Source organism: Catenulispora sp. GP43 (genome assembly GCF_041260665.1).
In the GTDB taxonomy this organism is placed as follows: domain Bacteria; phylum Actinomycetota; class Actinomycetes; order Streptomycetales; family Catenulisporaceae; genus Catenulispora.
In genome coordinates, this window is sequence record NZ_JBGCCT010000019.1 from 1 (window position 1) to 112991 (window position 112991).

The following is a 112991-nucleotide window of genomic DNA, read 5'->3' on the forward strand; positions in this document are numbered from 1 at the left end:
CACACTGTTGAGTTCTCAAGAAACAGACGCCCGAACCACTCGACCCCGGAACCTTCGTTCCGATCGGCTGCGACCCGGCGTTGTCAGGTCTTGCTTTGTTTTTCTTTTTTCTTGTCTTGCTTCGCTTTAGATCTTAGCAGATCCTCTGCGTTTTCCGCAATTTCAGCCGGTTTTCATCAACCAGTGCTTTATTGCTTTTGCTTCGGGCGGGATTTAATGTCCCGTTCCTCGGCGGTTCCCAGACTGTATCGGACTCTGTGGCCGGCGACCAAATCGGCGCCGTCAGGGTCCTGATGCATCCGAAGACGCCGACACGGCACCTGCGGCGCTTCGCTGATCTTCAAGGAGACGATCAGAGCGTCGCACTTGCCGTGGTGGTTTTGTCGCTTCGAATGGCTACCCGGAGTGATCCCGCGATTGCGTTGATCCTACCTGGTGGGCAACGTCTAGTAACTATACGCGTGGCTGCCGTTCACGTCAAATTCACCATGATCGGCAGCCACAGCGGCAGCTCGAGACCAGGTCAGGCGGGGGTCAGTCCCCGACCTCGACCGAGCCCAGGGTCCGCTTCCCGCGCCGCAGGACCAGCCAGCGGCCGTGCAGCAGGTCCTCCTTCGTGGGTGTCTCGTCCTCGGCCTCGATCTTGCGGTTGTTCACGTACGCGCCGCCCTCGTTGATGGTCCGGCGGCCGGCGCCACGGCTGGCGACCAGGCCGGTGTCGGCGAGCAGCTGCGCGACCGGTACCAGTTCGGTGACCTTTGTGCCGGGCAGTTCGGCCAGGGCCGCGCGCAGCGTGGGCTCGTCGAGCTCGGCCAGGTCGCCCTGGCCGAACAGGGCCTTGGACGCCGCGATCACCTGCGCGGTGGCCTCGGCCCCGTGCACCAGCGTGGTGACCTCCTCAGCGAGCGCCTTCTGGGCCGCGCGCATCTGCGGCTTCTCCGCGGTCAGGCGCTCCAGTTCCTCGATCTCCTCGCGGGACCGGAAGCTGAACACCTTCAGGTAGCTGATCACCATGGCGTCCTCGGAGTTCAGGAAGAACTGGTAGAACGCGTACGGCGTCATCAAGTCCGCGGAGAGCCACACGGTGCCGGACTCGGTCTTGCCGAACTTGGTCCCGTCCGCCTTCAGCAGCAGCGGCGTGGCCAGTGCGTGCACCGAGACGCCCTCGGCCTTGTGGATCAGGTCGACGCCGGCGGTGATGTTGCCCCACTGGTCGCTGCCACCGGTCTGCAGGGTGCAGCCGTACTGCCGGTACAGCTCCAGGTAGTCCAGGCCCTGAAGGATCTGGTAGCTGAACTCCGTGTAGCTGATCCCGGCCTCGGAGTTCAGGCGCGCGCTCACCGCGTCCTTGGACAGCATCTTCCCGACCCGGAAGTGCTTACCGATGTCCCGCAGGAAGTCGATCGCGGTCATCGGGGCGGTCCAGTCCAGGTTGTTCACCACCCGCGCGGCGTTGGCGCCCTCGAAGGAGATGAACCGGGAGACCTGCTCGCGGATCTTCTCGACCCACTCCGCGACGGTCTCCTTGCTGTTCAGCGTGCGCTCGGCGTTCGGCTTGGGGTCGCCGATCAGTCCGGTCGAGCCGCCGACCAGGATCAGCGGGACGTGGCCCGCCTCCTGGATGCGCCGGGCGGCGATCATCTGGACGAGGTTGCCGAAGTGCAGGCTGGGCGCGGTCGGGTCGAAGCCCACATAGAAGGTGACCGGCCCGTCGGCGAACGCTTTACGCAGCGCGTCCTCATCGGTGGACAGGGCCAGCAGCCCGTGCCACTTCAGGTCCTCGACGATGTCGGTCACGGTTATCCCTCGCGGTCATCGCTAGTGGGTGGTCGGTGTCGGACACCAGCCTGCCGTATCGGACGCCGTACGTGCGAACGCGTTCCGGACTCAGGAGGACGTGGCGGAGCGGACCTTGGGCTTATGGGCCTTATAAGCGCTGACCGTCTTGTCCCCCTCGATCCAGAACCGCCAAGGGATTTCCGCAGCGGAGGACACCCCCACCCGCGGACCGGTCGCCACGGTGAAGTCGGCGGACTCCCGCGCCAACACGGTCAACGGACCCCCGTCGCACAAGTCGAGCCCGTTGTCCTCCCGTCCCAGCCCCAACGCCTTAGTGAGCCGTGCCGGGCCGCGCGCGAGGTCCCGATCGGAGGACCCGAGCCGCGCAGCGCGCGCCAGATCAGCTCCCTCGACGATCTCCCCGGCGCGGATGAGAACCGCCGAGCACTCCCCGTCGGGGCTACAGACGAAGTTGATGCAGTAGTGCATGCCGTAGGTGAAGTACACATACAGGAATCCCGGAGGCCCGAACATCACCTCGGTCCGCGCGGTCTTCCCCCTATAGCCGTGGGAAGCGGGATCCAGCGGACCGGCATAAGCCTCGACTTCGGTAATGCGCAGGACACGGCGGCCCTCCGCACTGTCCCGAACCAGCAGACACCCGAGAAGCTCCGGAGCGACGTCCTCAGATGGGCGGGAGAAGAACGAACGCGGCAGGACAGGCATGCGATGAGTCAATCACGCGCCACCCACGGCCTTCAGCGGTAACCGGACCCGTCAGCCACCGGACCCGTCAGCTACCGGTGCACAGCGCGGACAACTCCGCCGAGAGCCCTAAGCCCGTCTCCAGGTACGCCACGAACGTCACGTTGTTAAGCGCTCCCGGTGCACGGTGCTTCCGGATCAGCGCTATAGCGTCCGCCGCCGTATAGCCGCTCCGTATCAGCACCTCGGCGACGACCAGCCCCGACCGGTTCATCCCGGCCCGGCACCGCACCAGCACCCGTCGGCCGGCGGCGTAGTCCATGGCGGCCGAGGCCGCGAACTCGTCGACGGCACGGATCTGCCGCGCGGTCAGCACGTCGTCCGGCACCTCCAGCACATGGTGCTCGATCCCGGAACCCGGCCCGTACCCCTCCCTGAAGTGCAGGCTGTAGACGACGTCGAACTCGTCGGCCACCACAGCCGTCGTCCAGACCCCGTCCCCGTGGATGTACTCGTGGCCGCCCATCCACAGCCGCGGTGCCACCTCCGACCACGGCTCGCGCGGGACGTCGTCCCAGTCGCCGTGATCACCCCCGCGCCCCTTGGTCCGCAAAGCAAACTCCCCCTCCGTGAAAGAAACGCCTCACAGAATGCCGAATGCGTCGCTGGAAGACTACTCTCAGCGACGCATTCGGCGTGAAGTCGTCAGCGCGTCATCGGCGCCCGGCCCACTCCCGCTGCGCCGCGACGTCCGCCACCAGCGCCTCCAGCTGCTCGGCGACCCGCTTGGGCGCGGTCCCGCCGCGGCCGTCGCGCGAGGCCAGCGAGCCCTCGACGCTCAGCACCGTCTTCACGTCCGGGGTCAGCAGCGGCGAGATCTCCGCGAGCTGCTCGTCCGTCAGCTCCTCCAGCGTGATGTCGCGCTGCTCGCAGTAGCGCACCGAGCTGCCGGCCACCTCGTGCGCGACCCGGAACGGCACGCCCTGGCGCACCAGCCACTCGGCGACGTCGGTGGCCAGCGAGAAGCCCTCGGGGGCCAGGGCGGCCATCCGGTCGCCGTGCACCCGCATCGTGGCGATCATCCCGGTGAAGGCCGGCAGCAGCACCTCCAGGGTGTCCACCGAGTCGAACACCGGCTCCTTGTCCTCCTGCAGGTCCCGGTTGTAGGCCAGCGGCAGGGCCTTGAGCGTGGCCAGCAGGCCGGTCAGGTTTCCGATCAGCCGGCCGGACTTGCCGCGCGCCAGCTCGGCGATGTCCGGGTTCTTCTTCTGCGGCATGATCGAGGAGCCGGTGGCGAAGGCGTCGTCCAGGGTCACGAAGGAGAACTCCTTCGTGGTCCACAAGATGATCTCCTCGGCGATCCGGGAGACGTCGATCCCGATCATCGCGGTGACGAACGCGAACTCGGCGAACACGTCGCGCGAGGCTGTGCCGTCGATGGAGTTCGCGGCGCTGGCCGAGAAGCCCAGGTCGGCGGCGACGGCCTCGGGGTCCAGCCCGAGCGTGGAACCGGCCAGCGCGCCGGAGCCGTAGGCCGAGACGTCGGCCCGCTTGTCCCAGTCCCCCAGCCGCTGGGCGTCCCGGGACAGCGCCTGGGCGTGGGCCAGCACATGGTGCGCGAACAGCACCGGCTGCGCGTGCTGCAGGTGGGTGCGGCCGGGCATGGCCACGTCCAGGTGCGCCGAGGCCTGGTCGATCAGCGCCTGCTCCAGATCGGCCACCAGGGCGGCGATCTGCCGCGCGTGGTCGCGCAGGAACATCCGGCCCAGCGTGGCGATCTGGTCGTTGCGCGAGCGGCCGGCCCGCAGCCGGCCGCCGAGTTCGGCGCCGAGCTTCTCGATCAGGCCGCGCTCCAGCGCGGTGTGGCAGTCCTCGTCGGCGACCGTGGGCACGAAGGCCCCGGAGACCACGTCGGCCTCCAGCGCGTCCAGGCCGGCCAGCATCGCGGCCAGGTCCTGCTCGCTGAGCAGCCCGGCGCGGTTCAGGACGCGAGCGTGGGCCCGGGAGCCGGCCAGGTCGTACTGCGCCAGGCGCCAGTCGAAGTGCACCGAGGCCGACAGCGCGGCCAGTGCCTCGGACGGTCCGCCGGAGAAGCGGGAGCCCCAAAGCTGCGACTTGGGTGCCGGGTTGCTCATGTTCCTCGCCGTTTCGAAAGTGGGGTCTGTGAAGTCTGAAAGGAAAGTCAGTTCTCGGCCGCGGACAGCAGCTTCGCGGCCAGCGCCGCGCCGCCGTCGGGCGCGCGGCTGATCAGCAGCACCGTGTCGTCGCCGGCGATGCTGCCCAGGATCTCCGGGATCGGCGCCTTGTCGAAGGCGCTGGCCAGGAACTGCGCCGCGCCCGGGGGCGTGCGCACCACCACCAGGTTCGCCGAGGCCTCAGCGCTGACCAGCAGTTCGCCGAGCAGCCGGTGCAGGCGGTGCTCGAACACCGGCTCGGACTGCGCGGCCACCGGGGTGCGGTCGCCGCCCTCGGCCGGGATCGCGTAGACCAGGTTCCCGGCACCGTCACGCACCCGGACCGCGCCGAGTTCGTCCAGGTCCCGCGACAGCGTGGCCTGGGTGACCGACAGGCCGTCCTCGCCGAGCAGCCGGCCGAGCTCGGCCTGGGAGCGGACGGAGTGCCGCTCCAGCAGCAGGGCGATCCGCTGGTGGCGGGCGGTGCGGGTCTGCGGGACGGTGGCTTCGCTCATGCGGGGGACTCCAACAGGAAAGCAAGCAGGGCCTTCTGCGCGTGGAGCCTGTTCTCCGCCTCGTCCCACACCACGCTCTGCGGGCCGTCGATCACCGAAGCCGCTATCTCATAGCCCCGATACGCCGGAAGGCAGTGAAGGACTATCGCGTCCGGGGCACCGAGCGCCAGCGCGGCCTCGTCGAGGGCATAGGGCTTGAAGATCTCGGCGCGCGCCGCCTTCTCGTCCTCCTGCCCCATCGAGACCCAGGTGTCGGTGACCAGGACGTCGGCTCCGGCGCAGGCCTGGGCCACGTCGGTGGTCACCTGGACCGAGCCGCCGGTGGCCGCGGCGATGCGCTCGGCGTCGGCGACGATGTCCGGGCGCGGCAGGTATTCGGACGGGCCGCTGACGCGCACGTGCATGCCGGCGGTGGCGCCGCCCAGCAGGTAGGAGTTCGCCATGTTGTTGGCGGCGTCGCCCAGGTAGGTCATGGTGAGGCCGGCCAGGTGCCCCTTGTGCTCGAGCACCGTCTGCAGGTCGGCGAGGATCTGGCAGGGGTGGAAGTCGTCGGTCAGGGCGTTGACGACCGGCACCGAGGAGGCCGCGGCCAGCTCCTGGATGCGGGCCTGGCTGAAGGTCCGCCACACGATCGCCGCGACCTGCCGCTCCAGCACCCGGGCGGTGTCGGCGATCTCCTCGCCGCGCCCGAGCTGGCTGTTCCCGGAGTCGATGACCAGCGGGTAGCCGCCGAGCTGGGCGATGCCGACGCTGAAGGAGACCCGGGTGCGGGTGGAGGGCTTGTCGAAGATGACGGCGACCGCCCGCGGCCCGGCCAGCACCTGGTGCTCCAGCGGGGCCTTCTTGAAGGCGCGGGCCAGTTCCAGGACCCGCGCCTGCTCGGCAGGGCTCAGGTCGTCGTCGCGGAGGAAGTGGCGGACCATGGTTCAGGCGTCCTTCGGGGTGGCGGCGTTGGTAGCAGCGTTGGTAGCGGCGGCGTCGAGCAGGGCGGGCAGCGCGCTCAGGAACTCGTCGGCCTGGGCGGTGGTGAGGATCAGCGGCGGGGCCAGGCGGATGGCGTCGGGGGCCGGGGCGTTGATGATGAACCCGGCGTCCAGCGCGGCCTTGGCGACGTCGGCGGAGTACGGCCCGGTCAGCATGATCGCCAGCAGCAGGCCCTCGCCGCGCACTCCGGCGACGGCCGGGTGCTTCAAGGCGTTGATACCGGCGGTCAGGTGCGCGCCGACGGTGCGGACGTTGGCCATGATGTCGTCGCGCTCGATGGCGTGCAGCACGGCCAGGCCGGCGGCGCAGGCGACCGGGTTGCCGGCGTAGGTGGAGCCGTGCTGGCCGGGGCCGAGCAGGGTCGCCGCGGCGCCGAGGCCGACGCAGGCGCCGATCGGCATGCCGCCGCCGAGCCCCTTGGCCAGGGTGACCAGGTCCGGGACCACGCCGGTGCCGCTGTGCCCGAACCACTTGCCGGTGCGGCCGATGCCGGTCTGCACTTCGTCGATGATCAGCAGCGCACCGTGCCTGGCGGTGATCTCCCGGGCCGCCCGCAGGTAGCCGGCGCCGGCCGGGACCACGCCCTTCTCACCCTGGATCGGCTCGACGATGAACGCCGCGGTCTGGTCGTCGATCGCGGCTTCCAGGGCCGCGACGTCGCCGTAGGGCACGAACGTCACCTCGCCCGGCAGCGGCTCGAACGGCTCGCGGATCGCCGCCTTGCCGGTCAGCGCCAGCGCACCCATGGTCCGGCCGTGGAAGGAGCCCTCGGTGGAGACCATCTTGGTGCGGCCGGTACGCCGGGCGGCCTTGAACGCCGCCTCGTTGGCCTCGGCGCCGGAGTTGCAGAAGAACACCCGGGCGTCGGTGTCGTTGGCCTGGCCGAGCAGTTCCACCAGCCGTTCGGCCAGCACGATCTGCGGGGCGGAGGCGAAGAAGTTGGAGATGTGGCCGAGCGTGGTCAGCTGGGTGGTGACGGCCTGCACGATCAGCGGGTGGGCGTGGCCCAGGGCGTTGACCGCGATGCCGGCCAGCAGGTCCAGGTAGCGGCGGCCGTCGGCATCCCAGACGTAGACGCCCTCGCCGCGGACCAGCACCTTCTGCGGGGTGCCGAAGGTGTTCATCAAGGCCTCGCCGTAGCGCTCGGTCCAGGCCTGGCCGTATCCGGGCTCGACGACCGGCAGAGCGTCCTCGCCGAGCTGCTCAGTGTGTCCCTGTTCCGTCCTCACTACGGCGTTCATGCCGGCACCACCATCGTTCCGATCCCCTCGTCGGTGAAGACCTCCAGCAGCAGTGCGTGCGGCACCCGGCCGTCCAGCACGTGGGCGCGCGGCACTCCCCCGCGCACGGCCCGCAGGCACGCCTCCATCTTCGGCACCATCCCGCTGGCCAGCGTCGGCAGAAGTTCGGCCAGCTCGTCGGCGGACAGCCGGCTGATCACCTCGTCGGAGGCCGGCCAGTCCGCGAACAGGCCCTCGACGTCGGTGAGGACCACCAGCTTCTCCGCGCCGAGCCCGACGGCCAGCGCCGCGGCGGCGGTGTCGGCGTTGACGTTGTAGACGCCGGGGCCGTCGGCGGCGCGGGCGATGGAGGACACGACCGGGATGCGGCCGTCGTCCAGCAGGGCGTTGATGGCGCCGGGGTTGACGGCCTCGATGTCGCCGACCCGGCCGATGTCCACGGCGGCGCCGTCGACGACCGCGTGCCGTTTGACGGCCTTGAGCGTGTCGGCGTCCTCGCCGGACATGCCGACGGCGAAGGGGCCGTGCTCGTTGATGATCCCGACGATGTCCCGCTGCACCTGGCCGGTGAGCACCATGCGGACCACGTCCATGGTCTCGTCGGTGGTGACCCGCAGGCCGCCGGCGAAGCGGTGCTCGATGCCCAGGCGGTCGAGCTGGGCGTTGATCTGCGGGCCGCCGCCGTGCACGACCACCGGCCGAAGGCCCGCGTAGCGCAGGAAGACGATGTCCTTGGCGAACGCCGCCTCCAGCTCCTTGTCGATCATGGCGTTGCCGCCGAACTTCACCACGATGGTCTTGCCGTGCAGGGCCGACAGCCACGGCAGGGCCTCGGTGAGGATGCCGGCCTTGGCCAGGGCCTCGTGCTTGCGCGCGTGGGTCGCCTTGGTGCTCTGAACGGTGCTCACGAGGAGTACGCCGAGTTCTCGTGCACATACCCGGGCGTCAGGTCGTTGGTCCACACGGTCGCCGAGGAGGTGCCGGCGGCCAGGTTTACGGTGACCTTCACCTCGCGGCCGGTGAGGTCGACCAGGTCGCGGTCCTCGCCGACACCGCCGTCGCGGCAGACCCAGACGCCGTTGATGGCCACGGAAAGCTGGTCGGCCTCGAAGGTCGCACTAGTGGTACCTACGGCGGACAGCACCCGGCCCCAGTTCGGGTCGTTGCCGTACATCGCGCACTTGAACAGGTTGCTGCGGGTGACCGCCTTGGCGACCTGGACCGCCTCGTCCTCGGTGGCCGCCCGTACTACCTCCACGGCGATGTCCTTGGTTGCGCCCTCGGCATCGCCGACGAGCTGGCGCGCCAAGTCCGCGCACACGGTGGTGACGGCGGCCTGGAACTCGTCCGGGTCCGGGGTGGTCCCGGAGGCCCCGGAGGCCAGCAGCAGGACGGTGTCGTTGGTGGACATGCAGCCATCGGAGTCAACACGGTCGAAGGTGACGTTCGTGGCGGCGCGCAGTACGCCGTCCAGCGTCGCGGCGTCGGCCACCGCGTCGGTGGTGAGTACGACGAGCATGGTGGCCAGGCCCGGAGCCAGCATCCCGGCGCCCTTGGCCATCCCGCCGACGACGTAGCCGCTGCCCCGGGCCTCGGCGGTCTTGGCGACGGTGTCGGTGGTCATGATCGCGGTCGCGGCGTCCGGTCCGCCGTCGGCGGCCAGCGCTCCAGTGGCGGTCTTCAGCCCGGACAGCAGCGCGTCCATCGGCAGCCGGACGCCGATCAGGCCGGTGGAGCACACGGCGACCTCGGCGGCCGAGGCCTCCAGCAGCGCGGCGGCGTCCTCGGCGGTCTTGTGCGTGTCCTGGAACCCGGCCGGGCCGGTGCAGGCGTTCGCGCCGCCGGAGTTCAGGACCACGGCCTTGACCTCGCCGCCCTTGAGCACCTGCTCGGACCACACCACCGGGGCGGCCTTCACGCGGTTGGAGGTGAACACGCCTGCGGCGGCGGTCAGCGGGCCGTCGTTGACGACCAGGGCGAGGTCCGGGTTCCCGGAGGCCTTGATCCCGGCGGCGATCCCCGCGGCCCGGAAGCCCTTCGCGGAGGTGACACTCATTGTTCGGCTCCCACTTCCATGCTGTCTGTGGTGGTCACGGCGCGATCCCGACGGTGCTCAGGCCGGCGCCCTCCGGCAGGCCGAGCGCGAGGTTCGCGCACTGCACGGCACCGCCGGCGGTGCCCTTGGTCAGGTTGTCGATCGCGCCGATGACGACGGCCCGGCCGGACAACTCGTCGAACGCGACCTGGATCTGCACGTTGTTCGATCCCAGGACCGCCGCTGTGGTCGGCAGCTGGCCGGCCGGCAGGACGGTCACGAACGGCTCGTCGTCGTAGGCCTTCTCGTACGCCTGCCGCAGCTGCTCGGCGCCGACGCCCGGCTTCACCTTCGCGGTGCAGGTGGCCAGGATGCCGCGGGGCATCGGTACGAGCACCGGGGTGAAGGACACGGTGACGGCCTGACCTGCGACCGCGCCGAGGTTCTGTGCGATCTCCGGTGTGTGCCGGTGCACGCCGGCGATGTTGTACGCGGCGACGTTGCCCATGATCTCCGAGCCCAGCAGGTTCGGCTTCAAGGACTTGCCGGCGCCGGAGGTGCCGGTGGCCGCGACCACGACCACGTCCGGCTCGACCAGGCCGGCAGCGACGGCCGGGGCCAGGGCCAGCGAGGAGACCGTCGGGAAGCACCCCGGGACGGCGATCCGCTTGGCGCCGGCGAGCGCGGCGCGCGCCCCGGGCAGCTCGGGCAAGCCGTAGGGCCAGGTCCCGGCGTGCGCCGAGCCGTAGTACTTCTCCCACGCCTGCTCGTCGGCGAGCCGGTAGTCGGCGCCGCAGTCGACGATCAGGGTGTCCGGCCCCAGCGCCTCGGCGATGGCCGCGGACTGGCCGTGCGGCAGCGCCAGGAAGACGACGTCGTGCCCGGCCAGCGTCTCGGCCGTGGTGTCGGCGACCACACGGTCGGCCAGCGGCGCCAGGTGCGGCTGGTGCTCGCCCAGTCGCGTCCCGGCGCTCGCCCCCGCGGTGAGCGCGCCGATCTGGAAATCCGGATGTCCCAGGAGGAGCCGCAGCAGCTCCCCGCCCGCGTAGCCGGTCGCCCCGGCCACCGCCGCCGTGTACGTCATGTGCATGAGAATACGGAATACGGAAACTGTATGCAAAGCGCGTCTCGACCCCCGGACAGCGCACCTCCAGCTTTGGCGGCCCGCGTCCGGCGTGCCGCGGGAGTGCGCCGATCGGGGGACGCCCGGCGGATCCGGCCTGCTCCGCAAGGCCCGCGAGAAAGCCTGCGAACAAGCCCGCGAATCAGCGAATTGCCCAGGCCATGTCCGGTCCAATACTGTCCGGTTCCATGTCAGGCACACGGTTCGGCATCCTGGGTCCGCTGCTGGTCGAGGACCCTTCCGGACCGCGTCCGGTCGCGGCCGCGCGGCAGCGCGCGGTGCTGGCCGCGCTGCTGCTCACCGCCCCGCGCACGGTCGCCGCCGCGGAGCTGGCCGAGCAGGTCTGGAACCTGGAACCGCCCGCCGGGGCCGCCGGCACACTGCACAGCTACCTGAGCCGGCTGCGCGCCGCCCTGGGACCGCTCGGAGACCGGGTGCGTACGCACAGCTCCGGGTACACCGTCGAACTGCACGACGGGGAACTGGACGTCGACGTCTTCCGCGACCTGCGCGAGCGCGCGCGAGAAGCGGTGGCCCGCGCCGACCTTCAGAGCGCTACCGCCCTGTACACCCAGGCGCTGGCGTTATGGCGGGGCGCGCCTTTGGCGGACGTGCCGGGCGGGCCCTGGCGCGACGACGCCGTCCGGTACTGGGACGAGCAGGAACTGCTGACCCGCGAGGAGCTGTTCGAGGCCGAGGTCCGACTCGGGCGCGCGGCGGCAGTCATCCCGCAACTACGGGTTCTGGTCGCGGAGAACCCGTTCCGGGAGCGGCCGGCCGCCCTGCTGCTCGGCGCGCTCGCCGCGGACGGCCGCCGCGGCGAGGCGCTGACCGAGTACCAGCGCGTGCGGCGGGTGCTGGTCGACGAGGCGGGCATCGAGCCCGGGGAGCAGCTGAAGGCCGCGTTCCTGGAGATCCTGCGCGAGGACGAGGACCGGCCGGCCACGCCGCGTCTGCTGCCCGCCGACCTCGCCGACTTCACCGGCCGCGAGGACCAGTTGGCCGCCGTCGCCGAGGTCCTCACGGCGCCCGAGCCCGGCGACGCGCCGGCGGTCGTGGTGGTGACCGGCCCCGGCGGGATCGGCAAGACCTCCTTCGCGGTGCGGCTCGGGCAGCGGCTGCGGCCGCGCTTCCCGGACGGCCAGGTGTTCCTGCGCCTGGGCGGACTGCGCGCGCCCCGGCGTCCGGCAGAGTTGGTCGCCGAGGTACTACGGGCGCTGGGCGTCACCGACATCCCCGGCGATGCCGACCGGCGCACCGCGCTGCTGCGCGGCACGCTGGCCGACCGCCGGGTGTTGCTTGTACTGGACGACGCCACCGACCCGGCGCAGATCCGGCGGCTGCTGCCGGCCAGCGCCCCGGCCGCGGTGGTGGTCACCAGCCGGCGGCGGCTGCCGGGGCTGGCCGGGCAGGTGCCGGTGGAGCTGGGACGGCTGCCCGCCGACCAGGCCGCGGCGCTGCTCGGGCGCATCATCGGCGCCGAGCGGGCCGGGGCGGAGCCCGCGGCGCTGGCGCGGCTGGTCGAGGCGTGCGGCGGGCTGCCGATCGCGCTGCGGATCTGCGGCGCGCGGCTGGCGCAGCGGCGGGGACGCAGCATCGCCTCGCTGGTCTCACGGCTCGAGGCGGTCGGGCAGCGGCTGGAGGGGATCGACGCGCTGCAGGGCACGCCGAACCCGAGTCCGAACCCCAACCCGAACCCGAACCCGAACCCGAACCAGACCTCCTACCCGAGCTACAACGACAACGACGACATCGCCGCAGGTGACGCCCAGCGCTCAGCACTGCGCGGCCCGCTGGAGGAGAGCTACCTGGCGCTCAACTACGGCGCCGCCGGCCGCGACGTCGACCTGGCCCGTGCCTTCCGGCTGTTGAGCCTGATCGGCGGCGAGCGTTTCAGCCTGCCGGCCGCCGCGGCGGCGTTGGGCCTGGACGAGTTCGACGCCGACTCCGCCGTGGAGCACCTGGTCCAGGTCTCGCTGCTGGAGGCGGCGGCGCCGGACCGGTTCGCGTTCCATCCGCTGATCCAGGAGCTAGCACGGGAACACGCAGCGGCCACCGACCCTGAGCAGGCGCGCGCCGAGGCGGTGCGGCGCTGGACGTCGTGGTGCCTGGCCGGCGCGGCCGTCGCGGACCGGCTGTTCGACCCGAACCGGCCCAGGCTCGCGTGGGAGGCGTGGATCCCGGATGCCTCCCCCGCGCCGTTCGCCGGTCTTCCCGAGGCCGGCGACTGGTTCGACCGCGAGTCGGCCGGGCTGCTCGAAGCCGCCGCCGCGGCCGCCGCGGCCGGCGACCACGCGACGGCCGCGGCCCTGCCGCTGGTCCTGCTGCACGGCTTCCGGATCCGGGGCCGCGTGGAAGAGCTCGAAGAACCGCTGCGGGCCGCAGTGGAGGCGGCAGTCGAGCTCGGCGAGCCGGAAGTAGCCGGCGTGCAGTTGAACAGCCTGGCCATCGTCTACGGCGCGCTCGGGCGGTTCGATGAGGCGATCGCGACGTTCGCCGAAGCCGTCCCGCACTACGAGTCGGCCGGGCTCGCCGAGCGCGTGGCGCAGGCCCGGATCAACGCCGCGATCACCGTGGCGCAGAGCGGCCGGCCCGCCGAGGCCGCCGAGCGGCTGAAGGACTCCCTGGCCGAGCTCGACGCGCTGCCGGCGACGCCGCTGCTGTCCAGCCTTCAGGTGTCGGTGATGCTCGCGCTGACCGAGGCGCTGCGGGATTCGGGGGATCCGCAGGCGGCCCTGGAGCTGTACCCGCGGCTGCTGGCCGCGGCCGAGGCCGTCGGGGACACCCCGCGCCTGGCCATCGCCTGGGGCAACCTCGGCAAGCTGCACGCGAAGAACGGCCGCGCCGAGGAAGGCGTCCCGTGCATCGACAAGGCGCTGGAGCTGCACCGCTCGATCGGCAACCGGGACGGCGAGGGCTACGCGCTGTGGGCGCTGGGCGAGGCGCGCGCGATTCTGGGGCAGAAGGACCGCGCGCGCTGCGCGTGGTCCGAGGCGCGCGAGATCTTCCTGGCGCTCGGACGGCACGGCTACGCCGCCGATCTCGCGCAGTCGATCGCCGAGCTCGACGAGCCGGCCCCGGCCCCGAGTACGTCCGGCGCATCCGACACGTCCGAGACATCTGTGGCCTGAGCCGGCGCCTGCCACGACACCCCGGTTCGGCCAGCCCCCTCCGACCGGCCGACCCGGTATACGTGCGCAGACCGCGGTCTGCCCGCCGCCCCACGACGGGCAGACCGCGTGCTCAGGCCCCCCTGGTCCCAGCGGCCCCCGATGCGGATCCGTTGGAACCCTCCCCTACCAGGTCCCGTTGTGTTCCCTGGTTGTCACCAATTCTGGGCGGGCACGCTTGCGTTTGGCTTGCGCGGCGAGTGCGCCGTGCAAGAACGCGGTGACGAAGGGGATTGCGCCATGATCATCAGGGTGTGGCGGGGCTGGACCACGCCGGGGAACGCCGACGCCTACGAGGCACTGCTGCGCGAGGAGATCACCGGCGAGTCGGTCGACGGCGAGCAGACGCCGGGGATGCTCGGGATCGACGTCATGCGGCACGACCCGGACCCGACCGACACCGGAACACCGTCCGAGGTCGAGTTCAGCACCATCATGTACTTCTTCGACTGGGACTCCGTCCGCGCCTTCGCCGGCCAGGAAACGTACGCCGCGGTCGTCCCCGAAGCCGACCGCGCCCTGCTGACCCGATGGGACACGCAGTCACGGCACTATGACCTGCTGTCGCGCAACGGGCAGTGGAAAACCCTTGCGGAGGGCTGATCCCGGCGCAAGGATCATGACGTATGACCCAACCCGCTGAACCCGACAAGGCCCTCGCGCCAGGCGTCCTGCCGCCGGACACCATCGACCTGGACGGCTTCCACCTGCGCCGTCCCACCGCCGAGGACACCGAGGCCCTGCACGAGGCCGTGAAGGCCAGCTTCGCCGAACTGCACCCGTGGATGCCCTGGTGCACCGAGCCGGTGGAGATCGAGGCGCAGCGCGGGTTCATCGAACGCTCCGAGACCAGCTGGAGCACACAGACCGCGTTCAACTGGCTGATCGTGGACGCCGGCGGCCACCTGATCGGGACCATCGGCCTGATGGACCGGATCGGCCCCGGCGGCCTGGAGATCGGCTACTGGCTGCGCAGCGACGCCACCGGCCGCGGCGTGATGACCCGCGCCACCGCCCGCGTCACCGACATCGCCCTGGCCCTGCCGGGCGTGGAGCGCGTGGAGATCCACTGCGACGCCGCGAACGTCCGCAGCGCCGCGGTCCCCCGCCGCCTGGGCTACCGCCTGGACCGCGAGGCCCACACGGAGCCGACCGCCCCCGGCGAGTCGGGACTGAACCAGTACTGGATCACGCCCTGAAGCAGCCCGGGGACGAGGCGGCGCACGCGGCGATGGCGGACGCCACCGACGCGGCGGACGGGCCCGTCGTGTACCTGCTGGCCGGGCTGACCGGCTCCGGGAAGACGACGTACGCACGGCGCCTGGAAGCCGAAGGCGCCCTGCGGCTGTCGGTCGACGAAGAGGTCTTCGCCCGCCACGGCCGCCACGGCATCGACTACCCGGAGCAGGAGTACCCGCAGCGCGAGGCACCGGTGCTCCGGGACATCGAGCGCCGCCTGGCCGAAGCGGTCCGGGCGGGCCGCTCGGTCGTGCTGGACTACGGCCTGTGGCTGCGCACGGAGCGCGACGCGTACAAGAAGCTGGTCCAGGACGCCGGCGGCCGCTGGCGCCTGATCTACCTGAAGGTGGAACGGGCCGAACTGCTGCGCCGCCTGACCGAGCGCAACGCCCGCGAGGACGCCAACGCACTGACGGTGACCCCTGCGATGCTCGACGCTTTCTTCGCCCGGTTCGAGGAGCCGGTTGGCGAGGGCGAGCAGAGGCTCTAGCATCTGTCCGAGCACCACGGCGACGGCAGCCCGAACGGCGTGGTGTGGCTGCCGGTCGCCGACGTCGTCGCCCTGCACGCCGAGCTCGGCTCCCATAAGGACGCGCCGATCCGCCCCGGGATCGCCATGGACGCCCCCGGCGGGCCGACGCTGTCCGTCATCGACCCGTACGGCAACATCCTGCGATTCGCGCAGCCCGGCTAGGCCGGGTCCCCCGCGGCCCGCGAGAGCCGCGTGAACGACATCCGCCAGTTGTGCACCCACGTCTGGCCGCCGTCGAAGGAGAACGCCTGCTCCCACTGCGCGCTGTCGGCGTCGAACACGTCCCAGTCGAAGCGCACCTCGATCGGCTTGCCGGCCACCGCGTCAGTGCCGTGGAACACCCCGTGCGTGCCCGTCCATCGTCCGACGACCGGCGGGTCGAGGTGGCCGGGGGCCGCGGTGGAGGTCCAATAGATGCTCCACTGGCCGGCCTCGGGGTCGAACAGGCGCAGCGACATGCCCTGGAAGCTGCTGCCGTCGGGCATCTTGTCGATGGTCAGGTTGTCGACGTTGCCCAGGACGCCGAGGGTCTGGCGCATCCACTGCACGCCGTCGAACTCCACCCACTCGGTGCACTCCGGGTCGGCCATGGCGGCGAGCTTGCGGTGGTGGACGTTCCAGGTGCCGGCCAGGAAGTCGAAGTCGTGGCGGCCGTCGTCGATCAGGTTCTCGCTCGTGGTCATGACTCCACGATGGACCCCCTCCCCTGACATCTCTTGTCAGTGATCTGCCGGAACTTTCGAAGGATCGAGGCATCGAAGGATCTTGCGCTCGGCCCACGCCGCATCCTATCTTCTCGATGTATCGAACCGATACATCGAGAAGATACAAAGGAGCCTGTGCGATGCGACGGACGAACTACGACACGGAGCAGTACCAGGACTACGCACGCGGCCGCGCCCTCACCGAGGAGCAGATGCGAACGTGGATCGAGGCCTTCAGCGCCCTGCTGCCCAAGGGACGCCCGCTGGCCGGACTGGACGTCGGCTCCGGGACCGGCCGGTTCACCCCGGCGCTGGCCGGCGCCTTCGGACCGGTGACCGGGATCGAGCCGTCCGTGCGCATGCGCGAAGTGGCGCAGTCACAGTCCCAGCACCCTGACGTCCGCTACCTGGCCGGCTCCGCCGAGGACATCCCGGTGCCCACCGACAGTGCCGACTACGCCGTCCTGCTGCTGTGCTGGCACCACGTCCAGGACAAGCCGAAGGCGGCACGCGAACTAGCCCGGGTCGTGCGACCCGGCGGACGGCTGATCATCCGCTCCGGCTACGGCGACCAGATGCCCTGGATCTGGTGGCTGGAGCATTTCCCGAACGGCTTCGAGAAGGACGCTGTGCTGTTCCCGCCGCTGCACGAGGTCATCGAGACCTTCACCAGCTCCGGCTGGCGCGTGCGCACCTTCGGCCCGGTCACCGAACCGTCCCCGGGCACCTACCGAGAGATGCTCGAGCGGCTGCGGCTGCGCACCCACACGATCTTCGGCCACTTCACCCCCGAGGAGACCGCGACCGGCTTCGAGGCCCTGGAGCGGGCCGTCGCGGCCGACCCGGACGCGCCCGCGCCGGCCGAACCCGCGACGCTGCTGAGCTTCGAACGACGCTGAGGCTCGACCAACGACGAGCCACGAGAAGGAGGCCGGGTCCCGCGCGCATGCGCGGAACCCGGCCTCCTATTCCGATCTCAAACCCCTACGATCCCTAGGCCCCTGAGCCCATGAGCCCCTAAGGCCCTAAGACCGCAGCACCGCCCCGGTCCGCGTCCCGGCCAGCGCCACCGCGCTGTCCCGGGCCGCACTGGCCTCCTCAGCGGTCAGCGTCCGGTCCGCCGCGCGGAAGCGCAGCGCGAAGGCCAGCGACTTGCGCCCCTCGCCGATCCGCTCGCCGGTGTAGACGTCGAACAGCCGCACCGACTCCAGCAGCGTGCCCGCGCCCTCGCGCAACGCCGCCTCGACCTCGTGCTCGGCCACCGCGGCATCCACGACCAGCGCGACGTCCTGGGTGGCGACCGGCATCGCGGAGATGCTCGGGGCCTGCGTCAGGACCTCCTCGGCCGGGATCATCCGGTCCAGCTCCAGCTCCATCGCCGCGGTGCGCGGCGGCAGGCCCAGCTCCGCCACCACCCGCGGGTGCAGCTCGCCGGCGTGGCCGACCAGGCGGCCGTTGACCGCCAGCCGGGCGCAGCGGCCCGGGTGCCAGGGCTCGTGCTGGTCCTGGGTGACCTCCAGCTCGACCCGGCACGCGTCGGCGATGATCCGCGCGGCCTGGACCGCGTCCTGCCAGCCGGCCGGACGCCCGGCGCCCCACCAGCCCGCGGGCTCGCGAAGGCCGGAGAGCACCACCGCGACGCGGCGCGGCTGCACCGGCAGCGCGGCGTCCAGCGAAGCCAGCTCGGCATCGGTCGGACGGCGCTCGACCGTCAGGCGCGGCGCCATCGCGGCGGCGTCCTTGCGCGGCCGGAACACCAGGCCCTGCTCGAACAGCGCCAGGTCCGCCGAGCCCCGGCCGACGTTGCGCCGCAGCGCCGCCAGCAGCCCCGGCAGCAGCGTCGTGCGCATCGACGGCTGCTCCTCGGAGATCGGGTTCGCCAGCACCACGGTGTTGCGGCGCGGGTCGTTCTCCGGCAGCCCGAGCGCGTCCAGGTCAGCCTGCCCGATGAACGGGTAGGCGATGACCTCGGAGTAGCCGGCCGAGGCCAGCGCCGTGCCGACCCGGCGGCGGATCCGCTGCTCGTGCGTGTAGCCGGTGCCGGCGGCGGCCTTGGGCAGCGTGGAGGGCAGCCGGTCGAAGCCCTCCAGCCGGATCACCTCCTCGGCCAGATCGCTCGGGTCGCGCAGGTCTGGGCGCCAGCTCGGCGGGGTGACCACCAGGTCGGCGTCGCCGGAGGGCGTGAGGTCACAGCCGACCTCGACAAGCCGGCGCTCGACCTCCTGCCGGGTGTAGTCGACCCCGGCCACCCGGCCCGGGTACGTCCAAGCGATGGTGATCGCCGCCGGCCGGACCACCTGTCCGACCACGGTGACCCCGCCTTCGAGCGCGGTGCCGCCGGCCAGCTCGACCAGCAGGTCCACCACGCGCTGCGCCGCGGCGGCGGCCGTACCGGGGTCCGTGCCGCGCTCGAAGCGCTTGGAGGCCTCGGAGAACAGCTTGTGCCGCCGCGCGGTCTTGGCGACCGAGGTGGCCTCGAAGTGTGCCGCCTCGACGACGACCTCGGTGGAACCGTCGTGGATCTCGGTGGAGGCCCCGCCCATGACGCCGGCCAGGCCGATCGGCCCGGAGTCGTCGACGATCAGCAGGTCCGTGGCCTCCAGCTGCCGCTTGACCCCGTCCAGGGTCTCCAGCACCTCGCCGGCGGCCGCACGCCGCACCACGATCGGCCCGGACAGCCGGGAGCGGTCGTAGGCGTGGATCGGCTGACCCAGCTCCAGCATCACGTAGTTGGTGATGTCGACGATCAGCGAGATCGGCCGCATCCCCGACATCTGCAGCCGGCGCTGCATCCACAACGGCGAGGGCGCCTGCGGGTCGATGCCGGTCACGGTCCGCGCCACGAACACGTCGCAGCCGGCCGGGTCCTCGACCACGACCGGGTGGCCGTTCGCGCCGGGCTCCGGCACGGCCAGGGCCGCCGGGTCCTGGAACGGCACGTCGAACCCGGTCGCCGCCTCCCGTGCGATCCCGCGCAGGGACAGCGTGTAGCCGCGGTCCGGGGTGACCTCGAACTCGATGACCTCGTCGTCCAGGCCCAGGTAGGCGATCGCGTCCGCGCCGACCGGGGAGTCGGCCGACAGCACGATGATGCCGTCGGCCGCCTTTGAATCAAGCACAGCATCGCCCATGCCCAGCTCGCGCGCCGAGCAGATCATGCCGTTGGAGTCCCGGCTGTAGGTCTTGCGCGCGGCGATGCGGAAGTCGCCGGGCAGCACCGCGCCGGGCAGCGCCACCACCACGTGGTCGCCGACCGCGAAGTTGCGGGCGCCGCAGACGATCAGCTGCGGGTCGGCGGCCGAACCGGGGCCCTCGGCGTCCGCCGTGACCACGACCTGGCAGTGCCGGATCGGCTTCTTGAACCCGGTCAGCTCCTCGATCGCCGCGACCCGGCCCACGACCAGCGGCCCGGTCAGGCCCTCGCCGACGCGCTCGATGGTCTCCAGCTTGCCGCCGCCGGTCTGGGTCAGCTTGTCCGCGACCGCGAAGGCTGTGGTCCCGTCCGGCAGTGCGACGTAGTCCTGCAGCCAGGAGTAGGGGACGTGCATCAGATCTCCATCCCGAACGGGAGCGTGAAGCGCACGTCTCCCTCGATCATGTCCCGCATGTCCTGGACGTTGTTCAGGAACATCAGGCTCCGCTCAAGACCCATCCCGAAGGCGAACCCGCTGTAGCGCTCGGGGTCCACGCCGCACGCGATCAGCACGCGCGGGTTGACCATGCCGCAGCCGCCCCACTCGATCCAGCCCTCCGAGCCGCAGGTGCGGCAGGGGTTGTCCGGGTCGCCCACCGAGGCGCCCTTGCACACGAAGCACTGCAGGTCCACCTCGGCCGAGGGCTCGGTGAACGGGAAGAAGTGCGGACGCAGCCGGGTCACGACACCGTCGCCGAACATCGCGGTTGCCCAGTGGTCCAGCGTGCCCTTCAGGTCGCCCATCGTCAGGCCCTCGTCAACAGCCAGACCCTCGATCTGGCTGAACACGGGGGTGTGCGTGGCGTCGAGCTCGTCGGTGCGGTAGGTGCGGCCGGGGGAGACGGCGTACACCGGCGCGCCCTGCTCCAGCAGCGTGCGGGCCTGAACCGGCGAGGTGTGGGTACGCAGCACCAGCCCGCTGGTCGCACCCTCTTCCTTGCCCGCGACGAAGAACGTGTCCTGCAGGTCGCGCACCGGGTGGTCCGGCGGGAAGTTCAGCGCGTCGAAGTTGTACCACTCGGCCTCGACCTCGGGGCCGTCCACCACCTGGTAGCCCATGGCCACGAAGATGTCCGCGATCCGCTCCTGGATCGTGGTCAGCGGGTGGCGGGCGCCGCGCGGGGCGCGGTCCCACGGCAGCGTGACGTCCACGGCCTCCTCGACCAGGACCCGCTCGTCGCGCTCGGCCTCCAGCTGCTGCTGCCGCTGGGCCAGCGCGTTCTTCACCGCGCCGCGGGCCTCGCCGATGCGCTTGCCGGCCTCGGCGCGGGCGGCCGGCGGCAGCGCGCCGATCTCCCGGTTGGCCAGCGCCAGCGGGGCGCGGTCGCCGGTCACGGCGATCTTCACCTGGTGCAGTTCGTCCAGCGAGCCCGCGGCGGCGATCGCGGCCAGCGCGTCGGCCCGGTGGCGGGCGACCTCGTCGGGCTTCACCGCCTCGACTTCCACCGGGTCGTACGACTTGTTCGGTGCCGACATGTTGTTGTTGTCTCCATGGATTAATGGCCCCGCGAGGTCAGCGGGGGTACCCGCCGAGTCTAGAGGGGTCACGGAACAAACACGGATTCCGCCCGGGCTGTGACACAGCAGCGAGCGCGGGAAAGCCCGCACGCCGGGGCTCCCGCCGAGGAAGCCCTACGCGACGGGCAACGTAAATCGGAACCGCGCGCCGCCCTCGGCGCCGTTCCCGGCGGACACCACGCCACCGTGGGCCTCGACCAGGCCCTTCACGATGGACAGGCCAAGGCCGGTCCCGCCCCTGCGGCCACCCCGCCAAAACCGGGTGAAGACGCGGTTGAGCTGGTCCACCGGGATCCCGGGACCTTGATCGCTCACCGCAACCGCCACGCTCGACACACCTTCAATGTGGAGACTGTCAGGACGGGGCCGGTCGTCCTCGGCCCTAGCTTCGATTGTGACAGTTCCCCCGCCGTGCCGCACAGCGTTTTCCAAAAGATTAGCCAGTACTTGACGCAGTTTGTCCGGGTCGGCGGCCACGGCCGGCAGCCCGCGCGGGATCCGGATCCGGAACGTCTCCTCCGGCACCCCCTGCGCCACGCAGGCGCGCACCTGGTCAGTGATCAGAGCGCGCAGGTCCACCGGGACCCGGTGCAGCTCCATCCGGCCCGAGTCCAGGCGCGCCACGTCCAGCAGCTCGGCGATCAGCCGCACCACGCGGTCGGCGTCGGCGTCGACGGTCTGCAGCATCATCCGCTTCTGGTCGTCGGTGAAGCGGTCCCAGCGTGCCAGAAGCGTCGCGGTGAAGCCCTTCACGCTGGTCAGCGGGGAGCGCAGCTCGTGCGCGACGGTCGCGATCAGATCGGACTGCCGGCGCTCGCGGCGGCGCCGGGCCTGGGTGCCGCGCAACGAGACGACCAGGCCGGTGACCGGCGTCGAGCGGCCGTCGCGGCGCTGGTAGCGCGCGGTGACGAGCAGTTCGGTGCCGGCCTCGGGGTCGGTCTGCTTGGGGTCGGTCTGCCCATGGTCGATCTGCCCAGGGTCGTCCTGCTCGGAGCCGTCCCGCTCGACGCCCTCGGGCAGGAACAGCTGAGCCTCGGGATGCCCGGTCCTTATGCTCAAGCCGCCATAAGGATCGGTCAGGCGCCACCAGTCGCGGCCGTCGACCGTGCGAAGCGGTAACACCTCGTCGAAGGGACGTCCCAGGGCACGGTCGGCCGGGATCCCGGTGAGCTTCTCGGCGGCCCGGTTGAAGACCCGGACCACGCCCTCGGCGTCGGCGGCGACGAACCCGTCGGGCAGGTCGTCGGGCACCAGCAGGCCGTCGAGCGCGCCGGCGAACAACTGCATGCCGGCCCGTGTCCCGCGTGCCCCGACCGAAACGGTCACCTGAGGAGTCCTCCTGCCTGCCCACTCGTCGCGCTGTGCGCCTTCGGCGTCACCTTCCGTAGATCCGCCAGACCCATCGTTCCGCTCCGCCGGATCACCGACCACGGTGGCGAACCATTCGCCACCCTGAACGCCTCCGGACTCGGAGCGGACTCGCGCAGGACGCGCCTCAGCGTTGCGCCCGGGCAGAGGAATATAAGCACACTGCTGCCGCCGTCGCCAGGTTGAGGCTCTCGGCGCGTCCGTGGATCGGCACCCGGACCGCCTCGTCGGCCAGCCCCAGCAGAGCCTCGGGCAGTCCCCAGGCCTCGTTGCCGAACATCCAGCACGTGGGCTGGGCCAGCCGGCCGGCGTCGAGCTCGTCGTCGAGGTCGGCCGCGCCGGTGCCGTCGGCGGCCAGGATCCGCAAGCCCGCGGCGCGCAGGGCTTCCACGGCCTGGCCCGCGCTGACCCCCACGGCCACCGGCACGTGGAACAGGCTGCCGGCCGAGGCCCGCACCGCCTTGGGGTTGTAGACGTCGACCGACTCGGAGGTCACGATCACCAGGTCCGCGCCGGCGGCGTCGGCGCAGCGGACCACGGTGCCGGCGTTGCCCGGGTCGCGCACGTGCGCCAGCAGCGCGACCAGCTTCGGCGACCGCTCGGCCAGGAAGGACTCCAGCGGGACGTTGAGGAACCGGCACACGCCGATCAGGCCCTGCGGCGTCACCGTCTCGCTGAGCGACTCCACCAGGTCCGGAGTCCCGATGGTGATCTTCGCCCCCTGCTTGCGGGCCGCGGCGACGATCTCGCCGTACCGGTCGGCGGCCTCCCGGGTGGCGAACAGCTCGACGAGCACGCCGTCGAGCTCTGCGGCCTCGCGCACCGCCTGCGGCCCCTCGGCCAGGAACAGCTCCTGCTTGGCCCGGAACGACCGCGAGACGAGCCGCCGGGCCGCCACCGCGCGGGGTGCGCGCGGGTTGGACAGCTCAGGACTCGCCTCGCTCATGCTCGCTCACCGTTGCCTGTTCTGGCGAAGTGGGGCTGGTTCTCGCCAGGACTTACGCGGCGGTCTTCGGCGCGTTCACGTCCGAGGGCAGCGCCTTCTTGGCGACCTCGACGAGCGCGCGGAACGCCTCGGTGTCGTTGACGGCCAGCTCGGCCAGCATCTTGCGGTCGACCTCGACGTTCGCCAGGTGCAGGCCCTGGATGAAGCGGTTGTAGGTCATCCCCTCGGCGCGGACCGCGGCGTTGATGCGCTGGATCCACAGCCGGCGGAAGTCGCCCTTGCGGTCCTTGCGGTCCCGGTAGGCGTAGACGAGGGAGTGGGTGACCTGCTCCTTCGCCTTGCGGTACAGGCGCGAGCGCTGGCCGCGGTAACCGCTGGCCTGCTCGAGGACGACCCGGCGCTTCTTCTGGGCGTTCACTGCCCGCTTGACGCGTGCCATTGTTCTATCTCCTGCTCAGTAACTAGGTCGGGGGGCGATGCGCCGCGGGCCTCAGCGGCCGAGCAGCCGCTTGATGCGCTTGACGTCGGACTTGGCGACCTCGACCTCGCCGGTGTGGCTGCGGGTGTACTCCGAGGACTTGCGCTCGAAGTTGTGGCGCATGCCGGCCTGGCCGCGCATGATCTTGCCCGAGCCGGTCACCTTGAAACGCTTCTTGGAACCGCTGTGGGTCTTCTGCTTCGGCATGACGCCGTTTCTCCTTCACATAGGGCGGATCCGTGGGGACATCCCACACGGATCCGCTCTCGCTCTCGCCCCGGGGCGGCCGCCCCGCGACTAGTGCGGGGGGCCGAGGTCTCGGGGCCGGTCCGGCCTGACCGTGGTCAGGACTGCTCTTCACCGGCCTGGTCCGCGCCACTGGCGGCGCCGACCACGGCCTCGGTCTGCTCGACCGACTCGATCGCCTCGGCGGTCTCGATCTCGGTCTCGGTGTCGGCCTCGGCCGCGACGGCCTCGGTCTCGCCGACCGCGCCGCCGGCCTTGCGCTGCTCCTTGGCCGCGCGGGCCTCGGCCATCGCCTCGGTCTTCTTCTTGTGCGGGCCGAGGACCATGATCATGTTTCGGCCGTCCTGCTTCGGCGCGAACTCCACGAAGCCGAGCTCGGCCACGTCCTCGGCGAGCTTGCTCAGCAGCCGCCGGCCGAGTTCGGGCCGGGACTGCTCGCGGCCGCGGAACATGATGGTGATCTTGACCTTGTCCCCGGCCTTCAGGAACCGCACCACGTGACCCTTCTTGGTCTCGTAGTCGTGCGGGTCGATCTTCGGGCGGAGCTTCATCTCCTTGATGACCGTGTGCGCCTGGTTCTTGCGCGCCTCACGGGCCTTCAGGGCGGACTCGTACTTGTACTTGCCGTAGTCCATGACCTTGACGACCGGCGGGCGCGCGGTCGCCGCGACCTCGACCAGGTCGAGGTCCTGCTCCTGAGCCAGCCGGAGCGCGTCCTGGATCGACACGATGCCGACCTGCTCACCGTTGGGGCCGACCAGCCGCACTTCGGGAACGCGGATCCGGTCGTTGATACGGGGCTCAGTGCTGATGGGGCCTCCTACGTTTTGGGCTCAATGCCCGGGTCTGTATCGGTGCGCGACCCCTGCGCGAAAAACGCAAAAGCCCCGCACGACATGCATGCGAGGCTCCACCACACCGGAACTGACCGACACCGGGGACATGTCGAGGCGACAAATAACGCCGCCCGCACACCCCTGGCGTGAGGCTGTTTGACCGGAACCCGTCCGCCCGGAGGCGAACCAGGTGGGAGATGGAATCTCCGCTTGCGGATCGTGGCACGCGCGAGCATGCCCGATCGGTCGTGACACCGATACTAGCAGCTTCCGGAGGAAGGCCGTGACCACAGGGCCACCACCCCCACCGTGCGAAGCTTGACCCGCACACAGAAGATCCATGGCAAGGAGCCGCAGTGACCGACAACACCCCCGAGGACGCGGGCATTCCCGCCGAGCAGCGCGACCTGGCCGACGTGCCGGCGGTCGAGGTGATCGGGACAGTGACGGTGCACCTGATGAGCGCCGCGGCGGTGAAGCTGGGCCTGGCCGAGAACGGCGAGGCCGACCTGGACCTGGACGAGGCGCGCAAGCTGATCACCGCGCTGGCCGGCCTGATCACCGCGGCCGCCCCCGAGATCGGCTCGCAGCACGCCGCGCCGCTGCGGGACGGGTTGCGGACGCTGCAGCTGGCGTTCCGGGAGGCCTCGCCGTATCCGGACGAGCCGGGGCAGGGCCCCGGTGAGAAGTTCACCGGAGCGGTCTACCCGCGCGCTTAGGGCTGGCGTACGGCGACCGGCGGCCTCAGCGGGCCTGCCTGCGGGCTTAGCGCTGGGCGGCCGGGATCAGCCGGCTTGGCCGACGGAGTCGGCGGTGTCGGTCGTGCCGTCGGTTTCGGTCTTGCCGTTGGTGGCTGTGGCGTCGGCGTCAGTGGCGTCGGCCTCAGCGGCGGCACCGGTGGTGGTGCCGTTCTCCACGTTGTCGGTCGTCTCGGCAGGCTCGGCGTTCTCGGCTGCCTTCTCGGCCTCCGCCTTCTCCAACACTGCCGCGAACGCCCTCACAGCGGCAGGCTCGACCTCCAGGAACGAGGGCCGCGCGAGGTCCACAAGCACGACCTCCGCACCCTCGGCCTTGGCCGCCGCGCACGCCCTCGGGAAGGCCACCGGCATCGGCCGGGCCTCAGGGTTCCACTCGGCCAGCGCCCGCACCGAAGTGAACACCGGCAGCGCCCGCGTCCCGTCCGGCGCGAGCAGCGTCACCAGTGCCATGTCGCTGTTCTTGTCCCGGCGCAGGTTCCGGCCCTGCTCGTCCGGCACCTCCTCCGCCTCGCCGAGCACCGCCACGATCGGCGCCAGGACGCGCGCGTTGAGCAGGTAGCCGTAAGCGTGCTCGATGGCCGCTTCGCCCCGGCCGTGTGCCTCCAGGACGGCCAGCAGCGCCGGGTCCGCACCCCCGTCGTCGTTCGGGAAGGTGGAAGGGGCCAGCGTGCGTCCTGCGAAGTCGGTCATGGGCTCGACTTTAGTAGCCGTCCACGATCGCGACGGCACGGCCGGTCCAGCCGCAGCCGCCGGTCCTGCCACGGCGACCGGGGGCTGCGGCTGGAACGGATTCGGCTCCGGACCCGGCCCCGGTCCCACGTCCGACCCCAGGCCTGCCCCCGCCCCCAGCGGCATCGACATCCCCGGCATCGGCATCCCCGTCGACACCGGCCCCGGCCCCGAACCCAGCCCCGGCCCCTGCCCAAGCCCCAGCCCGAACGGCGCCGGCCCCAGCGGCATCGGATCCGCCACCGGCCCCAACAGCGCCGCCGCAGCCCGCGACCGCCGCCGTCCCCGCACCACCAGCCACCCGCCGAGCACCAGCGAGCCGGTGAACGCCACCGCGGCGTCGACCATCCCGCGCTGCTCCCGGCTCAGCCCGCCGATGCTCTGGTCGGCCACCGTCTGCGGACCGTACCCGAAGTACTTCGTGCCCTGATAGGCCTGCGCGTGCGGCGTCGCCGGCGTCCCGGCCACCCCCGCGGCCGCCTTCAGCGCCGCCACCGGGTCCACGATCCCGTTGCCGATCTGGTCGTCGCGCCCCGTCACCGGCCGGTGCGAGGCCGTGCCCTTCAGGATCTGCCCGACCTGCTCCGGACTCAGCGCCGGGTTCGCCGACCGGATCAGCGCCACCACCCCGGCCACGTACGCGCACGCCGGACTGGTCCCGGCACCGACCAGGATGTCGTTGCCGATCTCCGGTCCGAAGTCGGCGTAGGTGTCCCCGGCCGGGTCGTTCACCGGCAGTGCCATCGGGATGTCGACACCGGGCGCGGCCACCGCCACGTCCCAGCCGGTCGAGGAGAAGAAGGCCCGCTTGCCGTTGCGGTCCACGGCGGCCACGCCGATCACCCCGCGCTCCCCGGCCGGGTACTCGGTCACGTCCTTGTCCGGCTTGTCGCCGGAGTTGCCCGCCGAGACCACCACCGAGACCCCGTGCGCGATCGCGTACCGCACCGCGTCGGCCTCGTTCGTGGTGTCGCTGTCCGCGCCGGGCACCGTGCCGCCCAGCGACATGCTGATGACCTGCGCACCGTGGTCGACGGCGTAGCGGATGCCCTGGGAGATGGGAGTGTGCGAGGCCTGCTGCAGCCCGTTGTCCGGGCTCTCGTCGTCCCGGATCACCCGCACCGAAAGGATCTTCGCGGCCGGCGCGACACCCATGACGCCCTGGCTGCCGTCGGGGCCGTGGCCGTGCCCGGCGATCACCGAGGCCATGCCGGTCCCGTGCACGCCCCAGTCCGGGTCGCCCGGCTTCTCGCTGCCGCCGACCAGGTCCGGCCCGGTGGTCACCTGCCCGGTAAGATCCGCGCGCGACCCGACGACGCCGGTGTCGAGCACCGCGACGGTGACGCCGGCGCCCTTGGTGGTCTTCCAGGCCTGCGGCAGGTTCAGGAACGTGATCGGCCACTGCGCCGAGCGCACCTCGTCGGCGCGCGCGGCGGGGGCCGCGCCGAGCACCGGAAGCAGCGCGGCGAGCGCCAGCGCCGAGGCCCGGCGCACGCCGGTGCTCGTCCTCGTCCTACCCGTCCTGCTCGTCCTGCTCGTCCTGCTCGTCCTGCTCATCCCGGCGAGCTGCGGAGCCGTCCTCACTAGCCCTTCTCCGTGTCGGTGAACTCGTTGGCGAACAGCTGGGACAGTCCGGAAGCAGCCTGCACCGGCGGCGAATCGGCGACCAGCGCCTTGCCGAGCCCGGTGCGCAGCTCCGAATCGTTGGAACCGACGCGGCCGTCCCCGAACGCCGACACCACATAGACGACGTACGACCCGTCGTTGGAAGCCTGGGAGTCCCACGCCACGCGCTGGGTGTCGGTGAGGCCGGCGGCCACGGTGTGAGGAACGGGGATCACGTCCGGCATCGTGTCCGGCTGCTTGGCGGCCGAATCGGGCGTCCACTGCCGCCAGACCTTGTCCCGTGCGGAGGCATCGCCGCCGATGACCACCACGCCGACCGTGGCGAACACGGTCTGGGTGATGTCGGTGTAGGTGGCACGCAGAACCTTGACACAGGACGTCCCCGGGGCGTCCGTGGCCAGCTCGAGCAGGAAGTCCTGCGGCAGCACCTGGCAGCCGGCGGCATCGGCGATGCCCAGGCGCACGTACTGGCTCCCGAGTGTGACCGTCGCCGGGAACACCTGGTCGACCGGCTTCGTCCGCCACATCGCGCGCTGCGCCTGGTCTGCCTGCTGCGCCGGCGACACCGCCACGGGCGTGGCCGTCTTCGTGGAGCCGGAGGTGGCCAGCACCGCGGTCACCGCCATCGCCGCCCCGACTGCGATGCTCAGCACCGCGCCCCACCAGTAGCGCTCAGGCATGCCGCTCCGCGTCCACCGAATACCCCTCTTCGAACTCGAACCCCAGAACACTAGCGGCCGGTCCACCACCGGCGTAACCCGAACTCTCCCTACTCACCGGTACCAAACCAGTGCCTCCACCTACCGCGCCGCCGCTCACGTGTGCGACGCTGATGCCATGCCCCCCACCCCGCCCGGCCCCGAATCGGACCGCCGCCGCCTCGACACCGCGACCGCCGCCCTGGAGCCGCCGTTCGCCGCCGTCGACCTGGACGCGTTCCACGCCAACGCCGCGGACCTGACCCGCCGCGCGGCGGGCAAGGCGATCCGCGTGGCCAGCAAGTCGGTGCGCTGCCGGGCACTGCTGGAGGAGGTCCTGAGCCTGCCGGGCTACCAGGGCATCCTGGGCTTCACGCTGCCGGAGGCGCTGTGGCTGGCCGGCGAGGGCTTCGACGACATCGTGGTCGCCTACCCCAGCACCGACCGCACCGCCTACGCCGACCTGGCCGCCGACCCCACGGCGCTGGCCGCCGTCACGGTCATGATCGACAGCACCGACCACCTGGACCTGATCGAGAAGGCGGTGGCCGGCGCCCCCGGCGGACTGTCCGCCCCGATCCGGGTCTGCATCGACATCGACGCGGCCTTCATGACCGCCGGCGGCCGCGTCCGCATCGGCGCACGCCGCTCCCCGCTGCACACCCCGGCGCAGGTCTCCGCGATGGCCCGGGAAGTCCTGCGGCGCGACGAGTTCAAGCTGGTCGGCCTGATGGCCTACGAGTCGCAGATCGCCGGCGTCGGCGACGCCCCGCCCGGCCGCCCCCTGCGCGGCGCCGCGATCCGCGCGATGCAGAGCCGCTCGGCCCGCGAACTGGCCACCCGCCGCGGCGCGATCGTCGAGGCGGTACGCGAACTGGCACCGCTGGAGTTCGTCAACGGCGGCGGCACGGGCAGCATCGAGCGCACCACCGCCGAGGACGCCGTCACCGAGATCGCCGCGGGCTCGGGCCTGTACCAGCCGTGGCTGTTCGACTCCTACCGCTCCTTCCGCGGCCGCCCCGCAGCCCTGTTCGCACTGCCGGTGGTCCGCCGCCCGGGCCCGGAGACCGCGACCGCCCTCGGCGGCGGCTACCCGGCCTCCGGCGTGGCAGGCAAGGACCGCCTGCCCCAGCCCTACCTCCCGCCGGGCCTGTCCTACGACCCGAACGAGGCCGCGGGCGAGGTGCAGACACCGCTGCTGGGCAAGGTCGCCGCGAGCCTGCGGGTCGGCGACCGGGTGTGGTTCCGGCACACGAAGGCCGGCGAGCTGTGCGAGCGGTTCGACACGCTGCACCTCATCTCGGGCGACGAGGTGATCCGCTCCGTCCCGACGTACCGCGGTGAGGGTAAAACGTTCTTGTGACCGCACCAGACACAGAACCCTTCAACCGCCGGATAGTGATGATCTCCGGTGCCCCCGGCGTAGGTAAGACGACGATCGCCAGGCCCCTGGCGCGCGCCCTGGGCATGCCGCTGTTCGCCAAGGACAGCATCAAGGAACGGATCCACGACGTACTCGCCGACACCGGCCCGGTCGAACGCGTGTGGTCCCAACGCCTCGGCGCAGCGGCGATGGAGATGCTGTGGCTGCTGGCCGCCGACGCGCCGGAGTGCGTCCTGGAGGCCAACTTCTGGACCGGCCACGAGCAGCAGAACAACTCGCTACGGTCGCTGAGCGAGGGCGGAAAGCTCATCGAGGTCTACTGCACGGCACCGCGAGACGTGGTCATGCACCGCTTCCGCGAACGTGCCACGACCGGCGAGCGCCACGCGGTGCATCCCGACCAGGAGCTGAGCCCCGAGCGCTGGGAGCGGGACTTCGCCGCGCCGATCGGGATCGGGCAGGTGCTTCAGGTCGACACCTCGACGCCGGTGGACGTGGCGCGGGTCGCCGCCAAGGTGCGCGCACTGCTCGCCTGAACACTTCACCTTGACGGCTTGTCCGCCTGACCACTTCGCCTTCCCGGCTTCGCCTTCCCGGCTTCGCCTTCCCGGCCTCGCCTTCCCGGCCTCGCCTTCCCGGCCTCGCCTTTTCGGCTTCACCTTCACGGCCTCACCTCTTCGGCTTCACCTCTTCGATCTCACCTCTTCGGCTTCTCAGCCCACACCTTCGCGTGCCAGCGCTCCTTGCCCGGCAGCTGCTCCAGGCGGCGCTCCCGAATCTCCAGACCCGCCGCCTGGACCAGCCCCGTCAGGTGCTCGATCGTCAGCATGAACAGCTCATACGTCACCGGATGCCCGTACGCCTGCTCCGGCCGCGCCCGATCGTCGATGCCGACGTAGGACCCCCACAGCAACCGCCCGCCAGGTACCAACACCCGTGCCACCTCCGAGAAGGCCGCCGCCACCAGCTCCGGCGGCATCAGGTGCGTGGAGTACCAGGCGAGCACCCCTCCGAGCGAGCCGTCCGCGACCCCCAGCTCCCCCAGCTCGGTCATCGAGCCGACCTCGAACCGCAACTCCGGATGCGCCGACCGCGCCAGGTCGATGGTCCGCGGCGACAGGTCCACCCCGAACACCTCGACCCCGCGCCCGGCCAGGAACGCCGTGATGTGCCCCGGCCCGCACCCCAGATCGGCGACCGGTCCGAGACCGTCGTCCCGGACCCGATCGGCGAAGGCCGCCAACTCCTCCCGCACCTCCCACGCCGACTCCAACATCGGTTCCACCAACCGTGCGTAGTCGACGGCAACAGTGTCGAAGGACTCCCGTACTGCATCGAGGTACGACGACGAGACCGGCTCCTCTCCCACTACAAAAGCCCCCTCGGTCGTTCCCTCAGTCGCCTCTATCCCCCCTTGCCCCCTGTCCCCCCTGCTTCCTCAGAAATCCCCGTAGTCGACCTGCCAGCACGCCAGGCCCATCCGCCGCCACAGCGCCACCACCCGCGACCGGTCGTCCAGGACGACCCGCACCGCGAACCGGTCCCGCACATGCGCGTCGAACAGCTCGCTCTTCACGATGTCGTCCGCACGCGTGTCCCCGGCCTTGCGCATCCACAGCTCGTCGTACTTCACCTCGTGCGCCGCCAGCCAGCGCTCCGTCCCCTCGCGCACGTCCTCACCACGTCCCGACATCAAGACGATGCGATCCCCGCGCGCAGCGAACGCAACCAGCGCATCGGCGGTCGCGACGATGAGCTCGTCGGTCTCCACCTTTTGCCAGTCGTACGGCCCACGGTGCGTGTTGTCCGCCAGCGTGCCGTCGATGTCGCACAACACCGCGGCCGGCAGCGACGGGTCCGCGACGTACGTCCGCACCGGCACCACGGCGTTCAGGTCCTCCGCGGTCAGCTTCCACCCCGAGGACTTCGTCGAGGCCAGCCGTAGCGCCATGGCCCGGATGTGCTCCTCGCCCACCGGGTTCGGGCGCAGCGCGTCCCGCTTGACGCACTCGTCGACGTCCACGTCGGTCAGGTCGTGCACCTCGAACCTCGCCCGGCCCCCTAGCAGGTTCTTCAGCCGCTTCGGGATGCGCGACACCAGGTGCGTGTTGTCGACTACGACGTCGAACCCGCCCTGCACCGCGGCCAGCACCACCGCGTCCTGGACCTCTAGCACCGTCTCCTCGTGCCGGCGGCCCAGGCGCTTGGAACCGTCGTTGTCGTCCATCATCCGGCGCAACTCGTCCAGGCTGACACGCCGCATGCGACCCCCGTAGTCGGCCATCATCTGCCGGGCCAGGGTCGACTTCCCCGACGCCGGCAGCCCGCGCATGATGTGCACCACCGGCTTGGCGGCCTGCACGCCGGGCCCTGTTGGTACGGGGTCCGGGCCCGCGTCCGGCAGCGCGTCGTCGAAGTAGTCGTCGTCCATCAGCCCTCATCCATAGCCGTTGCGTCGGTCATCGCGGGTCGGTCATCGCCCCGTATTAGCTCTCGTCGTCGTCCCGGAACGCCTCGGTCGCCTCCGGCTTCACCGCACGCCACACGTGCATGGCGATCGGCCGGCCGTCCAGCAGCAGGAACATCCCGGCCCGTACGAACCCGTCGAAGTCCTTCGCGGCCCTGGCGTAGGCACCCCGGTCACCGGCCAGGTGTGCCAGCGAACGGTGCGCGTCCTCGATACGGGAGGTGAGCTCCGCGGCGCGCGCCTTCAGCTCGTCGCACACCCCGCGCACCCACGCGTCGTACTCGTCAGGCACGTCCTCCAGCAGCGGCGCCAGCGGCCCGCCGGGGATCCGGCGCATCCCGACGACCTCGTTGGGCTGCACCCCGACCGCCTGCGCGATCTGCACGTCGGTGCACTCCGGGTACAGCTGCACCGCCAGCGCCCGCCACAGATGGCGCGGACCGACGCTGGTCAGACGGTAGTGCAGGGAAACGTAACCGGTGAGTTTCGTTTTCGTGCGCACACCGGAGGCGAACCGGATGACCCAGCCCTCGGCGTCGGTACCGGTGGCATCGACGCCGTCGAGATGCTGGTTCTTCTCGGCGAGCGCGGCCAGCACCCCGAACGTGTCGGACCAGTCGTAGGTACGAACGACGGTGCCGACTCCGTCCCAGGCCGGCGCGGCCTCGCGCAGCGGCAGCTCGGTCCCGTCGGCCCGGAACGCGGCGAGCAGCACCAAGTCCCGACGGTCGCCGTAGTTCACCACGATCCGGTTCTCGGGGTAGATGATCTCCGCGAGGTAGGTGACCGACGGATCCAGCGCGGCGGTGTCCGCCGCGTCGAGGTAGCGCTGCGCCCAGGCGGCCTGGTCGAAGACGAACGAGCCCTTGGACGCCGCACGCCAGGCCCCGTCGTAGTGGAAGACGATGCCCAGGGACCCGTCGACCTTGTCGTAGACCTCGAACGGCTCCTCGGGCAGCACCGGGGCGTAGTCGAACTTCCCGTGCTGGCCGTGGTTGAAGAACTTCGGCAGGCACCAGGCAGCCACGCGGCCGGTCGTGTCGTCCACGACCAGGCCGCGGGTGCGGGTGGTGACGGGGGTCCAGTACTGCTCGTACTGACAGGCACGGCTGTAGGAGTAGATCGACAGCGGCAGCGTCGGGTGCGTGCGGCGGGTGACCTTCTCCGCCGCGATCTCGTGCGCCAGCTCCGCCGGGTCCAGCACGTCGGACAGCAGGGGACGCTCCCCCGCAGTCACCTGCTCACTCATACTCAGTCCCCCCGCTACGCGTCACGTACTCCGCCGACACGATCTTGCCGATCGTGCGGCTCCCCACCACAGCGTTGCCGTGCTCCCGCTGCGAGCGCACCACGATGCCCTCCCGGATGTGGGCACCGGTGCCGCTCACGGTCTCCTTGCCGGAGGCCAGAGCGAGCAGCAGCGCCTCATCGTAGGGGCCTTCGTACAGCGTCGGTACCTGGGGGACCTCCACGCCGGTGTCCTTGAGCGCCTGCGACCACTCCGGCGCCCCCAGCCAGCGCAGTTCGCCCTCGACGTCGAGGCAGACGTCGAACGCGGCGAAGCCCGGCACGTCCCCGGCGTTGGCCCCGTAGGCCAGGTCCTGCACGCCCTTGCCGTAGACCTCGCCGTAGATACCGACACGGCGCGCGCCATAGGCCTCGGCGATCTTCGCAGCGGCCTCCAGGACCCGGTGCGCACGCACAGTCCGCCAGTACAGGTTCTTCTCGCTCTCGACCAGAGCCAGGTACTTGGACCCGAAGCCCTTGGAGGACACCAGGTACTCACCGGTCTCGGCCAGGTAGGTGAGCAGGCAGCAGGTGCCGTGCACCTTCTCGGTCGCCGACACCGGCTCGCCCGGTTCGAAGATCCCCGGATAGCGCGCGATGTTCTCGATGTCGGTCCACGGCAGCAGATCGGCGGCGGAGACGACGTCCCCGGACATACTGATCGGCACCGGCGGCACCCACTTCACGACCCCGAGCACCTCGGCGAAGTCCTCGCCGGCCTCGTGCGCGGCGGCGAGGTCTATCCCGTCGAGCACCTTGGGCCGGCACACGATGCCCTGCGACAACTCGCCCCGCAGCCGGATGGCCCTCACCCGGTCCTTGCCGGAGCCGGCCAGCCGCCCGGTCAGCCCGAGCTCCTCGATCAGCTCGGCGGGCAGCACGGACTGCTCGGGGATGTATATCGCGTAGTCACCGCTCTGGTACGCGCCCTTGGCGACGACGGCCCGATAGAGGCCGACTTGCGCCAGCTCCAACGCGTCGGCGTTGGGGTGGACGTGGATGGTCAGGGGTTCGGCGGTGACACGCAGGGTGGACATGGGCTTCTCGTCTCGTGGTGGTCAGGGTCCGGATATGGACTCGACGACGACGGTAGAGAATGTCCGACCAGCTGACTAATCGATTTCCAGAAGATGCCCCCGACTCACCGGAATGCTGCGGCATTGCGGGCACACCACTCCCGGAACGTCACCGGCTCGCGCCCGAGCAGCCGCGCGACGGTATCGGTCCGCAGGCCAGTGATATCGCCCCGTGCTACCTCCACGGTCTCAACGAGCGCGGCCGCAAGGGCCGGCGGCGCACCGTTCGGGAACCGGGCTTTGACCGCCTCCTCGGGAGTCGCCGCCGTCTGAACTCGGATGTCACGTCCGAGGACGGCAGCGAGGATGCCGACCATCTCGACGGTGGTGAACGCCTCATCGCCGGTGAGCGTGTAGATCTGGCCTGCATGGCCGTCCTCGGTCAGCGCACGCACCGCGACCGCGGCGATGTCGGCGGCGGCGATCGGCGCCACCTTGCCCGGACCGGTGGCATCGAACACCGGGCCTCCTTCGCGGATGCTCGCAGCCCAGTCCAAGGCGTTGGTCATGAAGCCACCGCAACGCAGGAAGGTGGCGGGGATACCACTGGCGCGGATGGCGTCTTCGCGGTCGCGGTGCCAGCGGCCCATGGCCGGGACGGGATCGAAGCCGGCATGGAACGAGGACAGGTGCACGATGTGCCCGACGCCCAAGGCTTGCGCGGCGGCGATGGCGTTCACAGCTTGCCCGGTGCCAGAGCCCTGAGTGAGCAGGAAGAGCCTGTCGACGCCCTCGAAGGCCGCCTTCAGACTGGCGGCGTCTTCCAGGTCGGCAACGACACGCTCCGCACGCTCGGGGAGGGCTGCGGCACGCCCCGGATCTCGCACGAGGATACGGAAGTCGGCCCGCCGGTCGCCGAGCTCGCGGACCACCTCACGGCCTATGTTGCCGGTGGCGCCGGTAATGAGGAGCATGCTCCGCCTCCGAAATCGTTTGCCGTCTAGCGATTAACGAGGCAAACGCTAGCCGGGCAATGACTAGCCGTCAAACGATTCGCGGATACACTCCTGCCGGAGCTACTACGGAGAGGTTCTCCCGGAGCTACCACCAAGAGGTACGACCGAGCGGAAGGCCACCCATGCCGGAGTTCCTGGACCTGCACGGCAGCACCAACAAGGCGGTGCGCGCCGTCGCCGACGCCGACATGCGCCGCCTGGGCCTGCATCTTGGCCAGAACCACATCCTGGCCCTGCTGTGGGAGCAGGACGGCCGCACACCGGGCGAGATCGCCGCAGCCCTGAACGTGACCACACCCACGGTGGTCAAGGCAGCGACCCGAATGTCCACAGCCGGCCTGCTCACCCGACGCCGCGACCTCCACGACAACCGCCTGGTCCGACTCTGGCTCACGGACGCCGGCCGCGCCCTGCAAGAACCTGTGGAGCGGGACCGCGAAGCCCTGGAGGAACAGCTCACCGCCGACCTCACCGACACCGAGCGGGAACAGCTCATCAGCGCCCTGTCGAAGATCCGCCGTCGCGCACAGGCAATCCTGACCGACGTCGGCCTCCCCGACAGTGATGGTGAAGGCGATGTCGATGGCGCCTCGAACTGAACCAGTCCCTGGAGTTAATACGGGGATCGAACTCGAGGGCCAGCTCAGAGGGCAGGCCGCGTCCCCAACTCCAGCGTTGTCCAGTGGCCGATGGGGCGATAGCCGAGGCGCTGGTAGAGCGCGTTGCTGGTCGGGTTCGTCATATCAGTGAAGAGAACGACCTCGAGCCCGGCATCCAGCCCACGCCGACTGATCGCGGTGGTGACAACGCCGGCGTAGCCCCGGCCGCGCAGCGTGCGCGGTGTGAAGACCGGGGCGACGCGCGTGACTCCCGCGATCGGCGCCGTAGTGCCCGCCAGCGAGGCCGGGACGCCGTCGACCTCCCACAACAAGAGCTCACCGTTCGCCAGACGCCGATCGACAGACCGCGCCACGTCCCCACCTGCGGCCTCGCCGACGTCCTCACCGAAGGCGGTGAACCACTCGACCAGCAGCTCCCGATCGGCCTCGGTCACAAGCCGGGCACTCCCCGGCGGCGCCGGCTCAGGCGGGGTGAGCTCCGCCAGCCGGAAGAGACGCCGGTTCGAAACCACCTCAGCCAGACGCCCAGTCGCGGCGTGCCAAGCCTCCGCGAAAACCTTCAGACCCTCCGCAGGGCCCCTCACCCCAGACACGCCGTCCAGCACCCCGACCAACTCCTGCAAGGCGGCCACCGGAGCATCGGAAACGATGGGTGGCATCGGCGGCGTGCGCAGGAAGACGGCCTGGGCCGTCGAGTCGCCGTACCAGCCGAACAACGGCGGGGAGTCGCTGTAAGTCGTAGCTCCGGATGTCCGCAGAGTGGCGACGACGGTCAGCAGGACGGTGTTGCGCACGGGATCGGCGTGCAGGAAGGCTCCGGCGGCGGTCTCGAACTCGTCGATGTCAGCTGTCACATGCCAGGTCATGTCTCACGGTGGCACAGCCCGCCCGGCAGCCGCACGCGAGTATAGGACCGCTCACGCCCGGCAAGCAGGGTGGAAAACCTCATCTGACCACGGAAGTTCTCCGGGCCGTCCTCCCCCAGGTACGAGCACGACGCCGGGCATCGACTTCGTCGCGTCCCCACCGGAATCCCGAAAGACCGATGCACGGATGAGCACGTCCATATCCCCTGGTGGTTCGTGGCCGCCGCGATCAAGCACCAGGGCGCACCGATCATGCTGATCATATTCACCGACGCCATGCTCGCAATGACGGCCGCGACCGTCGGAGTGAGCGGGTACTTCAGGAATGCGGCACTGACGCAGAGCCGAGGGCAGGATCGTCCCCAACCAAGAGCGAGAAGCGACGCCTGCTCTTCCAAGTACTTGGCACGGGCGCCGCCCTGCTCGCGGCGGAGTTCGCCTTCCTCATCCATTCCCGCTGACGCGCAGACACCAGGCGATGACAGTGATCCCGTGCGGAGCCACGGCACGGACTTGTGCCGCTACTGCTCTTCGCGATACCGCCCACCGGAATCTCCGTTACTCGCCGGAGACAGCCGCCTGGGAGGACCGCGTCAGCCACAGCCAGCATAGCCCCCGCGATTCACGCGCGGCGCTCGTCTCGGCAGCCCGAAGGTGCCCGCCGCCAGCCCGAAAACCGTCGGCGGACACCCATCACCTGCCCTCGTTCCCGTTGTAGCTCCAGTCGTCGCTCCCGTCGTAGCTCCGGTCGTAACTCCCCGCTCTACAACCGCGGGTCGACCGGCTCCGACTCCAGCGCCAGCACCGCGAACACCGCCTCGTGCACGCGCCACAGCGGCTCGCCGCCGACGAAGCGCTCCACCGACTCCAGCCCCAGCGCGTACTCCCGGCTCGCGAGCGAACGCTTGCGCCCCAGCCCCCGGTGCCGCAGCCGGTCCAAGTTCGGCGCCTCGAGGTACTCCGGGCCGTAGATGATCCGCAGGTACTCCGGACCGCGGCACTTCACACCCGGCTGCACCGGGCCCCGCCGACCCGCCGTGAAGCCGTGCAGAGGCTTGACAACCATGCCCTCGCCGCCGGCTGCCGTCATCGTCTGCCACCAGGCCGTCGCCTCGGCGACCGAGGCCTCGTCCTCCACGTCGACGACGCGCCGCTCGGTACGCGTGAAGAACCCCGGGTCGGCGGCGACCAGGCGGTCGGCCAGAGCGATGTGCCAGTCGTTACCCTTGGTCACAGCGTGGTTGGCACCCTGGGATGCCAGGATCTGGAACGGCGCCAGCCGCAGCCCCTCAAGCCCGTCCACCGGCCAGCAGTAGCGCCCATAAGCGGCGGTGAAAGCCAGCGCATCGCCAAGCCGCCGCTCCTGACGAGCGGCGAGCTCCCCGACATCCAGCCCCCGAGCAGCAGCAGCACCCAGCACCGAGGTGGCAGCCATCAACGAGGCCCGCGCCGCCGCACCCACCGCCGCATACTGGTCCCGCAGCAGCCCCATCGCCTTCGCCGACCACGGCAGCAGCTCGCAGTCCAGCAGCAGCCAGTCCGTCTCCAGCTCCGTCCAAAGACCGGCGGCGTCGACGGCCGAGCGCACCCGTGCCAGCACCGCCTCGATTTGCTCGGGCCGGTCGAAGAACGGCCGGCCTGTACGTGTGTAGACAGCGCCGGTACTGCCGTCCTCGACGCCGAAGTGGGAACGTGCGGAGTCGGCGTCGCGCGCGATCACCACCACCGCCCTCGAACCCATGTGCTTCTCCTCGCACAGCAGCTCCCTGACGCCCTCCTCCCGGTACGCCGCGAACGCCTCCGCCGGGTGCTCAAGGAACCCCGGCAGCGTGGACGTCGCACACGGCGCCATCGTCGGCGGCAGGTACACCAGCCAGCGCGGGTCCACCGCGAAGCGGCTCATCACCTCCAGCGCCGCGGCGGCGTTCTCCTCCTGCACCGTGACCCGTCCCAGGTGGCGCGCCTCCACGGTCCGGCGGCCGAGCACGTCGTCCAGGTCCAGCACCCCGGGGTCGCGGCGCACCACGCCGGCCCCGGAGGCGAACGTCGTGGCCTGCAGCGGACGCACCGGCTCGTACCAGACCCGCTCAGCCGGCACCGAAACCGGCTCACGCTCCGGGTACCGCAGAGCGCTGAGCCGTCCGCCGAAGACCGCGCCGGTGTCCAGGCACAGCGTGTTGTTGACCCACTCCAGGTCCAACACCGGCGTGTGCCCGTACAGCACCATCGCCGGGCCCCGGTAGTCATTGGCCCACGGGTAGCGCACCGGAAGCCCGAACTCGTCGGTCTCCCCAGTGGTCTCCCCGTACATAGCGAACGAGCGGACCCGCCCCGAGGCACGCCCCTGGTACTCCTGCTTGAGGCCGGCGTGTGCCACCACCAGCTTGCCGGCGTCCAGGACATAGTGACTGACCAGTCCGTCGCAGAAGGCGCGGACCCGCTTGCGGAAGTCCTCGTCCTCGGCGCCCAACTGCGCCAGCGACTCGGCCAGGCCGTGGGCGACCTTGACGTTGCGCCCGTCCAGCGCGCGGACCAGCTTGTTCTCGTGGTTCCCGGTGACACACAGCGCGTGCCCGGCCTCGACCATCCCCATCGCCAGGCGCAGCACGCCGGGCGTGTCGGGACCGCGATCCACCAGGTCGCCGACGAACACCGCCGTACGACCTTCGGGATGCACGGCGTCGACCGCACGGCCGAGCTCGTCGCGTACGAGGGTGTACCCGAGCGTGGTGAGCAGCGTCTCGAGCTCGGCGCGGCAGCCGTGGACGTCGCCGATGACGTCGAACGGGCCCGTGAGGTCGCGCTTATCGTTGTACGCCTTCTCATAGGTGATGGCGGCCGCGTCGACCTCCTCGACACTCTTCAGGACGTGCACCTTCCGGAAGCCCTCGCGCGCCAGGTTCCGCAGCCCGTTGCGCAGCTCCCGGCGCTGCCGGGCGATGACGCGCGCCGGCAGGTCGGCGCGGTCGGCACGCTCGGCGTTGCGGTCGACGCAGACACGCTCGGGGATGTCCAGCACGATCGCGACCGGCAGTACGTCGTACTCACGCGCCAGCTTCACCAGCGACTCGCGAGCCTTGCTCTGCACGTTCGTGGCGTCGACGACGGTCAGCAGACCCCGGCGCAGACGGACGCCGGCGATGTGGTGCAGGAGCGCGAAGGCGTCCGGGGTCGCCGACTGGTCGTTCTCGTCGTCGGCGACGATGCCGCGGCAGGCGTCGGAAGACACGATCGCGGTCGAACGGAAGTGCTTGTGGGCGAAGGTGGACTTGCCGGAGCCGCTGGTGCCGATCAGCACGACCAGCGACAGCTCGGGGACGGCCAGGTCAGACATCGGCCGAGGCCTCCTTCTTGGTGAGGGTGAACAGCGCGAGCTGCGTGGACGGTCCGAGCTCCGGGTCGATCTCGCCGACCGGCTTGAAGCGGACGTCGTAGCCATGGGCGGCGGCGACCCGTTCGGCCCAGGCGCGGAACTCGGCGCGGGTCCACTCGAAACGGTGGTCGCTGTGCCGGAAGCGGCCGGCCTCCAGCGTCTCGTAGCGGGCGTTGTACTCGATGTTGGGCGTGGTTACCACGACGGCGCGGGGGTGCGCGGCGTGGAACACGGCGTGCTCCAGCGCGGGCAGGCGATGCGGGTCGACGTGCTCGATGACCTCCATTAGCACCGCGGCGTCGTAGCCGGTCAGCGCCGCGTCGGTGTAGGTCAGGGCGCCCTGGCGCAGGGTCAGGCGCGCCCTGACACGGTCCGGGAGACGGTCCACACGCAGCTTGCGCACCGCCATCTGGAGCGCGCGGGCCGAGACGTCGATGCCGACGACCTCGGTGAACGCCTTGTCGTTGAGCAGGTCGCGCAGCAGTGCGCCCTCGCCGCAGCCGAGGTCCAGGACGCGGGCGGCCTCGGCCTCGTGCAGGGTTTCGACGACGGCCGCTCGGCGGGCGCTCGCCAGAGACAGCTTGGCGCGTGCCTCCGGTGTCAGCTCGGCGCGCGACTCCGGAGCTACCTCGGCGCGCGACTCCGGAGCTACGTCGGCACGTGCCTCCTGTGCCACCTCGGCGCGCGACTCCGGTCCTACCGCGGCGCCCTCCTCCTCGAACCCCACCGCATTGTCCAACGCCTCCGGCTCAACGTCGTCCACCTCCGCCAGCCGCGCCAGCGCCTCACGCACCAGCGGCTGACGCCGTGCCAGGTACCGGCGCGCGATCATGCCGCGCATCGGGTGCGTACCGAGCCAGCCCTCGCCGACGCGCACCAGCTTGTCGACCTCGTCGTTGGCGACCCAGTAGTGCTTGGCGCCGTCGAGGGCGGCCAGCAGTACGAACAGGTGCGACAACGCCTCGGACAGGCGCAGGGTCCCGGTGAGGGTCAGCTTCATGTAGCGCGAGGCGCCCCATTCCGGGAACGCCGGGTCCAGCTCCACCGGTTCGACCTCGACGGTCCAGCCCAGCGGTTCGAACAGCGACACGGCCAGTTCCGGCTCACGGCAGATAAGCGCCGGCACCTCGATGCGCAGCGGCAGCGCCGTGGCGGCCAGTTCCGGACGCTGGTCGCAGCGGCCACGCAGCGCGCTCCGGAAGACGTGCCCGAGGGCCGAGGCCAGCAGTGAGGACGCCGCGTACGGACGGTCGTTGACGTACTGCGACAGCGCGAAGTCCTGGCTGTGCCGACCCCGTCCACGCACCAGCGCAATCGGGTCCACCTCCAAGAGCAACGCGGCGGTGCACTCCTGATCGCTGGCGACCGGATAGAACACGTGGGCCGTGCCGTAGGTCACGGAGAAGGCCTGGACCCGCCCCGGATTCTTGTGCAGCAGGAAGCCCAGGTCAGTGGCCGGCCAGTCAGCGCCGGGCGGCGCCGTCGCGGTAATTGTCAGGAGCATTGCACGATCGTGGCGGACCGGCCCCGACCAGGCAACCTGGTATTCAGCCGGAGGCCGGGACCTCGCGCAGGTACTCCGCGGGCACGGCATCGGTCAGCCACACGCCGTTGCCCGTCACGAAGAACGGGTAGCCCTCGGCCTGCATGCGCGCGGCGGCGACGGCCAGCACCGCCGGCTTGCCGTGCCGGGATCCGACCTTCACCGCAGTCTCCAGGTCCTGCGACAGGTGCACCGCGTGGCGCTTCATCGGGAGCAGGCCGTCGCGCCAGATCAGGGCGAGTGTGCTCTGCGCGGTGCCGTGGAACAGCACCTCGGGCGGTTCGGCCGCCGCGTAGCCGAGTTCGACCGGTACCGAATGGCCCTGACGGGCCCGGATCAGCGTCCCGGTGTCGTCGAGCTCGAACCGCTGCTTGTTGTTCTGCGCCACGACCTCGTCGAGCTGCGCACGGCTGAAGCGCTGGCCCCGGGCCGCGGCGTTGGCCAGCAGCTGGTCGATCGACACCCAGCCGGCGCCGTCCATCGTCAGGTTGATCGCTTCGGGGTGGTGGCGCAGCCAGTTCGACATCCGCTTCGACAAGCGGACTATGTCCTTCTCATTCATCTTGGCGACCAAGGTCCCGCAGCCGGAAGGCAGATCGCAACCGGGTTTGCGCGGACTTCCCCGAGAATGCATTCGGCTCCGGGTCCCGCCGGGAATGGGCGACGGGTTCCGGAGCCGAACGCTGTACGAGATGCCACCTTCTCGCCGTTAATACAGGCGTCGGGACCCGCTCCGGCGTTACACCCCTTGCTGACCTGCGACGGAAGCACCGGCCGGGGTCCCGCCGAGGCTGCCGTAGCGCTGCACCCGCTGCCACCGCAGCCGGGTGCCCACGACCGCCGTCACCAGAGAGTGGATCACCACGAGGTACATCAGCTGGCGATAGACGACCTGCTGCAGCGGGAGCGTCCACAGCGCGGTCGGGCGCTCGTGGTCCAACTTGAAGGCGTACAGCGCCATCACCATCTGGACCGCGAGGAACGCCAGCCAGACCGCGCCGACGCGCGCGGCGTCGTTGAAGACGAGCCCGTAGATCGCGAACACGTCCACGACCGGGGCAAGCAACGGCATAAGAACCTGGAACAGCAGCATGTAGGTCAGACCGCGGCGCCCGAGCTTCCCCTCGGCGCCCCCGCGCAGAACGCTGCGACGGTGCTTCCACATGGCTTGCAGCGTGCCGTAGCACCACCGGTAGCGCTGCCGCCAGAACTGCCGAAGTGAGGACGGCGCCTCAGTCCATGCGACCGCGCGTTCCTCATACACCGCGCGCCAGCCATCACGGATCACCGCCATGGTCAGGTCCGTGTCCTCGGCCAGCGTGTCGTCACTGACGCCGCCGACCCGGGCCAGCGCCTCGCGCCGGAACGCGCCGACCGCTCCGGGCACCGTCGGCATGCAGCCGGCCAGGTCGTACATACGACGTTCCAGGTTGAAGCCGACCACGTACTCGATGTGCTGCCAGCGGCCCAGGATGCCTTTGCGGTTGCCGACCTTGGCGTTACCGGAGACCGCGCCGACCGAGGGATCAGCGAACGGCTGCACCAGGTGCCCGACGGTGTCAGGTTCGAACACGGTGTCACCGTCCATCATCACCAGCAGATCGCCGCGGGCGGCGACGGTGCCGGTGTTGAGCGCGGCGGGCTTGCCGGCGTTGGGCTGGCGGATCAGGCGCAGCGGAGGCAGGCCGGGACGACGACGGCGGATCAGATCCTCGACCACCGCGGAGGTGCCGTCGGTGGACCCATCGTCGACCACGATGATCTCGATCGGGTACGTACTCGCCGACAGGGACTCGACGGTGGCACGAATGCCGGCTTCCTCGTTGTACGCCGGGACGATCACCGACACCGGCCGTGTCACCGGCGGGCCCCACGGGGCGGCACGGCGCTTGCGGTGCCTTCGAGCTGCTACTAGTAGAAGCACGACGCGGACCGCACCGATGACGCCGGACAGGAGCACCGCCCAGCCGAGCCAGCGCACGACGAAGTCCGACACCTGGACGGCGAGGATCAGGCCTTTGCCCTTCCAACGCGCGACGGTGTTCGCCGGAGCGAGCGGTGAGGGTGCTCCCACGGCGCCGGTCACGGTGGCGAAGGTGTAGCCACGCGCTTGAAGTGCCGGGATCAGCTGGTCCAGGGCCGCAACGGTCTCCGAGCGGTCGCCGCCGCCGTCGTGCATCATCAGGACGAAGCCGGGCGGCGGTGCGGCCGGGGTGGCCTTCCCCTTCGCCGCAGCTGCACCCGATGCCGGAGCTACGACCGGGGCCGGGGTCTGCGTCGAGGTCAGAGTCTGCTTCGAGGTCAGGGTCTGCGTCGAGGTCGGCGGGATCGACGCATCGAGGATCTTCTGCACACCCTCGCGCTGCCAGTCCTGACTGTCCCGGTCGGTGAGGACCACGAGGTACCCGTGCTTGCCGGCGTCCTGGATCGCGGCCCAGTCCAGCCGGTCGACGGCGTCTGGCTCGGAGGAGTACGGCGGACGCAGCAACGGCGTGGAGATCCCGGTCGCACCGGCGATCGCCGACTGGGTCTGGGAGAACTCCAGCGAGCGGCGCCAGGACGGCGCGGTGCCGAGGTCGTCATGCGTGAAGGTGTGGATGCCGACCTCGTCACCGTCGGCGACCTCGTCGCGCACCAGGCCAGGGTCCTCGGCCACATGCGCGCCGATGACGAAGAACGTGCCGGGGACGTGGTGCTTGGCCAGCACGGCCAGCACCTGCGGAGTCCACTGCGGATCGGGCCCGTCGTCGAAGGTCAAGGCGACCTTGCCCGGCTGCACCGCGAGCGAACGCTGAGCCCCGGCCCGCGTGTCGACGACCGGCCCGCCACCGCTGATGGAAGCCGGGACGCCGGCGTTGCCCAGCGGCTGATGCGGACCGCCACTGCCCTCAGCCGCGACCTGGTGATTAAGGATGCCGCCAAGTGTGAGCATCGAAGCAAGGACGAGCAGCAGCACGGCCATCAGGAGCCAGTGACTGCGCGGGGTGCGCACCGGGACCGCACGATGGCCGGCCACGGACCGACGGGGCGGACGCCCCGGCCCCGGCGGGGGCGGCGGAGCACCGGCGGGGCGGACGTTGGGACCGGGGTAGTTGTCAGGTGCGGGCGGGTACGGGTGCGGACCACGCGGCGGTGGAGGGCCGTCACCGGGGTGAGGACGGGGTGAGCGGCGGGCTGCCGGGGCCGGGCGCGGTGAGGCACCGGGACCGTAGTCGGTATGGGAGTCGGGCTGGGACCAGCGGCCGGAAACAGCCGGATCAGACTCCGATCGACCTCCGTAACCGACATGCGCATCGGGCTGCGACCAACGACCCGAACCGACTGGATCAGGCTCCGTCCGACCTCCGTAGTAGGCACGCGCATCAGGCTGCGACCAACCACCCGAACCCGCCGGATCAGACTCCGTTCTACCTCCGTAGCCGGCACGCGGATCAGGCTGCGATCGGGACACGGAACCGTAGCCGTCGGATCCGTAGTGCTCGGCCCCGTAGCCGTTGGAACCGTAGCCCTCAGAGGCGTAGCGATCGGCGTCGTGGCCCGAGTGCGAAGACGTGGGCATGTCCGCCGCCCTCAGCTGCTCTGGACCGGAGCCGGCGACTTGCGCCGGGTGTGCCCGGGCGGCGTCGGGTTGCCGTGGGTGTTCGCCGGACTCGTCGCCCCGGACGTGCCGGTCGGCATCGGCGTCGTTGTCCCGGAGACCGTGGGCGTGGGCTCCGACGGCGCGCTCTGCCGCGGAGCCCCGCCCGGCGCGGTCGCCCGTTCCCCGGTCCGGTGATCTGTACCGCCGGCGGCGGGGTGCACCGCATCCTGGCCGGCGCTCGACGTGGCCGACGGCGCGGCGTTCGCCGACGATGCCGGTCCCTGCGCCTTGCCCGACGGGATCCCGGGCACCGGCAGCAACGCCTTCGGCGGGATCGGTCCGCCGGCGAAGCTCACCGCGAGCAGCCCGCCGTATCCAGCCAACACCGCGATCGCCGCCAGCGACGCACGCCGGGCCAGCTTGCGCCGCCGCCCCGAGGCGTCCACGAAGATCGGGACGCCGGATGCCGAGACACCCGTCGAAGCACCCGTCGGAACACCAGAGTCCGGAGCGCCCGCTACAGAACCGCCGCCCGCCGAAGCACCCGCCCAGGTGTCAGGCCTCGCATGCCCGGGCGAAGCATGCTGATCCGACACCGGATGGTGTCCAGACGCCGCATGCCGTCCATGCACCACAGTTTGACCGGGCTCTAAATGCCCAGCCTCTGCGGGGCCGACGCCGACCGCCGCCCCGACCAGCGTCGCATCATCGCCCCCCGCAAACGTCCGCTGCTGTCGTCCCGGGGTCTGCACTGTTCGCCGTGTCCTTCGCCGTCAGGTGATGGCTGTGCCCCGCCGCGTCGCAGCGGGGCACAACCTGGAGGACCGGCCGGCAGGGATGGGTACGGCCGGGCTCGCATGCCGCGAATCCCTCTTGCCGGAATAGGCGCGCCGAGCCCGTCTGCCGTTACTTCACCAGGTCAGAGCGTGGTTTCAGCAGTTTCAGCGGTTTCAGCGTTTGATGCGGGACGGGTTCGGCGTGTGGTCGTGCCCGTTCCCCTCCGGCGAGGAGGTACTCGCCGGAGCAAAGGTCCCGCTGCTGCTGGGGCTGCTGCTGTTCGGCTTGTGGTCGTGCGACGGCGACGGCGTCCCCGGCGTCGAGGCGGCCGGAGTGGTCGGAGCACCGGTCGGCTGCGGGATCGGGCTCCCCGAAGACGCCGCGAGCACCTGCGCGCAGAAGCCGGCGATCTTGTCCGCGCCGCCGGCCAACGTGGCGAGCTTACGTCGGTCGTGCTCGCTCAGACCGCTGTTGCCGTTGCCGTTCCCGTCCTCTTGGTGCGCAACGTACGTACGGCACAGCGCCACCACATCCGCGGCCGGGGCCGGGGCCGACGTGCTCGGCGCCGAGCCGTCCGACGTACCCGACGGTGTGCCCGGCAGCAGCCCTCCGCTGCTCGACGGGTCACCGGACGCCCGGTTCGGGCTCTGCGAAACCTTCGATCCCGGCTGCCCGTGCGACGAACCAGGCGAGGATGCCATGGTCTGCCCGGCCCGCGGTTCGGCGTCCGGTTCCGGCACGCCGACGCCGCCGAGCACCTGGTGCGCGGCCCGCTGGATCGGTGAGGGGAGCACGTCGGCCTCGGCCGCGACGGCCACGCCGGTGACGGTCAGCGCCCCGGCCACGGCGGCCAGCTTCACACCGATCAGCCGCCGCAACGGAACCCCGGCTCCGCGCCGGACCGGCGTCGTCCCCGCAGTTCCCGCGGTTCCCGCAGCCCCTGCTCCCGCAGTCCCCGCCTTCTCGAACGCCCTGCGTGCCGCCTCGTAGCCGCGCAGCTCGTGCGGCCACGGCGGCGCGGTCGCCGCGGACAGGACCCGGGCGAGCGCCCGCGCGTCCGCCGACGGCCCGAGGTCTGCGAGGAAGTCCACGCTGCTCACGGTCGTGCCACCTCCGTTGTCCCCCGAGCCTGCGTGTCCGTCCGGCGTCCAGCCCCCTTCCGGGGCCGCCGGAGCGGTGAGTCCCGCTGGGCCCTGTGCGCCATCGGTGGCATCTCCGGCGCCGTCCCAACCGGCCGAGTATGGCATCCGTTGTACTGATCCGGCGACGGCAGAATTTCCGCTACCCGGAAGAGCGCCCGGACCAGGCACCGGACTCCCGTACCCGTTTCCAACACCAGACTGTCGATCCGGAGTGGGAACCGTGGGAATCGGGGCCGGGCCGAGGCCGGCGGCCCGGAACGCATCGAGCAAACGCTCGGCCTCATCGTCGCTGAGCTCAGCCATACTCCGCACCCTTCACCGTGCGCGAGCCCCTGCCGTTCCGGCCGGTCCCCGCGTCGCCGGTCCCCTCCATTCCCCCGTTAGCGCCCGATGCGCCCGTTGTACCTGGCGTCCCCGTACTACCTGCCCCCGTACTACCTGTCGTCCCAGTGTCGTGGCCGGCATCGCCGTCGGCCTGCTGTTCGGCCAGGATCACCGCGAGCCGCTTGAGCCCGCGCATGGCCGCGATCCGCACCGCGCCGTCCCGCTTGTCCAACACCTTCGCCGTCTGCGCCACGTCCATGCCGGCCACCACCCGCAGCAGCACCGCCTCGGCCTGGTCCTTGGGCAGCCGGGCTATCAGCCGCAGGGCACGCTCGGTGTCCTCGCGCTCGGCGGCGGCGCGCTCGGTGTCGTCGGGGGCCGGCCAGTCGGTGACGTACTCGGCCACGTCGCCGTTGTCCTCCTTGCGGCGCGAAGCCTTGCGCAGCTCGTCCAGGGCGCGGTGGCGCGCCACCCGGAACAGCCAGACGCGGAACCCGGCCGCGTCGCCACGATACCCGCGCACGTCCTTGGCGGCCTGCAGCCAGGTCTCGCTGGCCACGTCCTCGGCGGCGTCGCCGACCACGGCGCGCAGGTAGCGCAGCAGCAGCGGATGCAGGGCGTGCCAAAGCTCTGCGAATCCCGTCTCCTCGCCGCGGCGGGCCGCGGCCAGGGCGGAATCCAGGTCGCCCCAGGCCAAGCCGTACCCCTCCTCGAACCATGCGTGCACGAGCACCGCCGCTGCTACAGCTTGTCGCCGCCCGAACGATACACGCCCGCGCGGCCCCGTCCGACCTGACGGGGCGACACGCCACCGCCAGAGGTATGGCGTTTCCTTGACGACAGTCATACATTGGTGATGACCGGGCGACCGCGCCGGTCCGGACCCGTCCGCGACAGAGCACCGGGAGGACACCGATGAGCCCGTTCCGGGGTTCGGCCCCGTTCACCGACAAGTGGGACCACTTCGGCGTCGAGCACGCCGACGGAGTCACGACCGTCACCCTCAACCGGCCCGACAAGATCAATGCCTTGACCTTCGAGGCCTACGCCGATCTGCGCGACCTGCTCGCCGAGCTGCCGCACCGCGGTGACACCCGGGTACTGGTGCTGCGCGGGGAGGGCCCGGGCTTCTGCTCCGGCGGGGACGTCAACGAGATCATCGGCGAGCTGCTGAAGATGCGCCCGGACGAGCACCTGTCGTTCACGCGCATGACCGGGGACGTGGTACGCGCGATCCGCGAGGTCCCGATCCCGGTGATCGCCTCGATCCACGGCATCGCCGCCGGCGCCGGCTCGGTGCTGGCCCTGGCCGCCGACTTCCGGATCGTGGCCCGCTCGGCGCGCTTCGCTTTCCTGTTCACCAAGGTCGGGCTGTCCGGCTCCGACATGGGCGCGGCCTACCTGCTGCCGCGGATCGTCGGGCTGGGCAACGCCACCAAGCTGCTGATGCTCGGCGACACCGTCAAAGCGCCGGAGGCCGACAAGTACGGCCTGGTCAGCGAGCTGGTCGAGGACGAGGACCTGGCAGGGGCGACCGCCGCGCTGGCCCGCCGGCTGGCCGACGGCCCGGCGCTGGCCTACGCCCAGACCAAGATGCTGCTGACCCGCGAGCTGGACATGGGCCTGTCGCCATCGCTGGAGATGGACGCCGCGGTCCAGGCGCTGCTGATGAACACCCGCGACCACGCCGAGTTCCATCGCGCGTTCAACGCCAAGGAGACGCCGAAGTGGGAGGGCCGATGAGCACGCAGCCGATGACTCCCGAGCCGACCCGACAGCCGGCGGCCCCGCAGCCGACCCGGCCGTCGACCCCGCACGAGCTGGTGAACCCGCCGCAGCTGGCCGCGGCCATCGGCTTCTCGCACGCCGTGGCCGCCGGCCCCGGCCGCACGGTCTACCTCGGCGGCCAGGCCGCCCTGCACCCGGACGGCACCGTCGACCCGAAGGCGACCCTGGTCGAGCAGTTCGACCTGGCGCTGGCCAACATGGCCGCGACGCTGTCCGCCGCCGGCGCCAGGCCGGAGCACCTGGTCACCGTGACCGTCTTCGCGACCAACGCCGAGCAGTACCGCGCGGACCTGAAGGAACTCGGCGCGGTCTGGCGCCGCCACCTGGGCAAGCACTACCCGGCGATGGCCTTCTTCGAGGTCAAGGGCCTGTTCGACCCGGCGGCGCTGGTGGAGCTGACCGGCGTCGCGGTGGTGCCGTGAGCTCGGGGGCGGCCAGGCGGATCGCGGTCGTCGGCGGCGGCCCCGGCGGGCTGTACTTCGCGGCGCTGGCCAAGCAGCTGGACCCGGCGGCGACCGTCGACGTCTGGGAGCGCAACGCCGCCGACGACACCTTCGGCTTCGGCGTGGTCTTCTCCGACGAGACCCTCGGCGGCATCGAGCACGCCGACCGCCGCATCCACGAGTCGATGGCCGCCGAGTTCGCACGGTGGGACGACATCGACGTGCACTACCGCGGCAAGGTCGTGACCTCCGGCGGCCACGGCTTCGCGGCCCTGAGCCGGGTCCGGCTGCTGCAGATGCTCCAACGGCGCTGCGCCGACCTGGGCATCACCGTGCGCTACCTCACCACGGCCCCGCCGACCGAGCAGTTGGCCGCCGAGTACGACCTCGTCGTGGCCGCCGACGGTGTCAACTCGGCGATCCGCACCAAGTACGCCGACTCTTTCCGGCCCTCGGTCAGCACCCACGAGTGCCGTTACATGTGGCTCGGTACGGACCTGGTCTTCGACGCCTTCCGGTTCCAGGTCCAGCCGACGCCGTACGGCGTCATGCAGGTCCACGGCTACCCCTACGACGCGCAGGGCTCGACCTTCATCGTGGAGATGCACGAGCGGGTCTGGCGCGCGGCCGGCTTCGACCGCTTCGCCGCACGCGACTTCGCCCCCGGCGAGAGCGACCACGAGAGCATCGCGCAAATCGGCGAGATCTTCGCCGACATGCTCGACGGCCACCAGCTGATCGCCAACAACTCGCGCTGGCTCAGCTTCGCGACCGTGACCACCGCCCGGTGGTCACACGGCAATATCGTGCTGCTCGGCGACGCCGCCCACACCGCGCACTTCTCCATCGGCTCGGGCACGAAGCTGGCCATGGAGGACGCCCTGGCCCTGGCGGCGTGCCTGCACGAGAACCCGGACACCGCTTCGGCGCTGGCGGCGTACGAGGCCGAGCGCCGACCGGTGGTCGCTTCCACGCAGCGCGCCGCGGCGGCCTCCCTGCGCTGGTTCGAGGACCTGGGCCGGTACACCGACCAGGAGCCGCTGCAGTTCGCGTTCAACCTGCTCACCCGCTCGCGCCGGGTCACGTACGACAATCTGAAGCTTCGCGACCCGGAGTTCGTGGCAGAGGTGAACGGCGACGCCACTCCCCCGATGTTCCGACCGTTCCACCTACGGGGACTGACACTGAAGAACCGCGTGATCGTCTCGCCGATGGACATGTACTCGGCCCAGGGCGACGGCATGCCGAACGACTTCCACCTCGTCCACCTGGGCTCCAAGGCACTCGGCGGCGCCGGCCTGGTGATGACCGAGATGGTGTGCGTCTCGGCCACCGGCCGTATCACCCCAGGCTGCACCGGGATGTACACCGAGGAGCAGGAAGCAGGCTGGCGCCGGATCGTGGACTTCGTCCACGCGCAGTCGACCGCGGCGATCGGCCTGCAGCTCGGCCACTCGGGCCGCAAGGGCTCGACGAGGCTGATGTGGGAGGGCATCGACGAGCCGCTGCCGGAGGGCAACTGGCCGGTGGTCGGACCCTCGCCGCTGCCGTACAAGCCCGGTGTGAACCAGGTCCCGCACGAGCTCACCATCACCGAGCTCGACGCGATCAAGGCCGAGTTCGTCACCGCGGCCGAACGAGGCGCCCGCGCCGGCTTCGACCTGCTGGAACTGCACTGCGCCCACGGCTACCTGCTGTCCAGCTTCCTGTCGCCGCTGGCCAACCAGCGCACCGACGAGTACGGCGGCTCGTTGGGGAACCGCCTGCGCTTCCCCCTCCAGGTGTTCGACGCGGTACGCGCCGTATGGCCGCCCGAGCGCCCGATGACGGTCCGCGTGTCGGCGACCGACTGGGCCCCCGGCGGCGTCGACGGCGCGGAATCGGTGGAGATCGCCAAGGCCTTCGCCGAACACGGCGCCGACGCCATCGACGTCTCCACCGGCCAGGTCACCTCCGCCGAGAAGCCCGAATACGGACGCTCCTACCAGACCCCGTACGCCGACCGCATCCGCCACGAAGTAGGCATCGCCACCATCGCCGTGGGAGCCATCTCCTCGTACGACGACGTGAACTCGATCCTGCTCGCAGCCCGCGCGGACCTGTGCGCCCTGGGCCGCACCCACCTGTACGACCCGCAGTGGACCCTGCACGCCGGCATCGAGCAGGAGTACAACGGCCCGGGCGCGGCGTGGCCCGCACCGTTCCGCGCCGGCGCGCGCAAGCCGGCCTCGGGCCGGACGGACGGGCCACGGCCCCGGCTGGACCTGATCCGGGAGGGCGTCGGCGAGACAGCACACGCCCGGTGGCGGCCGGGAGGGTAATCAAAGACGGCGGCGCGGCCGGCACGGAATTGCCGACCCGCCGCGAGCGCGTCACGATTCTGCGATGGAAGTCTCCATGACCCCGGCCCAGGCCAAGCGCTCGGACCGGAGACGGCAGGTCGGAGCTGTCATGGTGGCGATCGTGACGGCCGGTGTGCTCGCCGGTGTCATCGCCGCCAACGACGGCTCTCTCCTCGGCGATCCCGACCGTCCCGCCCCTCCCGATCCCCGCCTGGTTCGGCACGGTCTACGCCTTATACCGAGGTCGACTCCAAAGGGCTGCGCAGCCGCCGGTGGATCGAGAAGTACAACGTGCCGCGGTCCCATGTTGCGAAGGTCACCGTCGAGCGGTCCTCGTCCAACGGGAGCAATTCGGCGAAAGTGGCGGTCTACGATGCGCACTCCCACCGTTGGTACCTGGGAGCCCCGAACCTGTGGGGTTCCGACAGCGCCGACTTCCAAACCCAGGCCGACCGCATCGTGGCCGACTGGACCACCGCACGCAGCATCGGCCGTGGCCCCGGCTCGTACCGTCTGATCCGCAGACGAAGCCCTCGGTTTCTGATCGGCATGAGCGTGCTCGCGGCAGCGGCGACCGTCGGCTGGATTCTCGTCGCCGCCCACTCGGCACCTATGGACTGGAAAGCCCACCGTGGGCAGGGTTCCTACGGCACGTTCACCGTGACCGAGGTGATTGCTTCAAGGGTTGTTCCTACGGAGGCGACTTCGTGTCGGCCAACGCCACCGCAGACCGCCACGGCGTATCTATCGATACCCTGGCCGACAACCTCTCCGTCGGGGACCGACTGCCCGCGATCAATGTCGACGGCAGCATCGACGGGCTCGATGGCGACGGACCTGTCGCCATCGACGGCGTCGTTGAGGCCGTCACGGCCAGCCTTGCCGCCTACGCCGTCACGAAGCTCGCGTGCGACTTCCTGCGGCGCCACCGAGAGCTGCGGCGTTGACGATACGGTCGATCACCAGCTCGGGCTCGTCGGTGGACAGCGCATGCCCGCTTCCCGGGACGATTTCGACGCGGGCCGACGGAATCAACTCTGCGATCCGCTCGGCGACCTGCTCCGAGTGGTGGAGCGCACTGCGCGCGCCGAGCAAGAACTGCACTGGCACTCGGATCCTCCGCAGTTCCTCGTCGGCGAACACGTCGGTCTTCGGGAGCCTGCGACGGAAGCCCACTGACACGCGCATCAGCGCCATGAGGTCGTCGTCCAGGATCGCGCTGTTATGGACCCTGCGGGACAGCCACGGCCGCATCGGGCGCGGCGCCAGCCCGGCCATCCCTCCGAAGATCACCCATCGGTAGAACCGCCAGCCGACCTCGGCGAAGCCCGCCGGGTCCACCAGCGTGAGGCGCATTGCGCGGCCCGGGTGGTCGATCTGGTGCTTCAGCGCGATCCAGCCGCCGTATGAGCACCCGACGATGTGGGCGTCCATCACTTCCAGGCCGGTCAGCACCTCGTCCAGCCAGGCCGCCGCGTCCCGGCCGTCGGCGATCGGCTCGGTCTGCGCGCTGGCGCCGGGTTCGCCGACGGTGTCGACCGCGTAGACGGCGTGGTCTCGGCTCAGTGCTTCGACATAGCGGTGCCACATCACGGCGTTCCCGCCGGACGCGGGCAGCAGAACGAGCGGGTCGCCCGTCTCGGGGCCGGTGCGCACGACGCGGGTGGTTCCGAACCGGGTCGGCACGTCCAGCAGGGTCCGGGAAGCCGGCCACAGCTTGTCGAGAAGCTGCTCATAGGTGGTGTGGAAGCGCTCGGCGGCCTTCGCGTCCTTGAACTGGCTGACTGTCATGATACATGTGTATCACGACATGATACAGGTGTACCACGAGAGAGAGGTCACACCATGACCGCGCGGGTCGACCACGAGGAACGCAGAACCCAGATCGCCGAGGCACTGCTCCGCATCGCCGACACACAGGGCCTGCAATCGGCGAGCATGCGCGCGGTCGCGGCCGAGGCCGGCGTGTCCCTGCGCCTGGTGCAGTACTACTTCACCACCAAGGAAGCCCTGCTGCTGGACGCCCTGGCACGGCTCCAGGGCCAACTTCAGGCCCGTATGAACACCTGGATCGCCGCCGCCGGCAGCCCGCCGACCCCGCGCTCAGTAATCACCGCGATCCTGTCGTGCATCATCCCGACCGACGCCGAGAGCAGCCGCATCGCCCGGACCTACAACGGCTACTACACCCTGGTCCTCAGCGACCCGGACATCTTGGAGAAGCACGGCGCGGCCCAGCCGGCCGTATTGGAAGGCTTCCTCGCCAAGCAAGTCCAGGCAGCCCAGCAAACCGGCGAGGTTACCGCGGACACGAACCCTGAAATGGCAGCAGCAGGGCTGCTGGCCATGGTCAACGGCCTGGGCTCCAGCGTGCTCGGCGGCCAGCGTACCGGCGAGGAAGCGCTGGCGATCCTCCGGTACTACCTCGACACGACGCTCTTCACGTAGGCCAACCCGCGAGCACGCAGCCGGTCGTGCAGCCCGAAGAAGATGTCTGCGGCCTGCGTGCCCTGCCAGTCCTCCGGTAGTAGTTCCGGCGGAAGACCGGGGTCTCGGTACGGCATGCGGCGCCAGGCGTCCAGAGCGAGCAGGTACGTGGCGAACGCATCGGAGTCGGCGTCGTCGGCCGAATCCGCGTCCGACGCGGTCTTGAGGAATTGCTCGGAGAATTCCGCGTACCCGGCCTGTACCGCACCGAGGTCCCACCAGCGTGCCGCCGCGTCGCGCAGGTCGGCGTAGGCGAGGTAGTCGGCGTGGAAGAGGTCTACGTACGGAGCAAGTTCCAGCCGCTCCAGCGTGTGGCGCGCCTCCTCCGCCAGGTGCGACGGCGCGATCCACACGCCGGGCGCGGTGGCCCCGAAGCCGAGGCGGGACAGGCGCGAGCGCAGCAGGTGGCGGCGGTGGCGTTCGGTCTCCGGGACCGAGAACACCGCCAGGACCCAGCCGTCGGACAGCCGCACGTCCTGACGCAGGTAGATGCGCCGGTCGCCATCGGCCAGGATCTCCTCGGCCTCCGCCGACAGCGAGTAGCCTGCGACACCGCCGACCTGGTGGGCCTGCAGGAAGCCGCGCTGTTTCTGGCGGGAGACCGCCGAGCGGACCGCCGGGGCATCCACGCCGAGCCGGCCCAGCAGGGTCACCAGGTCCGCAACCGCGATCCAGCCGCCGAGTTCACGGCCGTAGGCGCCGAAGAACGACACGATCAACGACCGAGGCGTCGGCGCCTTCATCGCGGTGGCCTCGGGCCCCGCCCCTTCGGTCTTCGACGGTGCGCTCACTGGCTGCGGTTTCTTCCTGGCGGCGGTGGTCGCGGTCTCGGCGGGCTCGGGCGGCACAGCGGCAACATACCGTGCCACCCGCCCGGGCTCAGAGCAGATCTCTGAGCTTGAACCGCTGGAGCTTGCCGGTGTTGGTCCTGGGCAGCGCCGGTACCAAGTGCACGGCCCGCGGGTACTTGTACGGTGCGATCCTCGCCTTGACGAATTCCTGCAGCTCCTTGATGGCTGCCTCCCCGGTCGGGGCCTCCGGCCGTAGGACCACGAAGGCCGTCACCAGCTGCCCGCGGTCCGGGTCCGGCATGCCGATGACGCCGGCTTCCAGCACCGAAGGATGACGCAGCAGCGCGTTCTCCACCTCGGGACCGGCGATGTTGTACCCAGAGGAGATGATCATGTCGTCCGAGCGCGCCTGGTACCAGAAGTAGCCGTCCTCGTCGCGGATGTAGGTGTCGCCGGTGTAGTTCCAGCCGTGGCGCACGTACGTGGCCTGCCGCTCGTCGGCCAGGTACCGGCAGCCGATCGGGCCGCGCACGGCCAGCAGCCCCGGTTCGCCGTCTGGCACAGGGTGTCCGTCGGTGTCCAGGATCGCGGCCTGCCAGCCGGGCACCGGACGCCCGGTGGAGCCGGGGCGGATGTCATCGTCGGCGGCAGAGATGAAGATATGCAGCAGTTCCGTGGCGCCGATGCCGTCGATGATCTTGACTCCGGTCGCGGCGTGCCAGGCCCGCCAGGTCTCCCCCGGCAACGCCTCCCCCGCCGACACACAGCGGCGCAGGGTGCGCAGCCGGGTATCGCCGCCGGACACCTCAGGGTCGAGCATCGCCAGCATGGCGCGGTACGCGGTCGGCGCCGTGAACAGGACGCTGACACCGTGCTTGTCGATTGCCGCGAGCAGGGCCTCGGGGCTGCCACGCTCCAGCAGCACCGTGGAGGCCCCGATGTGGAGCGGGAAGATGACCAGGCCGCCGAGCCCAAAGGTGAAGCCCAGGGGCGGGCTGCCGGTGAAGACGTCGTCGGGTTCGGCCTTGAGGATGTGCTTGGCGAAGGTGTCGGCAATGGCCAAGACGTCGCGGTGGAAGTGCAGGCAGCCCTTGGGGCGGCCGGTCGTACCTGAGGTGAAGGCGATCATCGCGACGTCGTCCTGCGACGTCTGCACGGTGTCGAACTCCGGCAGGTCGGCGACGCGGGAGCACCGCTCGACCAGGTCTTCGGGCCCTTCCCCGCCGACAGTAACGACCTGCATGCCGGTCACGCCGGCGCCCGCGGCCTGCTCGTCACAGCCCGGCGCGCACAGTGCGACGCTCACCTGCGCGATCTCAGCGACGGTCGCGATCTCCTCGCTGCGCAGCAGTGGTACGACCGTGACCACCACGCCGCCGGCCTTGAGCACGCCGAACCAGCACGCCACCGTCCAAGGACTGTTCGGGCCGCAGATCAGGACGCGGTTCCCGGGCACGACCCCGAGGTCGGAGGTCAGGACGCGCGCGATCTCGTCGCTACGCCGGTCCAGGTCGCCGTAGGTCCAGGTCTCGGCATCGGAGATGAGGCACCTGCGGTCCGGCCCGAATCTGGCGATCGCGGTGTCGAGCAGGTGCCCGGCGCAGTTCAGCCGGTCGGGGTAGTGCAGTCCGTCAAGGTCGAAGCGCAGCTCAGGCCACCGGTCCGCGGCGGGCAGGCGGTCGCGGGCGAAGCTGTCGACGTGCGCTGACGGAAGCAGGTCCATCGGGTCCTCCAGGACTCCGTGGGGCTGGCTGGGCTGGCGTTACAGCGGGGTACAGCGGGTGCGGCAAAGACAGGGCCGAGCTCGACGGCTCCAGCGTACGACTTCTGTGACGGCAGTCAAGATTTTGTTACATTGACTCGTATGGAATCCGGCTCCCAGTTCCGCCTGACCCCGGCCCAGTCAGCTTTCTGCGCCCAGGTCCGCACCCTCGCCGAGACCGATCTCGCCCCGTTGGCCGAAGCCGGCGCGCCCGGCCACGTCAACCGCCCCCTGCTCGCGGCCATGGGCCGGCACGGATTGCTGGCACGCCTGTTCCCCGGCGGCGCCGACGGCCGTGCCGAAGCCGCGGCCCTGGACCTATGCCTGCTGCGGGAGTCGCTCGCGCAGGTGTCGACCGAAGCCGAGACGGCGCTAGCGCTGCAAGGGCTCGGCACGTATCCCGTCGTGCAAAGCGGGACCGAGGAACAGATCGCGCACTGGCTGCCGAAGGTGGTGGCTGGCGAGGCGGTCGCGGCGTTCGCACTGTCGGAGCCGGGCAGCGGCTCGGACGCGGCCTCCCTGTCCCTGGCCGCGACGCCCACCGCCGACGGCTGGACATTGACCGGCGAGAAGATCTGGATCTCCAACGCCCCCGAGGCCGACTTCTACAGCGTCTTCGCCCGTACTACCTCCGACGCGGGCTCGCGTGGAGTCACAGCGTTCCTGGTCCCGGCCGACCGCCCGGGTCTGGGTGGCGAGCACCTGGACATGATCTCCCCGCACCCCATTGGCCGAGTCACCTTCGACGCCGTCCCGGTCACCCGCGCCGACCTGCTCGGCGAGGTCGATCAGGGCTTCCGCGTCGCCATGCGCACGCTGGACCTGTTCCGCCCCAGCGTCGGCGCCTTCGCAGTCGGCATGGCCCAGGCGGCCCTGGACGCCTCGGTCGCACACGCCGGGCAGCGCGAAGCCTTCGGTGGCCTGCTGAAGGATTTGCAGGCTGTCTCACACAACCTGGCCGAGATGGCGACCCGCATCGAAGCCGCGCGCCTGCTCGTCTACAGCGCTGCGGAGGCCTACGACAGCGGCGAGAAGCGCATCGCCGGCCGCTCGGCCATGGCGAAGCTGTTCGCGACCGAGACCGCGCAGTTCGTCGTCGACGCGGCCGTGCAGATCCACGGCGCCGTCGCCCTGCGCCACGGCCACCTGCTGGAGCACCTGTACCGGGAGGTACGCGCGCCGCGCATCTACGAGGGTGCCTCCGAGGTGCAGCGGACGATCATCGGGCGGGAGCTGTACCGGGGCTAGGCGCCGGTTCTCCTACGCCAGCGGCTTGGCGAAGCGCCGGCAGACATGGACGCGGGTGAACTCCTCGCGCATGCGCTGCTCGTCGGCGAGTTTCGCGTGCAGGAAAAGGATCACCGGCTTCAGGCCGGGCCGGGGCTGCGGGACGGCTCGCCCCGGCTCGCCGGCCTCGGTGTAGAGGTTGGCGTAGACGTGCAGGTAGTGGTCGCTCTCGGCGAAGCCCATCGCGCGGTACCAGGCCAAGGTGTCCGGATCGTCGCGCGTCCAGGCGTCCAGGGTGGTCGCCGACGCCGCGGCGGCCCGGGCGGCCGCCTCGGCGAGCAGGGCCCGGCCCAGGCCGCGGCGCTGGTGGTCGGGGTGGACCGCGACGGTTTCGACGGTCGCCAGCGCGCCGTCGACCGCGACGTCCAGGATCGCGGCCGTCGTGCCGTCCTCGTCGATGGCGACCAGTTCGAAGCCCGGGGCGGCGATGCGCGGTCTGGCACGCCACACGTCGTCGAAGTAGGCGGTGTCCAGGAAGGACAAGACCCGGCAGCGCAGCCAGGATTTCTCGTCTTCGGGCACGTAATCGCGGATGGTGTAGCCCATGTGCGATCCCCCCGTCGTGCTCACCTCCGCCGCTCGTTGACCCGGAGCTGTCGTTGACACTCCCACAACAGGTCTGGATACGTCTCCCCGATTGTTACCAGCGCGCGCCTTCGCAGTGACTTCTCGGCGGCGGCTCGCCCGATTTGGCCGAACATGCCCTCGATCGTCGCGTCGAAGCGCGTCAGCTCCTGCCGGAGGTAGTTCACTTTCCAGCGATTCAGGGTGTTGCGGTCGGCCCGCTGGGCGTGGAGCGCGTCGCGGGGGTCGCTGTGCCGGACTGCGCGGTCGGTCAGGACGTCGGCGGACAGTCTGGGGATCGGCACTTCGTCGGCTACCAGGCGGAGCATCTCCTCACGGCGCCGGTCCCACGCCTCCCGGGCGGCCGTGGATCTGCGAGCCGCGAGTTTCAGGCGCTCCACGAACTTCGCGGTGCGCTCGGCGGCGACGACGCGCCCGAGCGCGAATTGCAGCATCGGTGCGGCGTTGCGAAAGCGCGGGATGTACTCGGTGTGGTCCGGGCTTCCCAGGAAGTCGCGGATCATCGCCGGAGTCCAGCCGCGGGCGGCGAGCTGCATGCCGTTGAGGTAGTCGTTGTCGGTGCGCGGAGCCATGGTGGCGCCCCCTTTCTCCTGTCCCCTCAGGAATCTGAAGGCACCAGGATGATTTGGGGCGAATAGTGCAGGCAAGTCAGAATGCGAATGATTCACCCGGTCGGCCGCATGATCCGGCGTGTCGCGGCGTGGAACGACTCGGGCGCGCCGTGCGTTAACCGATCATGAGCGTTTTCTTCGACATGTTCGTCCCGAGCCGGCGCCACGTCGAGGACGAACGGAACCGGCTGGAATGGACCCGCGACGAGGAGGGTGAGGGCGACCCGCACCGCGGTCCGATCGACCTGGACAGCGGCGTGGTCAGCATCAAACCCACTGGTCAGTCGGTCACCAGGCCAGCACCGCAGCGAACCCGCCACAGTGAGCCATAGCCTCCAGCTCGTCCAGCGAGGCCTCGGCCTGCCCGGCGGTCTCCGGCTCCCGCTCGCGCAGCCCGCTGTCCTCGAACTCGTCCTCGTCCAGGCGCAGGATCTGCGTGTGGTCGCAGGACAACCACAGGTCCAGGTCGAGGTCGGCAACCTCCAGGCGCGGACTGTCGGCGGAGTCGGCGAACACCACGGTGGGGCGGGTGACGTCGCAGTACCAGCCCTTGATCTTGCCGGTCCCGGTACGGACCTCCTTGATCGAGTACCAGCGGGAACGCCAGTAGTGCTCGGTCCAGATGTCACCCGGTTCGAACACGGCGAAGCCCATGTCGCGCGGGGCGTCGCCGAACCAGGGCGCGACGACCACGACGTGCTCGCCGTCGTCGTACCGGACCTCGGCCGGGTACTCGACGTCCGGCCGCGGCGCCTTCAGCAGGCGGACGTTGATGGTCGTTCCGGGCTTCAGCGTTGCGTTTCCGTCGCTCACGTTTCCCCATCATTCCAAAAACCGGTTCCCGCGGGTCGCGGTAAGTCCCGCTCCTCAGCGGGGATCGGTAACTTACGGTGAAGTAGGTTAGGGTCCTCCTGTGGCCGAACGCGAATACGTTTATCCCCCGGTGATCCGGGCTATGAAGGGTGCTTTCCGGGCGCTCGACCTGAAGGTCGACGTGCACGGGGCCGACCGGATCCCGCGCAGCGGCGGGGCGGTGTTGGCCAGCAACCACATCAGCTACCTGGACTTCATCTTCGCCGGGGCGGCTGCCTTGCCGGCCAAGCGCAAGGTGCGGTTCATGGCCAAGAAGGAGGTCTTCGACAACAAGATCTCCGGGCCGCTGATGCGGGGCATGCGCCACATCCCGGTGGACCGCGAGGCCGGACTGTCGTCCTACCGCCAGGCTCTGGACTTCCTGAAGTCCGGAGAAATCGTCGGCGTGTTCGGCGAGGCCACGATCAGCCGGTCGTTCATGATCAAGGACCTGAAGAACGGCGCCGTGCGCATGGCGCAGGCCGCCGACGTGCCGCTGATCCCGGTGGTGCTGTGGGGCACGCAGCGGATGTGGACCAAGGGCCGGCCCAAGCGGCTCTGGCAGCGGCACCTGCCGATCACGGTGCTGGTCGGCGAGCCGATGTACCCCAAGAAGGGGCAGAACTCGAACGAGCTGACCGCCGAGCTGCACGCGCGGCTGAGCGCCCTGCTCGACGAGGCGCAGGCGAACTACCCGGACAAGCCCTCGGGCCCCGAGGACTCGTGGTGGCTGCCGGCGCACCTCGGCGGCACCGCGCCAACGCTGGAGCAGGCGGCGGAGATGGACGCGCGCGGCCGCGGCGAGAACCCGGCCGAGGAAGCGGCTGCCGAGCCGGCGAAGGCCCAGGCTGCGGAACCCGCGAAGGACAAGGTCGCCGAGCCGGCGAAGGTCGAGGCTGAGGAACCGACGAAGGCCGAGGCGCCGAAGGAGGCCGAGGCCGTCGAGACCGAGGCGCCGACGAAGGTCGAGACCGCCGAGGAATCCGCGAAGACCGAGATTGTCGAGGCCGAGCAGCCGGCGGACGAATCAGGCGCGGAATCGGCTGCGGAGCCGGCTGGCGAACCCGCGAAGGAAACGGTCGCGGCCAAGGACACCGCCGAAGACGTCTGAGGACGCGCGACCCACTGCGGGTGCCGGGCGGAACCGCTGATTCCAGCTACCGTCGGCACCCGCCCGATCACCCAGTAAAGTCCCCTTTGACGTGCGATGAACTGGCACTTTACCGTCAACGCATGGATTTCCCGCCGTACGATGACGCGCCCCCGCTGGCCTCCCCGTTGGCCGGCGTGGTGGCCGCGTTCATGCCGCGCCTGGCCGAGTTCGCATTCGATCCCGGCCTGCTCGCGGCGATCGACCAGCACGCGGCGGCGGTCTGCGACACCCTCAGCATGGACACGTCCGAAGTCCTCGTCCCCAAGCAGCGCACCGTCGCCCGCGAGGACCTGAGCGACTACGTGCTCGGTTTCAAGGACGTGCTGACCGAGACCGGCTGGGAAGAGCCGGTCGGCTACGACTTCGCCACCCTGCGCCTGACCGCCATCTGCTGGTTGGTGCGTGAGCAGGACCTGCTGGCGTTCTGAGACCGGCCGGGCGGCCCACGGATAGCCAAGCACGAGCCCATCGGACAGGATCGAGTATGCGATCCCGACGTGCGGGCATGTGGTGGGGCACCGCGATCGAGGCACCCGACCCCGCCGCCCTGGCCCGTTTCTACTCCGCGCTGCTGGACTGGCCCATCGGCCATGAGGAACCCGGCACCGCTATCGTCGCGGCCTCGCCCGAGGGCCCGTACTTCGTCTTCCAGCAGGCCGACGGATTCCGTCCGCCGGTGTGGCCGCCGGTCGAGGGCGAGCAGCGGCCGATGATGCATCTCGACTTCCAAGTGGGTGACCTGGACGAGGCCGTGGCCGAAGCGGTCGCGTTGGGCGCTACGCTCGCCGCGCATCAGCCACAGGAGAACGTGCGGGTGCTCTTCGACCCGGCCGGGCACCCGTTCTGCCTGTGCCGCGACGGCGACGGCTAGCCCTTCGACCCGGTTCCAGAGCCGGAGTCGGACACGGACCCAGGCCCGGACCCGGACCCGCTGATCGAACCAATCCCGCCGATCCCGCCCCACCCCTTCTCCAGCACGGCGAACGCCACCTCGACCGTGCCCTTCGGGTCCTTACTGGCGCGGGCCAATGACGCGGTTTCCAGCGCGAAGTGCGCGAGGACCGCACACGCGGTGTCGTCCGGCGCCGCCCCGACCTCGACGGCGATCGCCGCCGCGAGCGCCCCCTCGTGGCGCATCCACATCCGGTGCCAGTACTCGCGCAGCACCGGCGTGTCCTCAACCAGGCGGCTATACGCCGCGAAGGCCTCGTCCTCGATGGGGAACTTCAGCCGCTCCAGGGTCAGCGCACGCAACGCCTCCAGGATGGACGTTCCCGGAGTCCGCTCGCGCACCGCCGCGACCAACTGGGCCTCGATCTGCGCGTCCTCGTCGAAGACCAGCGCTTCCTTGCCGGTGAAGTGCTTGAACAACGTCGTCGTGGAGACGTCGGCGGCGTCGGCGATCTCCCGGATCGACACCTGGTCGTAGCCGCGTTCCAAGAACAGGGCCAGCGCGGCGTCGGCGATGGCCTGGCGGGTGGCCGCCTTCTTCCGCTCGCGCCGTCCGGGTTGCTGGGATTCTGCTTCGCTGCCGGTCACGGCTCCATCCTAAAGCCACGGTGAACTCGATGGCAAAGTTGACTCGTTGCACTTTTGAAATGAGTGTGCTTTTCTGAGGCCATGTCCACCACACCTGCTCCGCCCCACCCCGACGCCGCCCCGCGCCACGTGCGCTGGGCCCTGCTCGGCGTCATGCTCGCGATGCTGCTCTCCATGCTCGACAACACGGTCGTGGGCACCTCGATGCCGACGATCGTCCGCGAGCTGGGAGGGTTCGACCACCTGTCGTGGGTCGTCGTCGCCTACACCCTGGCCACCGCCGCCTCGACCCCGGTCTGGGGCAAACTCGGCGACTTGTACGGCCGCAAGCACGTCTACCTGGCCTCGATCGTCCTGTTCCTGGCCGGCTCCGCGCTGTCCGGCGCCGCACAGTCGATGAGCTGGCTGATCGCGGCGCGCGCCTTCCAGGGCATCGGCGCCGGTGGGATCGGCGCGGGCGCGTTCGCGCTCATCGCTGCCCTGGTGCCACCACGGGAGCGTGGCCGCTACCAGGGCATGACCGCCTCGGTCATGGCGATCGGGACCATCGGCGGGCCGCTGCTCGGCGGGTTCGTCACCGGGCACTTCGGCTGGCGGTGGGCGTTCTACCTGAACCTGCCGCTGGGCCTGCTGGCGCTGGTCTGGTGCCAGGTCATGCTCGACCTGCCGGTGGTACGCCGACGGGCCCGGATCGACTGGGCCGGCATCAGCCTGCTGACCCTGGTGATCACGTCCGTCACGCTCGCCGCCAACTGGGCCGGGACCACCTACTCGTGGGCGTCCTGGCAGGTGATCGGGCTGTTCGCGCTCGCGGCGGCCGGCGTCGGCGCCTTCATCGCGATTGAGCGCCGCTGTCCGGAGCCGGTCCTGCCGCCGCGGGTGTTCACCGGCCAGCGCAACTTCCCGCTCGCCATCGCCCTGATCACCGCCTCGGGCGTGGTCATGTTCGGTGCCTCGCTCTACCTCCCGTTGTTCCAACAGAGCGTGCAGCACGCCACGGCGACCAGTTCCGGGCTGCTCCTGCTGCCGATGATGATCCCGATCGTCATCGTCTCCCAGCTCGGCGGGCGCTACATGTCGGCCACCGGCCGCTACAAGATCTTCCCGGTCCTCGGCGCGGCACTGATGGCCGTGGGGCTGATCCTGCTGTCGACCATGGACCCGTCCACCTCCCGTACGGCTACGAGTCTGTACATGGCGATCGTCGGGGTCGGGCTCGGCGCGCAGATGCAGATGGTCACGACCATCGCGCAGAACAGCGTCGAGATGCGCGACATGGGTGCCGCCTCGGCGAGCCTGAACCTGTTCCGCACGGTGGGAGGGTCGATCGGGGTGGCGGTGTTCGGCTCGTTGTACAACCGGCAGGTGAGCCATGAGGCTTCGGCCGTGCAAGGCGTTGCGAACGGCTCGCACCTGATCTTCCTGATCACGGGCCTGGTCTGCGCGGTCGCGTTCACGGCCGCGCTGGCAATCAAGGAAGTGCCGCTGCGCAAGGCGACGGGTCCCGGCGTCACACCGGCCGGCTCGCCGGCGCTGGCCGACCGGGGCGCACGCTGACCGCACGGCTACAGCTACAGCTAGAACTAGAACCTGGGACTAGAACCAGAGCTACAACGACGAACTCCAGGGCGCGGGCCCGATCTCGCCGGACCCGCACCCTGGCGTTCCCTGTGCCGGCTCCTCGCCGACCTCAGCGCGTCATGCCGTCGTACCGGGCTCCCGGCCGTATGGCATGTTCGTCTGGGTGGACCCCTGCGTGTCGGAGGGCTGCCCGGCGCGGGCGTCGGCGCGGCCCTTCTGGTACGCCAGCGCGTTCTGCTGCACCGAGGCCTGCACCCGGGTCGTCTCGGCCTCGGCCTTGGTCAGCATGCGCTCCCAGCGGGACCGCATCGGTTGGATCAGGCCGCCGCCGATGCCGACGATCGCGATGCCGGCCATGGTGAACAGCACCGCGTTCAGGATCGGGCCCAGGACGAAGGTGGCGACGCCGATCTGCGACAGCGCCGCGATGGCACCGATGAAGGCGATGAACGACCAGGCCACCCAGCCCAGCAGCCGTCCGTAGGAGGCCGCGGACAGGACGTTGGTGATGAACTCGCGGGCCACGTTCGCCAGCCACATGGCCACGACGACGATGACCAGCGCGACGATCGCCTTGGGGATCCAGGCCACCACGCTGTGGATCATGGTGCTGATCGGGTTGGGCCCGAACACGCCCAGCGCCAACTGCAAGAACACCAGCAGCAGGCCGTAGTAGACGACCTTGACCAGGATGGTGGTGGTGTCCCACTTGGAGTTCGCCAGGACCCGGCCCGCGCCGGCCTTCTCGGCCATCCGCTCCACGCCGATCCGGCGCAGCAGCGCGTCCAGCAGCTTGGCGATCACCCGGCAGATCAGCCAGCCGATGAGCATGATCACGGCGAACGCGATCAGCTTCGGGATGATGCGCGTGACCGAGGTCCAGGCGTCCGTGATGCCCGAGCCCCAGTCGACCGATAGTGCGAGTCTCGGTCCCATGTAGGTTCCTCCATCGATGCGGTGACGGGGCAGATCCCCACAACGTTGGTAACACCCGTATTTTGACGCCGCACTTCAGAAGCCGGGTCACAGTACTCCGGTCAGGTGTCAGGAGTGACGGCCACCCGAGTGTGTGTTCGAATTCGACGGCCCTGCGGTAGCACAGTGACGTGATTCGGGGGCAGCACCAGCCACGTTGCCAATATCGCGCCGCGTGCCGGCGGCCCAGACTTGACTGTGGCTTCTGTCCGGCCGCGCAGTACGTACTCCTGGAGGACCGGTGACCCGATCGTCGTTCGCAGATCTCGTCTTCACCGGCGGCCCGTGCTACACCGTGGACCCGGCGCGCTCGTGGGCCGGGGCGGTGGCCGTCGCCGGCGGGCGGATCGCCGCGGTCGGACGGCCCGCCGACGTCGAAGACCTGATCGGGCCGGACACCGAGGTCGTCGACCTGACCGGCAAGCTGCTGCTGCCCGGCTTCCAGGACGCCCACGTCCACCCCGTCCTCGGCGGTACCACCTTGCGGCTGTGCGACCTGCACGAACTACACACCGCCAAGGAGTACCTCGACGCCGTCGCCGACTATGCGCGCCGCAACCCACAGGCTCCGTGGATCCGCGGGGGCGGATGGAGCCTGGAGGCCTTCCCCGGCGGTATGCCGACCAGGCAGATGCTGGACGCGGTCGTCCCGGACCGGCCGGTTGCACTGCCGAACCGCGACGCCCACGGCATGTGGGTCAACAGCAAGGCGCTGGAGATGTGCGGGATCACCCGCGACACCCCGGACCCGTTCGACGGCCGGATCGAGCGCGACCCAGACGGCGAGCCCACCGGGTGCCTTCAGGAAGGGGCGATGGCACTGGTCGACCGGCACCTGCCGGTCCCCACGCGGCAGGAGTTGGCCGACGGCCTGCTGGCCGGCCAGGCGTACCTGCACTCGTTCGGGATCACCGCCTGGCAGGACGCGTGGGTCGGCACCGGCCTGGGCATCGGCGACGTCTTCGAGACCTACCGCGACGCCGAGGCCCGCGGCGTCCTGACGGCACGGGTCGCCGGGGCACTGTGGTGGGAGCGCGATGGCGGCCTGGAGCAGCTGGAGCTGTTCCGGAAGCGCCGCGCGGCGGCGGGGACGGGACGTTTCAGGGCCCGCACGGTGAAGATGATGCTCGACGGCGTCGCCGAGAACCACACCGCCGCGCTCCTGGACCCCTACCTGGACCGCTGCGGGTGCACCACCGACAACGCCGGCCTGGACTTCATCGACCCGGACGCGCTCAAGACCTACGTCACCGCCCTGGACGCCGCCGGCTTCCAGGTCCACTTCCATGCACTAGGCGACCGCGCTGTCCGCAACACCCTGGACGCGCTGGAGGCGGCGCGCGCCGCGAACGGCGCCGGTGGCCGTCACCACCTGGCGCACCCGCAGGTCGTGCACCCGGACGACGTCGCGCGGTTCCGCCGGCTCGGTGCGACGGCGAACATCCAGCCGCTGTGGGCTGCGCATGAGCCGGCGATGGATGAGCTGACCATCCCGTTCTTGGGCGAGGAGCGTGCCGCGTGGCAGTACCCGTTCGGCTCGCTCAGCCGTGCGGGGGCGACCCTGGCGGCCGGCTCGGACTGGTCGGTGAGTTCGCCGAACCCGCTGTGGGGCATCCACACGGCGGTGAACCGGGTGGAACCGGGCTTGTCGGAGCAGGAGTTCGTGGCGCGCAAGGTGTTCTATCCGGAGGAGCGGCTGGAGTTGGGCCAGGCGGTCGCGGCGTACACTGCCGGGTCGGCGTACCTGAACCAGCTGGACACGCTGGCCGGCTCGATCGAGGTCGGCAAGTTCGCCGACCTGGTGGTGCTGGACCGGGATCCGTTCGACGGGCCCGTGCACGGGATCGGCGAGGCGCGGGTGCTTCGGACGTTCGTGGAGGGCGCACGGGTGTTCGCCTCCGAATAAGGGGGAAGGCACGTCGATCACGCAGTCGTATGCTCCGGACATGCACAGCACCTTGACCGAGCACGCCCGGTGCCTCTACGGAGACGAGTACCGGCCGACTCCAGAGTGCAGCCAGCAGAACAAGCATTCCGACGCCTATTTCGTCGAGGAGCTGACCTTCGCCGGCGCCGACGCGATCCTGGCCATGCTGCACGAGTTGTCCCCGCGGCTGTTCGACGGCTATTTGCCGATCTGGATCCGGAACCTGTCGTATCGGCTGTTACTGCTTCAGCGGCCCGACGATCCGGCGCTGATGCGGGAAGCCGCCGCGAGTCTGCTGCTGCACGGTCCGGACTGGGACGACATCGCCACCGATCTTCAGCGGCGGGCCGACGCGTTGGACGCCGACTGATCTTCGGGCCGGGCCTGGATGTCGCTTGCTAGTGCTCCAGCTCCGGCTTCGGTCCTTGGTCCAGTCGTTGCTACGGTCGTTGCTCGGGGCAGTCGGCCGGAACCCACCGTGCATCCAGGTCCTCACACACGATGGTCACGGTGCCGGTGTGACACGCGATCTCGTGGCTGCACCCGAGGTCATGGGGCAGGATCTCGTCCAGGACGACGGTCTGCCCGCCCCACTTGTCCGCGGGATCGTTGACCATCTTCAGTGTGCTGAGGCCGCGGTAGGTGATCCGCAGGTCCTCCTCGTGCTTCCAGCAGTTGTGGCGCAAGAGGACCTCGAGGGTGGCGCCGTTGTCGTCGGTGCCGAAGCGGAGCGTGTCGATCGTCAGGTCCTTGACGCAGCGCTCGCCGACGAAGTCGTAGTGGTCCGGGTCGGTAGCGAAGGCGCGGGCGCCAGGTGGTAGCTCCGGGGCAAGCTCGGACAGCTGATCCAGGTAGACCAAGGGGTTGATCAGGTTCCCCTGGTCGGTCACCTGGATGTCGACGAATCTCACTGGCTGCTCCCTGTCGTCCTGCCGGCCATTTTCAGAAGGCTTTCTGCAGGAACTTCTTCAAGTCGGGTCCGACCTGCGCTGCGAGCGGCAGCGAGGTGTTGACGTAGTCGGTCGCCGGGTTCGGGGTTCCGCTGATCTGCTGGTAGAGGTGGTTGGCGTTCGGGACCTCGTCATGGACGACGGCGCTGTCCCCCTTCAGCGCGGCCAGCAGCGGAGCCGTATCCGCGTCGCTGACCTGCGAGTCCTTGGTCCCGTGTAGTACGAGCACCGGCATGTGGGAGCCGAGGCTCCTGGCCAGCGCGGCCGGGTCCTGCTTGTCTTCCTGCTCCAGGATCGGCACGTTGGTCGGCGACAGGAGCGCCGCGATGCCCTTGTCGTCCAGCGGCGTGGTCACCCCCTGGCCGGCGCGGATGCTCGCGAAGGCGGTGTGAAGCTGCTGGATGAGCAGGTTCGCGGCGGCCGGGGTGATCGTCCCGGCTGCGGCTGCGGCCTGGTAGCCGGCGGTGTACTGGCGGTCCAGCAGGTCGATGAATCGGATGCCCACGGTGGAGGCGAGGATCAGTGCGTGTGGGGCGTCGGGGGTGTCGGCCAGCTTGTGTGCGAGCCAGAGCGCGTAGAGGCCGCCTTCGCTGTGGCCGAGGATGATCATCTTGTGCGGGTCCACGCCGGGTTGGGCGGCGAGCGTGCGGTAGGCATCCAGTGCTTCATCGGCATAGAGGCCGAACGTGATGCCCTGGCCGTTGGTGTGGGTGGCCAGGCCCGTCTGGCCGCTGCCGAGCTTGTCGTACCGCAGGGAGCTCACACCATCGAAGGCGAGGCTCTGCGCGAAGCGCTGGTAGGTGTTGCCCTCGGCCAGTTGTGCGTCGTTGCCGTCGCGGTCGGTGGCACCGCTGCCGGCGATGATCAGGACGGCCACGCCCGCGCGCTGCTTGCCGGTACCGGGTTGGAAGGTGCCGTAGATCGTGTCGCCGCTGCTGATGAAGGTGAGGTCGTGGCCCGCAGCGGCCGGGCGCTGCGTCACCGTTCCGGCCGAACTACACGCTGCCAGGACCAGCGCGGCTGCCGCGACGACTACTACGGCCTGGATGGCGCGGATGGTACGCATGGTGTCCCCCTGATCCCTGCGTGTTCGACATCGGATCCGTGACTCCAGCATGCGCCTGGAACATATGAACGCGGCCGGCTACCGCACAACAATCGTGCGACTACTAGTGCACGATCGGGCTTCGCCGTTCCAGCAGCAGTACGTCGCGCCACACACCGGCGACCGTCTTACCGATGCGTTCCTGGCGTCCCAGTACGCGGAACCCGTGCCGTTCGTGCAACGCCAGGCTCGCGGTGTTCTCGGGGAAGATCCCGGCGTTGATGGTCCAGACACCGGCCGCCTCGGTCGAGGCGATGAGCGCGCTGAGCAGCCGGTTGCCGATGCCGCGGCCGCGGGCTGCCGGGTCGACGTAGACCGAGAGTTCGACGACACCGGCGTAGCACGCACGCTTCGAGATGCCCGAGACGACGACGTACCCCAGGACTGCGGGCTTCGCCGCGTCTCCGGCCTCCGTGTCCAGGGCCACGAACCGGTGTTCGGCCAGTTTCCCGGCGTCGAACACCTCCCAGCTCGGCGCCGCGGTCTCGAAGGTGGCGTTCCCCTCGTCGATGCCGTCCTGGTAGATGCGCAGGACATCGTCGGCGTGGGCGGCCGTCATCGGGGCGATCACGATGGACGCAGTCATGACCGGAGGGTAGAACGGAGCGGTTTCCCCGGTGTTTCATCGGAAAATCGGCAGGCGGCCGCGGCATGTGCGCCTCTACCCTGCCGACCATGGAAACGCACGGACGCTATCTGAACGTGGTCGATATCGAGGCCACCTGCTGGACCGGCAAACAGCCGCCGGACCAGGTGTCCGAGATCATCGAGATCGGGCTGACGGTTGTGGACCTGCACGAGCTCGTACGGGTCGGGAAGCACCAGATCATCGTACGGCCGCAGCGCTCGACCGTGAGCGCGTTCTGCACCGAGCTCACCGGATGGACCCAGGAGCAGGTCGACACCGGTGTGACCTTCGGGCATGCCTGCGACCAGCTGCGGCGGGAGCACTACGCCGACTCGCGCGCGTGGGCGAGCTGGGGCGACTACGACCGTAAGCAGTTCCAGCGCCAATGCGGCGCCGCCGACGTGCGGTACCCCTTCTCCTCGGTGCACACCAACGCTAAGCAGCAGTTCGCCGTGGCCAACGGCTGGCCGAAGGGCGTCGGCATGCACCGTGCGCTGGACGTGGCGAACCTGCCGTTGGAAGGCCGCCACCACTGCGGCGCCGATGACGCGTGGAACATCGCGGCCCTGATATTGCAGCTGATGGCGCGCGACGCCTGGACCGGCACCGGTACGAACACGGGGGCGGATACACCATGAGTGACGAGCAGATCCTAGGCGGCGGATTGGCGAACCTCGGCCAGGTACTCAAACGGGGCGACACGGTGGAACGTCCCGCTCCCCCGCACGCCGCCGCGCTGCACGCCTACCTGCGTGCGCTGCACGACGCCGGGTTCGACGGCGTGCCGGAGCCGAAGGAGCTGAACGGGGATCGCGAGGTGCTGAGCTTCGTGCACGGCGACGTCGCGATTCCGCCGTACCCGCAGTGGTCACGCGATGAGGACGCACTCGCCTCGGTGGGGCGGCTGCTGCGCCGGATGCACGACGTGGCCGCCGACATCCCGATCCCGGACGCGAAATGGCCGACGGAGTTCAGCGACCCCGGAGCCGGCGCAGCCGACCGGCTCGTGCTGTGCCACAACGACGCCTGCCTGGAGAACATCGTCTTCCGCGACGGCCGGGCGGTGGCCCTGATCGACTTCGACTTCGCCGCGCCGGGGCGGGCTCTGTGGGACCTGGCCATGTGTGCGTGGTACTGGGTGCCGATGGTTCCGCAGGCCATCGCGGCCGTCGAAGGGTTCGACGGGATGGACAGCCCGGCCCGGTTGCGGATCCTGGTCGACGCCTACGGGCTCGACGACGCGGAACGCCGAGCGCTCCTGGAGTTGTTCGCGCCGGCCGTCATCACGATGCAGACGTTCATGAAGGCCCGCGTGGCCGCCGGCGACCCGGTGTTCACCGAGGTCGACACGATGCGCGATCCGCTGCGGTACGACAAGATTCTGACCTGGCTCGAGGACCAGCACGAGACGTTCCTGGCGGCACTTAGCACCGACCGCTAGCGGCGGCTGGCAGCGGATCAGACGTCGGAGGAACAGCCCTCGAAGGACGGCCTCCAAGTACTAACTCCGGTAGCTCGTCCGGGATCCGCCACCGCCTGTCCGGCAGCCAGCGCCGCGAACCGCCTCTACGACCCCGTCCTACGAACGCAGCGCGCGCTCCAGGTCCGCGTACAGGTCCTCCGGGTCCTCCAGACCCACCGAGACCCGCAGCACCGAGGCGTGCGGCTTGGCGTCGGCGGCGACCGGCCGGTGGGTCAGCGAGGCCGGGTGCTGGATCAGGGTGTCGACACCGCCGAGGGACACCGCGTGGGTGATCAGCCGGACCGAGTCCGCCGCGCGCGCCGCCGCGTCGTAGCCGCCGCGCACGGACATCGCGAACACCGCGCCGGGGCCGGCCATCTGGCGTCCGACGAGCTGCTGCGGGTCGCATTCGGCCAGGCCCGGGTAGTAGACGCGCTCCACCGCCGGGTTCGCCAGCAGGCGGTCGACGAGCTTCTCGGCGTTCTGGGACTGGTGCCGGATGCGCAGCGGCAGCGTCTGCAGGCCGCGGTGCAGCAGGTAGGACGACAGGGGGTGCAGCACCGAGCCGGTGATGGCGCGGATCGGGCGCAGGCGTTCGGCCCAGGCCTCGGTGGTGGCGACGACGCCGGCCAGGACGTCGCCGTGGCCGCCGAGGTACTTCGTGGCGCTGTGCACGACCAGGGTGGCGCCGAAGTCGGCGGGCTTCTGCAGGATCGGCGTGGCGAACGTGTTGTCGACCAGCAGCGGGACGTCGCCGCACTGCTCGGCGACGCGCGCCAGGTCCAGCAGTTCCAGGGTCGGGTTGGCCGGGGTCTCCAGGATCACCAGGCCGGTGTCGGGGCGGCGGGCGGCGGCGATGCCGTCGGCGGCCGCCCAGGTCACCTCGGTGCCGAGCAGGCCGCTGGCCAGCAGGTGGTCGCTGCCGCCGTACAGCGGGCGGACGGCGACGACGTGCCGCTTGCCCTCGGCGGCCGCGGCCAGCAGGCACGCGGTGATCGCGGCCATGCCGGAGGCGAACGCGACGGCGGCCTGGGTGTTCTCCATGCGCGCCAGTGCTTCCTCGAAGCGCGCGGTCGTCGGGTTCCACAGCCGCTGGTAGACGTGGCTGCCGCCGTTGATCGGCGTGCCGCCGCCGGCGAGGGCCTCGTAGCTGTCGCCGCCCAGGCCCACGTTCGGCAGCGGGTTGGTGGTCGACAGGTCGATCGGGGGGACGTGGACGCCCAGGGCGGCCAGGTCGTCACGGCCGGCGTGGACGGCGATGGTGTCGGGCAGTGCGGAGGCGGGCAGCATGCGGTCATTGTTGAAGATACGTCGGCAGGATGGGAAGTGTCGCGAATAAGATTCTGTTCAGGTCATAGCATTCATTGAAAGATTCAGCGGCATCGGTGACACTGACCGGTATGCCGAATGATCTGCGAGCTGCCCGGCCGGTCCTGGACGACACCGACCGCGCGATCCTGGCGGTGCTGGCGGCCGACGCGCGCACCCCGAACAACGCGATCGCCGAGGCGGTGGGGATCGCGCCGTCGACGTGTCTGGCGCGGATCCGAACGCTGCGCGAGCGCGGCGTGATCCGCGGGTTCCACGCCGACATCGATCCGGCGGCGCTCGGGCGCGGGCTGCAGGCGATGATCGCGGTGCGACTGCGGGCGCACACGCGCGAGCGCGTGCAGGAGTTCATCCGGGACGTGCCGGGTCTGCCGGACGTCGTCGGCGTGTGGCACGTGGCCGGCGCCGACGACTACCTGCTGCACATCGCGGTCGCCGACTCCGACGCGCTGCGGGACTTCGTCCTGGAGCACCTGACGACACACCCGGCGGTCGGGCACACCGAGACCAGCTTGATCTTCGGGCATCTGCGTGGCGCGGTCGGGGCCACGGCGCCGGCCACTGCCTCGGCCACAGCCACTGTCTCGGCCACGGCGGCGGCAGCGGCCCCTGCATCCACGACGTCGTCCGTCGGCCGAGTGGTAACCGACTAAACCGGTGTACGCCCGCTACCGGCCGAGGGCTAGAGTCGGGGCGTGACCACTGAGAATCCGTTTTACCGCCGCAGCACGCTGCCCTATGAGCTGCCGCCGTTCGCCGACATCCGCGAGGAGCACTACATGCCGGCCTTCGACGCCGGCTTCTCCGAGCACCTGGCCGAGATCGCGGCGATCGCCCAGAACCCCGAACCGGCGACGTTCGAGAACACGATCGTGGCCATGGAGCGCGCCGGGGCCCTTCTGGGCCGGGTCGCCTCGGTGTTCTTCCCGCAGACCTCCTCCGACACCAACGACGCCGTGCAGGCGATCGAGCAGGAGATCAGCCCGCGCTGGGCCGCGCACATGGACGCGATCAACCTGGACCCGGCGCTGTTCGCTCGTATCGACGACCTTTACGAGCGCCGCGCGGACCTCGGACTGAGCGAGGTCGGACTACGACTGCTGGAGAAGCACCACCTGAACTTCGTACGGGGCGGCGCGAAGCTCTCGGCGGCCGACAAGGACCGCTTGCGGGAGCTCAACGAGCAGCTGGCCGCGCTGTCCACGGACTTCGACCGGAACCTGCTGGCCGCGAACAAGGCCGGACAGCAGGTGTTCGATTCCGCCGATCAGCTGGCGGGCCTGTCCGCGGACGCGGTCGCGGCGGCGAAGGAGAACGGCGAGGCGGTCGGGCTGCCGGGCAAGTACGTCATCTCCCTGAAGAACTTCTCGAACCAGACGCAGCTGGCCTCGTTGGACGACCGGGAGACACGCCGGGCGCTGCTGACGGCGTCCCTGGAGCGGGCCTGGGACACCAACGGCCCGATCGCGGTGCGGATGGCCGGGCTGCGGGCCGAGCGCGCGGCGCTGCTGGGCCACCGTTCGTACGCCGAGTACGCACTCCAGGACCGGACGGCGCGAACCACCGAGGCGGTGGAGGACCTGATGGCGCGGCTGATCCCGGCCGCGGTGGCGAACGCCGGCAAGGAGGCCGAGGCACTGCGCGCGCATCTGCCGGCCGGTGAGAGCCTTTCGGCCTGGGACTGGACGTACTACTCGGAGAAGGTGCGCCTGGCCGAGTACGACGTCGACTCCGAGGCGCTGCGGCCCTACCTGGAGTTGGACGCCGTGCTGGTCGACGGGGTGTTCCACGCCGCGGAGATGGTGTACGGGATCACCTTCACGGCCCGCCCCGACCTGGTCGCTTACCACCCTGACGTGCGGATCTGGGAGGTCTTCGACGCCGACGGCTCCGGGATCGGGCTGTTCCTCGGCGACTTCTACGCGCGCGGCTCCAAGCGTGGCGGTGCGTGGATGACGAACTACGTGCACCAGTCGCATCTGCTCGGCCAGTCGCCGGTGATCGTGAACAACCTGAACGTGGCCAAGCCGCCGGCCGGCGAGCCGACGCTGCTGACCTGGGACGAGGTCCGCACGTTGTTCCACGAGTTCGGGCACGCGCTGCACGGCCTGTTCTCGGACGTGGAGCACCCGACGTTCTCCGGTACGAGTACGCCGCGGGACTTCGTGGAGTACCCGTCGCAGGTGAACGAGATGTGGGCGGAGTGGCCGGACGTCTTGGCGAACTACGCCAAGCACTACCTCACCGGTGAGCCCGTTCCGGCGGACCTGCTGGAGCGGATGGCCGAGGCGGAGAAGTTCGGCCAGGGCTTCGCGACCGTGGAGATCCTCGGCGCGGTGATGCTGGACTGGGCCTGGCACACGATTTCGGCCGGCGAGGACCCGGGCGAGGCCAGGGAGTTCGAGGCGGCGGCGCTCACGCGCTACGGGCTGGCGGTGCCGGAGATCCCGTCGCGGTACCGCACGAGCTACTTCGCGCACATCTGGGGCAACGACTACTGCGCCGGCTACTACTCGTACTTGTGGAGCGAGGTCCTGGACAAGGACACGGTCGACTGGTTCAAGGAGGGCGTGCAGCAGGGGCGGTCGATCCGTGAGAGCGGCGAGGCGTTCCGGCGTGCGGTGCTCTCACGGGGCGGGAGTGTGGACCTGATGGCGGCGTTCGCGCATTTCCGGGGGCGCGCGCCGGAGGTAGAACCGATGCTGAAGGCCCGGGGGCTGGCGGTCTGAGATGGTTCGGTTGGGGCGGTCGCGCCGGGTGGAGCACGCCCGGCGCGGTCGGCCGGATCAGCCGGATCAGCCGGATCAGCCGAGCTTCAGCTTGAAGCCCACGTGCGAGGGCACGAATCCGAGCCGCTCGTAGAACCGGTGCGCGTCGGGACGCTGGGCGTTCGAGGTGAGCTGCACCTGCTTGCACCCGGCGTTCTTCGACTGCTCGATGGCCCACTGCATCATCTGCGTGCCCAGGCCGCTGCCGCGCTCGCTGGTGGCGACGCGCACGCTCTCGATCATCGCGCGCTTGAGTCCCTGCTGGGCCACGCCGGGGATGAACGTGAGCTGGAACGTACCGACGGCGACGCCGGCGCGTTCGGCGACGATCAGGCGCTGGTTCGGGTCGGCGTCGAGCTCTGCGAAGGCCGCGAGGTAGGGCGCCATGTCCTCGGGGTCCTCGCGGGTGGAGCCGAGCTTGTCGTCGGCGAGCATGGCGACGATGGCGGGCAGATCGGCGGCGGTGGCGTCACGAAGGATCAAGGACTCGGTCATAGATCGGCACTGTAGCTGGCACACTGGCGGGATCGCGGCAGCGGGAGGGGATCATATGACAGCGACCGGTTCGATGTTCGGGCTCGCGTTCGGGGACTGTATGGGCAAGCCCACGGAGTTCCAACGGTTCGAGGAGATCGTGCGGCTGTACGGCCCGCAGGGTCCTTCCGACCTTCCGGCCGGCGGCCTGGTCACGGACGACACGCAGATGGCGCTGGCTGTCGCCGATGCCCTGCTGGAGCAGCCCGGCGGCGCCGATCTGGCGGTGGAGCCGTTCACCGCCTCGTTGATCGAGCACTTCCTGGCGTGGGCGAAGTCGCCGGACAACAACCGGGCGCCGGGTATGACCTGTCTGCGTGCCATCGGCAACCTCGGCAACGGCCTGCCGTGGCCGCAAGCCACGCAGCGCGGCTCGAAGGGGTGTGGCGCGAACATGCGCGTGACCCCGATCGGCCTGCTGCCGGATGTGCCGGAGACGACCATCGCCGGCGCCGCGCAGTTGCAGGCGGCCCTGACCCACGGCCACGCGACCGGCCTGGCCGCCTCGGATCTGACCGCTTGCGCGACACGCTGGCTGGCGCAGGGGATGGCGCCGTCGGATCTGGTTCCGGCGCTGCGGGAACGCTGTCAGGAACAGCGGCGTATCTACCACGGGGACTGGCTCGGCGATGAGTTGTGGCGGGTGCCGATGCGGAACTCGCCGGAGGACTTCATCGAGGCCGGCTGGGTCGAGTGCGGCATGATCCTCGGCGTGCTGGCCAAGGCGGCGCAGAACCCGGATCCGGCGCTGGACCCGTGTGACTACACCGGTGAGGGATGGATCGCCGAGGAGGCGCTGGCGACCGCGCTGCTGTGCTTCCTCATGTACTCCGACGAGCCGGTGCGTGCACTGGGCCGGGCTGCGGCCACCGGCGGCGACTCGGACTCGATCGCGGCGCTGGCCGGGGCTTTCCTGGGGGCGCGGCACGGGATCGAGGCGTTCCCGGCGGCCTGGCCGGAGCGGATCGAGTACCGGGAGCGGCTGGCCCGGTCCGGCGCCGCATGGGATGTGGGGCGAGCGTGAGCGGTACGGCGTTCGAGGTCTGGCGTCAGGACGACAACGGGAACCGGTACCTGATGACCACCCATACGGACCGGGCCTCGGCCGAGGCTGCCGTCGCCGAGATCGAGGCCGGGGTGCCGCACAAGCAGCTGTACTACGTAGTAGAACGGCCAACTTCGCCACGGCAGGGCTGATCGAGGCCTGGTATTAACTCCGATCAGCCCGCGTGGAACGAACGCTGCGTGGATCCCTCTGTGGTTCAGGCGCCCTTACGTGCGTTGGCGACGATCGCCTCGACGTAGGTCGGCCACAGTTCCTCGGGCAGATCGTGGCCGGCGCCGGGGATGATCAGCGGCTCGATCCCGAGCGCGGCGGCGGTGGCACGGCCGCCGCTGACGTCGACGAGCTTGTCGGAGTCGCCGTGGACGACGGCGCTGGGCACGCTGACTGCGGCCAGCCCCGCGGTGCGGTCGGGCGAGGCGACGATGCAGGCGAGTTGGCGCGCGGAGCCGGCGGGCGTGAAGGAACGATCGTACGCCTCGCCAATGCGGGCCTGCAGCTCGACGGTCGGCGTCGGGTAGGCCGGGGAGCCGACGGTCTCGAACATCTTCTGCCCGCGGTCGATCGCCTCCTCGCGGTTGGTCGCGGCCGGGCTCAGCAGCAGCGTGATCACCTCGGCCGAGGGCTGCCCGACGTCGTGGGCGCCGGTGGTGGACATGATCGAGCACAGGGTGCGCAGCCGGCCCGGGTGGTCGATGGCGAACTGCTGCGCGATCATGCCGCCCATCGACAGGCCGACGATGTGCGCGGATTCGTACCCGAGCGCGTCGAGCAGGCCGGCGACGTCGCCAGACAGGTCGGACATCTGGTAGGGGACGCCGGAGGTGTCGCCGCCGAGCAGGTCACCGAAGCTGGGCGGGGGCACGTCCAGGATCGTGGACAGGCCGCAGTCGCGGTTGTCGAAGCGGACGACGTGGAAGCCCTCGTCGGCGATGGCCTGGCAGAACGGCTCCGGCCACGCGATCATCTGCGTGCCCAGCCCCATGATCAGCACCAGCGGCGGGGCGCTCGGATCGCCGAACGTGTCGTACTCGAGCTCGACGCCGTTCGCTGGGGCCTTGGGCATGCCGTCCTCCTAGATCTCGCCGCCGGAGCCTTGGTGGAAGTCAGACGGATCCGGCTGATTCGGCAACCCTAGCTCGCACAGCGGGCTGTCGGCCCCGCTTGGCACAATGGAGGCATGCTGACCGCTTTGCTGGACACCCCGATCGGCACGCTCAACATCGGGGCGAGCGCCCGCGGCCTGCGCCTGGTGCAGTTCCCGCGCGACCGCGAGCGGGACCAGCCCTTCGCCACCGGCGAGCAGGGCGCCAAGCCCGACCGCATCGCGCAGGCCCAACTCGACGAGGCGGTCCTGCAGCTGACGGAGTACTTCGACGGCGACCGCACCGAGTTCGACATCGCCCTGGACTGGTACGGCGTGAACGGCCTGCGCCTGACGGTCCTCAAGCTCCTGGCCGAGGTCCCCTTCGGCGAGACGGTGACCTACGGCGACTTGGCGAAGGGTTCGGGGGCCGGTGTGACGGCCTCGCAGGCGGTCGGCGGGATCATGGGCAGCAATCCGCTGCCGATCGTCGTGCCCTGCCACCGGGTGCTGGCCGCCGACGGTCTGGGCGGATTCGGCGGCGGGCTGCGGACGAAGGAGTGGCTGCTGGCGTGGGAGGGCGTGATGCCGCCGGCGCTGGATTGGGGTGTCTGAGGGGGCCCTGCGGCGGGGTGGCTGTCGTTCAGGTGACGGACGTTCAGGCGGCCGTCGTTCGGGTGGCTGTCGTTCAACCAAGGCTTTGGTACCACCACCGGCCTCAGCCGAGCCTGGCCCTGATCTGTACTCCGACCTCGGCGAACCCCAGCGCCTCCGCGACCCGCAACGAGGCCGGCACCCGCGCCCGCCACTGCGGCACCATGCCGGCTGTGAGAGCGTGTTCGATCGCGCTGGACGCCGCCACCTTCGCCAGCCCGCGCCCGCGAGCTCGGGGTGCGGTCAGGATCGCCATGTGTGCCGTTCGGCGCGGCCATGCCACATAGCCGGCGGCGGCGATGATCTCGCCGCAGTCGCGGATCCCGAACGCCGGTGACGTGAGCTGGCCGATGCTCACCTCGGCGCGTTCCTCCGGGGTGCACCGCTGTTCAAGCGCCCGCAGGTCGGGGTGGTCGACGGGGAGTTGCTCGACGGTCGGCCCCGGGAACGGCCGGAACCGGTCCGCCGCGAGATATGCCAGGGTCACCGGCCCGATCATCTCGGCGGCCGGTAGGGCCTGCGCCGCGTTCGCCGGGTCGTAGAGACTCTGCGGTGTGTGATCGGCGAGGCGTGCGCCGATTTCGTCGGCGCTCACCTGGTCGGGGGCAGTGCCGATCCCGCTGTCCCCTAGTAATACCAGGCCGATCCAGCCCGCAGGGCATATCCCGGATCGGGGCGAGGCGACAACGCTGACCCCCCGATCCGGGAAGGCGACCGGGGCCGCGGCGATGTCCGTCCACAGCTGCCGGGCAGCCGTGAGCAGCTGTTCGTCGGCCATGGGCTGAGCCGCGCTCACCGCCCCGGCGCCGGGTCGGTGGCGAGGCGCGCGTGGATGTGCTCGTCGTGCAACTTGTCGTCCCCGTACTTGAACGAGCTGCGGGTCGTCCCCTCATGCAGGAAGCCGCACTTCTCCGCGACGCGGCATGAGGCCAGGTTCTCCACCCCGTGGATCAGCTGCACCCGCGTGAGCTCCAGGGCTCCGAACGCCCACTGCGTGACCGTCCCGACGGCCGTCGTGGCGATGCCGCGTCCGCGGGCCCACGGCGCGACGCGGTAGCCGAGCTCGCCGGCCGACAGGCCGAGGTCGATCTTGTGTAGCGAGATCATGCCCAGCATCCGTCCCTCGACGGCCTCGTACACCCCGAACATCGCGGACTGCCCGCCGTCCCAGTCCGACCAGCGCTCGACCCAGGCTCGGGCGCGCTCCTCGTCGACGCCGCTGGACAGCGGGTTCCACAAGACGATGTCGGGGTCGCGGGACAGCTCCATCATGTCGGGGACGTCGCGCAGCGACGGCGGACGCAGCTGGAAGCGGCCGGCGACGATCTCGGTCGGCTCCACGACACGATCAAGTGTTTCCATGCCGCGTATTGTGCCGGACTTCCCGCCGGGCCCCGGATTAATATCCCGTCATGGAACGCATCGCTGACCATCCGGCCGTGCAGGCCGTCGAGAAGGAACTCCGGGCGAAGGGCTTCGAGCCGAAGGTCGTCGTCCTGCCGGAGTCGGCCCCGAACGCCCAGGCCGCCGCGGACCAGGTCGGCTGCGAGGTCGGCGCGATCGCCAACAGCCTGGTGTTCGAGGCCGACGGCGCGCCGCTGCTGGTGCTGACCAGCGGCGCGCACCGGGTGGACACGGCGAAGGTGGCGGCAGAGCTCGGTGTGGGGAAGGTGGGTCGCGCCTCGAAGGAGTTCGTGTACGAGCACACCGGGCAGCGCATCGGCGGTGTGGCCCCGCTCGGGCATCCGGCGCCGGTCCGGACGTTGATCGACCAGGCCCTGGCGGCGTATCCGGAGGTGTGGGCAGCTGCGGGGCATGCGCACACGGTGTTCGCGATCACGTTCGCGGACCTGGTGCGGGTGACCGGCGGCGACGTTGTCGAGGTGAACTGAGGACCGCGGGGCTCATCGCCCTCGGCGCGTAGCCCGGGCTGCCCTCAGCGCGAGGTCGCTGGCCTCAGCGCAGCCCTTCGTAGGCAGCCGCGATGATCTTCAAGCCGCGGCTGTCCTCCTGCTCACGCGGATCGAGCATCTGGTTCATGGCGTAGGCGACGCTCATGCGAGACGCGTGGGCGTTCATCACCAGCGACCCGCCCCAGCCGCCCCACCCGAACGTGCCGCCGTAGACCCCGAAGCCCATCGCGTAGGTCGTCGGCTGCCCCAGGATGCGGTCCGGGCCGGAGTACTCCGGCTGCCACGCCGGCTCGCACCCCTGCTCGGACAGCAACCGCACTCCCGATGCCACACCCCGGTTGCTCAAGGCGGACTGGATGAGCGCGATGCCGCGCGCGTTGCCGAAACCGTTCGCCGCCGGGATCTCGGCACGCCGCCACGCCTCGGTGTTGGCGTCCTTGACCCGGATGCCGCCGGTCGAGGCGTAGTCGGGACCTGCGGAGTTGAAGTCGTCCCCGTGTGAGGACGGTGGGTAGAGCCGCGCGATGCGGGCGTCGTGTTCGGCGGCGAGCCCGATGTGGAAGTCGGCGCCGAGGGGCCCGGCGACCTCCTCGGCCAGGAATGCGCCGATGCTGCGTCCGCTGACCCGTCGTACTACCTCGCCGATGAGGAACCCGAACGTGACCGAGTGGTAGCCGGCCTCCGTCCCGGGCTCCCACTGCGTCGGCATCGCCGCCAGGCGCTCGGTGACCGCGCTCCAGTCGTACAAGTCCTCGGCGACCATCCGGCCCGGCCAGTCCGGGAGCCCGGCGGTGTGCGAGAGCAGATGCCGTACCAGGACGTGTTCCTTGCCGGCCGCCGCGAACTCCGGCCAGTAGGTAGAAACGGGAGCGGAAAGGTCGAGCAGGCCTCGATCTGCGAGGATCAGCGCGCACAACGCCGTCATCGGTTTGGTCGTGGACATGACGTTGACGATCGTGTCGTGCTCCCACGGGAGCGACCGCTCGGCGTCGACGTAGCCGCCCCAGATGTCGACCACCGGGTCGCCGTCGACGAACACCGCCGCCGAGGCGCCGAGGTCCTGCGTGTCGAGCAGTTCGGACAGCGCGTCGGCGACCGCGGAGAACTCTTTCGTGTACGTGCCCTGTACGTCAGCCATAGCCGGACGCTACCGCCCTAGATGGTCCGAGACGTTAGGATTTTCGACCGCGCGCGCCCCGAGGTGCCGGATGGCCGGCACACACAGCATCGTGATCAGCACCACGACCAGGATCGCGGCGGAAGCGTAGAGGGCTCGGCTGGTCCCGACCGCGTCGCTGACCGGGCCGGCCAGTGCCTGACCGATCGGGAAAGCGATCAGCGAGCCGGCGATCTCGTAGGCGGAGATGCGGTTCAGCACGGCGGCCGGCACGTGGGTCTGCACGCTGGTGGACCACATCACGCCCCAGAACGCGCTGGTCGCCCCTCCGAGGGCGGCACCGACACAGACCTGCGGCAGAGGCAGCCCGGCGGCCAACGCCAGCGGCCACGCCGACCAGGCGAGCAGCCCGGCGGCGCCGGCGCGCAGCGGATGCCGGGGCCGGAAACGCACCCCCGCCAGCCCGCCGAGCACGCCGCCGGCGCCGAAGGCCGTCCACATCAGGCCCAGCCCCGAGGCGCCGTGGCGGTCGGTGACCAAGATGGTGGCCAGCGGCCGGATCGGGCCCCACACGGTGATGCCCAGCACGATCCACGCCAGGATGACCGAGGGCATCCAAGTACGAACACGGAACTCGTGCCAGCCCTCGACCAGGTTGCGCCACGTCGACTCCTGGCTCGCGGCCCGGGCCACCGGCGCCAGGCGCAGCATCAGCAGGCAGACACCGCTGACCGCGAACGTCGCGGAGTCCGCGGCCAGCACCACCGGTACCCCGGAGACCGCGATCAGCAGCCCGGCGATCGCCGGCCCGCCGAGCGTGGCCATGGCTTCGGCAACGCGGGTGACGGCATTGGCCCGTTGTAGATCGTCGGAGACCTGCGTGATGACGCTGGCCAGCCCCGGCTGGAACGCCGCGGTCGCCACCCCGGACAGCCCTGACAATCCCATCAGCAGCCACAGCGCCGGATGGCCGGTGGCAAAAGCGGTCGCGGCGATCGCCTGGAGTACGAACCGGGCGGCGTCGGCGCCGACCATCATCCGCTGCGGGGTGAACCGGTCGGCGAGCACTCCCCCGAACAGTACGAACGCTGCGAACGGCAGCACCTGCGCGGCCAGTACCAACCCGACGCCGGTGGTGCCGTAGCCGAGGCTCACGACGCCGTACAGCAGCGCGACCGGGAGCATGGAGTCGCCCAGGAGCGAGACCAGGCGCGCGGTGAAGTACAGCCGGAAGTCCCGGTTCCACAAGCGGGGCCGCGCGGGCGGCAGCCGGACGTCACAGGTCGCCGTCGTCAAGGCGCCCCACCCCTCTAGGTCTAGACCAATGGCGCAAACGTAGGGAGAACGCGATCGGCTCCGCAAGGTATTTCAGGGAATGGCCGCGAACTGCGGTGACCAGTCGGAATCCGATGATCATCTCGCAGACGTCGACGGCGGGTGACAATGGGCTGCCCCGCCCCGCCTCTGTCTGGAAGGCCATCGCATGCCAGTGCCCCTGCCCGACGCCGACACCGTCCTGCTGCTGCCGCCGGACGCCTCCGAGGTCGCCTGCGTGGCGCGCGGCGTCATATCCGCCGTCGCGCCGGAGGGCGGGCTGACCGGGCTGCAGCAGACGCTGCTGGCCGCCATGTTCCATTCGCTGACCGGGTTCGACATCGACCCGCTGGCGGTGCAGGCCGAGCTGGCCGGAAAGCCTTACAGCGCGACGGAGTTCGCCGAGGCCCTGCACCGGCGCAACGCGGCGTTCCGGGGCCGTGTCGTGCAGACGATGGTCACCGCCGAGCTGGTGCTCTCGCCGCTGCCGGCGCAGGTGGCCGCCCGGGTGGCGGAGTTCGCCGCGGAACTGTCCGTCCACGACGACCTGGAGGACGTGCTGATCGGCCACGCCGACTCCGGACGCCGCCTGGCCTCGATCGACTTCGACCGCAACGGGTACCTGCACGACTTCGACGTCCAGCACGCCGCGCAGCTGCACGTCGGCGACGGCGCGCTGACCGGCCCCTGGACGCCGGTGGAGAACGATCCGGCGCTGGCCGCGCGCTGGGCCTCGCTCGGCGACCTGCCGACCGGGACCCTCGGCCGGGGCGTGTACGACTTCTACCGCACCCGGGGCTTCTCCTTCCCCGGCTCCCCCGGCTCGGCCCCGCCGCTGCTGGCCCAGCACGACTGGGTGCACATCCTGGCCGACTACGGCACCCGGGTCGAATCAGAGATCGAGGTCTTCGCCTTCATCGCCCGGGCCAACGACGACCTGCACGCGTTCTCGTTGCTGGCCATGGTGGTGAGCCTGTTCGAGACCGGCGCGCTGGCCTCGGGCGCCGGGCTGTTCGAGGCCGACCGCGGCCACCTGTCGCAGCCGGGGATGGCGGTGCGCTTCGGCGACGCGCTGCGGCGCGCGGCCCTGTGCACCGGCAGCAACGACTTCATGGCCACCGACTGGTTCGCGGTCGCCGACAAGCCGGTGGCGGTGCTGCGCAAGGAGTTGCTGCTGGCGCCCAAGAGCCCCGAAGCGGTCCAGGCCGGCAGCGTCGGGCCGTGGGATGCCGCAGGCATCAGCCCGTTCCAGCTCAACGCCGGGCGCAAGCTGGCCGAGGCCGAAGGGCGGGAGTACACAGGCCCCACCTTGGACTGAAGACTGAGAACTAAGAACTGATTGGGGAGCCGGAAAAAGGGGCGAGGCCCAGGGTTTTGCCCGCCCTGGGCCTCTCCACACGGTAGGTGTGGTGCCGTCGTGGTGCGCACGCCGATGGCGTTTAAGAAAGCAGGTAAGCCTGAGGCACCGCGCTCTTCCTATTGAGCTATCCCCGCATGAGAGAGCGGGGAACGGGGCTCGAACCCGCAACCTCGGTGTATGACCCGCTTCCGGTCGATCCGGCGATGGACGGCGAGGACTGAGCTTGGAGCGAGAGTCTGAAACTGCTCACTGCTGCCTCTGCCTACTTGGGCTACCTCCGCACGCTATGCGGAGGGAGGGATTCGAACCCCCACTGTCACAGTGTTCGTGAAATTCAGGCGTCACATTAAGCTTGGTCGCTCGCCGCCGATCCTAGCGAAACCTCACGCGAAGAGGTAACCGAATACCGCCTCGCCCACGCGCTGGTCGGTGACCTCGAAGGTGTTCGCCTCCTCGCGGGCGAACTTCACCGCCTGGCTCAGCTTCTCCACCCGCTCCACGAGTTCGTTGACCCGCTGCGCCGGAAGTGCGCCGGAGAACTTGGTCTGCGTCCAGTAGCCGACGGCGATGTCCTCGTAGTACACCTCGACCTGCGCCGGGTGCTTCTCCGTGGCCTCGGCCTTGACGTGGTTGCGCGGCACCTTCTTGGTCCGCAGCGTGCGCACCGGCTCGGTCCGGTACCAGTCTGTGGACGGGTCGGCTGACCAGGACTCGGCGGCGTCGAGGATCGGCAGCTTCTTGACGAACGTGTTCAGGTCGGCGAGCTGCTTCTCCAGGAAGAGCAGGTAGGACACCGGCACGTCGCGCAGCAGGGTGGTGCCCTCCACGACGACGTCGGCGCGCGCCACGCAGTTCGCCCAGTCCTTGGTGGCGGTGACGTCGAACAGGCGGGTCAGGCCGGTGGCGATCTGGCGCAGCACGTCCTCGGCCTTGACCTGGACGCGGGTGGACTCCGGCGGGAGCTGCTCGCCGTCCTCGTCCTTGGGCTGGTAGGTGCGGCTCAGTCCGGTGAGCAGCGGCTGCTTCTGGACGTCGTGGTGGGCCTGGGTGAGTTCGGCGTAGGACTTGCTCTTGACGCCTTTCTCGATGGCGATGATCTGGCTGAGTTTGGTGGCCATGATGGTTCCCCCCATGCGCTAGGGCATGTCGTGAGTCTGATGTGTGCTGAGGCAGAGCCTATGGACGGGTGCCGACAGTCCGTACGGCGGGTCGGCCGGGTCGGCCGGGTCCATGGCGTGGACATGATGATGACAGACCGGGCGGGAGCGGATGTAGGTAATTTCGCCGTCGAACTTTGATTGACTGACTGAGTCAGTCACCTTATGCTGCCGAGCGATGGAGTGTTCGATGACAGGGGGGATGCGTCGCTGTGAACGGGAGCACGGAAGAGACTCAGAAGCCTGTGCCGGTCGGGGCCGGCGGCTATGCCGGCGTTGGCGGCGCTACCAGCTACGGGGGCGGGGACGGCGGCGCTACCGTCCTTCGTCCCGGCCGCGTCGCCTGGCGGCCGATCGCACTGGTGGCGGCGGTCGCCGGAGCGGTCCACCTGGCGGTGGCGACCCGCTACGGCTGGCACCACGACGAGTTCTACTACGTCATCTGCGGCCGGCACCCGGCGTTCGGCTACGTCGACCAGCCGCCGGCGGCGCCGTTGCTGGCCCGGTTCGCGGACGCGGACGGCGGCCTGTTCGGCGTGCGGCTGCTGGCGATCCTGGCGCAGCTCGGCTGCATCGTGTTGACCGGGGAGCTGGCGGCGCAGTTCGGGGCACGGCGCGCGGCGCAGACGCTGGCGGCCGCGGCGGTGGCGGCGTGTCCGGTGTTCGTGGCGGCGTCGATGTTGTTCGGGACGACGGTGCTGGACCAGGTGGCGTGGGCGGCGTTGTTCGTGGTGGTGACGCGGGCGCTGCGGGAGAACCGGGTGCGCTGGTGGGCGGCGTCTGGCGCGGTCGCAGGGCTCGGGTTCGAGGGCAAGAACACGATCGCGGTTCTGGTGCTCGGTATCGCGGTGGGTCTGGTGGTACATCGACGGGAGGTACTACGGACGGCGGGTCCGTGGGTCGCACTGGCGCTGGCGGTACTGCTCGCGGCGCCGAACGTGGTGTGGGACGCGCTGCACGGCTGGCCGAACCTGACGATGGACCGCGCGCTGTCGCAGCAGCAGGGCGGGCCGTTGGGCTCGCTGGCCCGGATCCCGGAACTGCCGCTACTGCTGTCCGGACCGCCGTTGATCGGCCTGTGGTGGCTGGGCCTGCGCTGGCTGCGTTCGCCGGCCGGGCGGGAGCACCGCTGGCTGGTCCCGACGGCGGCGGTGGTGACGGCGGTGTTCGTCTGCGGCGGCGGCAAGGTCTACTACCCGGCGCCGCTGCTGGTGCCGCTGTTCGCGGCCGGGGCGGTCGCTGCTCCGATCCAGTGGTATCCGCGGCGGGGCCTTCGTTCGGCGGTTGACGGTGCGGGACAATCGACGCGAGGGTGGTTGTCCCCCGGATTGGGGCGGGGTGGGAGGGGGGTCGCGATATCAGCCCTCGTCGCCGCCGTCATCGGCCTGCCGGTCCTGCCCCCGGCCGCGGCCACCGCGCTGACTCCGGTGAACCCCGAGCTGATGGAGACCTACGGGTGGCCGCAGTTCACGCGTGAGGTCGCCGTCGCGGCCGCGTCGCAGCCGGCGAGCGTGCCGATCTTCACCAGCGACTTCGGGGAGGCCGGGGCGCTGACCATCCTGGGCCCCGGCGCCGGTCTGCGGCGTCCCGTCTACAGCGGCCACGACAGCTACGTGTACTGGGGCCCGCCGGCCGGCACGCCGGACGTGGTGCTGTGCGTCGGCAAGTTCCCGGCGGGGTACCTGAGCCGGTTCTGGGAGCAGGTCACCGAAATCGCGCCGATCACCTTCCCCGCCGGTCTGAAGAACGCCGAGACCGACCGGCACGCCGCGATCTACCTGTGCCGCCGGCCGCGCGGGACGTGGGCGCAGTTGTGGCCGGAGTTGCATCACGTGGACTAGTGGAAGACGCATGCAACCTGGATCCCACGGCCGGCGTCGTGGTGGGTTGACGAGCAGGTGACGGCGGCAGTGAGGGGAACCGGTGGGAGCGGAGAGGGATTTCGACGACTTCTATCTCGGCACGGTGCGCAAAGTGACGGCGCAGATCATCGCATTGCTGGGGGACGCCGCGGAGGCCGAGGACGCCGTCCAGGAAGCCTATGCGCGTGCCTGGCAGCGTTGGGACTCCGTGTCGAAGATGGACGACCCCGTCGCGTGGGTGCGGGTCGTCGCGTATCGGATCAAGGTGTCGGCGTGGCGGTCGGCCGTCCGGCGGGTCGCCGCGCACCGGCGGCACGGGCCGCCCGGGAACGTGCCCGACCACAGCCCTGATTCGGTGGCGTTGATCGCGGCGCTGCGGCAGATCCCGGAGGCGCAGCGGCGGGCGATCGTGTTGTTCCACATCGCGGGGCTGACGATCGAGCAGGTCGCCGCCGAGGTCGGGGCCCCGACCGGGACGATCAAGGCGCGGCTTTCCCGGGGGCGCGCCGCGCTGGCGGTGCTTCTGGCCGAACCGGCTGCCGACAGTCCGGCGGCGGCCTCGCCCCTGAAGGCAGTACTCGACAACGGAAGCGGGGAGTACAGCTATGTCTGAGAACCTCGACGAGCGCCTGGCCGCGGGCGCGGCGCGGCTGGAGCAGGAAGCCGCGGTCCGGTCGCCGGCCGATGTGCGGGCCCGGGGAGACCAGCGGCGCAGGCGGCACACCGCGACGATGGCGGTGGTGCCGGTGGCCGTTCTGGCTATCGCCGGGACCGCCGGGCTGACGTTGCGGCCCTCGGGCGGGGCGTCCCGGCCGAACATGGGGGGCTCGCCTACGGTGTCCGACGTTCGGACCTCGGCTGCCGGCGCGACGCCGACCAAAACGTCGGCGCCCGTGCCCGCGCCAACGCAGGCGCCGACGCGGGCGCTGGCAGCCAGCGTGGACCTGGCCCGGCACACGCTGACCGTCCTCGATGCGCAGGGCAAGAAGATCAAGACCCTGGGGATCTCGGCCGGCTCGCCTCAGCATCCGACTCCGACCGGGACCTTCACCGTCGTGGACAAGAAGCCGTCGGAGAAGGTCACCGCCCCGATCGGCCCGGACAACTACAGCCTGATCGTCTACTCCTACATCGACCTCGGTCCGAACGCGCCGGGCATCTACGCCTCGCCCTGGGATCAACCGCACTTCGGCAAGGACAACGCCACCCGCGGCGAGATCGCGCTCAGCCCCGACGACGCGACCTGGCTCTACGGCCGGCTGGCCGTCGGTGACACGATCCAGGTCGGCGACGCCGCAGGCTAAGTCCGTCGGCTATGCCCGCCGGGCCGTGTACACCACCGTCAGCCGCGGATCCTCAACGCTCCCGCCGAGGTCGTCGATGATCCCGCCGAGCCGGTCCAGGAACTCGGTGTGGGCCGCCGGTGCGAGTTCGATGATGTTCGGGAACGTCGACCACAGGTCGCGCGCCGTCTGCGGGGTCAGCCTCTGCTGCCATTCGATGATCTCGACCTGGACGTCCTCGAAGAAGCCGCCGGCGGTCAGCTGCGCACGCCACCGGTCGGTGTCCAGCACGTGGGAGCGGCTGGCGCGGTAGCCGGGTTCGGCGGGCAGCAGGTCGTGGTAGACCTCGTCGAGGCGGTCGCGGAAGACGGTGGGGCGGTTGACGTCGCCGAACTCGTTCCACCAGGCGGCCAGATGGCCGCCGGGGCGGACCTGTCGGCCGATCTTCCCGGTCGAGGTGTCGGGGTCGAGCCAGTGCAGGGCGGTCGCGGCGACGGCGAGGTCGAATCCGCCGGGAAGGTCGGCGGATTCGAAGTCGGAGACGATGACCTCGAGGTGGTCGCCGGCGTGTTCGGCGAACAGGATCGCGGCCAGGTCGGCGCCGGGTTCGACGGCGACCACGTGCGCTCCGGCGGCGAGCAGGGTTCCGGTGGCCAGGCCGCTGCCGGCGCCGATCTCCAGTACGCGGGCGCCCGGGCGTAGTCCGCAGCGGTCGGTCAGGAGGTCGAAGACGGCGTCGGGGTAGGGCGGCCGACCGCGGCGGTAGGTGGTGGCGTCGGTGTTGAAGGACATCCGGCGGGCCTCGCGCGTTCGCGCCGTGTCAGCGCTCGGCGACGCTTCAATGCTCGGCGGTGCTTCAGGGCTCGGTGATGCTTCAGTGCTCGGCGATGATTCAGATGGCTGATGTGCATGCTCGTTCACCCCGGCACTGTGCCAGCCCGAGGCTGTCGGGCAGAAATGGATTTGGCGGACGCCGGCAGGCCCGGGACAACGGCGTCCGCCATCGGTGAGCGAAGGCCTACTCCTCGTTCTTCATCGCACCGAGCACCGCCGATACCTGCGCGACGATGCCCGCGAGTGTTCCGGCGTCGGTTCCGCCGACCGTCACCGCCTTGTACTCCGAGGGCGTCGGCAGGTTCTCCACGATCTGCGGCAGCCGCCCGATCAGCTCGGCCTGCAACGCGGCGGCCGAGCGCGCGTTGGCGATCTCCGCCCGTACCCGCTCTCGTTCCAGTTCCATCAGCAGCCGGTCGTGGTCGGCGGCGTGCCGGGCTCGGGTGGCGGCGAGTTCGGCCTCCAGCCGCATCCGGCTCAGTTCTTGTTCCTCCTCCAGTCGCAGGCGTGCCATCACGCTTTCCTGTTCGTGGCGGTCGCGTTCCAGGGCGAGGGTGTGCAGGCGGGTGCGGTGTGCCTCGTCGGCGGCTTTGCGGGCGTTCGTCTGCGACTGTTCGTCGCGGCGTGCTTGTTCGCTGCTGTCGCGGTCGAACTCGCGTGCGGCGTTCAGGGCCCGCAGCTCGGACAGTTCGCGCTCGTCGGACAGGCGGCGGGTCTCCTGCTTGCGGCTCTCGGCCATGCGGCTGTCGGTGATGACGCTGTCGGCGGCCAGTTCCGCCAGCGCGGCCAGGCGCCCCTGCTCGGAGCGGAACGGCTTTTGCAGGTTCTCCCACAGCGTCTTGGAGCTGACCACCGCCTCCTTGATCTGGACGGTGACGATCCGCAGGCCCAGGCCGTCCTCGGCCTGGCCGGCGCCCTCGGCGACGCCGCGCAGCCGGGCCGTGAGCTCCTCGATGATGGGCTGCCGGTCGGAGAGCACCTCGTGCACGCTCATGGTGGCGACCTTGTCCTTGATCGCCGCCTCGGCCTGCTCGCACAGTTGCAGGTTCACCAGCCGCATCGGGTCCTCCGGGTCGGAGAAGTCCAGTTTGCGGTAGGCGGTGCCGAAGTCCTCGATGATCCACTGCACGTAGGCCTGGACCAGGATGCCCTGCAGCTCGCTGCAGATGCAGAACGCGTTCATCAAGATGGTCTGCATGGCGCCGGGCACGACCAGGAACGAGTCGGTGGCCGGCCGGTAGCGGAAGGAGACGCCCAGGCCGATGTGCCGGGGCTTGCTCTCGCCGCGGCGGGTGTGGACCACGAACGCGTTCGGCGGCACCAGCACGGTCTTGAAACGGCCGATGCCGGTGACGCGGACCTCGACGCTGTTGGCCGGCGCCGGTCCGATGCCGCGTCCGGCGTCGGCCTCGGCGGCGAAACGTTCCAGGCGTGCGGCGCGGGGGCGGCCCGGGCCGCCCCCGCCCGGGGCCGGGGCCAGAGCCGGGGCGGGCATCGAAGCGGCCGGGGGCATCGGTTCGGGCATCCCCGCGGGGGCCTGCGGCGGCGGGTACGGCCCCGACGACACCGACGGCGGCGTCGGCTTGGCCGCCGCTCGCTCCCGCTTGTCCATCTTCTCCGAGCGCTGAACGCCGGTGTTCGAACCGGCGTAGCCCTTGGAGCGCAGATCGGATTCCAGACGTTCTTGATTGGCCAAGACATCGTCGAGATAGGTGTTGCGGCCTTGGTCCGCCACGATGTCACCCCCTGGATAGTCGCAATGGTGACGGAACCGTAGCAGGGCTCGACGACAGTCGGAGGGGGAATCGGGCAGGGCCAAAGCCCCGGAAGTGGCCCTTGGGCCGGGTCCGGGCCGACAGTTATGATCATCAGGCATGGAAACCCCCGACAACCCCCTGTGGGGCGACGACTGGACCGAGGTCCATGCCCTGTTCGACACCCTCCAGGCCGGCCACGCCTACCTGAACCACGGCGGCTTCGGCAACCCCCCGCGCACCGTGATGCTCGCCCAGCGACAGTGGCGGGCGCGGATGGACGCGAACGCGACCCGGTTCTTCCGCCGGGAGCTGGCCCCGGGGATGGCCACGGCCGGCCGTGCCGTCGCGGAGTTCCTCGGCGCCCCGGCCGGCGACACGGTCGCGCTGGTCACGAACGTCACCACGGCCACCACCATCGCCGTGGACTCGGTCCCGCTGGCCGCCGGGGACGAGTTCCTGGTCACCGACCACGGCTACCCGACCGCCACCTGGGCGGTCGAGCGCCGGGCCCGGGAGGCCGGGGCGAGCGTGGTGACCGCGCGGATACCGCTGGCCGCCGACGCCGCCGAGATCGCGCAGGCCGTGCTGGCGGCGGTGACACCGCGCACGAAGGTGGCGCTGATCGACCACATCACCTCCTCCACGGCGCGCCGGTTCCCGGTCGAGGAACTGGTGCCTGCCCTACAGGAACGCGGCGTGATCGTCATCGTCGACGCCGCGCACGCCCCCGGCATGGTGCCGATCGACCTGGCCGCGCTGAACCCGGACTTCTGGGGCGGGAACCTGCACAAGTGGGGTTACGCGCCGCGTTCGGCCGGGGCGTTCTGGGCGGCGCCGAAGTGGCGGCCGGCGCTGCGCAACCCGATCGTGTCGTGGGGGCAGGACGAGGAGTTCCCGCTGAACCTGCAGGAGATCGGCACCCACGACGCCACCTCGCGGCTGTGCGCGCCGAACGGCATAGCGTTCCTGCGTGCGCTGGGCCCGCAGCGGGTGCGGGAGCACAACGTGAAGCTCGCCGAGTACGGGCAAACGGCGCTGGCCTCGGCGCTGGATGTCGATCCGGCGACGCTGCCGGGGGATGCGGGGGTGTCGATGCGGCTGGTGCCGCTGCCGGTGCCGTACGACGATCCGCGCGACCTGCAGGCGGAGATCTCCGATCGGCTCGGTGTGGAGGTGTCGGTGCCGAAGTGGAACGGGATGACGCTGCTGCGGGTGAGCGCGAACGTTTACAACGCCCCGTCGGAGTACGACAGGCTGGCCGCGGGGATCAGGTCCGTGTTGTAAGAACGACGGGTTGGTCGGGGCCGACCGGACCGCCGAACCACGTCGGCAGGGCGCGCGCCCCGATCGCCACGTCCAGGGCGGCGCGCGCCTGCAGCCGGGTGGAGTCCAGGGTGGGCAGCGGCGAGGTCTCGGGGGTGATCAGCAGCGGGATCTCGGTGCAGACCAGGGCGACGGCGTCGCAGCCTTCGGCCGCGAGATGGTCGATGACGCGCTGGTAGGCGGTGCGGGCGCGGTCGGTGAAGATGCCGTTGACGAGTTCGTCGAAGATGATCGTGTCGACGGTCGCGCGGTCGGCGGCGTCGGGGGCGGCTGCGGTGATGCCGCGGGCGGCCATGGCTCGGGGGTATACGGGCCCTTCCATGGTGAAGCGGGTGCCGAGGATGCCGACTTTGCGGTGGCCGCGGGCGGCGGCCTCGTCGGCGACGACCTCGGCGATGTGCAGGCCGGGGATCGGGTAGGGGTCGCCGTCGAGTTCGAAGGCCAGGTGGGCGGTGTTGTCGGGGCAGATGAAGAAGTCGGCTCCGGCGGCGGCCAGGCGTTGGGCGCTTTCGCGCAGGATGGCGCGCACGGCGTGGTAGTCCCCGGCTTCCCAGTACGGCATGGAGCGGGACAGCGGAATCAGGTCGAGGGTGACGTCCGGGTGCGCGTGGGGGCCGAGGCGGGCGAAGCCTTCGCGGCAGAATGTCTGGAACGACAGCGCGGCGCCTTCGGCGGAGTGCGCGAGGATGCCGAGGTGGCGGTGGTTCGTCTGCATCGCAGCATTGTCCCCCGCGCGAGGCGTTCCGCTCTGGTGCGTCCTCGGCGATGCTAGAGGGGTGCGGCTGCGACGGGAGAGGGGCGCCGGCTGGCGGATCGCTGTGGGCGACCGGCAGACGATGACGATGGCTTTGTGGCTGCGCGACGCGTCGGGCATGTCACCGGATCTGGATCCGGAGATCCCGCCGTTGGATCCGCCGGTGGAGGTGGACAAGAGGTTGGCTGCGCTGGCCGGGCCTCGTGCCACGGCGCAGTGGACCGGGTTGTGGCTGGGGTTGTGGGAGGGCCGGTTGGAGGATTGGTTCGCCTTGAAGACGTTCGGCCCGCCCGGCTTCGAGCTGTTGGTCCGTTCCCCGGAGCTGAAGAAGCTGGTCGAGGCGGGGTTCCTGGAGGCGGCTCGGTGGTCGGCCGATTTCCGTCTGATGGCCTCGCGCGGCAGCGGGGCGCCGACGTCGGCGTCCCGGGAGCCGGCCGCGGTGGTGCGGCAGTTGGAGAGCGAGTTGGGGCGCCAGGCGCGGGAGTTCGAACTCGATATCACGGTGCTGCCGGTGGCCGGGCGGATGTTCTGGCCGTTGGCCGACGGCGGGCTGGCGGTGAGCGGGAACCTGCTGCGTGATGCGTCGGCGTTCCGGGCGCTGCTTTATGACGTGCTGGCACCGGTGGTGTAGGGCTGCGGTCTGGGGCGTGGCCGACGTCGGGTGGGAGGCGCCTCGGGGGACCTCGGAGCTGCCCGACATCCGGTGGTGGGATGCGGTGTGACCGTCGGCCGGCCGCCGGCGGCTACTGTGAGAATCATGACCGCCCCCGCCAAGCGCCCGGGTCGCCGGCCCGGGTCGGCCGACACCCGCGGCCAGATCCTGGACGCGGCGCGCGCCGAGTTCGCTTCGCGGGGCTATGAGAAGGCGACGGTGCGGGGGATCGCGCGGGCCGCCGGGGTGGATTCGGCGCTGGTGCACCACTACTTCGGGTCGAAGGAGCGGGTGTTCGTCGCGGCGTTGGAGTTCCCGGTGGATCCGGCGGTGGTGCTGGAGCAGGTGGCTGGGGATCCGGCGGGGATCGGTGAGCGGCTGGCGCGGTTCGTGGTGGGGTTGTGGGAGGTGCCGCAGGCGCGGGAGCGGTTGTTGGCGGTGTTGCGGACGATCGCTTCGAACGAGGACATGGCGGCCCTGGTGCGCGGGTTCGCCCGGCCGCGGCTGGTGGTGCCGTTGGCGGCGCGGGTCGGTGGGCCCGATGCCGAGGCGCGGGTGGAGATGGCGTTGGCGCAGATCATCGGGCTGGCGGTGGCGCGGTATGTGATCGGGGTGGAGCCGGTGGCTTCGCTGGGTTCTGAGGAGTTGGTGGCGTTGTTGGCGCCGGCTTTGCAGCGGTTCTTGGGCTGAGGTGTGCCAGGTCGTAGAACGAGGTGCGGCCGCTTACCAGGCGTTGGAACCTGATCTCAGGAGCTTTACGTATTGTCGGATGCGTAGCACGTCGTCGGGGAAGCAGCTGTCCCAGTTCTGGTCGAGCCGCATCCAGATCGCGGGCTGTCCGGGCTCTGGGATCAGCGGTTGTTCCGGGTCGCCGATGGCGGCGTAGGACAGGGACAGCGTCACCGGCAAATCGGGGTGGAACGATCGCACCGCCACGGCGGCGGGGGTCTCCAGCAACTGCGGCCGCAGCCCGGTCTCCTCGGCGAGTTCCCGGGCCGCGCCGTCGCGCGGGCACTCTCCGGGTTCGACCTTGCCACCGGGTGGGACCAGCCCGCGTACTGGGTTCCTGACCAGCACGATCTGTTCCAGGGCCGGGTCCAGGACCCACACCTCGGCGCCCAGCGGTTCTACGGTGCCGACCAGTGCGGCGCCGAACCAGGCCCTGGCGTGGTCGAACTCCAGCGTCGCGTTCTCGGCGTCGGCGACGGCGGCGTCGAGCGGACGTTGTTCGAACGGGCTACGGATCATCGCGACAGGCTATAGACCGCTACTGACACCGGGGCGGGTTGTAGCGGACGCACCGATCGGTACTCCGCCGGGAGTTAATACCGTGGCCTGAAACCGTTACGGCGCAATGCGAACCGTTTTTCAGGTCCGCATCGCGCCGTTGTCCGGGTCGGGTCGGGGCGGGTCTCCTCGCCTCGTGTCGTGCCGTGGTCGGCTTCCGCCTACGCCTTGGCCGGCGCGCTCCCCCGCCGCGGCAGCAGCGCTGCCACCGCGCCGGCGGCGGCCAGCGAGATCGCCGCGCCGATCATCGCGCCGCCGAAGCCGGCGGCCAGCGCGGCCTTGGGGCTGCCGCCGTGGCCGGCGGCGACGTGCGCGGAGATCGTCGACAGGGCGGCCAGGCCGATGGCGCCGCCGACCTGGCGGGAGGTGTTGATCAGGCCGGAGGCCAGGCCCGCCTCGTGCCGGGGCATGCCGGCGGTGCCGGCGACCGCCAGCGGTGTCATGGCCAGGCCCATGCCGAAGGTGAGCAGCATCAGCGGGCCCAGGACGTCGGCGGTGTAGGAGCCGTCGGCCGGGAAGCGTGAGAGCCAGGCCAGGCCGATCGCGGCGACCAGCGGGCCGACCAGCAGCAGCGGACGGGTGCCGATCTTCGGCAGTGCCCGGGTGGCCAGCATGGTCCCCAGCACGATCATCGCCGAGCCGGGCACGAAGGCGAACCCGGCCTGCAGCGCGTCGAACCCGAGCACCTGCTGCAGGTAGAGGCTGACGTAGAACCACATGGCGAACATGCCGGCGCCGATCAGCAGCGCGGCGACGTCGGCCACGGCCAGCGAGCGGTTCCGGAACACCCGCAGCGGCACCAGCGCGTGCTTACTGCGGGCCTCCAGCAGGACGAACAGCGCCAGCAACACCGCGCCGGCGACCATCGGGGCGAGCACCGCGGCCGAGCCCCAGCTGTGCGTGTCAGTGGTGACCACGCCGTAGACGATCCCGGTCAGACCGAGGGTGACGGTGATCGCGCCGGGCAGGTCCAGGGTGCGCAGCGTGGCGCCGCGGCCCCGGGTCCGGGCGATCAGCGGCACGGCGGCCAGGATCAGCACCGCGCCGATCGGCACGTTCACGAACAGCACCCAGCGCCAGCTCACCCACTGCGTGAGCATGCCGCCGACGACGGCGCCCATCGCGCCGCCGGCCGCCATGGTCGCGCTCCACGCGCCCAGGGCCTTGGTCCGCTCGCGCGGGTCGGTGAAGGTGGTCATGATCAGCGTCATGGTCGCCGGGGCGAGCACGGCGCCGGCCAGGCCCTGCACCGAGCGGGCCGCGATGAGCAGGCTGCCGGTGTCGGCCATGCCGCCGGCCAGGCTCGCGGCGGTGAAGCCGATCAGGCCGGTGAGGAACACCGGCTTGGCGCCGAACAGGTCGGCGGCGCGCCCGCCGAACAACAGCAGCCCGGCGAAGCCGAGCGCGTAGGCGTTGACGACCCACTGCACGCCGGTGGGCGACAGGTCCAGCGCGCCGCGCATGGCCGGCAGCGCGACGTTCACGATGCTGACGTCCAGCACCACCATGAACTGGGCGACACAGGCGATGACCAGCAGCGCCGTCTTGTTGCCGACGCGCCGGCCGATCAGGCGCGGGCCCGGCACGACGTCGGCCGCTGAGGACGGCGGCGCGTCGGCTATCTGGTCGGTCGAAGACAAGGGACCCTCCCCGGAGTGTGTTTAATCTTAGAGTGACTCTAATGATAGACGAAGTCCAGCTATTATTTGTTCCATGGAGACCGGAGCAGGAGCACGCGAGCACAGCGCGCCCGACACGCCGCAAAGCGACCCCCCGCAGCTGGGCCTGCGCGAGCGCAAGAAGCAGCGCACCCGCATGGCGATCCACGAGGCGGCGATGACCCTGTTCGCCGAGCGCGGCTACGACCACGTCACGATGGCCGAGATCGCCCGCGCCGCCGACGTCGCCCCGGCCACGGTGTTCACGCACTACGCCTCGAAGGAGGACCTGGTCTACGAGCTGCGGCACGTGGCCAACGACCGGCTGAGCACCGCGTTGCGCTCGCGGGCCCCGCAGGTCGGCGTGCTGGCCGCGGTGAAGGAATGGCAGCAGGAGATGTACGAGTACTACGTCCAGTCGCCCAAGCAGGTGGAGCGGTCTCGGACGTTCTCAAGGCTGCTGCGGGAGAACCCGACGCTGTGGACGCGCTCGGTGGGGTTCATGTACGAACGGCAGAACCTGCTCGTCGAGCTGATGGTCGAGCGCTACCCGCAGACCGACCCCTTTGTGCTGGAGGTCGCGGCGGCGCAGATCGCCGGCGCCGTGCAGGCGGCGCAGGTGCAGTACCAGGGGGACCTGGCGGCGGGGATGGGCAAGGACGAGCTGCTGGCGCGCGCCGCCGCGCGGTCGGAGCAGGTGTACGAGCAGTTGGCGCGGGGGCTGGCGGACGTGTTGTAGGGCTTGCGGGGATTGCGGGGCTTGGGCTTGCAGGGCTTTGAGCCGGGCTTGGCGCCGGTCAGCGCGCTCGTCGGTATCGCAGCTCGATGCTCCCGTCTGCGGAGGCCGTGTGCGAGATGAGTTCCAGCTGGTAAGACTTCGGGACCCCGTCGAAGATCCGGGTCCCCTCGCCGGCGATGTAGGGAGCTCCTCGGTGGTGTCGCCGGCCGGAACTCCGTCAGTATCGCGAGCGCGGCACTGGTTCCGAAGCAATTCGGCTACGCACAGAACGTTGCGCGCCTGTGCCGTGTCACCTATACGTGAGCATCCCCAGCATCAGCACGGCCGGCAGGAAGGCGCATGTGGATCGGTCAGACGCGGGCTTCTCCGAGTTCGTGGCAGGCAGCGTCAATCGTCTGACACGCTTCGCGGAGCTCCTCACCGGCGACCCGCACCGGGCCGCGGACCTGGTGCAGGAGTCCCTGGAGCGGGCTTACATCCGCTGGCCCAAGGCCCAGGTCGAGGATCCGCATGCCTACGTCCGGCAGATCATCGTCAATCAGTACCGGAACTGGTGGCGGCGACGCCGGGACCGGGAGGTGCTCAGCGAGCGGCCCCCGGACACCGGGGTCAGCGACGACCACGCCGTGCGGCTGGCGCAGAGCGACCTGCTGCGCCGGGCGCTGGCGACGTTGACGGCGCGCGAGCGCGCGGTCGTGGTCCTGCGCTTCTACTCCGATCTGGACGTCGCGGCGATCGCGGCCGAGACCGGCATCGCGTCGGGCACCGTGAAGAGCACCCTGTCCCGGGCCATGACGCGGCTGCGCGCGTTCCCGGGCTTTGATGAGTCCCTCACCGGGCGGGAAAGGTAGGCCGGCTGTGAACTTCGACGATTCGCTGCGCGAAGCCATGCACGGCTACGCCTACACTCCGTCCCGGATCAACGCCGAGAAGGTCGTCGTCGGCGCGCGGCGGCGCAGGGTCCGGAGCCGGGCCAGGACTGCGGTCGGCGGCCTGGGCATCGCAGCGCTCGTGGGGGCCTCGGCGCTCGTGCTGTTGAGCACGCCGTCGGGCTCGGGCGGCGAGACAGTGGTCGATCCGGGGGTCTCCCCCAGTACGACGGGCAGTGCGCCGGACCCGCTCGCGCCCGGTACTCACTCCCCGGTGAAGCAGGTACGGGCTGGTCAGGAGATCACGGTTCCCGGGGACATCGACGGGGCGTTCTACTGGATGACCACCGACTCGGTCTGCCGGTACGCGCCCCACGCCATCACGCCTTTCGGCAAGCCGGACATGTCGACGTCGGCGTTCGTCGAGTGCGACAGCCCGCTGGGCAATGGTGACAAGGGCGGTAAGGCCGTGTTCTGCCGGATGACGGTCTCCGCGCCGCCGACGCCGACGACTGCGTCGACGACAACATCGACCAGCGGCGAGCAGGTGCCGTGCGCCGGACACACCCCCACGGACAAGTACTTCACGTCGTTGTTCGCCGTGCAGACCATCGGCGGCGGCAACCTCATGGTGCCCACCGCCGGCGTCATGGCCGGCTCCGACCTCCCGGTGCGGGTCGAGGACCGAGTGACGGACATGTACGTCGGTCCCGATCTGTCGAAGGGCGGCAGCGAGGTCGTCCGCGAGTACAGGCTCGAAACCTTCTATACGGTGCCCGGCATGAAGCCCGGCTGGGTCTTCTGGCTGCCGAGCACGCCGCTGGTGTATCCGAGCTCGAACCCGCCGGCCGCGCCACCGACGTATCCCGGCGCCCCGGAGCAGACCAAGCCGGTCCTCACCAGCAGCTTCGACGAGATCTGGCTCTACGACGGTGCCGACCGGCGGATGACGGCGAACCCGGGGAACCGACCTGCTCCCAGCGCCACGGGTTCGATTCCGACGGACGCCTCCCGATGAGTGGTCTGATAATCCGTCGCGCCCTACCGTGGTCGAATGCGATGGCGGAGGTCCAAAGACGATGGCGGTAAGGGCGGCAACAGCCTGTTCGGCGATGTGCTGACGGATGTGGCCAAACACCCTGGCCGTCCATCGACGGTGAGCAGCTTGCAGGCGGAGCGGGACCTGTACTCCCCGCGCTTCGCCTTCGTCCAGTACTCATACGACGGAGGTACTGCGACCAGCAGGACTGCCTACGTTCCGGCGACCGAACCGCACCCCCGTAACAGCAAGATCGCCAGTCGCAGAGGCATCGGGTGGAACGGCGAGTTGCTGACCGTGATGTCCTCGAGCGGCCACGTGGATTCGTGGACGCCGCGGGCCGGCGGCGTGCTGCCGGAGTTCCGCGGCGATCCCGAGCGCCGCCCCGGCTTCGGCTTCGTTCGAGGACGGGGCGGATCCAGGCAGGTCGCGCAGATCGCGGCGGTCGCGAGTCCGGAGTACGCGTTCTGGTTGTTGTTCCTCAACGAACGGGCCGAGCAGGTCGCCGACATCCCGGTGGACGGGTTCGACGAGCCGCGCCTCATCGGGCTCGCGGACGCCGCCGGGCTCCACTACCGGCGCTACCTCCTCGAGGTCGACGCGCCCACCATCCCCCTGCTGCGGAGCTCGGAGTACTTTCCGGGCACGCCCACGCCGATCGACGGGTCGAGGACCATGGTCGAGCTCGGACGGTGGTTCGGTGGGCGGTCGTCCTCGTACTAGGACCAGATCAGTGCTGCCACACCTTGACGTAGTCGACCTTCATGGTCGACGGGGCCAGGGTGGTGCCGCCGTAGCCGCCGACGGCGTTGTTGAGGATCAGGTACTGCGGCACGGAGGTGATACCGGTGGTGATCTGGCCGACCTTGACGCCGTCGTAGTAGTACGTCACCGAACCCGGCTCCCAGTCGGCGCCGTAGGTGTGCCAGCCGGTGTAGTTGCCGCTGGCGCAGCCGCCGGGGCCGCCGGCGGTCGAGTGGAAGTGGTAGCAGGCGTCGCCGGTCAGGCCTTCCATCACGTCGGTCTCGCCGTCGGTCGGCCAGTTCTGGCCGTCGGCCCAGAACGCCGGCCAGTTCGCGATCTTGCCGTCGGACCCGGCCGGGAGGTAGATCCGGGCCTCCATGGCGCCGTAGGTGAAGTTGAACTTGCCGTTGGTGTTGACCAGGCCCGAGGTGTAGTCCTTGGCCTGCCCGCAGTTCACGGCCTTCTGGATCGCCGTGAGGTTGAGCGTGCCGCCGGTCACCGAGACCTGCGCCGGGTCGTAGCAGTCGTCCTCGGACCAGTTCGGCGGCCGCGTGATGCCCGAGGCGTTCCAGCCGGTGGACCACTTGGTGGTGTCCAGGGCCGAGTCGTTGGCGAAGGAGTCGCTGAAGACGTTGCGCCAGCTGCCGGAGATGCCCAGGGGCCCGGCGGACGCCGGCGCGCTGGTCGTGCTCGAGGAGCTGGGAGCCGGAGCGGAGGTCGTGCTCGTCGTGCTCGTCGTGCTCGTCGACGGGGCCGCGGGCGTCGACGGCACGGAGGAGGACGCGGACGACGAGGGCTGTGCGGGTTGTGTGGGCGGCGCGGTCGGGGTGGAGCTTGGCGACGACGAAGGTGCCGGCGGGTGGTGCCGCGCGCTCCCGGCGGCCTCGTACCGCGAGTGGTGCCACGGCGAGGCCGAGGCGGTCGTGGCGGCCAGGCCCACGAGGGCCACGGCGGTGGTGGTCACGAGTATCGGATGGCGGCGGACAGCCCGCATGGACTAGCCCCTCTCGGGCGAATCAACATTTTTATACAAAAAGGACGCTCGACCGCTGCGGTCGGCGTCCCCGGAAAGCCTCGTCGCCATGGGGCGACCGGCCCTGCCTCGGTGATGCGGCGACGAAAAGTCGCCGAGCTGAAGGGCCCCGATCGCGATCGGCGGCCCGGTATTTCCCGGACATTCCCAGGAGAGGCATCGAAACCATAACATGGTTGATATCGCTGTCAAGGCGGCGTCCGGATGCGCGATGACGATGCCTTATTCGCGCGACGGCGTGCCTACGGAAAGCGATGACTCGGCGGTGCGAGCATCGCAAAAAGAATGATTCGGGCAATTCGGCGCGGCGGGGCGCGACGGAGTGCGACTAAGCACGGCAGCGGCAGCGGCCAAGCCCTCAGATCCCTGACGCCCCTCCTTGACACCCCCCGCTCCCCGACGGAAACTCACCACATGATGAATTACGCCGTCGACGTCCGCGACCTGCGCGTTGTCCGGGGCGGGCAGGTGGTGCTCCACGACGTGAGCGCCCAGGTGGAAACCGGGTCGGTCACCGGGCTGCTGGGGCCGTCCGGGTGCGGCAAGACGACGCTGCTGCGTTCCGTGGTCGGCGTGCAGAAGGTGGCCGGCGGCACCGTGCAGGTGCTGGGCTCCCCCGCCGGCAGCCCGGTGCTGCGCGACCGCATCGGCTACGTGACTCAGGCCCCGTCGGTGTACGGGGATCTGTCGGTGATGGAGAACCTGCGGTACTTCGCGGCGGTGCTCGGGGCGCCGCGTGAGGATCCCGAACGGGTGATCGCGGCGGTGGGGCTGGCGGGCAAGGAGAAGGCGCGCGCCGATCGCCTGTCCGGCGGGCAGCGGGCGCGGGTGTCGCTGGCGGCCGCGTTGTTGGGGACGCCGAAGGTGCTGGTGCTCGATGAGCCGACGGTGGGGCTGGATCCGGTGTTGCGGGCCGAGTTGTGGGGGTTGTTCCATCGGCTGGCGGCCGGTGATGATCCGGTGACGTTCCTGATCTCCAGTCATGTCATGGACGAGGCGTCGCGGTGTACCCGGTTGTTGCTCATGCGCGAGGGGCGCATCCTGGCCTCCGACACGCCGGAGGGGTTGCTGGCCCGGACCGGGGCCGGCGATGTCGAGGGTGCGTTCCTGCGGTTGGTGGGGGCGGCGTCATGAGCGTGCGACGTACTACCGCGACGGCGCGGCGGGTTCTGGAGCAGTTGCTGCACGATCCGCGGACGATCGCGTTGATGCTGGTCGTGCCGTGCGTTCTGATCACGTTGCTGAAGTGGGTGTTCGATTCCTCGCCGCATGTCTTCCAGTCGATCGGCGCCGCGTTGCTGGGCATCTTCCCGTTCATCGTCATGTTCCTGGTGACCTCCGTGGGGATGCTGCGGGAGCGGACCGGCGGGACGCTGGAGCGGCTGTTGACGATGCCGCTGGCCAAGGGCGACCTGCTGGGCGGCTACGCGTTGGCGTTCGGGGCGGTGGCACTGGTGCAGGCGCTGCTGGTGTCGGCGCTGACCATCGGGCCGCTGGGGCTGTCGGTGGCCGGGCCCGCGTGGGCGGTGGTGCTGGTGGCGGTGTTCGACGCGCTGCTGGGGACGGCGTTGGGGCTGTTCACGAGCGCGTTCGCGCGGACCGAGTTCCAGGCGGTGCAGTTCCTGCCGGCGTTCGTGCTGCCGCAGTTGCTGCTGTGCGGGCTGTTCACGCCGCGCGATCAGATGCAGCCGGTGCTGCGGTGGGTGTCGGACGTGATGCCGTTGTCGTACGCGGTGGACGCCATGGACAAGATCACGAAGCAGTCGGCGGTGTCCGGCGCGGTGATCGCCGACATGGCTATCATCGCCGGTGCCGGGGTGCTCGCGCTGGCGCTGGGTGCCGTGACGCTTCGTCGACGGACGGAGTGAGCTGGGCGGCGGACACTGTGGGTGGCGCCGCGCGCGACACCGCGACAGACACGATGCGAAGGAGCCGGGCGTGGGCGGGGCACTGCTGGTGCTGTGGGATATCGACCAGACGCTGATCAAGACCGACGGTGTGGGCACCGAGGCGTACTCCGAGGCGGTGCTGGAGACCATCGGCAGCCCGTGGCGCGGCGACATGACGTTCAACGGTCTCACCGAGCGTGCCATGGCCGCGCGCGTCCTGCGCATGCACGACATCGAGCCGGACCCGGCGCTGCTCACGTTGTTCCTGGCGAACCTCGAGCGGTCGCTGCTCGCGCGCGCCGAGGCCATCAAGGCCCGCGGCTACGCCCTGACCGGGGCCCGGGCCGCGTTGGAGGCGCTCGGCGGTGAGCCCGGCGCCCGGCAGTCGGTGCTGACGGGGAACTTCCGCACGGTCGCGGAGATGAAGCTGCGGGCCTTCGATCTGCACTCATGGATCGACTTCGCAATCGGTGCCTACGGCGATGACGAAGTCGAACGCAACGCTCTGATCCCGCATGCCTGGCGGCGGGCCGAGGCCCGGTACGGGCGGGTCTACGATGCGGCGCAGACGGTGATCCTGGGAGACACCGTGCGCGATGTCGAAGCCGCTCTGGCGCACGGTGCCGCGGTGGTCGCCGTCGCCAGTGGGACCACGGCGGCCGCGGATCTGCGCGACGCCGGCGCCGAGGTGGTGATCGCCGACCTCGGCGATACCGCGGGGGTGCTGACGGCGATCGGGCGGGCGACGGAGGCAGCCGGCCGCAGCGCGTGACCCCGAGTTAGCACTAGAGGTAACACCGGAACTAAGACCGGAGCTAACACGAGAGCTGACGTTCCGGGCCGTGGATGCGGAGTATTCGGGCTGTCAGAACCGGCAGGCAGACTCGCGCCAGGGATCGAAGATGGATCGATCGCATCGTCGCGACGACCGGCTGGACGCAGACCGAGCAACACCCGTTCGACTGAGCATGTCTACCGCGAACTGGCCGACGTTCTTGATCGATACAGTGCGCACAACTTTCAAGGATTCGTCACCCTGGATGAGCTGATAGCCCGCGACGGGCCACCAAGGCCCTGACCGGGAAGTCTGACCGCTACCGTCGTGCCCATGAGAACCGAGGGAACGTTCAGTGTGACGTCGTTCGCGCCGGCCGCCGTCGAGCCGTCGCTGGACATCGTGACGGGCACCCCGACGGGGGTCGCGACCATGGAGAAGGCGTTCGAGGGTGGGATCGCGGGGCGTTCGGCCACGTTGTTCACCTCGGCGTATGACCAGGAGCGGGGTACGGGCACCTACCTGGCGTTGGAGTCGTTCGCCGGGACGTTCGACGGGCGTGGCGGCACCTTCAACTTCGTGCACTCCGCGACGACGGCCGGGGCGGACCGCTCGGACGAGTACTTCCTGATCGTGCCCGGCAGCGGTACCGGTGAGCTGGCGGGCATCACCGGTACCGGCAGCATCGAGATCGACGCGGATGGTACGCACCGCATCTGGTTCGACTACGCCATCAGCCCCGGACAGGTCGGCGCCGCCGAAGGCTGATCAACACCACCGAGGGCTGATCGGCGTCATCGAGGGCTGATCCGTGCCGCTCACAGCTGCTCCGGCGCGGCGATCCCCAGCAGCGCCAGCCCCAGCTTCAGCGTCTCGCCGGTCAGCCGCACCAGCGCGGCGCGGTTCTCCCGCACCGCGTCGGTCGGTGCCTTGAGGACCGGGCAGTTCTCGTAGAAGTCCGAGAACGTCTGCGCCAGCGCGTACAGGTACGACGCCAGGCGGTGCGGCTCGAAGTTCTCCGTGACCGTGGCCAGCGTCGCCCCGAGGTCGTCCAGGTGCAGTGCCAGCTTGCGCTCGGCCGGCTCCAGTTCCAGGTCCGGGTGCACGCGGGCGGCGGTGCCCGCGGGCAGCTTGCGCAGGATCGAGTGGATCCGGGCGTGCGCGTATTGCAGGTAGACGCTGGTGTTCCCGTGCAGGGAGACCATACGGTCCAGGTCGAAGACGTAGTCCTTGGTGCGGGAGGTCGACAGGTCCGCGTACTTCACCGCGCCGATGCCGACGATCTTCGCCTCGGTGCGCGCGGCGTCGGCGTCCAGGTCCGGATTCTTCTCCTGGACGGTGGCCACGGCGTGGTCGACGGCGCTGTCGAGCAGTTCGATGAGGCGGATGGTCTTGCCGGCGCGGGTCTTGAACGGCTTGCCGTCGGTCCCCAGGACCGAGCCGAACTGCACGTGGACCGCCTCGACGCCTTCGGGCAGGTAGCCGGCGCGGCGTGCGGTCTCGAACACCATGCGGAAGTGCAGTGCCTGGCGGCTGTCGACGACGTAGAGGATCTGGTCGGCCTTCAGGGTGTCGACGCGGTAGCGGATCGCGGCCAGGTCGGTGGCGGCGTAGCCGAAGCCGCCGTCGCTCTTGCGCACGATCAGCGGGACCGGGTCGCCGTCGGGGCCCTTGATGTCGTCGAAGAACACGCACAGCGCGCCCTCGCTCCACACCGCCACGCCCCGCTGTTCCAGGTCGGCGGCGACCTCGGCGAGGTAGGGGTTGTAGAAGCTCTCGCCGACCGCGTCGGCGTCGACCAGGCGCACGTCCAGGCGGGAGTAGACGTCCTCGAAGTAGCGCTTGGACTCCGCGACCATCTCGCGCCAGGCCGCCAGCGACTCCTCGTCGCCGCCCTGCAGGGTCACCACGCGCTTGCGGGCCCGGTCGGCGAACTGGGCGTCGGCCTCGAAGTGCGCCCGGGCGTCGCGGTACAGGGCGGTCAGCCAGGAGATGGCGGCCTGACCGGAGTGCTCGGCCTCGGCCGGGCGGGCCTCGGGGTGCTCGACCAGGTACTGGATGAGCATGCCGAACTGGGTGCCCCAGTCGCCGAGGTGGTTCTGGCGCACCACGGTGCGGCCGTCGAACTCCAGCATGCGGACCAGCGCGTCGCCGATGACGGTCGAGCGCAGGTGGCCGACGTGCATCTCCTTGGCGATGTTCGGCTGGGAGTAGTCGATGACGGTGGTCTGCCCGACCGCGGTGGGCGCCACGCCCAGGCGCGGGTCGCCGAGGCGCTCGGCGGCCTGGCCGGCCAGGGCGGCGTCGGTGAGGGTGAGGTTGAGGAAGCCGGGGCCGGCGACCTCGACGGCGGCGATCACGCCGGAGGTCGGGACGTGCGGGGCGGCCGCGGGCTGGCCGGAGGCATCCGCGCTGTCCACGCCAGCCGCGCCGGCCGGGGCCAGTGCGGCGGCGACCTTCGTGGCGAGTTCGCGCGGGTTGCCCTTCACGGCCTTGGCCAGCGGCAGCACCCCGTTGGCCTGGAAGTCGGCGTGGTCGGAGGGGCGGATCAGCGGGTCGGCGTCGCGCGCCGCGTCCCCCAGCACCGCGGTCAGCGCGGCGCGGACGTCGTCCGCCAGGATCTCCGACAGTGCCTTGGCCATGGGTTTCCTCGCTGCTCGGACCGATTCTCCGGCCGTTTTGATGGGGTCTGTCAAGCCTAGCGCCCAGGCCGAATCGATTTATAACTCAAACACGTGCGTTTGACTTAGTCGGGGCGGCGCGTCATCGTGGAATTCGAACACCACTGTTTGATTTCCACGACGGAGGGGATTCCGATGGACGACGGCCACGTCCAAGATCACGGTCACAGCCAAGATCACGACCACGGCGAAAGCCACGACCACTCCCGCTGGGCCGCCCTGGTCCTGCTCTGCCTGGCGCAGTTCATGCTGATCGTCGACATCACGGCGGTGAATCTGGCGCTGCCGTCGATGGCCCACGATCTGTCCCTCGGCCGCCAGGCACTGACCTGGGTGCCGGCCGCCTACACGCTGTGCTTCGGCGGGCTGCTGCTGCTCGGCGGCCGGCTCGCCGACGGCCTGGGACGACAACGCGCGTTCCTGCTCGGCCTGGCCGCGTTCACCGCCGCCTCGCTGGTGTCCGGGCTCGCGCACTCGTCCGGGGAGCTGATCGCCGGGCGCGCCGCGCAGGGGGTCGCCGCCGCGCTGCTGTCGCCGGCCGCGCTGTCGATCGTCACTACGACGTTCCACGGTCCGCAGCGCACCAAGGCGCTCGGGGTCTGGGGCGCGGTCGGCGGGGCCGGGGCCGCGGTCGGGGTGCTGGTCGGCGGCGCGCTGACCTCGGGGCCGGGCTGGCGCTGGGTGTTCTTCGTGAACCTGCCGATCGGCCTGGCGGTGCTGGTGCTGCTGCCCCGGCTGGTCGCGGCCTCGGCGCCGGCGCGGTCGCTGCGCGGTCTGGACGTGCCCGGCGCGCTGGCCGCGACCGCCACCGCCGCGCTGCTGGTCTACGGCCTGATCCAGGCCGGCGGCTCCGGCTGGGGCAGCGCGGGCACGCTGCTGCCGTCGGCCGGCGCGGCGCTGGCGGCTGTCGTGCTGGTTCTGGTGGAACGTTCGGCGGCGCATCCGTTGCTACGACGGGAACTAGTACGAGACCGTGCGGTGGTCGCCGGGACCGCGGTGATGTTCGCGGCGACGATCCTGTTGATCACCGGGTTCTTCCTCATCTCGTGGTACCTCCAGCACCGCGCGGGCTACTCGGCGCTCAAAACCGGCGTGGTGTACCTGCCGGTGGCGGTGGCCACGGGCCTGGGCGCGCATCTGGCCTCGCACGGCGTCGGGCACCTGGGCTTCCGCCGGACCGCCGTCTCCGGCTTCGCCGTGGCCGCCGCCGGGGCGCTGCTGCTGACCAGGCTCCCGGCGAGCGGCAACGCGGCGCTGGCGGTGCTGCCCGGGTTCATGCTGCTCAGCGTGGGCGTCGGCATGGCGCTGGTGACGGCCACCACCGCGGCCCTGCACCAGGCCGACCACAGCGCGGCGGGCCTGATCTCCGGCCTGGTCAACACCGGGCACGAACTCGGCTCGGCACTCGGCGTGGCGCTGGCCTCGGTGCTGGCTGCCGGGAGCCTCGGGGCGACGGCTACGGCGACTGCTACGGCAACTGCTACGACGACGGCGACCGGGGTCGACGGGTTCCACACCGCGTTCGCGGCCGCCGCCGGCATCGCTGCGGTGGCGGCGCTCGCGGCGCTGCGGGCGCTGCCGGCGGGGCGTCCGGATCCGACGGCACGGCCGGTGTTCGGGCACTGAGGCCCGCGCGCGCCGGCGCCTAGGCAAAGCAGCACCACCACCGCACTACCTACCACCCCATACGCTGTGACCATGGCCGACAAGACCGACAAGCCCAAGCGCGCCGACGCCGAGCGGACCATCACCGCCGTCCTCGACGCGGCCCTGCGGTGCTTCGCCGGCAGCCCCGACGCGACGGTGACCGAGATCGCCAAGGCGGCGGGCGTCGGCCGGGTCACGGTGTACGGGCATTTCGACTCCCTGGAGTCGATCGTCGATGCCCTGCTGGTCCGCTCGCTGGCCGAGGCCGACGCGACGTTCTCGGCGCTGGACCTGGAATCGGGCACCGCCGCCGAGGCCGTGGACCGGCTCCTGCACGCGCCCTGGCTCCTGGGCCGCTACCAGGGCCTGCTTGGCGCGGCCACCCGGCATCTGGGCCCGGAGAAGGTACGACGGCTGCACGACCAGGTCTTCGCCCGCATCGAGGCGGTCGTCGTCCGCGGCCGCGAATCCGGCGAGTTCCGCACCGACCTGCCGCTGCCGTGGGTGATGGCCTCGGTGTACGCCCTGGCCCACGCCGCCGCCGGCGAGGCCGACGCCGGGCGGCTGGGGCGCGAGCAGGCCGCGGACCTGTTGAGCACGACGATGCTCGGGCTGCTGCGCGGGCCCGGTGGGACCGGCGCGAGCTAGACTCACAGCACCTTTCGCAGGTCTCTGAAACGGAGCCGAACCATGTCCAACCCGAACCTGCGCCACATAGTGATCGTCCTGGACCGGTCCGGCTCCATGAACGCGGTCAAGGACGACACCGAAGGCGGCCTCGCGGCGTTCCTGGAAGCCCAGCAGGAGAACACCGGCGACACGCGGGTGTCGCTGTACCAGTTCGACACCAAGTACGAGCCCGTGTACGAGAACCTGGCGCTCGCCGACGTCCCCGCCTACACGCTCGAACCCCGGGGACGCACCGCGCTGCTGGACGCCATCGGACGCACCATCACCACCGTCAAGGCACAGGTCAAGGTCCTGGACGCGGATGAGCGGCCGGGTGAGGTCGTGCTGGTCGTGCTCACCGACGGCGCGGAGAACGCCTCGCGGGAGTACACGCTGGAGGCCGTGAAGCAGCTGATCGAGAAGCGGCGGGCGAAGGGCTGGCAGGTGGTGTTCCTCGGCGCCGACCAGGACGCGATCACCGTGGCGGCGACCATGGGCATCGACCGCGGCTCCAGCCTGTCCTACAGCAGCCGCTCGACCCGCAGGTCGATGAGCTCGGCGGGGCGGATGGTCTCGCGCGGTTCGGCCTCGGGCCGGTACGAGTTCACCGACGAGGAACGTGAGGCGGCGGTGGCCGAGGAGCCGCAGGGCGGCACTGGGGCGTAGGCAGCCCCGCCGCACCACCGCCCGCCGCCCCGTACCACCCCGCGCCGTCCTGTCACAGAGAACCTGTACAAATGACGCCATGAGCAACACCAGCGCATCCGTCCCGGCCCCCTCCTCCCCCGCCCTGCGTGAGGAGGCCGAGTCCCTGCTGCGCCGCCTCGCCGGGGAGTCGGCGCGGCTGCGCGAGGACCAGTGGACGGCGATCCACGCGCTGGTGGAAGACCACCGGCGGGCGCTGGTCGTGCAGCGGACCGGGTGGGGCAAGTCCGCGGTGTACTTCGTCGCCACCGCGCTGCTGCGGGCGCGCGGGGCCGGGCCGACGGTGATCGTCTCGCCGCTGCTGGCGCTGATGCGCAACCAGATCGAGGCCGCCGAGCGGGCCGGGATCCGGGCCCGGACCATCAACTCGGCGAACCTGCACGAGTGGGAGGACATCCAGGCCGAGGTCGCGGCCGGTGAGGTGGACGTGCTGCTGATCTCCCCGGAGCGGCTGAACAACCCCGACTTCCGCGACGAAGTGCTGCCCAAGCTGGCCTCGGAGGTGGGGCTGCTGGTTGTGGACGAAGCTCACACGGTCAGCGATTGGGGCCACGACTTCCGCCCGGACTACCGCCGTATCCGGACGTTCCTGCCCGACCTGCCGCCCGGCGTCCCGGTGCTGGCCACGACCGCCACGGCGAACGCCCGCGTGGTCGCCGACGTCGCCGAACAGCTCGGTACGCACAGCGACGGCGACACCCTGGTGCTGCGCGGGACGCTGGATCGGGAAAGCCTGTCGCTGCACGTGGTGCGCCTGGGCAGTCCGGAGGAACGGTTCGCGTTCCTGGCCGAGCAGCTGCCGAACCTGCCCGGCTCGGGCATCATCTACACCCTCACCGTCGCGGCCACCGACGAGGTCGCGGCGTTCCTGCGCTCGCGCGGGTTCGAGGTGGCCTCCTACTCCGGCCGCACCGAGGACGCCGAGCGCCGCCAGGCCGAGGCGGACCTGCTCGGCAACCGCATCAAGGCCCTGGTCGCCACCTCGGCCCTCGGCATGGGCTTCGACAAGCCCGACCTGGGCTTCGTGGTCCACCTCGGCGCCCCGAACTCGCCGATCGCCTACTACCAGCAGGTCGGCCGTGCCGGCCGCGGCGTGGACCACGCCGACGTGCTGCTGCTGCCCGGCGCCGAGGACCGCGCGATCTGGCAGTACTTCGCCTCCCTGGCCTTCCCGCCCGAGCAGCAGGTCCGCGCGACCCTGGACGCCCTGGCCGCCGCCGGCCGCCCGCTGTCCACCGCCGCCCTGGAGCCGCGGGTGGACCTGCGGCGCTCGCGGCTGGAGACGATGCTGAAGGTTCTGGATGTCGACGGTGCGGTGCGCCGGGTGAAGGGCGGCTGGGTCTCGACCGGCGAGCCGTGGGAGTACGACGGCGAGCGCTACGCCCGTGTCGCCGCCGCCCGCGAGGCCGAGCAGCGCTCGATGATCGAGTACGAGACCACCACCGAGTGCCGCATGACCTTCCTGCGCCGCCAGCTCGACGACCCGGCCGTCGAAGGGCCCTGCGGCCGCTGCGACAACTGCGCCGGGCCGAAGTTCGTGGCCGCGGTCTCCGGCGAAGGAGCCGAGGCGGCGCGCGCCGCGCTGGCCAAGCCCGGGGTGGAGATCGCGCCGCGCAAGCTGTGGCCGACCGGCATGTCGGCGCTCGGGGTGGCGTTGACCGGCAAGATCCCGCCGGCCGAGGCCGCCGAGGCCGGCCGTGCTCTGGGGCGTCTGACGGACCTGGGCTGGGGTGCGCGGCTGCGTGAGCTGCTCGCCGACGGCAGCGCCGACCGGCCGTTGCCGGAGCCGATGGTGGACGGGATCGTGAAGGTGTTGGCGGCCTGGGGTTGGAAGCAGCGTCCGACGGCGGTGGTGTCGATCGGTTCGCACAGCCGTCCGGGTCTGATCGCCGACACCGCGCGCCGCATCGCGGCCATCGGCCGTCTGGAGTATCTCGGTGCGGTGGACGTGGTCGCGCCCGGGGCGGCCGGGCAGGTGCGCCGTGGCAACAGCGCGCAGCGGCTGATGCAGGTCCACGACGCGTTCGTGCTCGGTCCGGCGCTGGCCGAGGCGGTGGCGGCGCATCAGGGGCCGATCTTGTTGGTGGACGATCGGGTCGACACCGGCTGGACGATGACTGTGGCGGCGCGGATGCTGCGGCGGGCCGGGGCCGATGAGGTGCTGCCGTTCGCGTTGGCGTTGGAGGCGTAGCCAGCGACGATTCAATTCCCCTGAGCCACCCCGCGCCGGATGCGGGG

108 protein-coding genes and 1 pseudogene are annotated in these 112991 nt (G+C 70.5%); 50 read left to right on the top strand and 59 right to left on the bottom strand.

What is annotated here, in order from left to right:
• Positions 1-534 precede the first annotated feature (534 nt).
• From tyrS to argC, 10 genes are all read right to left on the bottom strand, one after another.
• Positions 535-1797, bottom strand: coding sequence for a tyrosine--tRNA ligase (tyrS, locus tag ABH926_RS32300; RefSeq protein ID WP_370369701.1), 1263 nt, complete (start codon positions 1795-1797; stop codon positions 535-537).
• Positions 1798-1887: 90 nt separating this feature from the next.
• Positions 1888-2505 (bottom strand): DNA-3-methyladenine glycosylase, encoded by a 618-nt coding sequence (locus ABH926_RS32305; protein ID WP_370369702.1) that lies wholly within the window; start codon positions 2503-2505, stop codon positions 1888-1890.
• Positions 2506-2572: 67 nt separating this feature from the next.
• Positions 2573-3097, bottom strand: a complete 525-nt coding sequence (locus ABH926_RS32310; protein WP_370369703.1) for a protein phosphatase — start codon at positions 3095-3097, stop codon at positions 2573-2575.
• Between the two features lie 100 nt (positions 3098-3197).
• On the bottom strand, positions 3198-4619 hold the full coding sequence (argH, locus tag ABH926_RS32315; protein ID WP_370369705.1) for an argininosuccinate lyase: 1422 nt from the start codon (positions 4617-4619) through the stop codon (positions 3198-3200).
• 47 nt (positions 4620-4666) lie between these two features.
• Entirely contained in the window at positions 4667-5173 is a 507-nt protein-coding gene (locus tag ABH926_RS32320) for an arginine repressor (RefSeq protein WP_370369706.1), read from the bottom strand.
• A complete protein-coding gene (gene argF / locus ABH926_RS32325) occupies positions 5170-6096 on the bottom strand; it encodes an ornithine carbamoyltransferase (RefSeq protein ID WP_370369707.1) in 927 nt (308 codons plus the stop codon). The genes ABH926_RS32320 and argF overlap by 4 nt, the downstream gene beginning before the upstream one ends.
• Before the next feature lie 3 nt (positions 6097-6099).
• On the bottom strand, positions 6100-7398 hold the full coding sequence (locus tag ABH926_RS32330; protein WP_370369709.1) for an acetylornithine transaminase: 1299 nt from the start codon (positions 7396-7398) through the stop codon (positions 6100-6102).
• Positions 7395-8306, bottom strand: coding sequence for an acetylglutamate kinase (argB, locus tag ABH926_RS32335; protein ID WP_370369710.1), 912 nt, complete (start codon positions 8304-8306; stop codon positions 7395-7397). Before argB ends, ABH926_RS32330 begins: the two co-directional genes overlap by 4 nt.
• Positions 8303-9454, bottom strand: a complete 1152-nt coding sequence (argJ, locus tag ABH926_RS32340) for a bifunctional glutamate N-acetyltransferase/amino-acid acetyltransferase ArgJ (protein ID WP_370369711.1) — start codon at positions 9452-9454, stop codon at positions 8303-8305. The genes argB and argJ overlap by 4 nt, the downstream gene beginning before the upstream one ends.
• 34 nt (positions 9455-9488) lie before the next feature.
• Positions 9489-10517, bottom strand: coding sequence for an N-acetyl-gamma-glutamyl-phosphate reductase (gene argC, locus ABH926_RS32345; RefSeq protein ID WP_370369712.1), 1029 nt, complete (start codon positions 10515-10517; stop codon positions 9489-9491).
• Between the two features lie 227 nt (positions 10518-10744).
• Between argC and ABH926_RS32350 the strand changes: the two genes are divergently transcribed.
• The 5 genes from ABH926_RS32350 to ABH926_RS32370 all read left to right on the top strand — a co-directional run bounded on the left by ABH926_RS32350 (position 10745) and on the right by ABH926_RS32370 (position 15659).
• On the top strand, positions 10745-13687 hold the full coding sequence (locus tag ABH926_RS32350) for a BTAD domain-containing putative transcriptional regulator (RefSeq protein ID WP_370369713.1): 2943 nt from the start codon (positions 10745-10747) through the stop codon (positions 13685-13687).
• A 279-nt stretch (positions 13688-13966) separates the two neighbouring features.
• Positions 13967-14329, top strand: coding sequence for an antibiotic biosynthesis monooxygenase (locus tag ABH926_RS32355; protein ID WP_370369714.1), 363 nt, complete (start codon positions 13967-13969; stop codon positions 14327-14329).
• Positions 14330-14352: 23 nt separating this feature from the next.
• The gene (locus tag ABH926_RS32360; protein WP_370369715.1) at positions 14353-14925 is read left to right on the top strand and encodes a GNAT family N-acetyltransferase; all 573 of its coding nucleotides are present in this window, start codon (positions 14353-14355) and stop codon (positions 14923-14925) included.
• A 32-nt stretch (positions 14926-14957) separates the two neighbouring features.
• Positions 14958-15455: an AAA family ATPase gene (locus tag ABH926_RS32365; protein ID WP_370369716.1), complete on the top strand. Its 498-nt coding sequence runs from the start codon at positions 14958-14960 to the stop codon at positions 15453-15455.
• 3 nt (positions 15456-15458) lie between these two features.
• Positions 15459-15659: a glyoxalase superfamily protein gene (locus ABH926_RS32370; protein ID WP_370369921.1), complete on the top strand. Its 201-nt coding sequence runs from the start codon at positions 15459-15461 to the stop codon at positions 15657-15659.
• Here the strand turns inward: ABH926_RS32370 and ABH926_RS32375 are convergent.
• A complete protein-coding gene (locus ABH926_RS32375; protein WP_370369717.1) occupies positions 15656-16180 on the bottom strand; it encodes a hypothetical protein in 525 nt (174 codons plus the stop codon). The two genes, ABH926_RS32370 and ABH926_RS32375, sit on opposite strands and share 4 nt — an antisense overlap.
• A gap of 161 nt (positions 16181-16341) precedes the next feature.
• On the opposite strand from ABH926_RS32375, the gene ABH926_RS32380 reads away from it, so the two are divergent.
• Positions 16342-17100 carry a class I SAM-dependent methyltransferase gene (locus ABH926_RS32380; RefSeq protein WP_370369718.1) on the top strand — a complete coding sequence of 253 codons (759 nt, stop codon included), beginning with the start codon at positions 16342-16344 and terminating at the stop codon, positions 17098-17100.
• A gap of 126 nt (positions 17101-17226) precedes the next feature.
• Here ABH926_RS32380 and pheT read toward each other — a convergent pair whose 3' ends face one another.
• From pheT to infC, 7 genes are all read right to left on the bottom strand, one after another.
• Complete coding sequence (gene pheT / locus ABH926_RS32385; RefSeq protein WP_370369719.1) at positions 17227-19749, bottom strand: phenylalanine--tRNA ligase subunit beta; 2523 nt, start codon at positions 19747-19749, stop codon at positions 17227-17229.
• Positions 19749-20870: a phenylalanine--tRNA ligase subunit alpha gene (pheS, locus tag ABH926_RS32390; protein WP_370369720.1), complete on the bottom strand. Its 1122-nt coding sequence runs from the start codon at positions 20868-20870 to the stop codon at positions 19749-19751. The genes pheT and pheS overlap by 1 nt, the downstream gene beginning before the upstream one ends.
• Before the next feature lie 156 nt (positions 20871-21026).
• Complete coding sequence (locus tag ABH926_RS32395) at positions 21027-22199, bottom strand: ATP-binding protein (protein WP_370369922.1); 1173 nt, start codon at positions 22197-22199, stop codon at positions 21027-21029.
• A 208-nt stretch (positions 22200-22407) separates the two neighbouring features.
• A complete protein-coding gene (locus ABH926_RS32400; protein ID WP_370369721.1) occupies positions 22408-23226 on the bottom strand; it encodes a TrmH family RNA methyltransferase in 819 nt (272 codons plus the stop codon).
• A gap of 52 nt (positions 23227-23278) precedes the next feature.
• Positions 23279-23665 (bottom strand): 50S ribosomal protein L20, encoded by a 387-nt coding sequence (rplT, locus tag ABH926_RS32405; RefSeq protein WP_370369722.1) that lies wholly within the window; start codon positions 23663-23665, stop codon positions 23279-23281.
• 51 nt (positions 23666-23716) lie between these two features.
• Positions 23717-23911 carry a 50S ribosomal protein L35 gene (gene rpmI / locus ABH926_RS32410; protein ID WP_194898587.1) on the bottom strand — a complete coding sequence of 65 codons (195 nt, stop codon included), beginning with the start codon at positions 23909-23911 and terminating at the stop codon, positions 23717-23719.
• A 137-nt stretch (positions 23912-24048) separates the two neighbouring features.
• Complete coding sequence (gene infC, locus ABH926_RS32415; RefSeq protein WP_370369923.1) at positions 24049-24762, bottom strand: translation initiation factor IF-3; 714 nt, start codon at positions 24760-24762, stop codon at positions 24049-24051.
• Between the two features lie 380 nt (positions 24763-25142).
• Here infC and ABH926_RS32420 point away from each other — a divergent pair, with 380 nt between their 5' ends.
• Positions 25143-25505: a DUF1844 domain-containing protein gene (locus tag ABH926_RS32420; protein ID WP_370369723.1), complete on the top strand. Its 363-nt coding sequence runs from the start codon at positions 25143-25145 to the stop codon at positions 25503-25505.
• A gap of 66 nt (positions 25506-25571) precedes the next feature.
• Here the strand turns inward: ABH926_RS32420 and ABH926_RS32425 are convergent, their stop codons facing one another.
• Positions 25572-27767 (bottom strand): S8 family serine peptidase, encoded by a 2196-nt coding sequence (locus tag ABH926_RS32425; protein WP_370369724.1) that lies wholly within the window; start codon positions 27765-27767, stop codon positions 25572-25574.
• Positions 27768-27856: 89 nt separating this feature from the next.
• Positions 27857-28579, bottom strand: coding sequence for a hypothetical protein (locus tag ABH926_RS32430; RefSeq protein WP_370369725.1), 723 nt, complete (start codon positions 28577-28579; stop codon positions 27857-27859).
• 157 nt (positions 28580-28736) lie between these two features.
• Here ABH926_RS32430 and ABH926_RS32435 point away from each other — a divergent pair, with 157 nt between their 5' ends.
• Together ABH926_RS32435 and ABH926_RS32440 are read left to right on the top strand one after the other, a co-directional pair.
• On the top strand, positions 28737-29960 hold the full coding sequence (locus ABH926_RS32435; RefSeq protein WP_370369726.1) for an amino acid deaminase/aldolase: 1224 nt from the start codon (positions 28737-28739) through the stop codon (positions 29958-29960).
• Complete coding sequence (locus ABH926_RS32440; protein ID WP_370369727.1) at positions 29957-30517, top strand: AAA family ATPase; 561 nt, start codon at positions 29957-29959, stop codon at positions 30515-30517. The genes ABH926_RS32435 and ABH926_RS32440 overlap by 4 nt, the downstream gene beginning before the upstream one ends.
• 161 nt (positions 30518-30678) lie before the next feature.
• Here ABH926_RS32440 and ABH926_RS32445 read toward each other — a convergent pair whose 3' ends face one another.
• From ABH926_RS32445 to ABH926_RS32465, 5 genes are all read right to left on the bottom strand, one after another.
• A complete protein-coding gene (locus ABH926_RS32445; protein ID WP_370369728.1) occupies positions 30679-31350 on the bottom strand; it encodes a class I SAM-dependent methyltransferase in 672 nt (223 codons plus the stop codon).
• Positions 31351-31419: 69 nt separating this feature from the next.
• A complete protein-coding gene (locus tag ABH926_RS32450; RefSeq protein WP_370369729.1) occupies positions 31420-32412 on the bottom strand; it encodes an AAA family ATPase in 993 nt (330 codons plus the stop codon).
• A gap of 55 nt (positions 32413-32467) precedes the next feature.
• Positions 32468-33697 (bottom strand): RNA ligase, encoded by a 1230-nt coding sequence (locus ABH926_RS32455; RefSeq protein ID WP_370369730.1) that lies wholly within the window; start codon positions 33695-33697, stop codon positions 32468-32470.
• Positions 33690-34772 (bottom strand): RNA ligase (ATP), encoded by a 1083-nt coding sequence (locus ABH926_RS32460; protein ID WP_370369731.1) that lies wholly within the window; start codon positions 34770-34772, stop codon positions 33690-33692. Before ABH926_RS32460 ends, ABH926_RS32455 begins: the two co-directional genes overlap by 8 nt.
• Before the next feature lie 104 nt (positions 34773-34876).
• Positions 34877-35725: an NAD(P)H-binding protein gene (locus ABH926_RS32465; protein ID WP_370369733.1), complete on the bottom strand. Its 849-nt coding sequence runs from the start codon at positions 35723-35725 to the stop codon at positions 34877-34879.
• 164 nt (positions 35726-35889) lie between these two features.
• On the opposite strand from ABH926_RS32465, the gene ABH926_RS32470 reads away from it, so the two are divergent.
• Positions 35890-36366 carry a MarR family winged helix-turn-helix transcriptional regulator gene (locus tag ABH926_RS32470; protein WP_370369734.1) on the top strand — a complete coding sequence of 159 codons (477 nt, stop codon included), beginning with the start codon at positions 35890-35892 and terminating at the stop codon, positions 36364-36366.
• A gap of 44 nt (positions 36367-36410) precedes the next feature.
• Here the strand turns inward: ABH926_RS32470 and ABH926_RS32475 are convergent, their stop codons facing one another.
• From ABH926_RS32475 to ABH926_RS32510, 8 genes are all read right to left on the bottom strand, one after another.
• Positions 36411-37241 carry a GNAT family N-acetyltransferase gene (locus ABH926_RS32475; protein WP_370369735.1) on the bottom strand — a complete coding sequence of 277 codons (831 nt, stop codon included), beginning with the start codon at positions 37239-37241 and terminating at the stop codon, positions 36411-36413.
• A gap of 775 nt (positions 37242-38016) precedes the next feature.
• Positions 38017-40587, bottom strand: a complete 2571-nt coding sequence (locus ABH926_RS32480; RefSeq protein ID WP_370369736.1) for a polynucleotide kinase-phosphatase — start codon at positions 40585-40587, stop codon at positions 38017-38019.
• Positions 40580-42130, bottom strand: a complete 1551-nt coding sequence (locus ABH926_RS32485; RefSeq protein ID WP_370369737.1) for a 3' terminal RNA ribose 2'-O-methyltransferase Hen1 — start codon at positions 42128-42130, stop codon at positions 40580-40582. Before ABH926_RS32485 ends, ABH926_RS32480 begins: the two co-directional genes overlap by 8 nt.
• Positions 42131-42173: 43 nt before the next feature.
• Positions 42174-42731 (bottom strand): RNA 2'-phosphotransferase, encoded by a 558-nt coding sequence (locus ABH926_RS32490; RefSeq protein ID WP_370369739.1) that lies wholly within the window; start codon positions 42729-42731, stop codon positions 42174-42176.
• 177 nt (positions 42732-42908) lie between these two features.
• Positions 42909-45131, bottom strand: a complete 2223-nt coding sequence (locus ABH926_RS32495) for a bifunctional polysaccharide deacetylase/glycosyltransferase family 2 protein (RefSeq protein ID WP_370369924.1) — start codon at positions 45129-45131, stop codon at positions 42909-42911.
• A 608-nt stretch (positions 45132-45739) separates the two neighbouring features.
• A complete protein-coding gene (locus tag ABH926_RS32500) occupies positions 45740-46195 on the bottom strand; it encodes a hypothetical protein (RefSeq protein WP_370369741.1) in 456 nt (151 codons plus the stop codon).
• 504 nt (positions 46196-46699) lie between these two features.
• Complete coding sequence (locus tag ABH926_RS32505) at positions 46700-47626, bottom strand: hypothetical protein (protein WP_370369742.1); 927 nt, start codon at positions 47624-47626, stop codon at positions 46700-46702.
• Between the two features lie 337 nt (positions 47627-47963).
• Positions 47964-48725, bottom strand: coding sequence for an RNA polymerase sigma factor (locus ABH926_RS32510; RefSeq protein WP_370369743.1), 762 nt, complete (start codon positions 48723-48725; stop codon positions 47964-47966).
• A 182-nt stretch (positions 48726-48907) separates the two neighbouring features.
• Here ABH926_RS32510 and ABH926_RS32515 point away from each other — a divergent pair, with 182 nt between their 5' ends.
• From ABH926_RS32515 to ABH926_RS32530, 4 genes are all read left to right on the top strand, one after another.
• The gene (locus ABH926_RS32515; RefSeq protein ID WP_370369744.1) at positions 48908-49735 is read left to right on the top strand and encodes an enoyl-CoA hydratase family protein; all 828 of its coding nucleotides are present in this window, start codon (positions 48908-48910) and stop codon (positions 49733-49735) included.
• Positions 49732-50202 carry a RidA family protein gene (locus ABH926_RS32520; RefSeq protein ID WP_370369745.1) on the top strand — a complete coding sequence of 157 codons (471 nt, stop codon included), beginning with the start codon at positions 49732-49734 and terminating at the stop codon, positions 50200-50202. Before ABH926_RS32515 ends, ABH926_RS32520 begins: the two co-directional genes overlap by 4 nt.
• The gene (locus ABH926_RS32525) at positions 50199-52544 is read left to right on the top strand and encodes a bifunctional salicylyl-CoA 5-hydroxylase/oxidoreductase (protein WP_370369746.1); all 2346 of its coding nucleotides are present in this window, start codon (positions 50199-50201) and stop codon (positions 52542-52544) included. Before ABH926_RS32520 ends, ABH926_RS32525 begins: the two co-directional genes overlap by 4 nt.
• A gap of 728 nt (positions 52545-53272) precedes the next feature.
• On the top strand, positions 53273-53512 hold the full coding sequence (locus tag ABH926_RS32530) for a hypothetical protein (protein WP_370369747.1): 240 nt from the start codon (positions 53273-53275) through the stop codon (positions 53510-53512).
• Here ABH926_RS32530 and ABH926_RS32535 read toward each other — a convergent pair.
• Entirely contained in the window at positions 53460-54356 is an 897-nt protein-coding gene (locus ABH926_RS32535) for an alpha/beta fold hydrolase (protein WP_370369748.1), read from the bottom strand. The two genes, ABH926_RS32530 and ABH926_RS32535, sit on opposite strands and share 53 nt — an antisense overlap.
• A 54-nt stretch (positions 54357-54410) precedes the next feature.
• Here ABH926_RS32535 and ABH926_RS32540 point away from each other — a divergent pair, with 54 nt between their 5' ends.
• Positions 54411-55013 (top strand): TetR/AcrR family transcriptional regulator, encoded by a 603-nt coding sequence (locus tag ABH926_RS32540; RefSeq protein WP_370369749.1) that lies wholly within the window; start codon positions 54411-54413, stop codon positions 55011-55013.
• On the opposite strand, the gene ABH926_RS32545 is transcribed toward ABH926_RS32540, so the two are convergent.
• Positions 54986-55795, bottom strand: coding sequence for a PaaX family transcriptional regulator C-terminal domain-containing protein (locus ABH926_RS32545; RefSeq protein WP_370369925.1), 810 nt, complete (start codon positions 55793-55795; stop codon positions 54986-54988). The genes ABH926_RS32540 and ABH926_RS32545 overlap by 28 nt on opposite strands.
• A gap of 136 nt (positions 55796-55931) precedes the next feature.
• A complete protein-coding gene (locus tag ABH926_RS32550; RefSeq protein WP_370369750.1) occupies positions 55932-57566 on the bottom strand; it encodes an AMP-binding protein in 1635 nt (544 codons plus the stop codon).
• A 141-nt stretch (positions 57567-57707) separates the two neighbouring features.
• Between ABH926_RS32550 and ABH926_RS32555 the strand changes: the two genes are divergently transcribed.
• Positions 57708-58853 (top strand): acyl-CoA dehydrogenase family protein, encoded by a 1146-nt coding sequence (locus tag ABH926_RS32555; RefSeq protein ID WP_370369751.1) that lies wholly within the window; start codon positions 57708-57710, stop codon positions 58851-58853.
• Between the two features lie 12 nt (positions 58854-58865).
• Here ABH926_RS32555 and ABH926_RS32560 read toward each other — a convergent pair whose 3' ends face one another.
• Positions 58866-59462, bottom strand: coding sequence for a GNAT family N-acetyltransferase (locus tag ABH926_RS32560; RefSeq protein ID WP_370369752.1), 597 nt, complete (start codon positions 59460-59462; stop codon positions 58866-58868).
• Complete coding sequence (locus ABH926_RS32565) at positions 59459-60049, bottom strand: hypothetical protein (RefSeq protein WP_370369753.1); 591 nt, start codon at positions 60047-60049, stop codon at positions 59459-59461. Before ABH926_RS32565 ends, ABH926_RS32560 begins: the two co-directional genes overlap by 4 nt.
• 182 nt (positions 60050-60231) lie before the next feature.
• On the opposite strand from ABH926_RS32565, the gene ABH926_RS32570 reads away from it, so the two are divergent.
• Complete coding sequence (locus tag ABH926_RS32570) at positions 60232-60420, top strand: DUF6191 domain-containing protein (protein ID WP_370369926.1); 189 nt, start codon at positions 60232-60234, stop codon at positions 60418-60420.
• Here ABH926_RS32570 and ABH926_RS32575 read toward each other — a convergent pair.
• Positions 60377-60901 carry a DUF402 domain-containing protein gene (locus ABH926_RS32575; RefSeq protein ID WP_370369754.1) on the bottom strand — a complete coding sequence of 175 codons (525 nt, stop codon included), beginning with the start codon at positions 60899-60901 and terminating at the stop codon, positions 60377-60379. The genes ABH926_RS32570 and ABH926_RS32575 overlap by 44 nt on opposite strands.
• A 142-nt stretch (positions 60902-61043) precedes the next feature.
• Here ABH926_RS32575 and ABH926_RS32580 point away from each other — a divergent pair.
• From ABH926_RS32580 to ABH926_RS32590, 3 genes and pseudogenes are all read left to right on the top strand, one after another.
• Positions 61044-61733: pseudogene (locus ABH926_RS32580) on the top strand (lysophospholipid acyltransferase family protein); the annotation flags it as partial.
• 440 nt (positions 61734-62173) lie between these two features.
• The gene (locus tag ABH926_RS32585) at positions 62174-62521 is read left to right on the top strand and encodes a DUF6401 family natural product biosynthesis protein (protein ID WP_370369755.1); all 348 of its coding nucleotides are present in this window, start codon (positions 62174-62176) and stop codon (positions 62519-62521) included.
• Between the two features lie 56 nt (positions 62522-62577).
• Positions 62578-62964: a VOC family protein gene (locus ABH926_RS32590; protein WP_370369756.1), complete on the top strand. Its 387-nt coding sequence runs from the start codon at positions 62578-62580 to the stop codon at positions 62962-62964.
• Here ABH926_RS32590 and ABH926_RS32595 read toward each other — a convergent pair.
• Entirely contained in the window at positions 62961-63632 is a 672-nt protein-coding gene (locus tag ABH926_RS32595) for a TetR/AcrR family transcriptional regulator (RefSeq protein WP_370369757.1), read from the bottom strand. The two genes, ABH926_RS32590 and ABH926_RS32595, sit on opposite strands and share 4 nt — an antisense overlap.
• 81 nt (positions 63633-63713) lie before the next feature.
• On the opposite strand from ABH926_RS32595, the gene ABH926_RS32600 reads away from it, so the two are divergent.
• Positions 63714-65189: an MDR family MFS transporter gene (locus ABH926_RS32600; RefSeq protein ID WP_370369758.1), complete on the top strand. Its 1476-nt coding sequence runs from the start codon at positions 63714-63716 to the stop codon at positions 65187-65189.
• Positions 65190-65330: 141 nt separating this feature from the next.
• Here ABH926_RS32600 and ABH926_RS32605 read toward each other — a convergent pair whose 3' ends face one another.
• Entirely contained in the window at positions 65331-66149 is an 819-nt protein-coding gene (locus ABH926_RS32605; protein WP_370369759.1) for a hypothetical protein, read from the bottom strand.
• A 280-nt stretch (positions 66150-66429) separates the two neighbouring features.
• Between ABH926_RS32605 and ABH926_RS32610 the strand changes: the two genes are divergently transcribed.
• Both ABH926_RS32610 and ABH926_RS32615 read left to right on the top strand, forming a co-directional pair.
• Positions 66430-68094 carry an amidohydrolase gene (locus tag ABH926_RS32610; protein ID WP_370369760.1) on the top strand — a complete coding sequence of 555 codons (1665 nt, stop codon included), beginning with the start codon at positions 66430-66432 and terminating at the stop codon, positions 68092-68094.
• 40 nt (positions 68095-68134) lie between these two features.
• Positions 68135-68485 carry a hypothetical protein gene (locus ABH926_RS32615; protein ID WP_370369761.1) on the top strand — a complete coding sequence of 117 codons (351 nt, stop codon included), beginning with the start codon at positions 68135-68137 and terminating at the stop codon, positions 68483-68485.
• 70 nt (positions 68486-68555) lie between these two features.
• Here ABH926_RS32615 and ABH926_RS32620 read toward each other — a convergent pair whose 3' ends face one another.
• The 3 genes from ABH926_RS32620 to ABH926_RS32630 all read right to left on the bottom strand — a co-directional run bounded on the left by ABH926_RS32620 (position 68556) and on the right by ABH926_RS32630 (position 70756).
• Positions 68556-69026, bottom strand: coding sequence for a hypothetical protein (locus tag ABH926_RS32620; protein WP_370369762.1), 471 nt, complete (start codon positions 69024-69026; stop codon positions 68556-68558).
• Positions 69027-69057: 31 nt separating this feature from the next.
• Positions 69058-70131, bottom strand: a complete 1074-nt coding sequence (locus ABH926_RS32625) for an alpha/beta hydrolase family protein (RefSeq protein ID WP_370369763.1) — start codon at positions 70129-70131, stop codon at positions 69058-69060.
• 103 nt (positions 70132-70234) lie between these two features.
• Positions 70235-70756 (bottom strand): N-acetyltransferase family protein, encoded by a 522-nt coding sequence (locus ABH926_RS32630; RefSeq protein WP_370369764.1) that lies wholly within the window; start codon positions 70754-70756, stop codon positions 70235-70237.
• 89 nt (positions 70757-70845) lie between these two features.
• Here ABH926_RS32630 and ABH926_RS32635 point away from each other — a divergent pair, with 89 nt between their 5' ends.
• Together ABH926_RS32635 and ABH926_RS32640 are read left to right on the top strand one after the other, a co-directional pair.
• Positions 70846-71436 carry an exonuclease domain-containing protein gene (locus ABH926_RS32635; RefSeq protein ID WP_370369765.1) on the top strand — a complete coding sequence of 197 codons (591 nt, stop codon included), beginning with the start codon at positions 70846-70848 and terminating at the stop codon, positions 71434-71436.
• Positions 71433-72239 carry a phosphotransferase enzyme family protein gene (locus tag ABH926_RS32640; RefSeq protein WP_370369766.1) on the top strand — a complete coding sequence of 269 codons (807 nt, stop codon included), beginning with the start codon at positions 71433-71435 and terminating at the stop codon, positions 72237-72239. The genes ABH926_RS32635 and ABH926_RS32640 overlap by 4 nt, the downstream gene beginning before the upstream one ends.
• A gap of 138 nt (positions 72240-72377) precedes the next feature.
• Here the strand turns inward: ABH926_RS32640 and ABH926_RS32645 are convergent, their stop codons facing one another.
• On the bottom strand, positions 72378-73550 hold the full coding sequence (locus ABH926_RS32645) for a PLP-dependent aspartate aminotransferase family protein (protein WP_370369767.1): 1173 nt from the start codon (positions 73548-73550) through the stop codon (positions 72378-72380).
• A 110-nt stretch (positions 73551-73660) separates the two neighbouring features.
• Between ABH926_RS32645 and ABH926_RS32650 the strand changes: the two genes are divergently transcribed.
• The gene (locus ABH926_RS32650; RefSeq protein ID WP_370369768.1) at positions 73661-74242 is read left to right on the top strand and encodes an Lrp/AsnC family transcriptional regulator; all 582 of its coding nucleotides are present in this window, start codon (positions 73661-73663) and stop codon (positions 74240-74242) included.
• Between the two features lie 42 nt (positions 74243-74284).
• Positions 74285-76318 carry a M3 family metallopeptidase gene (locus ABH926_RS32655; RefSeq protein ID WP_370369769.1) on the top strand — a complete coding sequence of 678 codons (2034 nt, stop codon included), beginning with the start codon at positions 74285-74287 and terminating at the stop codon, positions 76316-76318.
• A gap of 75 nt (positions 76319-76393) precedes the next feature.
• On the opposite strand, the gene ABH926_RS32660 is transcribed toward ABH926_RS32655, so the two are convergent.
• Positions 76394-76852: an N-acetyltransferase family protein gene (locus ABH926_RS32660; protein ID WP_370369770.1), complete on the bottom strand. Its 459-nt coding sequence runs from the start codon at positions 76850-76852 to the stop codon at positions 76394-76396.
• 55 nt (positions 76853-76907) lie between these two features.
• Here ABH926_RS32660 and ABH926_RS32665 point away from each other — a divergent pair, with 55 nt between their 5' ends.
• Positions 76908-77915 (top strand): ADP-ribosylglycohydrolase family protein, encoded by a 1008-nt coding sequence (locus ABH926_RS32665; RefSeq protein WP_370369771.1) that lies wholly within the window; start codon positions 76908-76910, stop codon positions 77913-77915.
• A complete protein-coding gene (locus ABH926_RS32670) occupies positions 77912-78088 on the top strand; it encodes a hypothetical protein (protein WP_370369772.1) in 177 nt (58 codons plus the stop codon). The genes ABH926_RS32665 and ABH926_RS32670 overlap by 4 nt, the downstream gene beginning before the upstream one ends.
• Positions 78089-78153: 65 nt before the next feature.
• Here ABH926_RS32670 and ABH926_RS32675 read toward each other — a convergent pair whose 3' ends face one another.
• Complete coding sequence (locus tag ABH926_RS32675) at positions 78154-79020, bottom strand: alpha/beta fold hydrolase (RefSeq protein WP_370369773.1); 867 nt, start codon at positions 79018-79020, stop codon at positions 78154-78156.
• 114 nt (positions 79021-79134) lie between these two features.
• Between ABH926_RS32675 and ABH926_RS32680 the strand changes: the two genes are divergently transcribed.
• A complete protein-coding gene (locus ABH926_RS32680; RefSeq protein WP_370369774.1) occupies positions 79135-79653 on the top strand; it encodes a methylated-DNA--[protein]-cysteine S-methyltransferase in 519 nt (172 codons plus the stop codon).
• A 103-nt stretch (positions 79654-79756) separates the two neighbouring features.
• Here the strand turns inward: ABH926_RS32680 and ABH926_RS32685 are convergent, their stop codons facing one another.
• A complete protein-coding gene (locus tag ABH926_RS32685; protein ID WP_370369775.1) occupies positions 79757-80470 on the bottom strand; it encodes a GNAT family N-acetyltransferase in 714 nt (237 codons plus the stop codon).
• A 14-nt stretch (positions 80471-80484) separates the two neighbouring features.
• Complete coding sequence (locus tag ABH926_RS32690; protein WP_370369776.1) at positions 80485-81054, bottom strand: GNAT family N-acetyltransferase; 570 nt, start codon at positions 81052-81054, stop codon at positions 80485-80487.
• A gap of 50 nt (positions 81055-81104) precedes the next feature.
• On the opposite strand from ABH926_RS32690, the gene ABH926_RS32695 reads away from it, so the two are divergent.
• Positions 81105-81584: a YbaK/EbsC family protein gene (locus tag ABH926_RS32695; RefSeq protein WP_370369777.1), complete on the top strand. Its 480-nt coding sequence runs from the start codon at positions 81105-81107 to the stop codon at positions 81582-81584.
• Between the two features lie 64 nt (positions 81585-81648).
• On the opposite strand, the gene ABH926_RS32700 is transcribed toward ABH926_RS32695, so the two are convergent.
• Both ABH926_RS32700 and ABH926_RS32705 read right to left on the bottom strand, forming a co-directional pair.
• Complete coding sequence (locus tag ABH926_RS32700; protein WP_370369778.1) at positions 81649-82743, bottom strand: serine hydrolase domain-containing protein; 1095 nt, start codon at positions 82741-82743, stop codon at positions 81649-81651.
• Between the two features lie 9 nt (positions 82744-82752).
• Complete coding sequence (locus ABH926_RS32705; protein ID WP_370369779.1) at positions 82753-84018, bottom strand: MFS transporter; 1266 nt, start codon at positions 84016-84018, stop codon at positions 82753-82755.
• Between the two features lie 187 nt (positions 84019-84205).
• On the opposite strand from ABH926_RS32705, the gene ABH926_RS32710 reads away from it, so the two are divergent.
• A complete protein-coding gene (locus ABH926_RS32710; protein WP_370369780.1) occupies positions 84206-85354 on the top strand; it encodes a hypothetical protein in 1149 nt (382 codons plus the stop codon).
• Between the two features lie 425 nt (positions 85355-85779).
• Here ABH926_RS32710 and ABH926_RS32715 read toward each other — a convergent pair whose 3' ends face one another.
• Positions 85780-86514, bottom strand: coding sequence for a hypothetical protein (locus ABH926_RS32715; RefSeq protein WP_370369781.1), 735 nt, complete (start codon positions 86512-86514; stop codon positions 85780-85782).
• A gap of 251 nt (positions 86515-86765) precedes the next feature.
• Here ABH926_RS32715 and ABH926_RS32720 point away from each other — a divergent pair, with 251 nt between their 5' ends.
• The 3 genes from ABH926_RS32720 (at position 86766) to ABH926_RS32730 (ending at position 89719) form a co-directional block, all read left to right on the top strand.
• On the top strand, positions 86766-88394 hold the full coding sequence (locus tag ABH926_RS32720; RefSeq protein ID WP_370369782.1) for a glycosyltransferase family 39 protein: 1629 nt from the start codon (positions 86766-86768) through the stop codon (positions 88392-88394).
• Between the two features lie 82 nt (positions 88395-88476).
• Entirely contained in the window at positions 88477-89028 is a 552-nt protein-coding gene (locus ABH926_RS32725) for a SigE family RNA polymerase sigma factor (RefSeq protein WP_370369783.1), read from the top strand.
• A complete protein-coding gene (locus ABH926_RS32730; protein WP_370369784.1) occupies positions 89021-89719 on the top strand; it encodes a L,D-transpeptidase family protein in 699 nt (232 codons plus the stop codon). Before ABH926_RS32725 ends, ABH926_RS32730 begins: the two co-directional genes overlap by 8 nt.
• A 9-nt stretch (positions 89720-89728) precedes the next feature.
• On the opposite strand, the gene ABH926_RS32735 is transcribed toward ABH926_RS32730, so the two are convergent.
• Together ABH926_RS32735 and ABH926_RS32740 are read right to left on the bottom strand one after the other, a co-directional pair.
• Positions 89729-90490, bottom strand: coding sequence for a class I SAM-dependent methyltransferase (locus ABH926_RS32735; protein WP_370369785.1), 762 nt, complete (start codon positions 90488-90490; stop codon positions 89729-89731).
• Positions 90491-90716: 226 nt separating this feature from the next.
• Positions 90717-92267 carry an SPFH domain-containing protein gene (locus tag ABH926_RS32740; protein WP_370369786.1) on the bottom strand — a complete coding sequence of 517 codons (1551 nt, stop codon included), beginning with the start codon at positions 92265-92267 and terminating at the stop codon, positions 90717-90719.
• Positions 92268-92406: 139 nt separating this feature from the next.
• On the opposite strand from ABH926_RS32740, the gene ABH926_RS32745 reads away from it, so the two are divergent.
• Positions 92407-93573 (top strand): aminotransferase class V-fold PLP-dependent enzyme, encoded by a 1167-nt coding sequence (locus ABH926_RS32745; protein WP_370369787.1) that lies wholly within the window; start codon positions 92407-92409, stop codon positions 93571-93573.
• Here ABH926_RS32745 and ABH926_RS32750 read toward each other — a convergent pair.
• A complete protein-coding gene (locus tag ABH926_RS32750; RefSeq protein ID WP_370369788.1) occupies positions 93557-94327 on the bottom strand; it encodes an aspartate/glutamate racemase family protein in 771 nt (256 codons plus the stop codon). The two genes, ABH926_RS32745 and ABH926_RS32750, sit on opposite strands and share 17 nt — an antisense overlap.
• A gap of 61 nt (positions 94328-94388) precedes the next feature.
• Between ABH926_RS32750 and ABH926_RS32755 the strand changes: the two genes are divergently transcribed.
• Entirely contained in the window at positions 94389-94997 is a 609-nt protein-coding gene (locus tag ABH926_RS32755; protein ID WP_370369789.1) for a hypothetical protein, read from the top strand.
• A 126-nt stretch (positions 94998-95123) separates the two neighbouring features.
• Entirely contained in the window at positions 95124-95708 is a 585-nt protein-coding gene (locus ABH926_RS32760; RefSeq protein ID WP_370369790.1) for a TetR family transcriptional regulator, read from the top strand.
• Between the two features lie 33 nt (positions 95709-95741).
• On the opposite strand, the gene ABH926_RS32765 is transcribed toward ABH926_RS32760, so the two are convergent.
• Positions 95742-96266, bottom strand: a complete 525-nt coding sequence (locus tag ABH926_RS32765; RefSeq protein ID WP_370369791.1) for an NUDIX hydrolase — start codon at positions 96264-96266, stop codon at positions 95742-95744.
• 200 nt (positions 96267-96466) lie between these two features.
• A complete protein-coding gene (locus ABH926_RS32770; protein WP_370369792.1) occupies positions 96467-97945 on the bottom strand; it encodes an MFS transporter in 1479 nt (492 codons plus the stop codon).
• A gap of 73 nt (positions 97946-98018) precedes the next feature.
• On the opposite strand from ABH926_RS32770, the gene ABH926_RS32775 reads away from it, so the two are divergent.
• The 4 genes from ABH926_RS32775 to ABH926_RS32790 all read left to right on the top strand — a co-directional run bounded on the left by ABH926_RS32775 (position 98019) and on the right by ABH926_RS32790 (position 101333).
• Positions 98019-98702 (top strand): TetR/AcrR family transcriptional regulator, encoded by a 684-nt coding sequence (locus ABH926_RS32775; protein WP_370369793.1) that lies wholly within the window; start codon positions 98019-98021, stop codon positions 98700-98702.
• A 341-nt stretch (positions 98703-99043) separates the two neighbouring features.
• Positions 99044-99553: a SigE family RNA polymerase sigma factor gene (locus tag ABH926_RS32780; RefSeq protein ID WP_370369794.1), complete on the top strand. Its 510-nt coding sequence runs from the start codon at positions 99044-99046 to the stop codon at positions 99551-99553.
• 7 nt (positions 99554-99560) lie between these two features.
• Positions 99561-100589, top strand: coding sequence for a hypothetical protein (locus ABH926_RS32785; RefSeq protein WP_370369795.1), 1029 nt, complete (start codon positions 99561-99563; stop codon positions 100587-100589).
• A gap of 138 nt (positions 100590-100727) precedes the next feature.
• A complete protein-coding gene (locus ABH926_RS32790; RefSeq protein WP_370369796.1) occupies positions 100728-101333 on the top strand; it encodes a hypothetical protein in 606 nt (201 codons plus the stop codon).
• Between the two features lie 7 nt (positions 101334-101340).
• Here ABH926_RS32790 and ABH926_RS32795 read toward each other — a convergent pair whose 3' ends face one another.
• Positions 101341-102318 (bottom strand): family 16 glycosylhydrolase, encoded by a 978-nt coding sequence (locus ABH926_RS32795; RefSeq protein ID WP_370369797.1) that lies wholly within the window; start codon positions 102316-102318, stop codon positions 101341-101343.
• Between the two features lie 483 nt (positions 102319-102801).
• Between ABH926_RS32795 and ABH926_RS32800 the strand changes: the two genes are divergently transcribed.
• From ABH926_RS32800 to ABH926_RS32815, 4 genes are all read left to right on the top strand, one after another.
• Complete coding sequence (locus tag ABH926_RS32800) at positions 102802-103521, top strand: ABC transporter ATP-binding protein (RefSeq protein ID WP_370369798.1); 720 nt, start codon at positions 102802-102804, stop codon at positions 103519-103521.
• Complete coding sequence (locus ABH926_RS32805; protein WP_370369799.1) at positions 103518-104255, top strand: ABC transporter permease; 738 nt, start codon at positions 103518-103520, stop codon at positions 104253-104255. Before ABH926_RS32800 ends, ABH926_RS32805 begins: the two co-directional genes overlap by 4 nt.
• 70 nt (positions 104256-104325) lie before the next feature.
• On the top strand, positions 104326-105048 hold the full coding sequence (locus tag ABH926_RS32810; protein ID WP_370369800.1) for an HAD family hydrolase: 723 nt from the start codon (positions 104326-104328) through the stop codon (positions 105046-105048).
• A gap of 336 nt (positions 105049-105384) precedes the next feature.
• A complete protein-coding gene (locus tag ABH926_RS32815; RefSeq protein ID WP_370369802.1) occupies positions 105385-105819 on the top strand; it encodes a DUF3224 domain-containing protein in 435 nt (144 codons plus the stop codon).
• Positions 105820-105869: 50 nt separating this feature from the next.
• Here ABH926_RS32815 and argS read toward each other — a convergent pair whose 3' ends face one another.
• Complete coding sequence (gene argS, locus ABH926_RS32820) at positions 105870-107693, bottom strand: arginine--tRNA ligase (RefSeq protein WP_370369803.1); 1824 nt, start codon at positions 107691-107693, stop codon at positions 105870-105872.
• A gap of 174 nt (positions 107694-107867) precedes the next feature.
• Here argS and ABH926_RS32825 point away from each other — a divergent pair, with 174 nt between their 5' ends.
• The 4 genes from ABH926_RS32825 (at position 107868) to ABH926_RS32840 (ending at position 112944) form a co-directional block, all read left to right on the top strand.
• Positions 107868-109358, top strand: a complete 1491-nt coding sequence (locus ABH926_RS32825) for an MFS transporter (RefSeq protein WP_370369804.1) — start codon at positions 107868-107870, stop codon at positions 109356-109358.
• Positions 109359-109430: 72 nt separating this feature from the next.
• Positions 109431-110027 carry a TetR/AcrR family transcriptional regulator gene (locus ABH926_RS32830; protein WP_370369805.1) on the top strand — a complete coding sequence of 199 codons (597 nt, stop codon included), beginning with the start codon at positions 109431-109433 and terminating at the stop codon, positions 110025-110027.
• Positions 110028-110069: 42 nt separating this feature from the next.
• Complete coding sequence (locus ABH926_RS32835) at positions 110070-110714, top strand: VWA domain-containing protein (RefSeq protein WP_370369806.1); 645 nt, start codon at positions 110070-110072, stop codon at positions 110712-110714.
• A 79-nt stretch (positions 110715-110793) separates the two neighbouring features.
• Positions 110794-112944 (top strand): DEAD/DEAH box helicase, encoded by a 2151-nt coding sequence (locus ABH926_RS32840; RefSeq protein WP_370369807.1) that lies wholly within the window; start codon positions 110794-110796, stop codon positions 112942-112944.
• Positions 112945-112991: the final 47 nt, after the last annotated feature.

Bases quoted from the DNA above. Each gene is read 5' to 3' on its own strand.
- ABH926_RS32305 (WP_370369702.1), bottom strand. From the start codon at position 2,505: ATGCCTGTCCTGCCGCGTTCGTTCTTCTCCCGCCCATCTGAGGACGTC.
- argH (WP_370369705.1), bottom strand. From the start codon at position 4,619: ATGAGCAACCCGGCACCCAAGTCGCAGCTTTGGGGCTCCCGCTTCTCC.
- ABH926_RS32320 (WP_370369706.1), bottom strand. From the start codon at position 5,173: ATGAGCGAAGCCACCGTCCCGCAGACCCGCACCGCCCGCCACCAGCGG.
- argF (WP_370369707.1), bottom strand. From the start codon at position 6,096: ATGGTCCGCCACTTCCTCCGCGACGACGACCTGAGCCCTGCCGAGCAG.
- ABH926_RS32330 (WP_370369709.1), bottom strand. From the start codon at position 7,398: ATGAACGCCGTAGTGAGGACGGAACAGGGACACACTGAGCAGCTCGGC.
- argJ (WP_370369711.1), bottom strand. From the start codon at position 9,454: ATGAGTGTCACCTCCGCGAAGGGCTTCCGGGCCGCGGGGATCGCCGCC.
- argC (WP_370369712.1), bottom strand. From the start codon at position 10,517: ATGACGTACACGGCGGCGGTGGCCGGGGCGACCGGCTACGCGGGCGGG.
- ABH926_RS32350 (WP_370369713.1), top strand. From the start codon at position 10,745: ATGTCAGGCACACGGTTCGGCATCCTGGGTCCGCTGCTGGTCGAGGAC.
- ABH926_RS32355 (WP_370369714.1), top strand. From the start codon at position 13,967: ATGATCATCAGGGTGTGGCGGGGCTGGACCACGCCGGGGAACGCCGAC.
- ABH926_RS32360 (WP_370369715.1), top strand. From the start codon at position 14,353: ATGACCCAACCCGCTGAACCCGACAAGGCCCTCGCGCCAGGCGTCCTG.
- ABH926_RS32365 (WP_370369716.1), top strand. From the start codon at position 14,958: ATGGCGGACGCCACCGACGCGGCGGACGGGCCCGTCGTGTACCTGCTG.
- ABH926_RS32375 (WP_370369717.1), bottom strand. From the start codon at position 16,180: ATGACCACGAGCGAGAACCTGATCGACGACGGCCGCCACGACTTCGAC.
- ABH926_RS32380 (WP_370369718.1), top strand. From the start codon at position 16,342: ATGCGACGGACGAACTACGACACGGAGCAGTACCAGGACTACGCACGC.
- pheT (WP_370369719.1), bottom strand. From the start codon at position 19,749: ATGCACGTCCCCTACTCCTGGCTGCAGGACTACGTCGCACTGCCGGAC.
- pheS (WP_370369720.1), bottom strand. From the start codon at position 20,870: ATGTCGGCACCGAACAAGTCGTACGACCCGGTGGAAGTCGAGGCGGTG.
- ABH926_RS32395 (WP_370369922.1), bottom strand. From the start codon at position 22,199: ATGCAGTTGTTCGCCGGCGCGCTCGACGGCCTGCTGGTGCCCGACGAC.
- ABH926_RS32400 (WP_370369721.1), bottom strand. From the start codon at position 23,226: ATGAGCGAGGCGAGTCCTGAGCTGTCCAACCCGCGCGCACCCCGCGCG.
- rplT (WP_370369722.1), bottom strand. From the start codon at position 23,665: ATGGCACGCGTCAAGCGGGCAGTGAACGCCCAGAAGAAGCGCCGGGTC.
- rpmI (WP_194898587.1), bottom strand. From the start codon at position 23,911: ATGCCGAAGCAGAAGACCCACAGCGGTTCCAAGAAGCGTTTCAAGGTG.
- ABH926_RS32430 (WP_370369725.1), bottom strand. From the start codon at position 28,579: ATGCCTGAGCGCTACTGGTGGGGCGCGGTGCTGAGCATCGCAGTCGGG.
- ABH926_RS32435 (WP_370369726.1), top strand. From the start codon at position 28,737: ATGCCCCCCACCCCGCCCGGCCCCGAATCGGACCGCCGCCGCCTCGAC.
- ABH926_RS32450 (WP_370369729.1), bottom strand. From the start codon at position 32,412: ATGGACGACGACTACTTCGACGACGCGCTGCCGGACGCGGGCCCGGAC.
- ABH926_RS32455 (WP_370369730.1), bottom strand. From the start codon at position 33,697: ATGAGTGAGCAGGTGACTGCGGGGGAGCGTCCCCTGCTGTCCGACGTG.
- ABH926_RS32460 (WP_370369731.1), bottom strand. From the start codon at position 34,772: ATGTCCACCCTGCGTGTCACCGCCGAACCCCTGACCATCCACGTCCAC.
- ABH926_RS32465 (WP_370369733.1), bottom strand. From the start codon at position 35,725: ATGCTCCTCATTACCGGCGCCACCGGCAACATAGGCCGTGAGGTGGTC.
- ABH926_RS32470 (WP_370369734.1), top strand. From the start codon at position 35,890: ATGCCGGAGTTCCTGGACCTGCACGGCAGCACCAACAAGGCGGTGCGC.
- ABH926_RS32480 (WP_370369736.1), bottom strand. From the start codon at position 40,587: ATGTCTGACCTGGCCGTCCCCGAGCTGTCGCTGGTCGTGCTGATCGGC.
- ABH926_RS32485 (WP_370369737.1), bottom strand. From the start codon at position 42,130: ATGCTCCTGACAATTACCGCGACGGCGCCGCCCGGCGCTGACTGGCCG.
- ABH926_RS32490 (WP_370369739.1), bottom strand. From the start codon at position 42,731: ATGAATGAGAAGGACATAGTCCGCTTGTCGAAGCGGATGTCGAACTGG.
- ABH926_RS32495 (WP_370369924.1), bottom strand. From the start codon at position 45,131: ATGGCCGTGCTGCTGCTCGTCCTTGCTTCGATGCTCACACTTGGCGGC.
- ABH926_RS32515 (WP_370369744.1), top strand. From the start codon at position 48,908: ATGAGCCCGTTCCGGGGTTCGGCCCCGTTCACCGACAAGTGGGACCAC.
- ABH926_RS32520 (WP_370369745.1), top strand. From the start codon at position 49,732: ATGAGCACGCAGCCGATGACTCCCGAGCCGACCCGACAGCCGGCGGCC.
- ABH926_RS32535 (WP_370369748.1), bottom strand. From the start codon at position 54,356: ATGACAGTCAGCCAGTTCAAGGACGCGAAGGCCGCCGAGCGCTTCCAC.
- ABH926_RS32540 (WP_370369749.1), top strand. From the start codon at position 54,411: ATGACCGCGCGGGTCGACCACGAGGAACGCAGAACCCAGATCGCCGAG.
- ABH926_RS32545 (WP_370369925.1), bottom strand. From the start codon at position 55,795: ATGAAGGCGCCGACGCCTCGGTCGTTGATCGTGTCGTTCTTCGGCGCC.
- ABH926_RS32550 (WP_370369750.1), bottom strand. From the start codon at position 57,566: ATGGACCTGCTTCCGTCAGCGCACGTCGACAGCTTCGCCCGCGACCGC.
- ABH926_RS32555 (WP_370369751.1), top strand. From the start codon at position 57,708: ATGGAATCCGGCTCCCAGTTCCGCCTGACCCCGGCCCAGTCAGCTTTC.
- ABH926_RS32565 (WP_370369753.1), bottom strand. From the start codon at position 60,049: ATGGCTCCGCGCACCGACAACGACTACCTCAACGGCATGCAGCTCGCC.
- ABH926_RS32570 (WP_370369926.1), top strand. From the start codon at position 60,232: ATGTTCGTCCCGAGCCGGCGCCACGTCGAGGACGAACGGAACCGGCTG.
- ABH926_RS32585 (WP_370369755.1), top strand. From the start codon at position 62,174: ATGGATTTCCCGCCGTACGATGACGCGCCCCCGCTGGCCTCCCCGTTG.
- ABH926_RS32590 (WP_370369756.1), top strand. From the start codon at position 62,578: ATGCGATCCCGACGTGCGGGCATGTGGTGGGGCACCGCGATCGAGGCA.
- ABH926_RS32600 (WP_370369758.1), top strand. From the start codon at position 63,714: ATGTCCACCACACCTGCTCCGCCCCACCCCGACGCCGCCCCGCGCCAC.
- ABH926_RS32605 (WP_370369759.1), bottom strand. From the start codon at position 66,149: ATGGGACCGAGACTCGCACTATCGGTCGACTGGGGCTCGGGCATCACG.
- ABH926_RS32615 (WP_370369761.1), top strand. From the start codon at position 68,135: ATGCACAGCACCTTGACCGAGCACGCCCGGTGCCTCTACGGAGACGAG.
- ABH926_RS32625 (WP_370369763.1), bottom strand. From the start codon at position 70,131: ATGCGTACCATCCGCGCCATCCAGGCCGTAGTAGTCGTCGCGGCAGCC.
- ABH926_RS32630 (WP_370369764.1), bottom strand. From the start codon at position 70,756: ATGACTGCGTCCATCGTGATCGCCCCGATGACGGCCGCCCACGCCGAC.
- ABH926_RS32635 (WP_370369765.1), top strand. From the start codon at position 70,846: ATGGAAACGCACGGACGCTATCTGAACGTGGTCGATATCGAGGCCACC.
- ABH926_RS32640 (WP_370369766.1), top strand. From the start codon at position 71,433: ATGAGTGACGAGCAGATCCTAGGCGGCGGATTGGCGAACCTCGGCCAG.
- ABH926_RS32645 (WP_370369767.1), bottom strand. From the start codon at position 73,550: ATGCTGCCCGCCTCCGCACTGCCCGACACCATCGCCGTCCACGCCGGC.
- ABH926_RS32650 (WP_370369768.1), top strand. From the start codon at position 73,661: ATGCCGAATGATCTGCGAGCTGCCCGGCCGGTCCTGGACGACACCGAC.
- ABH926_RS32660 (WP_370369770.1), bottom strand. From the start codon at position 76,852: ATGACCGAGTCCTTGATCCTTCGTGACGCCACCGCCGCCGATCTGCCC.
- ABH926_RS32665 (WP_370369771.1), top strand. From the start codon at position 76,908: ATGACAGCGACCGGTTCGATGTTCGGGCTCGCGTTCGGGGACTGTATG.
- ABH926_RS32675 (WP_370369773.1), bottom strand. From the start codon at position 79,020: ATGCCCAAGGCCCCAGCGAACGGCGTCGAGCTCGAGTACGACACGTTC.
- ABH926_RS32680 (WP_370369774.1), top strand. From the start codon at position 79,135: ATGCTGACCGCTTTGCTGGACACCCCGATCGGCACGCTCAACATCGGG.
- ABH926_RS32685 (WP_370369775.1), bottom strand. From the start codon at position 80,470: ATGGCCGACGAACAGCTGCTCACGGCTGCCCGGCAGCTGTGGACGGAC.
- ABH926_RS32690 (WP_370369776.1), bottom strand. From the start codon at position 81,054: ATGGAAACACTTGATCGTGTCGTGGAGCCGACCGAGATCGTCGCCGGC.
- ABH926_RS32695 (WP_370369777.1), top strand. From the start codon at position 81,105: ATGGAACGCATCGCTGACCATCCGGCCGTGCAGGCCGTCGAGAAGGAA.
- ABH926_RS32700 (WP_370369778.1), bottom strand. From the start codon at position 82,743: ATGGCTGACGTACAGGGCACGTACACGAAAGAGTTCTCCGCGGTCGCC.
- ABH926_RS32710 (WP_370369780.1), top strand. From the start codon at position 84,206: ATGCCAGTGCCCCTGCCCGACGCCGACACCGTCCTGCTGCTGCCGCCG.
- ABH926_RS32715 (WP_370369781.1), bottom strand. From the start codon at position 86,514: ATGGCCACCAAACTCAGCCAGATCATCGCCATCGAGAAAGGCGTCAAG.
- ABH926_RS32730 (WP_370369784.1), top strand. From the start codon at position 89,021: ATGTCTGAGAACCTCGACGAGCGCCTGGCCGCGGGCGCGGCGCGGCTG.
- ABH926_RS32735 (WP_370369785.1), bottom strand. From the start codon at position 90,490: ATGTCCTTCAACACCGACGCCACCACCTACCGCCGCGGTCGGCCGCCC.
- ABH926_RS32745 (WP_370369787.1), top strand. From the start codon at position 92,407: ATGGAAACCCCCGACAACCCCCTGTGGGGCGACGACTGGACCGAGGTC.
- ABH926_RS32750 (WP_370369788.1), bottom strand. From the start codon at position 94,327: ATGCAGACGAACCACCGCCACCTCGGCATCCTCGCGCACTCCGCCGAA.
- ABH926_RS32760 (WP_370369790.1), top strand. From the start codon at position 95,124: ATGACCGCCCCCGCCAAGCGCCCGGGTCGCCGGCCCGGGTCGGCCGAC.
- ABH926_RS32765 (WP_370369791.1), bottom strand. From the start codon at position 96,266: ATGATCCGTAGCCCGTTCGAACAACGTCCGCTCGACGCCGCCGTCGCC.
- ABH926_RS32775 (WP_370369793.1), top strand. From the start codon at position 98,019: ATGGAGACCGGAGCAGGAGCACGCGAGCACAGCGCGCCCGACACGCCG.
- ABH926_RS32800 (WP_370369798.1), top strand. From the start codon at position 102,802: ATGATGAATTACGCCGTCGACGTCCGCGACCTGCGCGTTGTCCGGGGC.
- ABH926_RS32805 (WP_370369799.1), top strand. From the start codon at position 103,518: ATGAGCGTGCGACGTACTACCGCGACGGCGCGGCGGGTTCTGGAGCAG.
- ABH926_RS32815 (WP_370369802.1), top strand. From the start codon at position 105,385: ATGAGAACCGAGGGAACGTTCAGTGTGACGTCGTTCGCGCCGGCCGCC.
- argS (WP_370369803.1), bottom strand. From the start codon at position 107,693: ATGGCCAAGGCACTGTCGGAGATCCTGGCGGACGACGTCCGCGCCGCG.
- ABH926_RS32825 (WP_370369804.1), top strand. From the start codon at position 107,868: ATGGACGACGGCCACGTCCAAGATCACGGTCACAGCCAAGATCACGAC.
- ABH926_RS32830 (WP_370369805.1), top strand. From the start codon at position 109,431: ATGGCCGACAAGACCGACAAGCCCAAGCGCGCCGACGCCGAGCGGACC.
- ABH926_RS32835 (WP_370369806.1), top strand. From the start codon at position 110,070: ATGTCCAACCCGAACCTGCGCCACATAGTGATCGTCCTGGACCGGTCC.
- ABH926_RS32840 (WP_370369807.1), top strand. From the start codon at position 110,794: ATGAGCAACACCAGCGCATCCGTCCCGGCCCCCTCCTCCCCCGCCCTG.